Origin of the sequence: Rhodoferax sp., from assembly GCF_034519335.1 — a bacterium.
Classification (GTDB): Bacteria; Pseudomonadota; Gammaproteobacteria; order Burkholderiales; family Burkholderiaceae_C; genus Allorhodoferax.
Genome location: NZ_JAXHOL010000038.1, coordinates 1 through 114,138, shown reverse-complemented (window position 1 = coordinate 114,138; position 114,138 = coordinate 1). Strand labels below are relative to the sequence as shown.

Here is a 114,138-nt window from a genome sequence, read left to right as displayed (position 1 = left end):
ATTGATGTAGAGGGGAAAACTATGCCGGTGACACCGGGGGCTAAACATTACTGCGGAAATCAGGACCAACGACGTACTGTGCTGGACTACTTGCTGAGTCCGATTCAGAAGACTATTGATGAGAGTGTGGGGGAACGATGACTAAAGAAATTTCAGATCATGTCTTTATTTGAACTTTTTAATAAAATCAAACTAGATATTGATAATATTTTTTCAAAGAATTAATATGTTCGGCGGATATTTAACTGAAATTTATTTCCACAAAAAAGGAGAGTAAATGAAAAAGCCTGGGGAAATGGCATTAATTGGCCTGATGCTTATGTTTTTTTTATTAATTGCTATTTATGTGTTTAATTTTGCTTTCGACGCCAAGAATCTACCAGACTTTGCAAAGCGGAACGAAGAGGCAATAAATTTGGCAGTCATAACTGTTGCCGGCTTTTCAGTGTTACTTATGATAATAGGTGTCTTTGGATTATTTTTCCAGAAACATAGCAATTCCGCAACTGCTATCTATGCCTTCCGAGAAAGTTAAAAATGCAACCAAAGGTGTTTTGCCGAGTCCTATAAATATCTTGGAACTTCGCAGCAGTATCTAGCGATAAGTGCTTTATTAAATACTCAAAAAATCGAAAGGGAGGTAGCATAGCAGATGTTCCTATATATTATGTTGGTAGGGCCGTTCAACTTGGTGGATCATTTGTATCTGCTTCTCAAAAGTGGACTTACTCAATTACGTTTTCTCTTGGTGGAGAACAATGTCTGTCGGTGTGGGCTGGCCAAGGCACCTCCTGACTTTACTATTCAGTTGAACGGATTTACAAGCCTGACGCCACTTGCGGGTTGGCGGCAGGTGTTTATTATGGGTTAGGGGTTCCAACTGGGGTGCCGGCTCCTACCTGCAATCCTCGGGGCGGTTTTCACTTCCAGTGGATGGTAAAGAAAAAGTCGTGCAGGTTGGTAATTTTTGGCTGTAATGACGGATTTATTGGAAGCAGGGGAGGGATGTTAGGGCGAATAGCTCCGGATGTGTGTTAGCGCGCGATCAAATTTCCCCAGTATTCATGAGTAGCGCGCGCTAAAAAATTACTCAGGGTGATTAACCTGCCTGCTTCTTTTAAGCAGGACGGAAGGAGATGATCACCATGAAAGATTTGGGCATTGTTCGACGCTTGTTTTACCGTGACGGGTTGTCGGTATCGGAGATTGAAAGACGCACGGGGCTTACCCGAAAGACGATCAGCAAATGGCTCAATGCGGCTGAACGCACGGAACCGAAGTACCCGCGGCGAGTAGCAGATGACACCAAGATTGCGCCGTTTGCGGCGCAACTGACCAAGGCCCTGGAGGTGGATAGTCGGCGCCCCAAGCGTGACCGGCGCACTGCACTGAGGCTATTCAAGGACATCCAGGCGCAGGGATTTGACGGAGACTACAGCCGCGTCACCGAGTTTGTTCGCAAGTGGCGAGAGGCTGGTGGTCAATCCGTGGTCAAGGCCTTTGTTCCTTTGCGGTTTGAGCTCGGGGAAGCATTCCAGTTTGACTGGAGCGAGGAGCGGCTGCTCGTGGGCGGGGTGTGGCGCAAGATTCTGGCCGCACACCTGAAGTTGTGTGCAAGCCGTGCCTTTGTGCTGCAGGCCTACCCCACCCAGAGCCACGAAATGCTGTTCGATGCGCACACCCGTTCGTTCATGGCGCTGGGCGGGATCCCCAGACGGGGCATTTACGACAACATGCGCACGGCGGTGGACAAGGTCAACAAGGGCAAGAGCCGCGTCGTCAATACACGCTTTGCAGCGATGGCCTCGCACTACCTGTTTGATCCGGACTTCTGCAATGTCGCCAGTGGCTGGGAGAAAGGCGTGGTGGAGAAGAACGTGCAGGACAGTCGGTTGCGGATTTGGCAGGACGCAGCCAAGGAGAGGTTCGGCTCCTTCACCGAGCTCAACTTGTGGCTACTGGCACGGTGCCGGGCTCTGTGGAACGAACTGCGGCATACGGAATTCACAGAGCACACCATCGCGGAGATACTCGAGCATGAGCAAAGCAGCCTCATGCCCATGGTGGCGCCATTTGACGGGTATGTGGAAACGCTGGGCAAGGTCAGCAGCACCAGCTTGGTGATCTATGACAGAAGCCGTTACTCCGTACCCTGTGAACTGGTCGGTCAGATTGTGAGTGTGCGGGTGTACCCGGAACGCATTGACTTCGTCGCGCACGACGCCTTGGTGGCCAGCCATGTGCGCTGCTTTGAGCGCAAGCAAACACGCTACGACTGGCAGCACTACATCCCGATCATCGAACGCAAGCCTGGTGCCCTGCGCAACGGCGCGCCCTTTGCAGACATGCCGCAACCGCTCATGCGGTTGCGGGCTTTGCTGCTCAAACATGAAGGGGGCGATCGGGTCATGGCCAAGGTACTGGCGGCCGTTCCCAGGTCCGGTCTGGAAGCGGTGCTGGTGGCCGTGGAACTGGTCCTGGAGTCGGGCAACCCAAGCGCCGAGCATGTTGAAAACGTGCTGAACCGGCTGAAGTCAGCGACGCCCCCCGAATCCGTAGAGACCCACTTGGAGGTAAATGAAGAGCCCATTGCTGATGCTGGTCGGTATGACACCTTGCGTGCGGAGGTGAATCATGCGTGAAGTCGCCACAGAGCTGAAGGACTTGCGCCTGTACGGTATGTCCAGCGCCTGGGATGACCTGGTCGCACAGGGCAATTCTGCGGGTCTGCAAACCGCACGATGGCTGGTAGAGCACTTGCTGGATATGGAACACACCGACCGTGCCATGCGGTCCATCCGCTACCAATTGCACAGTGCCAAGTTCCCGGTGCACCGTGATCTGGCAGGGTTTGAGTTCGATCATTCCAAGGTGGACCAAGGTCTGATCAAAGAACTCGCAACCTTGTCATTCACAGAAGCTGCACACAACGTGGTCTTCATCGGAGGCACGGGAACCGGCAAGACACACCTGGCAACAGCATTGGGCGTGGCGGGGATTACCCAGCACAGCAAGCGGGTGCGGTTTTACTCCACAGTGGATCTGGTAAACCTGCTGGAGCAAGAGAAGGCTGCGGGCAAGGCAGGCAAGCTGGCCTTTGCACTGATGCGCATGGACTTGGTGATTCTGGATGAGTTGGGCTACCTGCCATTTAGCCAGGCTGGAGGTGCCTTGCTGTTTCACCTACTGTCCAAGCTGTACGAGCACACCAGCGTCATGATCACCACCAACCTGACGTTCGCGGAATGGGCCAGCGTGTTTGGCGACGCGAAAATGACTACGGCACTGTTGGACCGGCTTACGCACCATTGCCACATTGTGGAGACTGGAAACGAGTCATACCGATTCCGCCACAGCAGCGCAACTGCCAAATCCAGGATCAAGGCAAGGGAACAAACCAAGCGGCCCAAAGCCACTGAAAAAGAGGAGCCATTCTGAGACGTTCTCAGCGTGGAAATCCGCTTCGGGCTACGCCCTGCGCGGCTTCCCACGCTGGTTTTGAATGAACAGAAAGTTCATCACAAAACTACCGTTGGGATAAACTTATCCACAGGTCAGTCGTTCAAGACTGGCTGCATTCCCTGAGTATTCGTTCATCGCGCACTGCTGAGGAATATTGGATGCGCGCCGACAGGGCGGGCTAAACAGGGAGGCGTAAGACAACCATGTGCTGCACGGCATCAATCGCCAGTTTCATCTTCAACTGGTGCTCCCGGTTGTGAAGCCCTCTTATACGAGCGCACGAGACCATAGTTGTAGCGGGGCGAAGGCGACTGCGTTCGAGTCGATACTGGTTAGCTCGACACAGTTATTCTTACACTGGACGTTGCGGATAGTGCCGTCTCGCAAGGCAACGACATTGGACTCCTGACGGTTGATGCGGCCTCTTAGTCGGGAACAATCAAGTCAACTAAGACAGAAGCTTTTTCAGGTTTTTCCAGCTCCAGGAGTACAACTCCCTGCGTTGGGAACGGGTGTGTAACTGCCACTCTTGTATCCAATGATTTGCACGATTGGGATGCCAGCTTTTCGAGCCATAGCGACCTCCTTCAGCACGCCGTGAGCTGAATGGGTCCTAGAGCCCACGATCACGAGAACAATTTCGGAGCGGGCAATCGCTGATGCGGCCTTCTTCTCCCATCCATGCTCCGGTGCCGCTTCCTTGAGGGAGTGATCAGTGACTTCAAATGGTGAGTCAGCAAGCTTCGCTTGTCCAAGAATGAAGTCCTTCAGAGCTCGATCATGATCAAAATCAAAGCTTACAAATACGCGCTTTTTTGCTGTCCTCAGCTCCTGGCTCGCAGACCTAGCAATTCCTCCCAGCAGCCCGCCAACTATGGCCCCTCCGAAACCAGGGACCAGGGCGTTGCCAATGGCGGCACCTATACCAATTGCAGCAACCGCACCAGACGAGACTTGATCACGGTGCATTGCGCAGTAATCCCCATGGATTGCATTATTTAGACACCGTCGGCCTGCATTTGTGTGCGCCTGGCATCTATTCATTTTCCGCTCCAGGTGCCTTTTGTCGTTCATGCATTGCTCAGGCCACCATGGTTTTCAAAGATTTTTAACGAAAGTGCCAGTCGACTGACCTTGCATCCACGCCGCGAGTTCGTTGTTATTCGCACGATCAATCTTCCGATAAAGCTGCAAATACTCATTCCCATGTGTTCGTGTCCCGTCTGTTGTGGGAACAATGAATATTTGATCTATCTGTTTTTTTCCATCGGCATAACCAATTTCCCAGGGGCACCATCGAGATGCCATTGAGTTTTCCGTGGCTAGAAAAATGAAGTAACCGAGATCGCGAATCTTTTGTTTGATCCTTTCGGCTGTTTCTGCGTTTGGAGTCGAGGGCATTGCAGTGTCTTGCCAGTCGATGTAAACGCGCCAACCAGTTGCTGCCATCAATTGGACAAGTCCTTTGGCCAATTCTGCATCCTGATGGCTGTGGCATAGGAACGCTGTTTTGACGCCGAGCGTCCGCGCTTCGTTTATCGAACGGGCGATGACTGGAACTGGCCTACTCGCTGCAGAACGTAGCTCCGCAATACTTAATGTCATAAATTCTCCCTAGCATTGGCGATGCTTTGCCACCAATGAGCAACATCGTAACCGAATGTTTCAATTGAGAATTGAGCTTGCGAACTCGCCGTGCACTGCGCTTCTACCAGTGTCAGATCAAATGGACAAACGCTAAGGCAGAGTCCATTTTCTCTCCCATGAAATGGACAAGACCGGATTGATCAGATAGTTGATTTTTAAAGGGATTTTGATGTCCATTTCTTGCCAACTTGCATGTGAGCAAAACCACAACGGGCTGAGCGACTTGCTCACACCGCTGCGCAGGCCACGCTAACTATTAAGGCAGGGGCACATCGCGCAGCGCGCCTGGTGCCAAGCCGTCCAGTGTGTAGGGCCCAACGGCCGCGCGAATCAAGCGCAGCGTGGGGTAGCCCACGGCCGCGGTCATGCGGCGGACTTGGCGGTTGCGGCCTTCGCGGATCACCAACTCCAGCCAGCTGGTGGGGATGGACTGCCGAACACGCACCGGTGGGGTGCGCTCCCAAAGCGGTGAGGGTTCAGGCATTCGCTGCGCGCGCGCGGGCAGAGTGGGGCCGTCGTTCAGCTGCACACCGTCGCGCAGCGCCAGCAGCGCTGCTTCATCGGGCTCGCCTTCCACCTGCACCCAGTATGTTTTCTCCATCTTGTAGCGCGGATCGCTGATGCGGGCTTGCAGTTTTCCGTCGTTGGTGAGGAGCAGCAGGCCTTCACTGTCGGCGTCCAACCGTCCGGCTACGTAGACGCCGGGAATATCAATGAAGTCTTTGAGGCCGCGCCAGCGCCCCTCAGGCGTGAACTGGCTCAAGACCCCGTAGGGTTTGTTGAAGCAGATCAAGCGGGAGTCAGTCGGCGCAACCATGGCAAGGGTTTAATCTGCAGCCGCAGCCCACAAGCGCTCGCCCTTGGCTTCCAGGTGTGTGAGGTACATACGCACCTCAAACTCCAGCTGGTGGTAGGCGGGCTCCATGTGGGTGCAGAGTTGGTAGAAGGCCTTGTCGTGCTCGCGTTCGCGCAGGTGGGCGAGCTCGTGCACCACGATCATTTTGAGAAAGGGCTCCGGCGTGTCCTTGAACAGGCTGGCCACGCGAATCTCGCGTTTGCTCTTGAGTTTGTTGCCCTGCACGCGGGAGACGGTGGTGTGCGTGCCCAGCGCGTTTTTGACGACATGCAGCTTGCTGTCGAATGCCACTTTGGACAGCGGCTCGGTGCTGCGCAGGTAGTCGGCCTTGATGTCCTGCACATAGTCGTACAGTACCTTGTCGGTCCGCACGCCGTGCGCTTGCGGGTAGCGCTGGGTTAGCCAGCCGCCCACGCGGCCTTCATCGAGCATGCGCTGCACCTGGGCCAGCGTGTCAGCGGGGTAGCCGTTCAGGTAGCGCAGCGCAGGCGTTGCTACCATTTGTATAGCTGCTCGCGCAGATTCTGCCTGCGGCCTAGATTCCGTTTTGGCTTCAAACCTGTATCACACCTCGCGGCGCAGCGCGGGGAACAGAATCACGTCGCGGATGCTGGCGCTGTCGGTCAGCAGCATCATCAGGCGGTCGATGCCGATACCGCAGCCGCCGGTGGGGGGCATGCCGTATTCCAAGGCACGCACAAAGTCGTGGTCGAAGTGCATGGCTTCGTCGTCGCCGCTGTCTTTGGCGGCCACCTGGGCCTGGAAGCGGGCGGCCTGGTCTTCGGCGTCGTTCAGCTCGGAGAAGCCGTTGCCGAACTCGCGGCCGGTGATGTAGAGCTCAAAGCGCTCGGTCACTTCGGGGCGGTCGTCGTTGGCGCGCGCCAGGGGCGAGATTTCGGTGGGGTGCTCCATGATGAAGGTGGGGTTCCACAGCTTCTCTTCCACCGTCTCTTCAAAGTACAGCACCTGCAGGCTGGCGAGGCTGCGGCCGACGAGCTTGTTCTTGGCTTCGTTCAGGCCCAGCTTCTTGAGGGCGTTGGTCAGCCACTCGGCGTTGTCCACGTTGTCACCGGCTTCGGTGTACTTGCGGATGGCTTCCACGATGGTCAGGCGCTCAAACGGCTTGCTCAGGTCCACCGGTTTGTCGGCGTAGGTCAGCTGCAGACTGCCAGTGGCCTTCTGGGCCGCATCGCGGATCAGCTTCTCGGTGTAGTCCATCAGGTCCTGGTAGTTCCAGTAGGCCGCGTAGAACTCCATCATGGTGAACTCGGGGTTGTGACGCACCGAGATACCTTCGTTGCGGTAGCTGCGGTTGATCTCGAACACGCGATCAAAGCCCCCGACGATCAAGCGCTTGAGGTATAGCTCAGGCGCAATGCGCAAGAACATTTCCTGATCCAGCGCGTTGTGGTGGGTTTTGAAGGGCTTGGCGTTGGCACCACCGGGAATGGGGTGCAGCATGGGTGTTTCCACTTCCAGGAAGTTGTGGCCCACCATGAATTCGCGCAGGGCGCTCACCGCCTTGCTGCGGGCCACAAAGCGCTTGCGGGTTTCCACATCCGTCATCAGGTCGACGTAGCGCTGGCGGTATTTCACTTCCTGGTCCGCCATGCCGTGGAACTTGTCCGGCATGGGGCGCAGGCTCTTGGTCAGCAGGCGGATGCTGGTGGCGTGGATGGACAGCTCGCCCGTCTTCGTCTTGAACAGCGTGCCCTCGGCGGCCACGATGTCGCCCAAATCCCAGTGTTTGAAGGCGGCGTACAGGTCCACGCCCACGTCCTCACCACGCACATACAGCTGGATGCGGCCGCCGCTAGGTCCGAAGGAGGAGTCCTGCAAGGTGCAGAAGCTGGCCTTGCCCATGACACGCTTAAGCATCATGCGGCCGGCAACCTTGGCGGTGGCGCCCAAGGCGACCAGCTCTTCGGCCGTCTTTTCGTTGTGGGCCGCGAACAGTGCTTCGGCCTTGTGCTCCGGCTGGAAGTCGTTCGGGAAGGCCACTCCCTGTCCGGCTGCCTGCTGCTCGCGCAGTACCTTGAGCTTCTCGCGGCGCTCATGGATCAACTGGTTTTCGTCTTGCGGAGCGGGAGCTGCTTGGTTTTGGTCAGACATGGGAAGTTTTCTTTACAGTGGCGGAACCGACCAGCCCCGAGGGCGATGGCCGTAACCCTCCATTGTAAGAGGGGCAGCAGCCGCTATGATGCGCTCGCACTTCCCCATCACGCCATGCTCTACCAAATCCTTTCCCTGTTGCTCGAAGTTGCTTCCGGTCTGCTCACCAGCACCTGTTTGCTGCGTTTGTACATGCAATACCAGCGCATCCCCCTGTCCGCACGCTCGGGCAATCCGTTAGGCCGCTTTGTTTTCGCGTTGACCGACTGGCTGGTGCTGCCGCTGCGCCGCGTGCTGCCGGCCTTGGGGCGTTGGGACACTGCCAGCTTGGTGGGCGCAGTGCTCATTCAACTGGCGCAGTTTTCTGCCCTTTGGTTGCTCAACGGAATGGGCGCTAGCTTGGTGTCCGTAGTGGTGCTAGCCCTGTTTGGGGTGGTGCGTATGGCGTTGTCGGGCATGACGGCATTGGTTCTTGTGTACGCCATCTTGTCGTGGGTGCAAACGCAATCGTATTTGGCCGATTTGCTAGACCGCCTGGTGCAGCCACCCCTGACTCCTATTCGCCGTGTGTTGCCGCTGGTCGGTGGCGTTGATTTGTCGCCACTGGCTTTGTTGGTATTGATCCAGATCGCCCTGATTGTGCTGGGCTCGCTGCAAGCCATGGTGCTGGGCGCCACGGCAGGCTAATTCTGCAGTCACCAGCAAAAAGAGGCTCCTGGGGGCCTCTTTTTGTTTGGATCTGCGAACCTTCAGATCACGGCATCCGCCGGCTGGCGCTGCAGCATGGCCAAAGTATCCGCGACCGTCTTGCGTAGCTCACGGCGGTCACAAATGAAATCAATTGCCCCCTTGGTCTGCAAGAATTCAGAACGCTGGAAGCCTTCGGGCAAGGTCACGCGCACAGTGGACTCAATCACGCGGGGGCCGGCAAAACCAATCAAAGCCTTGGGCTCGGCAATCACTACATCACCCAAGAAAGCAAAACCAGCACTCACGCCGCCCATGGTCGGGTCGGTCAGCACGCTGATATAGGGCAGACCCTTCTTGGCCAGGCGGGTCAGCGCTGCGTTGGTCTTGGCCATTTGCATGAGCGACAACAGGCCTTCCTGCATGCGTGCGCCCCCTGTGGCGGTGAAGCACAGAAAAGGCACCTTCTGTTCGATAGCTGTTTCCACGCCACGCACAAAACGCTCACCGACCACCGAACCCATCGATCCGCCCATGAACTCAAACTCGAAGCAAGCTGCCACCAAGCTGATGCCGTGCACGGCACCACCCATGACAATCAGCGCATCGGTCTCGCCGGTGTTTTCCAGGGCTTCTTTCAGGCGTTCGGGGTATTTGCGGCTGTCTTTGAACTTCAGGGCATCCACGGGCAAGACTTCTTGGCCAATCTCAAACCGACCTTCGTTGTCCAGAAAGGCGTTGAGACGCGCGCGCGCGCCGATGCGGTGGTGGTGGCTGCAGCTGGGGCAGACGTTCTGGTTTTGCTCCAGGTCGGTCTTGTAAAGCACAGTTTCGCAGCTGGGGCATTTGATCCACAGGCCTTCCGGCACGCTGCGGCGGTCCGCAGGATCGGTTTGCTGAATCTTCGGGGGTAGCAGTTTTTCCAGCCAGCTCATCGTCAGGTCTCCTGTGCAATGCCCAAACGGGCGTCCAACCAACAGGGGGCGATTATCCGCGAAACCGCCCCCGATTCATTTTGGGCTTCAGCCCTGATCCATGGCGGCGCGGATCTCGCGCAGGAAGGCTTGGGCCGTGGTGCCCACCTTATCGCGCGGCTGGTCTTCCAGCAGCTGGATGATTTTGCTGCCAATCACCACCGCATCTGACACCTTGGCAATGGTTTGGGCTGTGGCCGCATCCCGAATGCCAAAGCCCACGCCCACGGGCGTGCTGATGCGCTGGCGGATGCGGGGCAGCATGGCTTCCACCGCGCCCACGTCCAGCGCGCCCGAGCCGGTCACGCCCTTGAGCGACACGTAGTACACATAGCCGCTGGCCACACGTGCCACCTGGGCCATGCGTTCGTCGGTGCTGGTGGGCGCCAGCAGAAAGATCAGGTCCATGCCATTGGCGCGCAGATCAGCGGCAAAGGCTTCGCATTCCTCAGGCGGGTAGTCCACGATCAGGACGCCGTCGACGCCGGCTTCGGCCGCGTCCTTGACGAAGGGGCTGCTGACGCCGTCTTTCGCGTGTTTCTGGTCATAGCGCTCCACCGGGTTGGCGTAGCCCATCAGCACCACGGGGGTCATGCTATTTGTTTGGCGAAACTCGCGCACCATGGCCAGCACCTGCACCAGACCAATGCCAAAAGCCAAGGCCTTGTCGCCCGCCTTCTGGATCACTGGGCCATCGGCGCTGGGGTCGGAGAAGGGCACGCCCAGCTCGATCACGTCCGCACCACCTGCCACCATGGCGTGCATGAGTTCTGGCGTGACGTCGGCGTACGGGTAGCCGGCAGTCACGAACGGGATCAGCGCCTTGCGGCCTTGGGCTTGTAGCGCCTTAAATGTGGTCTCAATACGGCTCATGCTGCTGCTCCCTTCACGAGGGTAAAGGGCTGTTCACCCCCTTTGACCGACTGCCCACGGCAGCTGGGGCGGCAGTAGAAATCGGCATTGCTCAGATCGGCCACGGTGCCAATGTCCTTGTCGCCACGGCCGGACAGGTTGACCAGAAGGCTTTGGTCAGTCTGCATGGTCTTGGCCAGCTTCATCGCGTAGGCCACGGCATGGCTGGATTCCAGCGCGGGGATGATGCCTTCGGTGCGGCACAGATAGTGAAAGGCGTCCAGCGCTTCCTTGTCGGTGATGCCCACGTACTCCGCGCGGCCGATGTCCGATAGAAATGCATGCTCAGGGCCTACGCCTGGGTAGTCCAGACCGGCGCTCACGCTGTGGGTCTCAGTGACCTGACCGTTATCGTCCTGCAGCACATAGGTGCGGTTGCCGTGCAACACGCCGGGGCTGCCTTTCTGGATGGATGCGGAGTGTTTGCCACTCTCTAGGCCTTCGCCGGCCGCTTCCACACCGATGAGGCGGGTTTGGTCATGCTGGATGTAGGGGTGGAAAATGCCCATGGCGTTCGAGCCACCGCCCACACAGGCAATCACGGCATCGGGTTGTTCGGTCTTGCAGCCGGCAGCCGCCAACATTTCTGGCATCTGCACCAGGCACTCGTTGCCGATCACACTCTGGAAGTCGCGGACCATCATGGGGTAGGGGTGTGGGCCGGCCACGGTGCCAATGATGTAGAAGGTGTTGTCCACATTGGCCACCCAGTCGCGCATGGCTTCGTTCAGCGCGTCTTTGAGTGTCTTGCTGCCGCTTTCCACTGGCACCACGGTGGCGCCCAGCAGTTTCATGCGGTACACGTTGGGGCTTTGGCGTTTCACGTCTTCGCTGCCCATGTACACCACGCACTCCAGTCCGTAGCGGGCGCAAATGGTGGCCGTGGCCACGCCGTGCTGGCCGGCGCCGGTTTCGGCAATCACGCGGGGCTTGCCCATGCGCTTGGCCAGCATGGCCTGGCCGATGGTGTTGTTGACCTTGTGCGCGCCGGTGTGATTCAGGTCTTCGCGTTTCAGGAAGATCTGCGCACCGCCCATTTCGCGGCTCATGCGGGCAGCGTGGTAAACCGGGGAGGGGCGGCCCACAAAGTGCGCGAGTTCCGACTTGAATTCCGCTAGGAACTCGGGGTCATGCTGGTACTTGGCGTACGCGTCTTTCAGTTCGTTGATGGCGTGCGTCAAAGTCTCGGAGACAAAGCTGCCGCCGTATTTGCCGAAGTGGCCTTTGGCGTCGGGTTGTTGGTAGTCGAACATGGTGTGGTTCCATTCAAGACAGCAATGGTCGCCACCGCTGTGGCGTTCCAGTCGCTGTCGTGCAAGTAAGGATGCTTTACCGGTCTGCTGCGCGCACGGCGGCTACAAACTGGCGGATTTTTTCGGGGTCTTTGATGCCCTTGAGGGGCTTGCCCTGAGCGTCGACGGCTTCCACGCCGGAGCTCACGTCAACGGCCAGCGTTTTACAGCGCGGCCGGATCGACGTGATGCCATCGCCCACGTTTGCACTGGTGAGTCCACCACTCAAGACGAGGTGAGCGCTGACGCTTGGAGGAAGGAGTGACCAATTGAAAGTTTTGCCACCACCACCATAGCCGTCCACATGGGCGTCTAAGAGAATGGCTTGGGCGTTTGAATAATCGTGGGCATATTTTACGAGGTCAAAGGCTTGCGCGTCATCACCCAGCGGAATGCGTGCTGCACGCAGGTAGGGACGGGCGCCATTGTCGGTAGCATTCAGGCAATCTTGCGGGCTTTCATCACCATGGAATTGGGCTGTAGCGCCCGGAATCATTGCGCAGGTAGCTCCTATTTCCATAGCGGATGCGTTAACGAACAATAACACGGGCGTGATGAACGGGGGCAGGCGCTTGGCCAGCTCGGCCGCACGTGCTGGCGTCACAGCGCGTGGGCTCTTGGGGTACAGCACAAATCCGATCGCGTCTGCACCGGCTGATACTGCTGCATCGACGTCTTCTTCGCGCGTCAGGCCGCAAATTTTGATTCGGGTGCGCGTCGGAGAGGGGGCAAGCTGGCTCATGGAAGCGCATCATACGCAGGCGTGCGATCAGGCATGCCCCAGTGCGCTTCATAGCGAGGGCCCAGGAAGTACAGCCCGTCGGGTGAGAAGGTGGGCGCAGCGGCCTTGCGGTCACGTGCGGCCAGCACCTCGGCCATCCATTCGGGGGGCTTCTTGCCCTGGCCAATCTGTACCAGGCAACCCATGATGTTGCGAATCATGTGGTGCAAGAAGGCATTGGCTTCAAACTCAATCCGCCAGTAGGCGCCGCGCCTGTTCAGGCTAATCTCCAACAGGTTTTTGACGGGACTCAGGGCTTGGCACTGCGAGGCGCGGAAGGAAGTAAAGTCGTGTTCGCCCAGCAAGATATCTGCGGCCTGACGCATGGCATCGTGGTCCAGTGCGCCAAAGGTCCAGCCCACGCGGCCGAACTCGACACTGGGACGTATGGTGGATTCGAGCAGGACATAAGCGTAACGGCGCGATAGGGCGGAGGCGCGGCAATGGAATGCATCTGAGGTTTTGACTGCCCATTGCACCGCAATATCACGTGGCAAATTGGCGTTGGTACCACGCACCCACGAATAGGTGTCGCGGTCCAGTGTGGTGTCAAAGTGCACCACCTGCATCAGGCCGTGCACACCGGCATCGGTGCGGCCAGCACACAAGGTGGAAACGCGTTGGGCTGTGAACTTGCCCAACGCGGTTTCCAGTTTGTCTTGGATGGTGAGACCGGAGCGTTGGCTTTGCCAGCCTTGGTACGCCCCACCGTTGTAGCTAACGCCTAACGCAATCCGCACAAGCTCTGGATCCTGCTATGCGCCAAGCCCCCGGCAGGGACTTAGCTCAGTTTGGCCAGGGCGCGCTGGGCTTTGGCGCGCATGTCGCCGCTGGCCTCGGACACCACTTCTTCGATCAGCGCACGGGCGCCGTCTTCGTCGCCAATGGAAATGAATTCCTCGGCCAGTGCCAATTTGGTTTCCAGGGGATCCTCCCCTGCGCTGTCCGGCGCTTGGGTCAGGCCATCCGCAGGGGATTCCAGATCCAGGGAAAGAGAGCCCAAATCGAACTCCATCAGTCCAGTGTCCGCTGTTTGCGTTGGTGTAGGTTGGGGCACTACAGGAGCGGGGCCGGTCGCTTCAAACTTGAGTCCTTGCGGCTCTTCGTCCGGCATGGGAGTTTCCAAATCGTCCAGCGACAGCGATATCTCTGGCATGCTTGCCACTGGTTCTGGCGTTGCCACTGCGAGCGGAGCAACGGGCAAGTCGAAATCCATATCCATGGAGTTGTCTTGCGCTGCCATTTTGACTGTGCGGTCCGCCGCTGCAGTCATCGTTCCACCCGTCACATCACTGATAGCGCTTGCAGCGGGCTCGTCATCCAGCGAGAAGTCCAGGTCCAGATCCAGATCCACCCCCGGCGCACCCGCATCGCTCAATTCAGCGTGGGCTGACTGGGGAACAGTGCTGTTGCCAAAACTGGAGTTGCCCGCCGCCGGCGTTACGCCAGCCGAGGCCGGAGCTCCACCAGGCTGGTACAGAGCATTGCTTGGATCAATTGCCAAGCCCATCTCGCAGATGCGAGCCCAGTCGGGACTTGTCGCGCCAGTAAGTTTGTAGGCTTGGGTTGCGGTGCTTTCAAAACTACGGGTATCGCGACGTTTACTGAAAATTTCCAGCAGCTTGGTGTGGATGGCAAGACGTCCCGGGTTTGTTCGTACCGCTTCCTTGAGGATTTCTTCGGCCTGCAGGTCTCGGCCATAGGCCAAATACACATCAGCTTCCGCAACGGGATCCACGTCGTCAGCTGCATCGAGTTGGCTGGCTGAATACACCATGGACGACGCACTGGATGGTCCGTTTTGGTTGGTGTCCACACGTTGCCCGCCACTCGCGCCAAAGAACGAATCGGGCTGCAGGCGGCTTTCCAGGAAGGCGCTGTCAACCTGGGCCGAGTTTTTCTTGCGTTGGCGCACCCGATAGGCAGCGTAACCACCAAGGAGGGCAATCAAGCCTGCGGCTCCAGCGGGAACCAGTGGGTCTGCCAGCAATTCGTCCAGTAGCGCAGGCTCTTCCGGAACAGGCATCGGAGCCGCAATTTTGGGTTTGACTGGTGCAGAAACAGTCGCTTGCGGCGCTGAAGCCGCTTCGGCAATTGGGGCGACTGCTGGCGCAGAAGCTGCCGCGGCTGCGGGTGCAGAGGCGGCTGGTCCGGGCAATCCTGCCACTGCCACTGCGGGCGTTGCCGCAACAGGTGCAGAACTTCCGGTTGCGGGCGCTGCCGCTGAGCCGATTTTGCTCAAATCGCTGATGTTTTTGGAGATCTCGGCCGCACGGGCAGCCGCATCTTGTGCTTCGCGTTCTTTGGCAATCTTGGCTTCATCGGCCTTGCCTTGCACGGAGCCCTTTGACAGCGTGAGTTTGTCGGGTGTGGGGCTGGTGGGCTTTTTGTCCTCGACTTTGGCCTCTACCGAGCCACTGGCCTTGCGGTCAGCAGCTGCTACCGCAGCGGCTGGCGCATTGGAGGCCAGGCTGCGGCGGAAATCATTGAAGTCTTTGCTTTGCGCGACCACGATTTTGGACGCTTCTGAAGGCGAAACGCTTTGTGCCTGTTCAGCCTTAGGGATGCTGAGAACGGCTCCCGCACGAATGCGGTTCAGGTTGTCGTTTACAAACGCATCTGGGTTGCTGCGCAACAACGCTACCAGCATCTGGTCTAGCGAAACGTCTGCCGGCTTGATGCTGTTAGCGATTTTGCTGGCGGTGTCACCTCTCTTTACCGTCAGGGACTCCGCGTTGGGATCTGCCGGGGGTGTTGCGGGTGCCGACGGCTTGGCTGCCACTGCTCTGGCCGGCGGCGTGGGGGCACGTGCCGGCTCTGCTGCTGGTGAGGGCGCCGCGTTAGCTGTTGACCTGGGTAGGGTTGTGACTACGGGAGCGGCAGGCACCTGAGCGAGCGTTGGGGCTGCTGGGGCTTTGCGCAGGGCCGGTGGGTCAAACAGCAGGGTGTAATCGCGCACGATGCGGCCCTGGGCCCACGTGGCTTCCAAAATCAAATCCACAAAGGGATCGTTGACGGTCCGCTCGCTGCTGAGTCGCAGGTAAGCGCGGCCATCGGCCCGGCGTTGCAATGTGGCTTGCAGGCTCGACATGGCGGGGCTGTAGTCCAGGCCCGCCGCAACAAAAGCATCCGGCAGTGCGACCCCTGCTTTCAGCGATGCAGCCTCTTCGGCGGTGATCTCGGGGATGTCGATTTCTGCACGCAGAGGTTCGCCCAGCGCTGACTGGACCGTGAGTCGACCGAGCGAAAGCGCATGGGCCCCGGTTCCCGACAAGCCGAGTAGCGCAATGGCTGCAGCCGCCAAAGCGGTCTTCTGCCAACGATGTGACTTAGCAATCAATTTATTAGCCTCCGGTGCTCGGTCGAGCGGCAATTTACTTATCAGTTTTCGGGCGAACCAGCCCGACTCTCAAAACGTAAAAAGTACCATAGCATCAATGTCTTAGGCTGACAAGCTAAGAAAGCTTTTAACTTTCAAAGCCTGCCCCGAACGACCATGCACACCGATTTTTATGTTGTCTAGCGGCAACGACCTGTAACTGCCTGTTACGCGTCCAGCAGGATGCGCAACATGCGGCGCAAAGGCTCTGCAGCACCCCAAAGCAACTGGTCGCCGATGGTGAATGCCCCGACATACTCTGGGCCCATGGCCAGCTTGCGGATGCGGCCCACTGGGATGGTCATGGTGCCGGTCACTGCCACGGGGGTCAGGTCCTGGATGGTCGCCTCGCGTGTGTTGGGCACAACCTTCACCCACTCATTGTCGGCCGCGATCAGCGCCTCGATGTCTGCCACAGGCACGTCCTTCTTGAGCTTGAGGGTCAGCGCTTGGCTGTGGCAGCGCATGGCGCCCACGCGCACGCAGAAGCCGTCCACGGGAATGGCGGCGGAGCCGAAGCCTTCGCCCAGGCCCAGGATCTTGTTGGTCTCCGCCATGCCCTTCCACTCTTCTTTGGACATGCCGTTACCCAGGTCCTTGTCGATCCAGGGGATCAGGCTGCCGCCCAGGGGCACGCCAAAGTTGGCGGTCTCGGCGCCGGTCAGGGCGCGTTGCTTGGCAATGACCTTGCGGTCGATTTCCAGAATCGCGCTCTTGGGGTCGTCGAGCAGGGCTTTGACTTCTGCATTCAGGGTGCCGTACTGGGTCAGCAGCTCGCGCATGTGCTGCGCGCCGCCGCCAGAGGCCGCTTGGTAGGTCTGGGTGCTCATCCATTCCACCAGTCCGGCCTTGTACAGAGCGCCCACGCCCATCAGCATGCAGCTCACGGTGCAGTTGCCGCCCACCCAGTTCTTGCCGCCTTTGGCCATGGCGTCCTTGATGACGGGCATGTTGACCGGGTCCAGGATGATTACGGCGTCTTTTTCCATGCGCAGTGTGGAGGCGGCATCGATCCAGTGGCCGTTCCAGCCGGCGGCGCGCAGCTTGGGGAATACTTCGCTGGTGTAGTCGCCACCTTGGGCCGTGATGATGATCTCGCAGCGCTTCAGGGCGTCCAGATTGAAGGCGTCTTGCAGCGTGGTTTCGTTCTTGGCCCAAGCGGGGGCTTTGCCGCCCGAGTTGGAGGTGGAGAAGAACAGAGGTTCGATCAGGTCGAAGTCCCTTTCCTGTTCCATGCGGTCCATTAACACCGAGCCGACCATGCCGCGCCAGCCGACCAAACCTACCAACTTGCTCATATCAACGCCTTTTCAAATAGTTAAACAAACAATGCTCTTACACGAGTGTTTATGGACTGTTTGCCCGGCTCGTCTGGCCGGGAGGGCGCACGACGAACCAGGCTGGATCAGCCCTTAATGGTCGTGGTTTTGGTGATGGATGCGCGCGCGCCCTTGCTTGCCATGGCGGCAAAAACAATGCTCAGGGAGAGGAGGCAGGCGGCAAACATGGGTGGATTGTAGCCCAAAACGAAGTTTTTTTGCTCCGCGCGGACTGAAATGATTTTTCGGCTGCGAGGCAGCCACACCGTGACCAGCCTCGCATAAGCCCCGTACAAGGGCGCTAGATCAGCCCAAGGCCTTGACCACGGCATCACCCATTTGGGCCGTGCCCACTTTGGTCGTACCTTCGCTGTAAATGTCAGAGGTGCGATAGCCTTGGGCTAGCACCTTTTGCACGGCGGCTTCAATGCGCTGGGCTGCCGCTTCCTGGTTCAGGCTGAAGCGCAGCATCATGGCCGCGCTCAAGATGGTGGCCAGCGGGTTGGCGATGCCTTTGCCAGCGATATCGGGCGCGCTGCCGTGGCTGGGTTCGTACAGGCCTTGGTTGCTGCTGTTCAGGCTGGCCGAGGGCAGCATGCCGATGGAGCCGGTGAGCATGGACGCTTCGTCCGACAGGATGTCACCAAACATGTTGCCGGTGACCAGCACGTCGAACTTCTTGGGCGCCTTGACCAACTGCATGGCGGCGTTGTCCACCAGCATATGGTCCAGCTCCACGTCGGGGTACTGCTGGCCCACTTCGACCATCACGTCTTTCCAGAGCTGCGAGGTTTCCAGCACGTTGTTCTTGTCCACGCTGGTGACGCGCTTGTTGCGCTTGCGTGCGGCCTGGAAGGCGACGTGGGCGATGCGCTCGATCTCGGGGCGGCTGTAGCGCATGGTGTCAAAGGCTTCTTCGGCACCGGGGAAATGGCCGTCGGTGGCCACGCGGCGGCCGCGGGGCTGGCCGAAGTAGATGTCGCCGGTCAGTTCGCGGATGATGAGGATGTCCAGGCCTGCAATCAGCTCGGGCTTGAGGCTGGAGGCGCCGACCAACTGCTCGTAGCAGATGGCAGGGCGGAAGTTGGCGAACAGGCCCAGGTTCTTGCGCAGGCCCAGGATGGCCTGCTCGGGGCGGAACTGGCGCTCCAGCTTGTCGTATTTCCAGTCGCCCACGGCGCCGAACAGCACCGCGTCGGCTTCCTTCGCGAGCTTCAACGTAGCCTCGGGCAGGGGATGGCCGTGGGTGTCGTAGGCCACGCCGCCGACCAGGGCGGTTTCCATTTCAAATTTGAGGTCCAGCGTGTTCAAGACCTTGACGGCCTCGGCGACGATTTCGGTACCAATGCCGTCACCGGGCAAAACTGCGATTTTCATTTCTAACTTTCTTGTCTTGATCGGTTGGGGTCAGAGCACGTCGCTGCGCGCGTGGTCTGACCCTCAATGCTCTATTTTTAGGAGCTACTTACGCATCCATGGTGCGGGCTAGCCACGGTTTTTGTGCCAAACGTTGGGCTTCGAAAGCCTTGATCTTGTCGGCATGGCGCAGGGTCAGGCCGATGTCGTCGAAGCCGTTGAGCAGGCAGTACTTGCGGAAGGCCTGGACGTCAAACGGAATCTCTTCACCCTGTGGCTTCACGATCACTTGGCGTTCCAGATCGATGCTGAGCTGGTAGCCGGGGAAGGCCAGGGCCTCGTTGAACAACTGGTCGACCAGTGCTTCGCTCAGCACGATGGGCAGCAGGCCGTTCTTGAAGCAGTTGTTGAAGAAGATGTCGGCGTAGCTGGGCGCGATGATGGCGCGAAAGCCGTACTGGTCGATGGCCCAGGGCGCGTGCTCGCGGCTGGAGCCACAACCGAAGTTCTTGCGCGCGAGCAGGATGCTCGCGCCAGCGTAGCGCGGCTGGTTCAGCACGAAGTCGGGGTTGGGCTTGCGGCTGGCGGGGTCCTGGCCGGGGTAGCCTGCGTCCAGGTAGCGCCACTCGTCAAACAGGTTCTGGCCAAAGCCGGTCTTGCGGATGGATTTGAGGAACTGCTTGGGGATGATGGCATCCGTGTCTACGTTCTCACGGTCCATGGGCGCAACCAGGCCCTTGTGGAGGGTGAAGGCTTTCATTTTTTGGCCGCTCCTTCGATTTTTTCACCGGCTTTTTGAATGTCCTGGCCCACGCCCTTGACGGTGTTGCAAGCAGTCAGCAACAGCAGGGAGGCGACGCATACAGCAGAGATGATGGCTTTCATGATGGTGTCCTTGGTGGGTTGGTTCAGGAAAACTTGCGGATATCCACGAAGTGACCATGGATGGCGGCGGCAGCGGCCATGGCCGGGCTGACCAGGTGGGTGCGGCCGCCGGCGCCTTGCCGGCCTTCAAAGTTGCGGTTGCTGGTGGAGGCGCAGCGCTCGCCGGGCTCCAGGCGGTCGGCATTCATGGCCAGGCACATGGAGCAGCCGGGTTCGCGCCACTCAAAGCCTGCGGCCTTGAAGATCTCGTGCAGGCCTTCGCGCTCGGCCTGTTCTTTCACCAGACCCGAGCCGGGCACCACCATCGCCAGTTTGATGTTCTTGGCCACTTTCTGGCCCAGCTTCTTCACCACGTCGGCCGCTTCGCGCATGTCTTCAATGCGGCTGTTGGTGCAGGAGCCGATGAACACCTTGTCGACAAACAAGTCGTCCAGCGCCTTGCCAGGCTCCAGGCCCATGTAGGTCAGCGCGCGTTCGATGGCGCCGCGTTTGTTGGCGTCTTTTTCCTTGTCCGGATCGGGCACGCGGGCGTCCACGCCCAGCACCATTTCGGGCGAGGTGCCCCAGGTCACTTGCGGCACGATTTGGCTGGCATCCAGCTCCACCACGGTGTCAAAGTGCGCACCCGCATCCGAGTGCAGCGTCTTCCAGAACGCCACGGCCTGGTCCCATTCCACGGCAGCAGCCTCGGGGCTGGCCGCATTGGCGCCAGGGGCCAAGGGACGGCCCTTGACGTACTCAATCGTCTTCTCGTCCACGGCCACCAAGCCTGCCCGGGCGCCGGCTTCAATGGCCATGTTGCAGACCGTCATGCGGCCTTCCATGCTGAGCGCACGAATGGCAGCACCGCCGAATTCGATGGTGTAGCCTGTGCCGCCCGCAGTGCCGATCTTGCCGATGATGGCCAGCACGATGTCCTTGGCGGTGATGCCGGGGGCGGCTTTGCCTTCCACCTTCACCAGCATGTTCTTGGCCTTTTTGGCCAAGAGCGTTTGGGTGGCCATCACGTGCTCCACCTCGCTGGTGCCAATGCCGTGCGCCAACGCGCCAAAGGCGCCGTGGGTGGAGGTGTGGCTGTCACCGCAAACCACGGTCATGCCGGGCAGCGTGGCGCCGTTCTCGGGTCCGATGACGTGGACGATTCCCTGGCGCTTGGACAGAAAGGGGAAGAAGGCGGCAGAGCCGAATTCCTTGATGTTGGCGTCCAGCGTGGTGACCTGTTCCTTGCTGGTGGGGTCGGTGATGCCGTCGTAGCCACGCTCCCAGCCGGTGGTGGGTGTGTTGTGGTCGGCCGTGGCCACGATGGAGCTGACGCGCCAGACCTTGCGGCCGGCTTCGCGCAGGCCTTCAAAGGCCTGGGGGCTGGTCACTTCATGGACCAGATGGCGATCGATGTAGAGGATGGAGGTGCCGTCCTCTTCGGTGTGGACGACGTGGTCGTCCCAGAGTTTGTCGTAAAGCGTGCGTGCCATGGGTGTCTTCCTTCTGAAATTCGATTTTAGGCCTTGGCCCCTTGCGGGGTCATGGCTGTCAGGTGGTCTACCAGCAACCGCGCCGTGCGCGGCAGGGTGGAGAAATCGCGTGCGACCAGTTCGATGCGGCGTGTGGCCCACGCGTCGCTGAGTGCAACGGCGCTGAGGCCGCCCGCACTGTGCATCAGCGTGAAGGCGCGCAGCGGCATCACGCCGATGCCCAGGCCGTTGAGGATCATGCGGCCCATGGCGTCCAGCCCGGTGACCTGGATGCGCAGCTTGATGGTCTGCCCTAGTGAGGCCGCGGCCTGGCGCATGGCGACGTAGATGGAGCTGTTCGAGTGCAGGCCCACATGGTCAAAAGCCAAGGTCTCTTCAAAAGCCACAGCGGTTTGCGCGGCCAGCGCGTGACCGCTGGGCACGATGAGCACTAGTTGGTCCTGGCGGTAGGGCCGGGTTTGCAGCTCGCCCACACCGTCGGCCGTGTTGCACACGCCCAGGTCCGCCGCGCCTTCCTGTACCGCACGAATCACTTCGCTGCTCAGGTGTTCTTCCAGATCAATCTTGATGCCCTGGTGGGCGCGCACGAAGGCGCCCAGGTCTTCGGGCAGAAACTGCACCGTGGCCGAGATGCTGGCATGCACGCGCACTTGGCCACGTGCACCGTCGGCGTATTCGCTGAGCTCTGCCTGCATGCGGTCCACGCTGAACAGCACGCTGCGCGCATGGTGCAGCAGATTTTGTCCGGCCGGGGTGAGGTGCACGCCGCGGGAATGCCGGTGCAACAGCGCGGTCCCCAGTGCGGCCTCCAGATCGCTGAGCCGTTTGCTCAGGGCGGAAGGTGCAATGAACTCCCGTTGTGCCGCCTTGCCGATGCTGCCCAGCTCGCAGACGGCCACGAACAGCTGAAGCGAGGTCAGGTCCAGGCGGCGGAGGAGGTTGGGGGCAGGGGCTTGCATAGCGTGTTGTGCCATCGCCATTTGCGATTGCTTTCGCTATTTTCCTACCGAAATAGAAGTTTTGATATCGTGGTTCGCGATGTCTTGTGTCGACCGCGGCTATGGCTTTGGATGCTATGGAAAGAGTAGCTACTCACGCATATTCCACGCGGGCTAGAGGCATATTTTGCGTAAAAAAAGCCCCGGTGCCATGGCTGGCAGCGGGGCTGGTGGGGTTGGCGCAGCCAAGCTGGCTGCTGGCCGATCAGCGTTGGCCGATGGGCTTTACATCACGCTTGACGGAACCGGTGAACAGCTGACGTGGGCGGCCGATCTTGTACTCGGGGTCGCCAATCATTTCGTTCAACTGGGCAATCCAGCCCACGGTACGGGCCAAAGCGAAGATGCCGGTGAACAGGTTCACAGGGATGCCGATGGCGCGTTGCACGATGCCGGAGTAGAAGTCCACGTTGGGGTAGAGCTTGCGCTGGACGAAGTAGTCGTCTTCCAGGGCAATCTTTTCCAGCTGCTTGGCCAGCTTGAACAGCGGGTCGTTTTCCAGGCCCAGAGCTTCCAGCACTTCATTGCAAGTCTCTTGCATGAGCTTGGCGCGGGGGTCGTAGTTCTTGTACACGCGGTGACCGAAGCCCATGAGCTTGACGCCGGAGTTCTTGTCCTTGACCTGTTCCATGAACTGGCCGACTTTGGACACACCGCCTTGGCGCTGGATGTCTTCCAGCATGTTCAGGCAGGCTTCGTTGGCGCCGCCGTGGGCAGGGCCCCACAGACAAGCTACGCCGGCCGCAATGGCTGCAAACGGGTTGGTACCGGAGGAGCCACACAAACGCACGGTGGAGGTAGAGGCGTTTTGTTCGTGGTCAGCGTGCAGGATGAAGATGCGGTCCATCGCGCGTTCGATCACGGGGTTGACCTTGTACTCTTCGCAAGGCGTACCGAACATCATGCGCAGGAAGTTGCCCGAGTAGCTCAGGTCGTTCTGCGGGTACATGAAGGGCTGACCCACACCGTACTTGTAGGCCATGGCCACCAGGGTGGGCATCTTGGCGATCAAACGGATGGCCGAGATTTCGCGGTGCTCAGGGTTATTGATGTCGGTGCTGTCGTGGTAGAAGGCCGACAGGGCACCCACCAGACCGGTCAACACGGCCATGGGGTGGGCATCGCGGCGGAAGCCACGAAGGAAGAATTGCATCTGCTCGTTGACCATGGTGTGGTTGGTCACGAGTTTGTGGAAGTCGGTGCGCTCGGTTGCATTGGGCAATTCGCCCTTCAGCAACAGGTGGCAGGTGTCCAGGTAATCCACATTGGTGGCCAACTGCTCAATGGGGTAGCCGCGGTACAGCAGTTCGCCCTTGTCGCCGTCGATGTAGGTAATGCCGGACTGGCAGGAAGCTGTGGAGAGAAAACCGGGGTCATAGGTAAACATGCCGGTCTGGGCGTAGAGCTTGCGGATGTCGATCACATCCGGTCCGATGTTGCCCTGGTACACGGGCATTTCCACGCTGGGGCTGCCGTTGCTGAACGACAGGGTGGCTTTGTTATCCGCTAGTTTCATCTTTCGCCTTTCAGAGAGGTTCTCTCAACATTTTCAAAACTTCGTGCACGTCCGTACGATCCAGTTGCGCATCCACTTGAGCGAGCGATTTGCGTGCCAGTTGCACGTCCAACAAGTCGTTGTCACTCAGGTCCATCAGGGCTGCCAAGGCATCCGCCTGGCGGACCGTCAAAGAGGGGCTGAACCGTTGGAAGAAGCGCTCAATGAAGAGGTCGTTTTCCAGCAAGCCGCGGCGGCAACGCCACTGCAGCTTGCTCAGGGCTCGTTCGTCAATCAGTGCTTCTGTCACGTGCGATCTACTTAGTAAAGGTCAGACGGTCCGCAGGACCATCATTTCCTTGATCTTGCCAATCGCCTTGGTGGGGTTCAGTCCCTTGGGGCAGACGTCCACGCAGTTCATGATGGTGTGGCAGCGGAACAGGCGGTAGGGGTCTTCCAGGTTGTCCAAGCGCTCACCGGTGGCTTGGTCGCGGCTGTCCGCGATGAAGCGGTAGGCCTGCAGCAAACCGGCGGGGCCCACGAACTTGTCAGGGTTCCACCAGAAGCTGGGGCAGGAGGTGGAGCAGCTGGCACACAGGATGCACTCGTACAGGCCGTTGAGTTCTTCACGCTCTTCGGGCGACTGCAGACGCTCTTTCTCGGGCGGCACGGTGTCGTTGATCAGGTAGGGCTTGATCGAGTTGTACTGCTTGAAGAAGTCCGTCATGTCCACGATCAGGTCGCGAATCACGGGCAGGCCGGGCAGGGGCTTCAGAACGATCTTGCCGGGCAGGGTCAGCATGTTGGTCAGGCAGGCCAGACCGTTTTTGCCATTGATGTTCATGGCGTCCGAGCCGCACACACCTTCGCGGCAGGAGCGGCGGAAGGAGATGGTGGGGTCGACAGCCTTGAGCTTCATCAGCGCGTCCAGCAGCATGCGCTCGTGGCCGTCCAGCTCGACTTCGATGTCTTGCATGTAGGGCTTGGCGTCCTTGTCCGGATCGTAGCGGTAGATGGAGAAAGTGCGTTTGGTCATGGTCTGGATCTCGCTTTAGAACGTACGAACCTTGAGCGGCACAGAGTCCACGGTCAAAGGTTTCATCTGAACAGGCTTGTAGGAGAGGCGGCTGCCTTCGCTATACCACAGCGTGTGTTTGTGCCACTCTTTGTCGTTGCGGCCGTTGGGGTGTTCGGCAGAGTCGGCGTAGTCGTCCACGGTGTGGGCGCCACGGCTTTCGTGGCGGGCTGCTGCGGACACGATGGTGGCCTGGGCCGCCTCGATCAGGTTTTCCACTTCCAGCGCTTCAATGCGCGCGGTGTTGAAGACCTTGGACTTGTCCTTCAAGTTGATGGCATTCACGCGTTCACGCAGGGCAGCGATCTTGACAACACCCTCGTCCATGCTCTTCTGGGTGCGGAACACACCTGCGTGTTGCTGCATGGAGGCGCGCATGTCATTGGCCACATCCTGGGCGTATTCGCCGCTGGTGGCGTTGTCCAGGCGGGAGACACGGGCCAGCGTGCGGTCTGCGGCGTCCTTGGGCAGTTCCTTGTGGGCTTTGCTGGTTTTGATGTAGTTGACGATGTGGTTGCCAGCAGCCCGGCCGAACACCAACAGATCGAGCAACGAGTTGGTGCCCAGGCGGTTGGCGCCATGCACCGACACGCAGGAGCATTCGCCCACGGCATACAAGCCATTGACGACCTGGTTGTGCACATCACCGTTTTGCACCACCACCTGCCCATTGATGTTGGTGGGAATGCCACCCATCTGGTAGTGAATGGTAGGCACCACGGGGATCGGCTCTTTGGTGATGTCCACATTGGCGAAGTTCACACCGATTTCGTACACCGAAGGCAGGCGCTTGTGGATGGTGTCAGCACCCAAGTGGTCCAGCTTCAGCAACACGTAATCCTTGTTGGGGCCGCAGCCACGGCCTTCCTTGATTTCCTGGTCCATAGAGCGAGACACAAAGTCGCGCGGGGCCAAGTCTTTCAGCGTGGGCGCATAGCGCTCCATGAAGCGTTCGCCATTGCTGTTCAGCAAAATGGCGCCTTCGCCACGGCAGCCTTCGGTCAGCAGCACGCCGGCGCCGGCCACGCCAGTGGGGTGGAACTGCCAGAACTCCATGTCCTCCAGCGGGATGCCTGCGCGCGCTGCCATGCCCAGGCCGTCACCGGTGTTGATGAAGGCGTTGGTGGAGGCGGCAAAGATGCGGCCTGCACCGCCGGTAGCGAGCAGCGTGGTTTTGGCTTCCAGGATGTGGATGTCGCCGGTTTCCATTTCCAGAGCGGTCACGCCGACCACATCGCCTTCGGCGTCACGGATCAGGTCCAGCGCCATCCATTCGACGAAGAAGCTGGTCTTGGCGGCCACGTTTTGTTGGTACAGCGTGTGCAGCATGGCGTGGCCGGTACGGTCGGCGGCGGCGCAGGCGCGTTCCACAGCCTTTTCGCCGTAGTTGGCGGTGTGGCCGCCAAACGGACGCTGGTAAATCGTGCCATCGGGGTTGCGGTCAAACGGCATGCCCATGTGTTCCAGGTCGTACACGACCTTGGGCGCTTCGCGGCACATGAACTCGATGGCGTCCTGGTCGCCGAGCCAGTCGGAGCCCTTGACGGTGTCGTAGAAGTGGTAATGCCAGTTGTCGTCGTTCATGTTGCCCAGCGAGGCGCCGATGCCGCCCTGGGCAGCCACGGTGTGTGAGCGGGTGGGGAACACTTTGGAGAGAACGGCGACGTTCAGGCCGGCACGAGCCAGCTGGAGGGACGCCCGCATGCCGGAGCCACCGGCGCCGACGATCACAACATCAAATTTTCTTTTGGATACGGAATAGGACATGAATGAATTGCCTGTTGTTGGGGAGGATCAGAGACGCCACAGGACCTGAATGGCCCAGCCAGCACAGCCGACGAGCCACACAATGGAAACCACTTGCAAAGACAGGCGGATAGAGACGGGTTTGACGTAATCCATCCAGATATCACGCACGCCCACCCACACGTGGTAGAGCATGGCCAAGATGACGGAAAAGGTCAGAACCTTCATCCACTGAGAAGCAAATATGCCGGCCCATTTGTCATAGCCAATGGGGCCTGCCGTGAACAAAACCTGAGCCAGTAGCAAGAGGGTAAACAAAGCCATCAACACTGCGGTGACGCGCTGCGCCAACCAGTCCCGCAGGCCGTAATGCGCGCCAACGACGACACGCTTGGAACCGTAATTCACTGCCATTTTCTGATTTCCTTTTTGTTGTCTAGTAGAGGCCAAACAGTTTGGCTGCCAGAGCCAGCGTCAGGAGGGAGCCGAGGCTGAGCGTGACTATGGCCGAGGAGCGGCCAAATTCCTTGCTTACGGCGTGGTTGATATCCATCCACAAGTGGCGCAAACCCGCAATGAAATGGTGCAAATAAGCCCAGATCAGGGCCAGGGCGACGAGTTTGAAGAACCAGCCCGGCACAAAACCCACGCCCACTCCAAACACGCTGGTGAACTTTGCAAATGAGATTTCCGAAGATACGGAGGTGTCTAACATCCAGATAATGAACGGCATCAAGAGAAACATGATGGCGCCGCTGATGCGGTGCAGGATGGATACCCAGCCCGCCGGCGGCAAGCGATAAGTGGGCAAATCCGACAGGGCGTTGATATTGCGAAATTCGGGTCGGGGGCGTTTGCTAGCGGAGGCGAGCTCAGTCATGGATGGGCTTTCTTGGTTGTAACTGGTATGTAATTTTTGGCGCAGCCAGCCAAAATTCTATTGCACCGCACCAATCTGACATTGGTCTTGCACGGTGAACACGGTCAATTTAGCTCATTTCGATAGTAGTGTGTGCCGGTCAGGTACAGGCCGCGCCGCATCTCCATGGGCGTATCGTTGTAGGTGTAGGCCGTGCGCTCCACGCTGAGCAGAGGCGTTTGTGGGTTTGTGTCCAGCAGTGCGCATTGTTCTGCATCGGGCAATACCGCCCGGATCTTCTCTTCTGCGCGCACCATGCGTACACCAAACTCAGTTTCAAACAACGCGTACATGGGCCCGCTGTAATCGGCCAATCGCTCTGCTGTCAGTCCCTTGAACGGCGTGCCCGGTAACCACAGGTCTTCCAAAATGGTGGGCACACCCGCGAATGACAATACACGTCGTACTTGCAGCACGGCGTCTGCCGGGCGCAGGTCCAAGGCCCGGGCCACTTCTGCCGAGGCCCGCAGGCGTTTGCAATCGATGATCTTGCGCTGGGCCGGGCCTTCGCTGTTGGGGTCGCCGTTGTCGGGGAATAGGCGGAGGAAACGGTACTGCACATGGTGCTCGGCATGGGTCGCCACAAAGGTTCCCTTGCCCTGGCGACGAACCAGCAAGTTTTCGGAGGCAAGTTCGTCGATCGCTTTGCGCACTGTGCCTTGGCTCACCTTGAACCGGGCCGCAAGCTCCAACTCGCTGGGAATGGCCGCACTCGGCTTCCATTCGCCGCTCTGAAGGCTTTGCAACATGAGCACCTTGATTTGCTGGTAAAGCGGGCTGAATGACGGCGTAAAGATGGGGCCGCTACTTGAGCCCGTTTCGGCATCTGCAGGGGCAGATGTGTCGCTCGAGGGGGAAGGGATTGCGGCCATGGTGGAAGGGTTTGCGTCAGCTACAAGTCAGTCTCGAAATGGAGTCCAATCATATCTTATATAAGACATAAGACAAATTGACGCAGTGCGGAAATCGGGAGTAAACTCTCGCGCATTCTGCAGCGCCATACCGTTGGCATGAAGCGCTGGTCCCACGCCGTTTTCACCACACTTCCTGGAGTTTTTACCATGAGCAAGAAACCCGTCCGCGTAGCCGTTACCGGCGCAGCAGGCCAAATCGGATACGCCATTTTGTTCCGCATCGCCTCTGGCGAGATGCTGGGCAAGGACCAGCCTGTCATTCTGAGCTTGCTCGAAGTTCCCGTGGAAAAAGCCCAGCAAGCGCTGCAAGGCGTGATCATGGAATTGCAAGACTGCGCCTTCCCTCTGCTGGTGGGCATTGAAGCGCACAGCGATCCTTTGGCCGCGTTCAAGGATGTGGACTACGCCCTGCTGATCGGTTCGCGTCCCCGTGGCCCCGGCATGGAGCGTGCCGAATTGCTGGCTGTGAACGCGGAAATCTTCACCGCCCAAGGCAAGGCCCTCAACGCCGTGGCCAGCCGCAATGTGAAGGTGCTGGTGGTGGGCAACCCTGCCAACACCAACGCCTACATTGCCATGAAGAGCGCGCCGGACCTGCCACGCAAAAACTTCACTGCCATGCTGCGTCTGGACCACAATCGTGCGCTGAGCCAGCTCGCTGCCAAGACTGGCAAGGCCGTGGCCGATATCGAAAAAATGACTGTTTGGGGCAACCACTCGCCCACCATGTACGCCGACTACCGCTTTGCCACCATCAAGGGCGAAAGCGTCAAGGCCATGATCAACGACGAAGTCTGGAACAAAGACACCTTCCTGCCCACCGTGGGCAAGCGCGGAGCGGCCATCATTGCGGCACGCGGCGTGTCGTCTGCTGCTTCTGCTGCCAATGCTGCGATCGACCATATGCGTGACTGGGCCCTGGGCACCAACGGCAAGTGGGTCACCATGGGTATTCCCTCGGATGGCCAGTACGGTATTCCCAAGGACACCATGTTCGGTTTTGCCGTGACCTGCGAAGGCGGCGAATACAAGTTGGTGGAAGGCTTGGAAGTGGATGCGTTCAGCCAAGAGCGCATCAATATCACGCTCAAAGAGTTGCAAGAAGAGCAAGCTGGCGTTGCCCACCTGCTGAAGTAAAGCGGGCCTGACCGTGCGCAGCGCTGGGCCGTCCCAAGCAAGCACAGTCCCGTTGGGGGACAGCGCCGCACATGCAGTAGCAAGCGTGGGGGGGCGCCACCCCCGCGACGTTCTTCTCGGCGCTCCGGGTGCGACAGGCTTGTTGCCTGTTTGCGATCACTACAGTGGTGTCGAGGCGCGGATGGTCAAAAGCCTGCAATTGCAGGCCGAAATGACCGAGGAGTTCGGGGTCTGCGTTTTTGACGTGACCCTGGACTGCGAAGATGGCGCTCCTGTAGGTGGTGAAGATGACCATGCAAATATGGTTGTAGCCCTTGCCAATGCTGCGCAAGAAGCTCCTGATTTGGTAGCAAAAGGTTTGCGCCGTCGGGTCGGTGTCCGGGTGCATGCCGTGGACCATGCCGAGTTTGCGGCCGATGTGCATACCGTGGTCGGTCTGGCGGGTGCTGCGCTGAGCTACCTCATGGTGCCCAAGGTGGAGTCCTTGGCCGATGTGGAGCGTATCGTGGCTGCCATGGACGCCGCTGCCCGGCCTGGCAGTGTGCCGTTACCCCTGCATGTGTTGATTGAGTCGCCTGCGGCGGTGCACCGTGCGTTTGAGATTGCAGCGCATCCGCGCGTGCAGTCCATCAGCTTTGGGCTGATGGACTTTGTCTCCAGCCACGGTGGCGCCATTCCTTCGTCGGCCATGGGCGTGCGACGTCCGGATGATGGTGCCACGCTCGACCAGTTTCACCATCCTTTGGTATTGCGGGCCAAGCTGGACATCGCAAGTGCATGTCACGCATTTGGCAAAGTGCCATCCCATTGCGTCGTCACCGAGTTCGGCGACGTGGCTGCTCTGCAAAGCGCAGCGCGTGTGGCTTCCCGAGCACTGGGCTACACCCGCATGTGGAGCATTCATCCGAACCAGATTCGCCCCATAGTGGAAGCCCTGGCGCCCGATGCGGACGAAGTGGCCTTGGCTGCACACGTTGTGCAGGAAGCCCAACGTGCAGAGTGGGCGCCTATCGCTGTGGACGGCAAATTGCACGATCGGGCCAGCTACCGTTATTTCTGGCACGTATTGGAACGTGCCCACCAAACTGGGCGTGCGCTGCCGGAGGCAGCCATGTCCTTTTTTTCTGTGCCGGTACATTGAAGCAGGAGTTCGCCATGTTGAAGTCTCTGGTTTGGGGTTTGTTTACGCTTGGATTCTGTGTGGTGGCTGTCCAAGCGGCTGAGCCTGCCAAGGTGCGCAGCAAGACGGCACGCAAAGTTCCTGTCGCCAGCGTGCCGGTTGCCGTGCAAGAGCCGGAGTTGCCCGTGGTTTTATCCGAAGCCCAACTGGCCGTAGCCCAGCGTGTGGTGCTTGGCAAAGTGCCCTGTGAATTGGGGGCCCAGGTTGCGGTGTCGGCACACCAGTCGGTACCCGGGCGTTTTGTGCTGGAGCATGGGAAGCAGAAGTTTCACATGGTGCCGGTGTTGACCAGCACTGGGGCGATTCGCCTGGAAGACGCCTCCAGTGGCGCCGTGTGGCTGCAGCTGGCGAACAAATCCATGCTGATGGACCAGAAACAAGGCCGCCGTTTGGCCGATGCCTGCATGAATGCCGAGCAGGTGGTGGTGGCCGATGCCATGGAGCGCTCACCGGCCCCCAATTTGCTTGAACCCCTGCCGACGCCCCCTGCTGCAGTTGCTGTGCCCGCAGCGCCGCCGTCCGAAGTTGTTCGTACTGCTACCAATTAAATAGCTGCTCGCGCATATCCCATAAGGGTTTGTGCGGCATTTTGTTCTTACTGAAGGAGAAGATGATGTTGAAAGCCTACCGTGACCATGTGGCCGAACGCGCCGCGCTGGGCATCCCCCCGCTGCCCCTGTCTGCCAAGCAGACCAGCGAACTGATTGAATTGCTCAAAGCGCCTCCCGCCGGTGAAGAAGCCTTTTTGGTCGACCTGATCACCCACCGCGTGCCTGCGGGTGTGGACGATGCCGCCAAGGTCAAAGCCAGCTATCTGGCTGCTGTGGCCCACGGCACTGAAAAGTGCGCCCTGATCTCCCGCGCCCGCGCTACCGAGCTGCTGGGCACCATGCTGGGTGGCTACAACATCAGCCCCATGGTTGACCTGCTGGACGATGCAGCGGTGGCTGCCGAGGCCGCAGAAGGTCTGAAGAAGACCTTGCTGATGTTCGACCAGTTCCACGACGTCAAGGAAAAGGCCGACAAGGGCAACACCTTTGCCAAGGCTGTGTTGCAAAGCTGGGCTGACGCCGAGTGGTTCACCAGCCGCCCTGAAGTTCCCCAGAGCATCACTGTGACCATCCTGAAGGTCACCGGCGAAACCAACACCGACGACCTCTCTCCTGCGCCTGACGCTTGGAGCCGCCCTGACATCCCTTTGCATGCTTTGGCCATGTTGAAGAACAAGCGCGATGGCATCACCCCTGAGGAAGATGGCAAGCGCGGCCCGGTCAAGTTCATTGAAGACCTGCGCGCCCGTGGCAACTTGGTTGCCTACGTGGGTGACGTGGTCGGTACCGGCTCCAGCCGCAAGTCCGCCACCAATTCCGTGCTGTGGTTCACCGGTGAAGACATTCCCTACGTTCCCAACAAGCGTTTCGGCGGCGTGTGCCTGGGCACCAAGATCGCTCCTATCTTCTACAACACCATGGAAGATGCCGGCGCTCTGCCTATCGAGCTGGATGTGAACCAGATGAACATGGGCGACGTGGTGGAGCTGCGCCCCTACGACGGCAAGGCCTTCAAAGACGGCAAAGAAATCGCATCCTTCCAAGTCAAGAGCGATGTGCTGTTTGACGAAGTGCGTGCCGGTGGCCGTATCCCCCTGATCATCGGCCGTGGCTTGACGGCCAAGGCCCGTGAAGCCTTGGGCTTGGCTCCATCCACTTTGTTCCGCTTGCCCCAGAACCCGACTGACACCAAGAAGGGTTTCAGCCTGGCCCAGAAGATGGTCGGTCGCGCTTGTGGCCTGCCCGAAGGTCAAGGCGTGCGCCCCGGTACCTACTGCGAACCCAAGATGACCTCCGTCGGTTCGCAAGACACCACCGGCCCGATGACCCGCGACGAACTGAAAGACCTGGCTTGCCTGGGCTTCTCTGCCGACTTGGTGATGCAGTCGTTCTGCCACACCGCCGCGTACCCCAAGCCAGTCGACGTGAAGATGCACCACGAACTGCCTGATTTCATCAGCACCCGTGGCGGTGTGTCCCTGCGTCCCGGTGACGGTGTGATTCACTCCTGGCTCAACCGAATGTTGCTGCCTGACACCGTAGGCACTGGTGGCGACAGCCACACCCGTTTCCCTATCGGTATCAGCTTCCCCGCAGGTTCCGGTTTGGTGGCGTTTGCCGCGGCCACTGGCGTGATGCCATTGGACATGCCTGAGTCGGTCTTGGTGCGCTTCAAGGGCAAGATGCAAAACGGCGTGACCCTGCGTGACCTGGTCAATGCCATTCCCTTGTACGCCATCAAGGCAGGCTTGCTGACTGTCGAGAAGAAGGGCAAGAAGAACATTTTCTCCGGCCGCATTCTCGAAATCGAAGGTTTGCCAGACCTCAAAGTGGAGCAAGCATTCGAGTTGTCCGATGCGTCCGCTGAACGCTCGGCTGCCGGTTGCACCGTGCACCTGAACAAGGAACCGATCATCGAATATGTCACCAGCAACATCACCATGATGAAGTGGATGATTGCCAATGGTTATGCCGATGCCCGTACGCTGTCCCGCCGCATTGCGGCTCAGGAAGCCTGGCTGAAGAACCCTGAGTTGCTCAAGGGAGACGCAGATGCAGACTATGCCGCCGTGATCGAAATCGACTTGGCAGATATCCACGAACCTATCGTGGCTTGCCCCAACGATCCGGACGATGTGAAGACATTGGCCGAAGTCGCTGGCGCGAAGATTGATGAAGTGTTCATCGGCTCCTGCATGACCAACATCGGTCACTTCCGTGCCGCTTCCAAGCTGATGGAGGGCAAGCGCGACATTCCGGTCAAGCTGTGGATTGCACCTCCGACCAAGATGGACGCCAAGCAGCTGAGCGACGAAGGCCACTACGGCGTGTTGGGTGGCGCTGGTGCCCGCATGGAAATGCCGGGCTGCAGCCTGTGCATGGGCAACCAGGCGCAGGTGAAAGAGGGCGCTACCGTGTTCTCCACCTCGACCCGCAACTTCCCCAACCGCCTGGGCAAGAACAGCAATGTGTACTTGGGCTCCGCCGAACTGGCTGCCATCTGTTCCAAGCTGGGTCGTATTCCCACCAAGGAAGAGTATCTGGCTGACATGGGCGTATTGACTGCTGCCAGCGACAAGGTGTACCAGTACCTCAACTTTGACAAGATCAGTGACTACACTGAGTCTGCGGCGACCGTGAACGCGTAAGCACGCTACGGCGGAAAGTGACAAAAGCCCTGCGGCGCAAGCTGCGGGGCTTTTTGCATGGTCGCGGGATAATTAGAGTTATGAATTTTCTTTCCTCCATCCCTCTCTCTTGGCAAACCATTTTGCTGTTGGTTGCCAGCAATGTTTTCATGACTTTCGCTTGGTATGGTCACCTGAAAAGTCTGGCCACCGTGCCTTGGTACACCGCAGCCTTGGTCAGTTGGGGTATCGCCCTGTTTGAGTATTTGCTGCAAGTGCCTGCCAACCGCATCGGCTTCCAGCAGGCCGGATTTTCGGTGGCGCAACTCAAGATCATGCAGGAGGTCATTACCTTGCTGGTCTTCCTGCCGTTTGCCATGGTCTACCTGAAACAGCCTTTCAAAATGGACTTTGTGTGGGCAGGACTGTGCATGGTGGGGGCGGTGTATTTTATTTTTCGTACCCCCTGAAGGCGTCAGATACCCTCTGGTTAGGGGCGGTTACACTCCGCGCAGCCCGGATTTAGTCACAAAACCGTCATATTCATTCGTTAGGAGCCCGTGATGCTGTTTGGAAAGTTGTTGCCGCGTGAAGGCAATTTTTTTGAAATGTTCAACCAGCATGCAGATCGCATCGTCGAGGCGGCACATGCATTTTCCAAGCTCGTCGCCAATTACAACGATCTGGACTTGCGCGCCAAATACAACCAGGAAGTGGACGATGCCGAACGTGCGGCCGACCGTGTGACCCACGAATGCAACAAGGCCATCCACATCACCTTCATCACGCCGATTGACCGCGAGCAGATCCACTCGTTGATCAACACCATGGACGACGTGGCGGACTTGATTCAAGACTCTGCCGAGACCATGGCGCTGTACGACGTGCGCCACATGACGGAAGAGATTAGCCGGCTGACGGACCTGAGCGTGAAGTGCTGTGAGCGCTTGCGGGATGCGGTCAAGCTGCTGGGCAATATTGCCGACCAGAATACGGCCGAAGCGGCCTTGAAGACCTGTGAGGAAATCGACCGTTTGGAGTCCGACGCCGACCGCGTGATGCGCACTGCCATGAGCAAGCTCTTCCGAGAAGAGCCCGATGTGCGGGAGGTGATCAAGCTCAAGGCAATTTACGAGTTGTTGGAGACCATCACCGACAAGTGTGAAGACGTGGCCAATGTGATCGAGGGCATCATCCTCGAAAACTCCTGATCGCTCGGCAGGAATCACTATGGAAAACGTACAGGCAGCCCTGTGGGTGGTGATATTGCTGGTGGCCTTGGCGCTGCTGTTCGACTTCATGAGCGGTTTTCATGATGCGGCTAACTCGATTGCTACGGTTGTCTCGACGGGTGTGCTCAAGCCGGGGCAGGCAGTTTTATTCGCAGCCTTCTTCAACTTCATTGCTATTTTTGTATTTCACCTGAGCGTAGCTGCCACAGTGGGCAAGGGTATCGTGCAGCCAGGGGTGGTGGATACCCACGTGGTATTTGGCGCACTGGTAGGTGCCATTACCTGGAATGTGATCACCTGGTACTACGGCATTCCCAGCAGTTCGTCCCACGCGCTGATTGGCGGCATTGTGGGTGCGGTGATTGCCAAGGCCGGGGCGGGGGCTTTGGTTTCCTCTGGAATCATCAAAACGGTGGCATTTATTTTTGTATCACCTTTGCTTGGCTTTACCTTGGGCTCGGTCATGATGGTGATCGTGGCGTGGGTGTTCCGTCGCTCACGGCCATCCCGCGTAGACAAGTGGTTCCGTCGCTTGCAATTGGTGTCCGCTGGTGCGTACAGCCTGGGTCATGGCGGTAACGATGCGCAAAAAACCATTGGCATTATCTGGATGATGTTGATTGCTACGGGCTACGTTGCCGCATCAGACAGCTCGCCGCCTACTTGGACTATCGTGTCCTGCTACGTGGCGATTGGTGCGGGTACCATGTTTGGAGGTTGGCGTATTGTCAAAACCATGGGTCAGAAGATCACCAAACTCAAGCCTGTCGGCGGTTTCTGCGCTGAAACAGGTGGCGCCATGACTTTGTTCCTTGCCACGGCCCTGGGTATTCCGGTCTCCACAACCCATACCATCACGGGCGCTATCGTGGGTGTGGGCTCCACCCAGCGCGCCAGCGCAGTGCGCTGGGGCGTGGCCGGCAACATTGTGTGGGCCTGGGTTCTGACGATTCCTGCAGCAGCTTTTGTCGCTGCAATCGCCTATTGGGTCAGTCTCCAGATTTTTTGATTGTGCTGCCTTGGGACAGGCTGCTCGCCTGTTCCATCTGGTACTCAAAATAGCGCTGGATGCTGAACGCCAGACTGGCCATCAACACGGTGGTGCCCAGCATCAGAGCAACACCTAAACCAATGATGGTGAACCAGTTGCTGCTGCCTTGAGCGGCATCTTCAGGTGCTTGTGGGTTGAACTTTTGATTCCACTGCTGTGCGGACATCAATCCATAGACAATACTGGTGAGCGCACATCCCGCGAGCGTGAAACCCAACAAGGGCATCAGCACCCAACTCCATTGATCGTCCACTCCGAAGGCGCGTGCACGCAGCACGCCATAACACCCAAGCAGCGTGGGGATGGGCAGCAGGAGCGCCAGTGTGTCAAATCTGCCCAAAAGATAGCGTCTGTGCAGGCCCAGTGCTCCAAACAATAGCGTGACCCAAACTGCGATGGTTTTGTTTTTCATTTCGCTGCATCCGCAGCAGGAGTGCTGTTTCCCGCGCCGATAAAGCGTTCCATCAACACCACGTCCAGCCAGCGTTCAAATTTCCACCCGCATGCGGAAAGAATCCCAACTGACTGAAAGCCGCAACTGCGGTGCACGCCAATCGAGCCTTGGTTTGCGGAGTCACCGATCACTGCAATCAGCTTGCGCACGCCAGCGCGCTCGGCTTGGGCCATCAGTTCTTGCAACAGCAAGCGCCCCAGCCCACGACCTGCAGCAGCGGGTGCCAAGTAAATTGAATCTTCGGCGGAGAAACGGTAAGCAGGGCGCGGCTTGAACCAGTTGCAGTAGGCAAACCCTATGACGCCGGTGCCATCCTCCAGCACAAGGTAGGGGAGCCCCTTGGATAGCACATCCGCGCGCCGACCTGCCATGTCAGCTTCTGTGGGGGGGGTGATCTCAAAAGTCCCTGTGCCATGGAGCACATGGTGGGCATAAATGGCGGTCATTGCGCCGATGTCGGCATCTGTACTAGGGCGAATTTTTGTCATGAAGATGGAAAACGTTATAATGGAGAGCTATTCAGAGTGTCACTGGCCGGGTGGTCAGTTGCGTGTCTCAACTTTGAATTAAATGGCTGATTTATGTCAGTCACCCAAAGGATAAATCATGGTCGTCATTCGACTCGCCCGTGGCGGTGCAAAAGCTCGCCCGTTTTTCAATATTGTTGTTGCCGACAAGCGTAGCCGTCGTGACGGCCGCTTCATTGAGCGTATCGGCTTTTACAACCCCATCGCTACCGCCAGCGAAGAGAGCATCCGCATTGCGCAGGATCGCCTGACTTACTGGCAGGGCGTTGGCGCCCAAGCGTCTCCCACAGTGGAACGCCTGATCAGTCAAGCTGCTAAAAAAGCAGCCTAATAGGTCCTGTCGGTCACGCGGCGTAAGCTGCCTGACCGACATCCTTTCCCCGAATCATGCTCTCTGGCCTCGAAGCTGCTGAACTGCCGGCTGACGCCATTGAAGTCGGGCGCATCTCCGATGCGTGGGGAATCAAGGGCTGGTTCAAAATCCTGCCCTATAGCGCCAACCCCGAGGCGCTTTTCTCTTCCAAGCATTGGTTTCTATTGCCGACCGAAAAAGGTGTCAAAACCTTCTCAGGTACGGTGCAAATGGCAGTCAAGGAAGTGAAAGAACACTCCGACACCGTTGTGGCCTGCGCCCGCGATGTTGATGACCGCAATGCCGCTGAGGCTCTGCGTGGTGCGCGTATCTTTGTTTCTCGTGCATCCTTTCCCGCTGCTGCCCAAGACGAGTACTACTGGGTCGACCTGATCGGCCTGAACGTGGTCAACCGTCAGGATGAGGATTTGGGCATCGTGCGTGAGCTGCTGTCGACTGGGCCGCAGACCGTGCTGGTGCTGGAGTATCAGCAGGACGGCAAGCCTCAGGAACGCATGATTCCGTTCGTCTCCGCCTATGTGGATGAGGTGGATCTGGCGGCTAAGCGTATTCGCGTGGACTGGCTTGCTGACTACTGAGCGACAAGCGCATGCGCTTTGACGTCATCACGCTGTTTCCCGAGCTATTCGAACCTTTTCTCAAGGTCGGCATCACGCGTCGCGCGTACGAGACCGGTCAGGTGCAGGTGCACCTGACGAATCCCCGTGACTTTGCCAGCGGCAACTACCGCCGTGTCGATGACCGTCCTTTTGGCGGTGGGCCTGGTATGGTGATGATGGCGGAGCCGCTTGAAAAAGCTCTGCTGGCCATACGTGCCAGCCGCAACGACAACGCACCGGTCTTGCTGTTTTCCCCCATTGGTCAAACCCTGAACCATGCAGTCGTGGAGCGCTGGTCCGCAAGCGAGGGCGCCATTCTGGTTTGCGGCCGTTACGAGGGCCTGGATCAGCGTTTTATTGACCGCCATGTCGACGGTCAGATCAGTCTGGGCGACTTTGTGCTCTCGGGAGGGGAGTTGGCTGCCATGGCCATGCTGGACGCCATTGCACGCCTGCAACCCGGCGTACTCAGCGATGCCGACAGCCACCACCTGGATAGCTTCAACCCCGCTTTGGACGGCTTGCTGGACTGCCCGCACTACACCCGGCCCGACACCTGGGCTGACCAAGCTGTGCCTGCTGTGCTGATGTCAGGCCACCATGAGCAGATCGAGCGCTGGCGGCGCGAACAGCGCTTGGCGCTGACTGCCCAGCACCGCCCCGATTTGCTGGAGGCTGCGCGCCAGCAGGGGCACCTAGACACGCGTGACGAGCGCTATTTGGCTGGCAAACATTAAGCTTGCTATAATAGTGGGCTAACCGATCCTCTGCTCGGCCAGGCCACGCTTCCTTGGGAAGGCTGTGGTTGGTACCAATTCCGGTGCCGGCGCTTGCAAGATCACGAAGGAAATCATGAACCTGATCCAAACTCTTGAGCAAGAAGAAATTGCTCGCCTGGGTAAAACCATTCCCGAATTCGCACCTGGCGACACTGTCATTGTGAGCGTCAACGTGGTCGAAGGCACCCGCAAGCGCGTGCAGGCCTACGAAGGTGTTGTGATTGCCAAGCGCAATCGTGGCCTGAACAGCGGCTTCATCGTGCGCAAGATCTCCAGCGGTGAAGGCGTGGAACGTACTTTCCAAACCTACAGCCCCCTGATCGCCAGCATCGAAGTCAAGCGCCGTGGTGACGTGCGCCGTGCCAAGCTGTACTACCTGCGTGACCGCAGCGGCAAGTCGGCTCGTATCAAGGAAAAGCTGCCAGCGAAGAAAACAGCCGCGTAATTCAACGCACTGTTTTTGGCAAGAAGCCGCCCCAGCATCTGTCTGCGGCGGCTTTTTTCATGGCGCGACTGATTTCATATTTTCGAGTGGCATTGAGTGAGCAACCCACCCTTGTTTGACCCGCGTGCGGTACCTGTCATTGGGCGCGATGCGCACTTGCCTGCAGTGCTTTCCGAGGCACTGCAGCCTGCGGCCTTGCGCCTGCGCTTTGCTGCGCCTCCCTTGTGGTCGCCTGAGTTGCGAGCCGAGCCTAGCTTCTCCAGCCGCGCGCCGGCCGCGGCCTCCGTGCTGGTTCCTTTGGTGATGCGCGAGACCTTGACCGTCTTGTTGACGCACCGGACCAGCCATTTGTCCAGCCATTCGGGCCAGGTTGCGTTTCCAGGTGGCAAGGTGGATCCTGATGACGCCGATGCAGTGGCCACGGCACTGCGGGAGGCGCAGGAAGAAATAGGCTTGGCACCCGTGCATGTGGAGGTGTTGGGCACCATGCCGACGTACACCACAGGCAGCGCGTTTGTGGTGACTCCCGTTGTGGCGCTCGTGAGCGAAGCGATGGCGGTGGAAGCCAACCCGCATGAAGTGGCTCAGATATTCGAGGTGCCACTGCCGTTTCTCATGGACCCAGCCAACCACCAGCGCCACCGTGTGCAGTGGGAAGGGCAGGCGCGCGAATGGTTGTCTATGCCTTACCACGATGGGCAGATGGAGCACTTTATTTGGGGCGCGACGGCGGGCATGCTGCGCAATCTCTACCGATTCCTGCAGGCGCACTGATTATGATTGCCGCATGAGTTTCATCGCCATCCTTCTCGCGCTCCTGCTGGAGCAGGCCAAGCCGCTGCCGCAGATCAATCCAGTGCACAACGTGGTGCGCAACTGGGTGCGTTGGGTCATGCGCAACTTTGATGCGGGCAAGCCCCAGCATGGTTGGTTGGCCTGGTCGCTGGCGGTGCTGGGCCCCAGCTTGGCGGTGCTGGCGGTGCATTGGCTGTTGGTGTGGCAGTTGGGTTGGGCATTGGCCGTCGTGTGGAACGTGGTCATCCTCTATGCCACCTTGGGCTTTCGCCAGTTCAGCCACCATTTCACGCTGGTGCGTGATGCTTTGCACGCTGGGGACGAAGCTGCGGCACGCGAGTCCCTGGCGCAGTGGATGCGCATTGACACCAGCGCCTTGCCACGCAGCGAGATGGTGCGCCATGTGATTGAACATTCGGTGCTGAGCGCCCACCGCCATGTGTTTGGCGTTTTTGTGTGGTATTCGCTGCTGACGGCGCTGGGCCTAGGGCCAGCGGGTGCTGTGTTTTATAGGGTTAGTGAATACGTGGCCGTGTTTACCAAGCGCACACCACGCCCCGAGGCGGCACCGGTGAGTGATGCCGTTCGCAGCCACGCGCAGCGTGCCTGGGCGGTGATCGATTGGCTGCCCGCCCGCGTCACCGCGCTGAGTTTTGCCTTTGTGGGAAGCTTTGAAGAAGCGGTGGACAGCTGGCGCCGCCATGAGGCGGTTCACCCGCTGGACAACGACGGCGTGGTGTTGGCCGCAACCGCCGGTGCAGTGAATGTGCGCCTTGGGGAGAACGACCCTGCTGCCAGTGGCCTGGTACCAGAGCTCGCCCATTTGCGCGCCGTGGTGGGCCTTGTCTGGCGCACCGTGGTGATGTGGATGGTGTTCTTGGCGCTTCTCTCCGTGGCGCGCCTGATCGGTTAAAACTCTTGATTCAGTAACGGGTCTGCGACAACTCGGCGAACAGGTCGTTGTAAATTTTGTAGCGGTTCGCGCTGATTCCATGCGGGACAGCGCCCTCTTTGACCTTATTGATCACGCCACAACCCGGCTCGTGCAGGTGGCTGCAGTTGTAGAACTTGCATTCCTGCGCATGGGCCTTGATGTCGGGCATCAGGCTGGCCAGATGCATGGGCTCAATGTGGTTGAGGCCAAACTCCTGAAACCCCGGTGAGTCGATCACGGCGGTGGTTCGGGCTGCATCCACCCAGTACAAGTTGGTGCTGGTGGTGGTGTGCTTGCCGGAGTTCAGCGCGGTGGAAATCTCATTGGTCAACACCTGTGCGTTGGGAATCAGCCGGTTAATCAGCGTGCTTTTGCCCGAACCGGACGGTCCCAGCACCAGCGTGGTTTTGCCTTGCATCAAGGGTATCAGTGTGTCGAGTTCCGTGGCACTGATGTCTTCGGCTTTGGGCTTGAGGGCGAGCGGAACCACCTGGTAGCCCATCTCGCGGTAGACGCCCATGCGCTCCCAGGCGCGACCAAAAGGCTCGGCCAAATCACTTTTGTTGAGCGCGATGATGGGGCGGATCTTCTCGGCCTCGGCGGCAATCAGCGCGCGGCAGAGTTGGCTCTCGGAAAACTCGGGTTCGGCCGCGATCAGGATCAGCACCTGGTCCAGGTTGGCCGCAAACGACTTGGTACGGATTTCGTCCTGCCGGTAAAACAGGTTGCGACGGGGGAGTACCTTCTCGATCGTGCCCTCATCCTGCGTGGCCTGCCAGAGCACTTGGTCACCCACTACGGTTTGGCTCTTCTTGCCACGCGGGTGGCAGATCAGGCGGCGGCCATCGGGCGTTTCCACCCACACATGGCGGCCGTGGCCGGCGACGACGATTCCGGGTTCCAGTGGGGGCGCGCTCAAAGTGGGGCCTGGGCGGTGAGCAGCGCGTCGACCAGCGCGGCGCATTCAAAATCAGAGCGCGACACGCCCTGTACATCGTGCGTGTTGAAGCGCACAGAGCAGCTGCCGTAGCCCACCAACATTTCAGGGTGGTGATCTTGCTGTTCGGCGATAAAAGCGACGGCGTTCACAAACGCCATGGTTTTTAAGAAGTTGTCGAAGCGGTAGGTCTTTTCGATGGCCACGTCAGCGCCATCACCATGCAGTTTCCAGCCCTCCATTTTAGCCAAAATTGCTATGATTTGTGTAGCTGTTAGCGCAGTGCGGACGGGGGCTAGAGGCACTTTTTGTTCTAAATTTTGTGTCATGTCAGGTTCCTGCCGCAACGGTGCCCATGCGGCCCAGGCGTTCGGACGCGGGCGGGTGCGAGTAGTAAAACTTGACGTACACCGGGTCCGGTGTAAGCGTGGATGCGTTGTCCTTGTAAAGCTTGAGCAGGGCGGACGACAGGTCGGCACCGCTGGTGTGGGCGACGGCGTAGGCGTCAGCCTCGAACTCGTGTTGGCGCGATAGCTGGGCAAACACCGGGCCGACAAAGCTGCCCAAGAGCGGCAGCGCCATCATGAATAGCAGCAGGGCGAGTGCGTCGTTGGCGCCTGTCATGCTGGGCAGTACGCCCAGGCCGGTGTAGAACCACACCTGCTGGCTCACCCAGCCCAGCAGCGCAAAGCCCAGCAGGCTCAGGCCAAACAGCGAGACCATGCGTTTGACGATGTGCTTGTGCTTGAAGTGCCCCAGCTCGTGCGCCAGCACCGCGTCCACTTCGGCCGGGCTTAGCTGGGCCAGCAGGGTGTCGTAAAACACCACCCGCTTGGAGGCGCCAAAGCCCGTGAAGTAGGCATTGGCATGTGCGCTGCGCTTGCTGCCGTCCATCACATAAAAGCCTTTGGAGGTGAAGCCACAGCGCGCCATGAGGGCAGACACACGGTCTTTCAGCGCAGCATCGTCCAGCGGCTTGAACTGGTTGAACAAGGGGGCGATCCAGGTCGGGTAGACCAGCAGCATCAGCAGATTGAAACCCATCCACACGCCCCAGGTCCAGACCCACCAGTAGGCGCCGGTGGCACCCATCATCCAGACAACCAAGGCGGCAATGGGCAGGCCGATGACGGCGCCCACCAGCGTGGACTTGATCAAGTCTTGCAGCCAGAGCTTGGGTGTGATTTTGTTGAAGCCAAAGCGCTGCTCCAGCACAAAGGTGCGGTACAGCGTGAAGGGCAGGTCCAGCACCGAGCCGATCACCATGAATACGGCCAGTAAGGCGACTTGCTGCAGCACGCCGGGTTCCATCCATTGCAGTAGCGCCTGGTTCAGCCAGGACAGACCGCCCAGCAGGGTCCAGCCCAGCACCACGGCCGTGCCGAAGGCCAACTCCAGCAAACCCAGGCGCCCTTGGGCGATGGTGTAGTCGGCGGCTTTGTGGTGGGCTTCCAGGCTGATCTGCGCCTGAAAGGCCGCAGGCACGGTGGCGCGGTGCTGCGCCACATGGCGCATCTGGCGGGTGGCCAGCCAGAATTTAAGGATGACGCTGGCCACCAAAGCCAGGGCAAAGGCAGCGGTCATCAGCACGGAATAGTTCGTCACGGTAGAAGCGTCGGTCATGGCGCGAGAGTTTAGGCCATCGGCGACAATGGCGGCATGGCTGAATCCAACATCCCCACAACTGCCGTCTTGGCAAAATCCGACAAAAACCTGGTCTGGCTGGACTGCGAAATGACGGGCCTGGAGCCCGAGGTGGACCGCATCATCGAGATTGCCGTCATCGTCACAGACCCCCATCTTGGCAACCGGGTGGAGGGGCCGGTGTTTGTGATCCACCAAAGCGATGCGCAACTGGACAAAATGGACGCCTGGAACAAGGGCACTCACGGCAAGAGCGGCCTCATCGACAAGGTGAAGGCGTCCACCACGACCGAAGCCGAGGCCGAAGCCGCATTGATTGCCTTCTTGAGCCAGTACGTGCCCGCCAACGGCTCGCCCATGTGCGGCAACAGCATTGGCCAGGACCGGCGCTTCCTCGTCAAGTACATGCCCAAGTTGGAGGCTTTCTTCCACTACCGCAACCTGGATGTGAGCACGCTGAAAGAGTTGGCCAAGCGTTGGAAGCCCGGCGTGGCGGAGTCGTTCAAGAAGCAGCAGAAGCACACGGCGCTGGCTGATGTGCATGAATCGGTGGACGAGCTGGCCCACTACCGGACCCACTTTTTGAAATTGGATTAGGTAAAAACCCGAATCCGTGTGATAATCGCGGGCTTCGCTGGTAACGCAGTTGGCGGCCAGCGAATTTTGTACATCTCCCTTCATTCACCGGGCACGCTTTTCTAAGCGATATACGCCCCCAGCACTGAAACCCCCACGGCGGGGCAGAGCAGGTTCCGTTTGATGGTTGATGTTTTTTAACCATTAACGGAGCAGTCGCACAACCTGCGGCGCTCTCGTGTGAGAAAAATATGACTGACGCATTTGATGTGACAGGCGAATTCGCGCCTGCCGAAAACCTTTCCGTACCCGCTAATACCGTGGAATCCACTGGCGTAACCGCCGAGCTGGACGCTGCTGATGCCGTGGAAACCATTGAAGCCCCCAACGGCTTTGTCGAATTGGGTTTGGCCTCCGAGCTGGTGCAAGCCTGTAAGGACCTGGGTTACACCCAACCCACCACCGTGCAAAGCAAGGCCATTCCTTTGGCCATGGGCTCCGGCGCGACCAAAGACCAGGCTGCCAAGTACATCGACTTGATGGTCTCCAGCCAGACCGGCTCCGGCAAGACCGCAGCCTTCTTGCTGCCTGTGCTGCACACCTTGCTGACCCAACTGGCCCAAGCCGAAGCCGACGAGCGCGCCGAGTTCGAGCGCCTGACCGCTGAAGCCCTGGCCAAAGGTGAGCCCGCTCCCAAGCGCGCCAAGCGCAAGGACCCCACCAACGTCCGCAACTTCAAGGCTCCCACCCCTGGTGCCCTGATCGTATGCCCTACCCGTGAACTGGCCCAACAAGTGGCGCACGACGCCATCGATCTGGTGCAACATTGCCGCGGTCTGCGCGTTGCCAACATCGTGGGCGGCATGCCTTACCAATTGCAAATCGCCAAGCTGCAAAACGCCAATCTGGTGGTGGCCACGCCTGGCCGTCTGCTGGACCTGCAACGCTCCATGCAAATCAAGCTGGACCAAGTCCAGTTCTTGGTGGTGGACGAAGCTGACCGTATGTTGGACCTTGGCTTCTCCGATGACCTGGCTGAAATCAACCAGCTGACGATTGGCCGCAAGCAAACCATGATGTTCAGCGCGACCTTCGCCCCCCGCATTCAGCAGCTCGCTGCCCGCGTGATGCGCGAACCCCAGCGCGTCACCATCGACAGCCCGCAAGAAAAACACGCCAACATCAAGCAAGTGCTGCATTGGGCCGACAACGCCCAGCACAAGCGCAAGCTGCTGGACCACTGGTTGCGCGACACCAGCATCAACCAGGCCATCATTTTTGCCAGCACCCAGATCGAGTGCGATGGCTTGGCCAACGACCTGCAGCAAGACGGCTTCGACGCTGTGGCCCTGCACGGTGCCCTGAGCCAGGGTCTGCGCAACCGTCGCCTGATGGCCCTGCGCCAAGGCCAGGTGCAATTTCTGGTGGCGACCGATGTGGCCGCCCGCGGTATTGACGTGCCCACCATCACCCACGTCTTCAATTTTGGCCTGCCGATGAAGGCCGAGGACTACACCCACCGTATCGGCCGTACTGGCCGTGCCGGTCGCGATGGCCTGGCCATCACCTTTGCCGAAATGCGCGATCGCCGGAAGATTTTCGACATTGAAGCCTACAGCCGCCAGCCCATCAAGGCCGAGACCATCCCTGGTCTGGAGCCCCAGCAGCGTGCGCCTGAATCGCGTCCCAGCTTTGGCGGCCGTGGCAACGGTGGCGGCTTCGGCGGTGATCGTGATCGCAAGTTCGGCAATGGTCCCCGCGAAGGTGGCTTTGGTGGCAACCGCAGCAACGGCCCCCGTGAAGGTGGCTTCGGTGGTGGTAATCGTGGCTTTGGTGGACGCCCTGAAGGCGGCGGCCGTGGTTTCGGCGACAGCGCCCGTGACTTCGGTGGTGCAGCCAAAGAAGGTTTTAGCTACGAACGCAAGGGCGGTTTCAACGACCGCTTTGCCGGCCAAGGCGCCCCCCGTGGTGACGCACGTCCTCCCCGTGGCGACTTCCAGCCGCGTGGCGATTTCGGAGCCCCTCGCGGTGACTTTGGCGCCCCGCGTGGTGACTTCGGTGCTCCTCGTGGTGATTTTGGAGCTCGCAAGCCCGCTTTCGGCAAGCCCACTGGCTTTGCCAAGCCCGGCAATGGTGGCAAGGTGTTTGTGCCCCGTGACGCCAAGAAGCGTCCTGCACGCAACGCCGACTGATCCATCCCGGATCGCCCAGCAAAAAGGCCTCGCAAGAGGCCTTTTTTTCGTCTCGAGGTGGTGTGACTTGGTTTAGGCCATGCCGTTGCGGCTGGCCAGCTCCACAAACAGGCCCGCGTGGTCCAGGTCGGCCAGACCGTGGTCGATGCCTTGGGCGTAGAGCTGTTCAAACAGCGCAGTGATGGGCGCATCAAAGCCCACTTCGCTGGCGGTGGCCAGCGCGTTGCGCAGGTCCTTGATTTGCACGGTCATGCGCGCACGTGGTGCAAAGTCGCGGTCCACCATGCGCTGGCCATGCACCTGCAGGATGCGGCTGTCCGCAAAACCACCGGTGATGGCCTCTTTGACCTTGCCCATGTCGGCGCCCCCGCGTTCGCACAGCAGCAGCGCTTCGGCCACCACGCCAATGGTGGCACCCACGATCATCTGGTTTGCCAGTTTGGTGAGTTGCCCGGAGCCAATCGGCCCTACATGGGTGGGGCGGCCAAACACCTTGAGCACCGGCACCGCGCGCTCAAAGTTGCTGGCCTTGCCGCCCACCATGATGGCCAGCGTGCCTTGTTCGGCGCCCACGGTGCCACCGGACACAGGCGCATCCAGATAGTCCACTCCCAGCTCGCTCAGACGGGCGGCATGGTCTTTGGCTTCAATCGGTTTGATGGAGGACATGTCCACCAGCAGGGTGCCGGGCGCAATGCCGGCCGCAGCGCCCAGCTCAAACAACACATGGCCGACCACACCGCCGTGGTCTAGCATGAGGATGACCAGTTCGGCGCCGTTTACGGCTTGGGCGGGGGTGTTATGTACGGTGGCGCCCAGCGGTGCCAAGGCTTCGGCCTTGCTGCGGGTGCGGTTCCACACGTGAACCGCATGCCCCGCCTCACACAGGCGGCGACCCATGGGCAGGCCCATGAGGCCGATGCCGAGTAATGCTATTTTCATGGTGACTCTTATGCTCCTCGGCACAAGAATAGCGCCACGCGCCGCAAGGCGGGTGACAGGGGCTATTCAAAGGCTGTCGAATCCCTGACAGCCTTCCGCCCCCGGGACTTACATCAGCAGGTGCTCACCCGCGTTGTCGCCACCCAGCGTCACGTAGTTCACCTTGCGGATGTCCATGAGCTTTTTGCCGCCGGCGTAGCTGATGGAGCTTTGCACGTCCTGCTCCATCTCCACAAGCGTGTCGGCCAGCTTGCCCTTGATCGGCTCCAGAATGCGCTTGCCTTCCACGTGCTTGTACTCGCCCTTGTTGAAGTCGCTGGCCGAGCCGTAGTACTCCTTGAACAGCGCGCCGTCCACTTCCACGGTCTTGCCTGGGCTTTCTTCGTGGCCGGCAAACAGCGAGCCGATCATCACCATGCTGGCACCAAAGCGGATGCTCTTGGCGATGTCGCCATGGCTGCGGATGCCACCGTCGGCAATGATGGGCTTGGTCGCCACGCGGGCGCACCACTTGAGCGCGGACAGCTGCCAGCCGCCCGTGCCAAAGCCAGTCTTGAGCTTGGTGATGCAGACCTTGCCGGGGCCCACGCCCACCTTGGTGGCATCGGCGCCCCAGTTTTCAAGGTCAATCACGGCTTCCGGTGTGGCCACATTGCCAGCAATGACGAAGCTGCCGGGCAGGTGCTTCTTCAGGTAGATGATCATGTCGCGCACGCTGTCGGCGTGGCCGTGGGCGATATCGATGGTGATGTACTCGGGCGTTACACCCAGCTTGACCAATTCATCGACCGTGGCGTAGTCAGGTTTCTTCACACCCAGCGAGATGGACGCGAACAAGCCCTTGGCGTGCATGGCCTGGGTGAACTTCACGTTGTCCAGGTCAAAGCGGTGCATCACGTAGAAGTAGCCGTTCTGCGCCAGCCATTCGCAGATGGACTCGTCCACCACAGTCTTCATGTTGGCGGGTACGGCGGGGATGCGGAATTTGCGGCTGCCCAGTTCGACGCTGGCATCACATTCAGAACGGCTCTCCACCCGGCATTTGCGGGGCAGCAAGAGGATGTTGTCGTAGTCAAAAATTTCCATGGTCCAAGCTCCTATCCAAAGTTTTCAGGTTCAAAACAATGGGCGCTTGGAACGGACCCGGCCATAAAAAAACCGGGTCCCAATTGCTTGGGCCCGGTGCGCGATTCTAGGCGGATTGGGGGCAGGGCGGTATATGGATTTTTGTATGGGGGCCAAACAGGCGGCACACGGAGCCTTTCTACAATCGGGGCATGCATTCCCTCGCCGCCCCTGGCAACACCTCTCCCCTGTTACATAACCTCAACCCGGAGCAGCTGGCCGCTGTGACGCTGCCAGCCGAGCACGCACTGATTCTGGCGGGAGCGGGCTCAGGCAAAACCCGGGTGCTGACTACGCGAATCGCCTGGCTGCTGCAAAACGGCTATGTCTCCCCCGGTGGCATTTTGGCGGTCACCTTCACCAACAAGGCCGCCAAGGAGATGATGACGCGACTCTCCGCCATGCTGCCGGTGAATGTGCGTGGCATGTGGATTGGTACCTTCCACGGACTGTGCAACCGCTTTCTGCGTGCGCACTACAAGAACGCGGGCCTGCCGCAGGCCTTCCAGATTCTGGACACGCAGGACCAACTCAGCGCCATCAAGCGCCTGTGCAAGCAGTACAACATCGACACCGAGCGCTTTCCGCCCAAGCAAATGGCCTGGTTCATTGGCAACTGCAAGGAAGAGGGACTGCGTCCCAAGGACGTGGTGGCCAGCGACCCCGACACGCGCAAGAAGATCGAGGTCTACCAGCTCTACGAAGACCAGTGCCAGCGCGAGGGCGTGGTGGATTTTGGTGAGCTGATGCTGCGCTCTTATGAGCTGCTGCGCGACAACAAGCCGATCCGCGAGCACTACCAGCGGCGCTTTCGCCACATCCTGATCGATGAGTTTCAGGATACCAACAAGCTGCAGTACGCATGGGTCAAGATGATTGCGGGGCAGGGCAGCGATGGCTTGCTGAACGGCGCTGGTGGCGCGGTGCTGGCCGTGGGCGATGACGACCAGAGCATCTACGCGTTTCGCGGTGCGCGCGTGGGCAATATGACCGACTTTGTGCGCGAGTTTGCGGTGCGCCAGCAGATCAAGCTGGAAGAAAACTACCGCAGCTACAGCAATATTTTGGACAGCGCCAACGCGCTTATCAGCCACAACAGCCGCCGCCTGGGCAAGAATCTGCGCACCGCGCAGGGCGCGGGCGAGCCGGTGCGCGTGTACGAGGCACCCACCGACTTTGCCGAGGCGCAGTGGATGGTGGACGAGATGAAGCAGCTCATTCGCGAGGATGTGGAGCGCAAGGAAATTGCGGTGCTTTACCGCAGCAACGCACAGAGCCGGGTGATTGAAACCGCGCTGTTTAACGCGGCGATTCCGTACCGCGTGTACGGCGGCCTGCGCTTCTTCGAGCGGGCTGAAATCAAGCATGCGCTGGCGTATTTGCGCCTGCTGGAGAACCCGAACGACGACACCAGCTTTCTGCGCGTGGTGAACTTCCCGGCGCGTGGCATTGGCGCGCGCAGCATCGAGCAGCTGCAAGATCTGGCCAAGGCTACGGGCTGTTCGTTGCACGATGCGGTGAGCACGTTGGGTGGCCGACCCGGCGCGGTGATCGCTGGCTTTGTGGCCAAGCTCGATGTGCTGCGCGAGCAGACCCAAGCGGGTGGCATGAACCTCAAGGACATCATCAAGCTGATGTTGGACAACAGCGGGCTGCGCGAGCACTACGAAAAAGAGCGTGAGGGCGAAGACCGGCTGGAGAACTTGGACGAATTGGTGAATGCGGCCGAAAGTTTTGTGATGCAGGAAGGCTTTGGCCGCGAAGCACCAGGCATGACCGCGCTGGTGAGTTCACCCGATGCCTTGACCCAGAGTCCGGCCAGTCAAGGCCTGAGTGGCGCAGCGCTGGATGCCACGCCCGATGAATTTGGCGACACCGGCGAAACCCTGTCGCCTCTGCAGGCCTTTTTGACCCATGCCGCGCTGGAAGCCGGCGACAACATGGCCGCCGCGGGGCAAGACGCGATCCAACTCATGACGGTGCACTCCAGCAAGGGCCTGGAGTTTGACTGCGTGTTCATCACCGGCATGGAGGAGGGCTTGTTCCCGCATGAGAACTCCATGAGCGACCACGATGGTCTGGAGGAAGAGCGCCGCCTGGCCTACGTGGCCATCACACGGGCGCGCAAGCGCCTGTACCTGAGCCATTCGCAAACCCGCATGCTGCACGGGCAGACGCGTTTCAACCTCAAGAGCCGCTTTTTTGACGAGCTGCCGGAGGAGTGCCTGAAGTACCTCACGCCCAAGCAGCAGCCCATGCCAGCAGGCGGAGGATTCGGTGGCGGGTACGGCGGAGGCTCCGGCAACAGCTGGGGGGGCGGCGGCTATGTTCCTAATTCAGGAGCTGGTCGCGCATATTCCACGGGGGCTTCAGGCCAATTTGGCTCTTATTCTGCACCCCAGAAAGAAGTACCCCGCAAAGAAGAACCCACGGACTTGCGAAAGGGACAAAAGGTGTTCCACGCCAAGTTTGGCGAGGGCACGGTGCTCACGCTGGAAGGTGCGGGCGACGATGCGCGCGCGCAGATCAACTTCCCACGCCACGGCACCAAATGGCTGGCGCTGAGCGTGGCGAAGTTGACGCCGGTGAACTGAGTTTTAGAGCGCTAAAGCTGGCAGCACCGTGCCCCGGCATTCGCCAAAGCCGATACGGCGAAAGCCTTCGCGCACGCAATAGCCGCGCAGGATGATGGTGTCGCCATCTTCCAGCCAGGCGCGGGTCTCAAAGTTGGACAAGGTAAAGGGCTTCTTGCCGCCCACGCTCAATTCCATCAGCGAGCCGCCTTGCTCCGGCGCAGGGCCGGACAGTGTGCCGGTGCCGAATAAATCGCCCGCGCGCAGATTGCAGCCGTTCACCGTGTGGTGGGCTACCAGCTGGGCCACGGTCCAGTAGGCGTCGCGGTAGTTGGATTGGGATAGCTTGTCGCCTGCATGGCCAGCGGCCTGCATCTGCGCCGTCTGGATCCACACCTCTAGTTCAATATTGATAGCGCCCTGCGCAGTATTGGCGGGCGATGCAAGGTAATTTAACGGTGCAGGATCGCCGTCGGGCCGGGTGAACGGCGCGCGGAACGGTGCCAGCGCATCCAGCGTCACCACCCAGGGCGACAGGGTGCTGGCGAAGTTCTTGGCCAGGAATGGGCCCAGCGGCTGGTATTCCCAGCCTTGCACATCGCGGGCGCTCCAGTCGTTGAACAGGGCCACGCCAAACACATGGTTTTCGGCCTGCGCCATCGTGATCGGCTGGCCCAGCGGATTTGGGCGGCCCACCACCAGGCCCAGCTCCAGCTCGTAGTCGAGCCGGCGGCAGGGGCCGAAGCTGGGTGTGTCCTGGTCGGGGGCCTTGGTCTGGCCGTTCGGGCGGCGGAAGCTGCTGCCGCTGGGCTGGATGCTGGAGGCCCGGCCGTGGTAGCCAATCGGCACCCATTTGTAGTTGGGCAGCAGCGGGTTGTCGGGCCGCAGCTGTTTGCCGATGGTGGTGGCGTGGTGGATGCTGGTGTAGAAGTCGGTGTAGTCGCCGATCTCGCAGGGCAAGCCCAGCTGCACATCGGCCTGCGCGTGCAGCGCGACCTGCATCTGGGCTTGCTGCGGGCTGCCAGTGCGTAGGCCGTCCACCAGGGCCTGGCGCAGGGCCCGCCGCGCCGGTGGCGCTAAAAGCAGCAGGCGCTGCATGTCGCTGTGGTCCGTTAGCCCGGCAGCGCGCAGGTCCAGCACCTGGTCGCCAATCGCCACGCCGATGCACCAGTCGGCATCTTGTTCCAACTTGAAGCGGCCAAACGGCAGGTTTTGCAGCGGGAAGTCGCTGGCCGGGTCGTTGGCCGAAGCGACCCAGCTTTGCAGCCCGGCGTCATGGGTGGGGTCGAGCAAGACGGTCATTCGGGGGCTTTCAAAAATGTGTCGGCCAGGCTGCTCCAGCAGTCGGCGTAGGCGGGGTCCAGCGCGCCACCGTGCATGGCGAACGCGGTAGGGATAAAACGGTAGCGGCTTTCCAGCATGAAGGCCAGGGTGTTGTCCAGCTTATGTGGCGCCAGCGTGGCGTGGCTGGCCTTAATGAAGGCGTCGGCATCCGGGCCGTGCGGGACCATGCAGTTGTGCAGGCTGGCGCCTCCGGGCTTGAAGCCTTCGGGTTTGGCGTCGTACTGGCCGGTCACCAGGCCCATGAATTCGCTCATCAGGTTGCGGTGGTACCAGGGCGGGCGGAAGGTGTCCTCGGCCACCATCCAGCGCGGCGGGAAGATCACGAAGTCGCAGTTGGCCGTGCCCGGCGTGTCGCTGGGGCTGGTCAGTACGGTGAAGATGCTGGGGTCGGGGTGGTCAAAGCTGATGGAGCCGATCACCATGAAGTTCGCTGTGTCGTACTTCACCGGGGCCAGGTTGCCATGCCAGGCGACCACGTTGAACGGGGTGCCGCGTTGCTGGTTGCGCCACAGCCGGCCGCCGTACTTCTTGACGATTTCATAGCTGCCTGCGGTGTCTTCAAATGCCGCCACGGGGGCCAGAAAGTCGCGTGCGTTGGCCAGGCCGTTGGAGCCGATGGGGCCCAGCTCGGGCAGGCGAAACGGCGCGCCGTAGTTTTCGCAGACATAGCCACGGGATGCGCCATCGGGCAAACCTACTTTGAATGCCATGCCGCGCGGGATGAGCACAATTTCACCCAGCGCCACGTCCAGCACACCCAGCTCGGTGGTCACGACCAGGCGGCCTTGCTGGGGGATCAGCAGCAGCTCGCCATCGGCATTGACCAGCGCGCGCTGCTGCATCGAGGTGTTGGCGGCATACACCAGCGCCGCCATGCCCACTTGCGCGTCCGGCTCGCCATTGGCTACTACGGTGGCCAGGCCATCGACAAAGTCCACACTGCTGCCATCTGCAGGCAGGGGAAACGGGTTCCAGCGCAAGGGGTCGGGCGGGGTGACTACGCCGCCTGCGGCACCGCTGGTCCAGTGCGCCTGTGCATACGGCTGGTAGCCGCCGCTGACCACCGAGGGTTGGCGGCGGTACAACCAGCTGCGCCGGTTCTCGGCGCGTGGCGCAGTGAATGCCGTGCCCGACACCAGCTCTGCATACAGGCCCAGCGGAGCCTGCTGCGGGCTGTTGCGGCCCTGTGGCAGGCTGCCCGGCACGGCTTCACTGGCGTATTCGTTGCCAAAGCCGCTTTGGTAGCGGCGCTGTACGGAAGAGTCGGCGGTCATGGTTTTGCTCTGTTTTATGTAGCTGCTTGCGCAGGTGGAATATGCGCTAGCGGCCTGTTTGGTTAAAAATCAATCTGCTTTGATGTTGTTGTCGCGGACCAGGCGGCCCCAGCGTTCGCGTTCAGTTTTGGTGTAGCTGGCCATCTGTGCAGGCGTGCCGGGCAGACCTTCCACGCCCAGCGCCTGGAAGCGGGCCTTGACCACGGTGGAGTTCAACGCTTCGACCAGTGCCTTGTTGAGTTTGGCCACGGTTTCAGCCGGGGTGCCGGTGGGTACCGACAGGCCTTGCCAGGCATAGGCTTCAAAGTCGGTTAGCCCCTGTTCGGCCAGCGTGGGCACGTCGGGCAGGGTGGCGATGCGTTGGGCACTGGCCACGCCGATGGCCTTGAGCTTGCCGGCCAGCACAAACTGGTTGCCGCTGGCGGTGTCCACCAGCATGAAGGGCACTTGGCCGCCCAGTACATCGGCAATCGCGGGGGCTGCGCCACGGTAAGCCACATGGGTCATGGGTGTGCCCATTTTTTCGCGCAGCAGCTCGGTGGCCAGATGGTGCGGGCTGCCCACGCCGGCCGACGCGTAGTTCACGCCGTTGGGCTGGGCTTTCACCCAGGCCAGAAACTCCTTGTAGTTTTTCGCCGGCACCTGTGGCCCCACCACCAGCACCAGCGGAAAGCGCGCCAGCAGGCCGACCGGGGTCAGGTCTTTTTCGGCGTTGTAGCCGAGTTTGGAGAACAGCGCCGGGTTGGCGGCCAGGGTCGCGAAGTCGGCCGTCATCATGATGTGGCCGTAGTCCTTGGAGCGGGCGGTGTATTCGGCAGCAATGTTGGTGGCCGCGCCTGGTTTGTTGCTGACGATGATGGGTGCGCCCAGGCCCTTGGTCATGGCTTCGGCGGTGGCACGGGCCACTACGTCGGAACCTCCACCGGCGGCGTAGCCCACCACCCATTCGATGGGTTTGCCGTCCTGGGCGGTGGCGGTGAATGCAGCGATGCAGAGGGCCAGGGCGGTGAGGATGCGTCGTGTCTTCATGGTGTTGTCTCCTTGTTTTTATTGAGGGCTCAGGCAGCGGCGGCGAAGGCCTGGCGCAGCACCGGCAGTGCGCCGATGTGGTTGGCCAGCACCAGCACCAGCCGGGCGTTGAAGGCATGGCTTTCTTCGGTACTGAGCCCCTGATGGGCTTCGATCAAGGCTTCGTAAAAGTCATCGGGTGCGTCCAGGTTGGGGGCGGTGTTGAGGATGGGCTGCATTTTTGTCTCCTTCAGTGTTGAGCGAGTGCCCGCTGGCAGGCACCGCGGATGGCTGCGGTGCTGGGGGCGCGCCAGCGCGCGCAGACATGCTGGTCGGGGCGCAGCAGGTACACCGTGCCCGGTTGGGCGTCGTAGCGCTGCACCGCCAGGGTGTTGGCGGGGGTCAGAGCTACCTGCACCACGTGCAGGCTGGGGTCGGCCTGGGCAAGGACGCTGGCCGCAGCAGCGTCGCCAAACACCAGGGCGGTAAAGCCGGTGCGGTTGCAGGCACGCAGCAGCCAGCTGCCGTCGGCCAGCGGCGCATCGGCGGCGGCGGCGCCGGGCACCATCTTGCCGCTGAAGCTGTCGGTGTCGGCTGTGTTTAGCGGTGAGTCGTGCAGGGTGGCGGGTACCGACAGGCGACCGCTGTTGACCAGCACGCGGGCAAAGGGATGTTTTTTGCTCAAGACCAGCGTTGCGTCGCGGAACAGGCGGCTGATTTCGCTCTTGGGGGTGATGAAGTCGGTGGCGCGGGTGGAGTTGCGGATGTTCTCGTCGGCCGCGTATTCGCGCTCGGCGCCATAGCTGTCCAGCAGGGCGTCGGGCGCCTTGCCTTGCAGCACGCAGGCCAGCTTCCAGGCCAGGTTTTCGGCATCCTGCACACCCGAATTGGCACCGCGTGCGCCAAACGGCGACACACCGTGCGCCGAGTCGCCGGCAAACAGCACCCGGCCATGGCGAAAACGGGCCATGCGCAGGCAGGAGAAGGTGTAAACGCTGGCCCATTCCAGCTCAAACTGCGCGTCCTCGCCCAGCAAGGCCTTGACGCGGGGGATGATGTTCTCGGGCTTTTTCTCTTCCACCGGGTCGGCGTCCCAGCCCAGCTGGAAGTCGATGCGCCACACGCCGTCGGGCTGCATGTGCAGCAGCACGCTCTGGTTGCGGTGGAAGTCGGGGTCGAACCAGAACCAGCGTTCGGCTTTCAGCTCCAGCCCGCTGTGTTCTGCGGTGAGCTTGATGTCGGCGATCAAAAACCGGTCGCGGAAGCTGCGGCCCTTGCTTTCCAGCCCGGCCAGCTTGCGCATGGCTGAGCCCGCGCCGTCGCAGGCCGCTACGTAGTCGGCATCCAGCTGGTAGGGTCCGTCGGGCGTTTGGATGGTGAGGCGGGCAAAGTCGGCCGTTTGCTCCAGCCCGGTCACGGCGTGGTTCCAGCGGATGTCGATCAGCGGCAGCTGGGCGGCGCGCTCGGCCAGAAAGCCCTCCACGTAGTACTGCTGCAGGTTGATGAAGGCCGGGCGTTCGTGGCCGGGTTCAGGCAGCAGGTCGAAGCGGTAGACCTCTTCGTTCTTGAAGAACACCTTGCCTACGTTCCAGGACACGCCTTTGTCCACCATGCGGTCGCCGCAGCCCAGGCGGTCAAAGATTTCCAGCGTGCGCTTGGCAAAACAGATGGCGCGCGAGCCGGTGGAGAGGGTGTTGTCGTTGTCCAGCAGTACCACGGGTTGGCCTTGCTGGGCCAGGTCCACCGCCAGCGCCAGGCCCACCGGGCCCGCGCCAACCACCACTACTGGGCGGCGCACCGGGGTAGTGGCGTCTTGGTCGGGGTGGTGGGTGGGGGGGAAGCTGAGTTTTTGGTAGTTGGTTGCTGGGGTTGAGGGCATGTCTTGTCTCCGTCTTTTTATTGGGACTTACGCAAAGCCCGCCTGAAGGCCCAGAGGGCCGCCAATCTGGTTTTGCCTAAGTCTTATCTATTCTTTCGGCTTAGCCTTCCAGGGTTTTCCACATCTCCACATCGCGTTCGGCGGTCCAGATGCGCGGGTGGGGGTATTGGGTCATTTCGTCAAAACAGCGGGTCACGTCAAACGGCATGCAGTGGTCGAAGATCACCCAGTGGCCGTACTTGGGGCGCAGCGTGGCCATGGTGTCTTTGTAGACGGCGTTCAGGTCTTTGCCTGCTTTGACGCCCGCTTCCACGCTGTTGCGTACGTCGGCGATGAAGTCGCGGGTGCCACGCAGGCCCGCGCTGACCTGCTCGGGGGTGACCAGGGCCGGGCCGCGGCCGGGCACCAGTGCAGCAGGTTGCAGCGCGGCCAGGTTGTCCAGGGTTTGCGGCCAGTCTTTGAAGTAGGCGTCGCCCGCGTAGGGGGTGGCGTCGAACTCCACCAGGTCGCCGCTGAGCAGGGTGCGCTCTTGCGGCAGCCAGACCACGGTGTCGCCCTTGGTGTGGCCCCGGCCCAGTTGCAGCAGCTGCACTTCCAGCTTGCCCAGCCACAGGGTCATCTTGCCGGCGAAGGTCATGGTCGGCCAGGTCATGCCGGGGGGCACCGTTTCCACATTGCTGAACAGGCGGGGGAAGCGGCCGATCTCGCTGGCCTTGTCTTGCTCGCCGCGCTCAACGATCAGGTCATACGTGTCTTGGCTGGCCAGGATTTGCTGCGCGTTGTAGGCGCTGGCACCCAGCACACGCACTGCGTGGTAGTGGGTCATGACCACGTACTTGATGGGCTTGTCGGTCACTTCGCGGATGCGGCGAATGACGTCGGCCGCCATGGCCGGGGTGGCCTGGGTGTCGGCCACCAGCACGCAGTCGTCGCCAATGATGATGCCTGTGTTGGGGTCGCCCTCGGCGGTGTAGGCCCAGGCGTGTTCGGAAATCTGGCTGAAGGTGACCTTTTTTTCTTCCAGGTCGGCTTGGGAGGCAAATTTTTTCGTGGTCATGGTGGTCTCCGTGGGTTGATTATTTGTTAACTGCAAATCGATTTGTTGAATCATAGCTAAAAATTAGCGTATGTCAAAATGCTTTGTGATTAACAAACCTACCAATAAAGGGGCCGGTATGCAGGAACCACGGGAACAGCGCGCGGTGCAGTCGATCGAGGTGGGCGGGCGCCTGCTGCTGGCCTTGTCCCACCATCCGGGGCCAATGGCGCTGAAGGACCTGGCGGCGCAGGCCGATCTGCCGGCCGCGCGTGCCCATCCTTATCTGGTCAGTTTCTCGAAGCTGGGCTTGGTTGAGCAGCAGGCCGACGGGCTGTACGCCCTGGGGCCGGCCGCGCTGCAACTGGGCCTGAGCTGTCTGCACCAGCTGGACCCGATGAAGGTGGCGGTGCCGGTGGCCGAGCGGCTGGCCGCCAGCACTGACCAGAGCGTGGTCATTGCGCTGTGGGGCAATATGGGGCCTACGGTGGTGCGCATGATCGAGGCGCGGCACCCGCTACACGTGAACATGCGGGCGGGCACGGTGTTGTCGGTGCTGGACACGGCCACCGGGCGGGCCTTTGCCGCCGCGCTGCCGCGCAAGATTCTGGAAGAAGCCCTGGCCGGGCCCATGGGGCGCTTCAGTGCGGTGGACCGGGCAGGTGCAGGGAATCTGGATGCAGAGTTGCTTTCGGCCCAGGAGGAAATGCAAGCCCACGGCGTGACGCGTGCACTCGGCCGACCCATTCCCAGCGTGAACGCCTTCAGCGCCGCTGCCTTTGACCACGAAGGCCGCGTGGCGCTGGTATTTACGGTGCTGGGGCATGCCGACCACTTTGACGCCAGTTGGGATTCGGCCATGGCGATGGCGGTGCGCGAGGCCGCCATCGAGGTGTCGCGGCGGCTGGGGTTTGCTATGGTTTGAATAGCTGCTAGCGCATACTCCACGGGGGTTGGAGGCCAATTTCTTGGTGAAAGCTCCCAATGCTCTGGGGTGAATTTCCCCTGGAAGAGGCGGTGCAGAAAGTAGCGTTGGTCTTTCAGAGGGGCCAGGCCCCAAAGCCGCTCGTGTTTGCCTTCCGCTGCCCTATGGGGCGTTTCACATGGGAAGGCAGCTGGTCGGGCCCTGGTCGGAGCCGAAATCCTTGTACTGACTGGGCGTGCAGTTGAAGGTGGACCGGAACAGGCGGTTGAAGTACGACAGGTCGTTGAAGCCGACGCTGTAGGCAATGGTGGAGATGAAGGTCTTGTTCTCCGTCATGCGTTGCTGCTTCAAGGCTTCGCAGGCGCTGGCGAGGCGCTTTTGCAGCAGGTATTCGGTGGGCGTAATGTCCAGCGACGTGAAAGCCCTTTGCAGCTGGCGGCTCGACGCCTTGAGATCCACCGCCATGCGCTGGATGGTCAATTCGCAGTCGGTGTGGTTCGCATCGATGTAGGCCACCGCGCGCTCCAGCAAGCGGGCATTGCCCACGTCCGCATCGATGCGGCGGGCCGGTGTGCCATTGGCAAACAGCATGGACCCAAGCAGGCCGTACATGGCTTCGCCCAGGTAGCTGGATTGTGTGGGGTTGTTGCTGGGTTGAAAGGCTTTGGCGAGCACGGCAATGAGGGCCAGGGTGGTGTGGTCGGTGCGCGGCATGAACAGCCCGCCACGCAAGGCGTCGCCAAACCTCTTTTGCAGTTCCATGCGCGGAAGATGAACCGATAGCTGCCGGCTGTAGCTGCCAAAGAACGTGAACTCAGAGGGTTCGGCGCTGTCTATCAGGACCAGATCGCCAGGGCGCAGCATGCTGACCGATTCGCGCTGGCTCATCAGTGCACGACCCTCTTCCTGAACGATGAGAAAGAAGTGTTCCGCGCCGTCGCGCGCGATGTTGCTTCGATCGCGCCGGATGGACTGCGCGTCTTTGGCTACATGGGCAAATTCAAATCCCCCGCGCGCCTCGTGGGCCACCGCACCGCGCATGAGGCTGCGGCTGGCGGCCGGCTGCACATCGAACGAACCACAGATGGCGTGCAGATCTGACCGGAACTGGTCAATGGGTAGTGAGGAGGTGGGGAGCGTGGTCAGCATGGGGCGCCGATAGTGATCCTCAACGCGGATTGAGGCTATTCGGGTTAACCCACCCACCTGAACGCGTTGTCGTTTGCGTCCAATTCGCGTGTCGCTGGAGCCCAAGTGAGCGCAGGGGTGTAGCTCCTACGATCCACCCGCTGAAACAACCACTCCACAGGAGGAGACATGACGGACTTTCCCATGATCATCAACGGCCTGCCCGTGAGCGCTGCCGAACACTTCGACGTGAAGAACCCGGCCACCGGGGAAACGGTGGGCCGTGCGCCCAACGCCTCGCGTGACCACCTCGATCAGGCGGTGGCCGCCGCAGAAACGGCGTTCGCGAGCTGGTCGCAGCAGCCCGACGCCGTACGCGCCCAGGCGTGTCTGGACATTGCGGGCAAGCTTGGCGAGCAAGCCGAAGACCTGGCCCAACTGCTGACGCGGGAGCAGGGTAAGCCGCTCAACGGGCTGGGCTCGCGCTTCGAGTTGGGCGGCGCGCGGGCCTGGGCCGCGCACACGGCCAGCCTGTCGCTGCCGGTGAAGGTGCTGCAAGACAACGAACAGGGCCGCGTGGAACTGCACCGCAAACCCATCGGAGTGGTGGGCTCGATCACGCCGTGGAACTGGCCGGTGATGATCGCGGTCTGGCACATCCTGCCGGCCGTGCGCAGCGGCAACACCGTGGTGGTCAAGCCCTCGCCCTTCACCCCACTGTCCACCATCCGGCTGGTCGAGCTCATGAACGAGGTGCTGCCGCCCGGCGTGGTCAACGTGGTCTGTTCCGACGACCAGGCGACCAACATCGGCGCGGCGATATCCGCCCACCCGGGCATCCGCAAGATCGTCTTCACCGGCTCCATCAACACCGGCAAGAAGGTCATGGCCTCGGCTGCCGAGACGGTCAAGCGGCTCACGCTGGAGCTGGGAGGCAACGACGCGGCCATCGTGTTGCCCGACGTGGACCCGAAGGCCATTGCCGAGGGCCTGTTCTGGGGCGCCTTCATCAACAACGGCCAGACCTGCGCGGCCATGAAGCGGCTGTACGTGCACGAGAGCGTGTACGACGAAGTCTGCGCGGCGCTGGTCGATTACGCCAAGGCCGTCCCAGTGGGCCCTGGCACCGACGAGGCGTCCGTCTTGGGACCGGTGAACAACCGCATGCAGTTCGACAAGGTCAAGCGTCTAGTGGATGCGGCCAAACACAAGGGCAGGGTGCTGCTGGGCGGTGAACCCGGTGAGGGGCTGTTCTTTCCGCCCACGCTCATTGCCGACCTGTCCCATGACGACCCGCTGGTGTTCGACGAGCAGTTCGGCCCGGCCCTGCCCATCATCAAGTACAGCGATCTGGAAGACGCCATCCGCCAGGCCAACGACAGCCCCAATGGCCTGGGCGGCTCGGTGTGGTCGCAAGACATCGACAAAGCGCGGCAGGTGGCCAATCGCCTGGAGTGCGGCTCCGTCTGGATCAACAAGCACGGCGCGATTCAACCGAACGCGCCCTTCGGCGGGGTGAAGTCCTCAGGCTGCGGGGTGGAGTTCGGCGAAGAAGGCCTGGCCGAGTACACCGACATCCAAGTCATCTACAACTAAGGGCGACCCCAACATGGAACAGTTTGACTACATCGTCGTGGGCGGTGGCGCATCGGGTTGTGTGATGGCCGCACGCTTGAGCGAGAACCCGCGCACCAAGGTGCTGCTGATCGAGAGCGGGCGCCGCGACGACGACCGCTACATCAAGATGCCCGCGACCTTCTTCAAGGTCATTGAAAAGGGGCGCGACATCGTCGCCTATGTGGGCGAACCGTCGCCGCTCGTGAATGGCCGCCCCTCCATCGTCATCCAGGGGCAGGTGATCGGCGGCGGTTCGTCGATCAACGCCATGCTCTACGTCCGTGGACAGGCGCGGGATTACGACGGCTGGGCCGCCGCGGGCAATCCCGGCTGGGCTTATGCCGACGTGCTGCCCGTGTTCAAGGCGCTGGAGAACAACATGGAGCTGGCCGATGCCTTCCATGGCACCGAGGGCGAGCTGCATGTGTCGGAAACCGGCTATCACCACCCTCTGTGCCGCGCCTTCATCCGCGCCGCGCAAGAGGTGGGTCTACCCAACAACCCCGACTTCAACGGTGCCAGCCAGGAGGGCGTGGGCTTCTACCAGACCACCACACACGACGGGCGGCGCTGGTCCGCCGCCGAGGCATTTCTGCGCAAGGCCGAGGGGCGACCCAACCTCAAGATCATGACCGAGACCCGCGTGGCTCGGGTGGTGTTTGAAGGCACACGGGCGGTAGGCGTGGCGCTGGAAAACGGCAGCACGATCCAGGCCACCGCCGAGGTGATCTTGTGCGCTGGTGCCATCGAGACACCGCGCCTGTTGCAGCTGTCGGGGGTGGGCGATGCGGCGCACCTGCAGTCCTTCGGCATCAAGGTGGTGGCCGACCTGCCGGGCGTGGGCCAGAACTACCAGGACCACCTGGAGAGCACGGTGCAAGGTGTGACGCGCGACCCCATCTCCTTCTTGGGGCAGGACAAAGGCCTGCAGGCGGTCAAGCACCTGGCGCAGTACCTCATGTTCCGCACGGGGTTGCTCACTTCCAACGTGGTCGAGTGCGGCGGCTTCGCCGACGTGTCCAACGCGGGTATGCCCGATGTGCAGTTCCACGTGTTGCCCTTCATGGTGGGCTGGGCCGACCGCGAGCCGGTGCAGGAGCACGGCATCGCCATCGGCCCGTGCTTTCTGCGGCCCAAGTCGCGTGGATCGGTGCGCCTGCGTTCGGCCCAGGCGAAGGACCCGGCCCTGTTCGACGCGGGCGCCTTCTCAGACGAGGCGGACCTCGACGTGTTGGTGCGCGGCGTGCTCAAGGGGATCGAGATTCTGGAGGCACCCGCACTGGCCAAACTGATCAAGCGGCGGGCCCTGCCGCAGCCCGGGATCGAGAAGGACCCCGAGGCCCTCAGGCACTTCGTGCGCCAGACGGCCAAGACGGTGTTCCACCCGGTGGGCACTGCCAAGATGGGCGCCGAGTCGGACCGCATGGCCGTACTGGACCAGCAACTGCGCGTGCGCGGTACCCAGGGTCTGCGTGTGGCCGATGCGTCCGCCATGCCCACCCTGGTGTCCGGCAACACCAATGCCCCGACCATGATGATTGCCGAGCGGGCGGCCAGGTTCATTGCAGGCAAGCAGTGAGAGTCAAAGAAGAAAAGCGTTTTCAAAAATAACCCTTAGGAGACAAGCATGAGAAAACTGTTACAAGCTGGCGCCGCTGCGCTCGCGTTCATGGCCCTGCCCACGATTGCGCTGGCCGCAGGTGAGCCCCCCCCCAGCTGCGGCCCCGGCAAGGGAAAAGCGGCCACAGGCAAACCCATCAAGGTCGGTGCCATTCACGGCAACGCCGCACCGGGTGATTTTTCATCGGCCACCGACGCGGCCGCCGCGTACTTTGCCTGCGTCAATGCCTCCGGCGGCGTGCATGGACGCCCGATCCAGTACATGGTCGAAAACGACCAGTGGAACCCCGAGCTGGCGGCGCAAGCCGTTTCCAAACTGGTCCAGGACCAAAAGGTCGTGGCCATGGTGGGCAACGCCTCGTTTGTCGAGATGAGCGTGAACGCGCCGTTCTATGCCAAGCAGAACATCATGGCGATGGCCTCAGGTTGCGCGGTGTCGGAGTGTTTCGAGAGTTCGAACATCGTGTCCACCAACCAAGGGCCGCTCGCGTCATCCATTGGTGCCGCAATGCACGCGGTTGAAAAGCTCGGCGCCAAGAACATCTCCTGCATTGGACTGGCCATTCCTTCGGTGGGCAACTGGTCTTGCGGGGCAGTCGAAAAATACATGGCGGGTAAGGGCCTAAAGGCATCCTCGGTTTTACTCAACCCGGGGGCGCCTGACGTGAACGCCGCCTTGCTGGAGGCGATGGCCTCGGGCGCGAACTCGGTGCTGGTCAACCTGCCCGCCGGTCTGGCCATCGCCTTCCTGCGCGCAGCGCAAGAGCAGGACCTGCGCGACAACTACAGCTGGACTTCGTCCACACCGCTGTACGACAAGTCCGTTCCCGCCGCGCTGGGCAAGTACTGGAACGGCAAGGTCTTCGTCAACGCCGAGCTCACGATGCTCGACGGCAAGGGCGCCGACAACCAGCACTGGCTCAAGGTCATGGACGCCTACGCCAAGAAGGACGATCCTCGCGACACGTTCAGCCAGTCCGGCTATCTGTCGGCCAAGTATTTCACCCAGACGCTGGCCGCGATGGACCCGTCCAAGGTCGATGACCGCGCTGCCGTGACTGCGGCGATCAAGAAGATATCGGGCCTGCGCTCGGACCTGAGCTGCGGCCCCTATTACGTGGGCGAGGCCAAGCAGCACATGCCCAACCACGCCGGGATCATGGTGGTTGTCAAGGACGGTGGCTTCCAGAAGGTGCGTGACTGTTACGAGTACGAAGGCCCGTACTTCAAGCCCCTGGTCGATGCCGAAAAGGCGCTTGGACTGCGCTGATGAACATGCCCCCGCGCTAGCTTTGCGGGGGCTGGTCATGCCTGGCTTATGAAAACCAAACTGTCTTTCCTGGCCGCCTACGTTGTGGGCATGGCCGTTGTCTGCGGCATCCTGGCCTGGGGTAAGCCGCTGCCCATGGTTGGCCTGTTCGTCGTGTCCGGGCTGGCCATCGGCTCCTTGTACGCCCTGGGTGGCGTGGGTCTGGTGGTGCTGTACCGCACGACGGGCGTGCTCAATTTCGCCAGTGGCGCCATGGGGGCCATGGGCGTCATGATGGCCTGGCAACTGGTGCAATGGGGCTGGTACGAACCCCTGGCTTGGGCCATGGCGTTGGTGCTGGCCACGGCACTGTCGCTGGGCTATGGCCGGATGATCGCTCCCCGCCTGGCTTGGCGCGATCCGGTGGTCAAGGCCATTGCTACGCTCGGCTACGCCTTGATCATTCTGGGCATTACCTCGTTTGTGTGGGTAGACCAGGTCCGCTCGTTCACCCTGCCTACCGACCAGATGGCCTTTCGCGTCTGGGGCCTGCGGGTCACGGTCACGCGCTTCATGGCCCTGCTGGCCACGCTGGCTGTGGTGGTGGGCCTCTGGGTGTACCTGGAGCGCACCCGCACTGGCCTGCAGATGCGTGCGCTGGCCAATGAACGCGACCTGTCTGGGTTGATTGGCGTGCGCATCCTGAAGGTGGAAACCATTGCCTGGGGCATGGCGGGGCTCATCGCCGGGTTCACCGGGCTGATGTTTGGCGACCTTATCCGGCTGGAGCCCAGCATCATCACCTTCATGGTCATCCCATCCATCGCGGCGGCCATCTGCGGGCGGCTGGACAACCTGGGCATGGTGCTGGTCGGTGGCTTGTCCATCGGTGTGCTGGAGTCCTTGCTGACGCTGTCGCCCGCCCTCAAATCCGTGCGTACCGTGGCCCCGTTCATGGTGGCCATCGTCATGCTGCTGTTGTTGCAGCAGGGCCGGCGCATCCTTTTCGAGAGAGACGAATGAATAGCCCTCACGTTCCCCCACTGCGTGTGGGTCACAGCCCCCCGATTGCGCGCATATCGCCTTGGGGTGGCCTAGCGGCGAAACGCCTGCTGTCTGCAAACCTACTGCCCCTGTTGTGTGGGGTGGTGGCGCTGGTGTTGGTGCCCATGTTCCTTGGAGGGCAGTGGGTGCAAATCCTAACCTCCACCGCCTGCTTCGCTTTGGCTGCGGCGGGGGTGGGGTTCATGTACTCTCGCCTAGGCATGGTGTCGCTGGCCCAGGTAGGGCTCATGGGCGTGGGCGGCTGGGTGATGCTGCGCATGAACCATGGCTTCGACCTGCCGTTCGAGATCAACCTGGCGGTGGCCGCGACTGTGACCATGGTGTTTGGCTGGGTCATGGCCTTGCCCGCCTTGCGCATGCGCGGCCTGTACCTGGCGCTCATCACCCTGATGGCGGCGAGTGGTCTGGAGATTGTCTTTTCCACCTTCCGCTTTCCCAATGGTGGTGAGGGCTTCTGGGGCGTGATGCCCTCGCTGATTGCGCCTTTCCGGCGGCCCTGGCTGGCCACTGGTGACGAGGTCTATCTGCGCTACACCGTGGTCATGCTGGTGGTGGGGTTACTGTTGATCGAGGCCCACCGGCGCACCGCGCCCGGGCGGGCCTGGGCCATGATCCGTCGCTCCGAGGCCGCCGCCATGGCTTCGGGCGTGAACGTGGTGTATTACAAAGCCTGGGCCTTCGGTTTGTCGGGCCTGCTGGCGGGCATGGCGGGCGGGCTGCTGGCGGGCACGCTGGGGCTGCTGGACCCTGCCACCTTTAGGGCGTCCGAATCCATCATGTTGTTTGCGTTGGCTGTGGTGGGCGGCGCCAGGCACTGGCTGGGGGCGGTGTTAGCAGCGGTGCTCTACCGCGTGCTGCCCGGCCTGTTCAACAACTGGGGTTGGGACGCCGACCTGACCCTGGTCATTTTTGGCGCCGCGCTGCTGCACGCGCTGATGACGGCGCCCGATGGCATTGCCGGGCAACTGCTGAGCCTGATGCGCAACAAGAAAAGGAACGCCACGTGATCGAACTCAAAGACATCACCGTGCGCTTTGGCGGCGTGACTGCGCTGGACGCCGTTTCTGCGGTGTTCACCGCCCCGGTCTCCGGCATCATCGGACCCAACGGGGCGGGCAAGACCACCACCATGAACGTTATCTCGGGCTTCTTGCTGTCTTTGGGGCAGATCGCTTACGACGGTGAAGTGATTTCCCGCCAAGCGCCGTACCAGCGGACCCGCTGGGGGCTGCGCCGCTCATTCCAGCGTGAACAGCTGGCCGACGACCTCAGCGTGATCGACAACCTGCGCGTCATCCTCGACGAACTGCCGGGCAGTCGGCACGACAAGGCGGCCGACATGGAGCGGGCGCTGGAAGTCACGGGCCTGGCCTCACAAGCCCACACCCTGGCCGCCCGCCTCAACACCTACGAGCGCCGCCTGACCGACGTGGCGCGTTGCCTCGTGGGTCAACCGCGCATCGTCATGTTCGACGAGCCGGCCGGGGGGCTCACCCCTGACGAAACCCAGCACCTGGGCGATCTGATCCTGCAGATCCATGGCCTGACCGGCGCCTCCACCTTGGTCATTGACCATGACGTGGACCTCATCACACGGATCTGCGAGCAAACGCTGGTGCTGGACTTCGGCCGGCGCATTGCGATGGGCCCCACCAAAACGGTGTTGGCTGACCCGCTGGTCCAGTCCGCCTATCTGGGCATGGAGGAGTTGCACTGATGGCGCTTGTCATTGAAAACCTCACGGTCGCCAAACAGGGGCGAGCGCTGGTTCGCAACGTGTCGATGTCGGTCGAACGCGGCCAGGTCACGGCAGTGCTGGGCGCCAACGGCGCGGGCAAGTCGGAGCTGGTGCTGGCCGTGGCCGGTATGCTGCCCATCGCCCAGGGGCGCATCAGCGTTGATGGCCGCGCCATCCAGGGCTGCCCGCCCGACGTGGTGCGCCTGGCGGGCGTGGCTGCGGTGCCTGAGGGCCACCGGGTGTTGTCGAAATTGTCGGTGGACGACAACCTGCGTGTGGCCGGCTCCATGCTGGCGAGGGATCAGGTCGGTCTTGCCGTGTCCGAGGTGTACGCGCTGTTTCCTGAGCTGGCCGAACGCAAGCGCCAACTGGCCGGCACCATGTCCGGCGGGCAGCAACAAATGCTGTCCATCGGGCACGCGCTGATGGCGCGCCCCAAGTACCTGCTGATCGACGAAATGTCGCTGGGCCTGGCGCCCTTGATCGTCAAGCGCCTGGTCAGGACCATCGAATCATTGGTGAGCAATGGTGTGGGCGTCATTCTGGTCGAGCAGTTCACCGAGGTGGCCCTGTCGGTAGCTACATCGGCCGTGGTCATGCGCACTGGGGATGTGCGCTACAGCGGGCCGACTAGCGAGATCAGGGCCAGGCCCGAGATACTGGAGGCTGCTTACTTCTAGCCAGCGCCGGGTATGGCACCGCTGGTCAGTTCCCCGACGCGCTGGACGCTGCGCCCGATGAATTCGGCGACACCGGCGAAACGCCGTCACCGCTGCAAGCTTTCCTGAGCCACGCGGCGCTGGAAGCCGGCGACAACATGGCGCAGGCCGGGCAGGATGCGATCCAGCTCATGACCGTGCACAGCTCCAATGGCTTGGAGTTTGACTGCGTGTTCGTCACCGGCATGGAGGAGGGCCTGTTCCCGCACGAGAACTCCATGAGTGACCACGACGGTCTGGAGGAAGAGCGCCGCCTGGCCTACGTGGCCATCACGCGTGCGCGCAAGCGCCTGTACCTCAGCCATTCGCAAACCCGCATGTTGCACGGGCAGACGCGTTTTAACCTCAAGAGCCGTTTCTTCGACGAGCTGCCCGAGGAATGCCTCAAATACCTTACGCCCAAGCAGCAGCCTATGCCTGCGGGCGGCGGCTTCGGCGGTGGCTATGGTGGTGGGTATAGCGGCAGTGGCGGCTCCGGAAGCAGCTGGAGCGGTGGATATGCTACGAATTCAGGAGCTGGTCGCGCATATTCCACGGGGGCTACAGGCCAATTTGGTTCTTATTCTGCGCCCCAGAAGGAAGTGCCGCGCAAAGAGGAACCTACCGGCCTGCGCAAGGGGCAAAAAGTGTTTCACGCCAAGTTCGGCGAGGGCACGGTGCTCACGCTCGAAGGCGCGGGCGACGACGCGCGTGCGCAGATCAACTTCCCGCGCCATGGCACCAAATGGCTGGCGCTGAGCGTGGCCAAACTCACACCGGTTCCTTGAATTGAACGCCTGAACTTTCAGAAAGCACCCCATGAGCCTGGACATTGCCAACACCCCACCCGCGCCGTACTACGCGGTCATCTTCACCAGCCTGCGCACCGCGGTGGACGAGGGCTACGGCGACATGGCCGAGAAGATGGTGGCGCTGGCCGCCCAGCAGCCTGGTTTTCTAGGCGTGGAGTCGGCACGCGATGGCCTGGGCATCACCGTGTCGTACTGGAAAGACCTGGAGTCCATCCGCGCCTGGAAGGCCAACGCGGAACACCAGGTGGCGCAACAGCTGGGTCACGCCAAGTGGTACGCTGCCTTCAAGACCCGCATTGCCCGCGTGGAACGCGACTACGCGCTCTAAGTGTGTGAGTGATTTCGCCGCGCATGCGTGACCCCGCCTCTTCTTCGTCCCGCCCCTCGCTGCAGGTGGTGGCCGGGCGCTACCAGCTGCTGCGCAAGATTGGCAGTGGCGGCATGGGCGCGGTGTACCTGGCCAAGCAGCTGGGGGTGGGCAAGCAGGTCGCGCTCAAATTTTTGCCGGCCCATCTGTCCGACGACCCGCAGCTGCGCAAGCGCTTTGAACGCGAAGCCGCACTGACGCTGGAGGTCAGCCACCCCGGTGCGGCGCAGCTGCTGGACACCGGCGTGGACGAGGACGGCCACCTCTACCTGGCGTTTGAGTATGTCGAAGGCGATGACCTCTCCACCCTGCTGGACCGCGAGGGCGCGCTGGCCTTTGGCGATGCGCAGGAGATCGTCTGCAAGGTGGCCGAGACCCTGGCCTTTGCGCATGCCAAGGGCGTGGTGCACCGCGACATCAAGCCCGAGAACATCCGCGTGCGGCGCGACCTGGCCGGCTGGCATGTGAAGGTGCTGGACTTTGGCATTGCCCGCGTGATGGATGAGATGGCCACGCGCCTGACGATGGAGGGCGGCGTGGCCGGCACGCCGCGCTACATGGCGCCCGAGCAGATTAGCGCCGCCAGTGTGGATGCGCGCACCGATGTGTATGCGCTGGGCCTGGTGCTGTTCGAGGCCCTGAGCGGGCGCGAAGCCTTTGACCGCGAGAACACCTCGCAGCTGCTGTGGGCCCAGCTCAACGACCCGGTGCCCCTGCTGCGTGACGTGCAGCCGCTGCGCGACTACCCGGCGCTGGACGCGCTGATTGCCCAAGCCTGCGCCAAAGAGCCGGGCGAGCGCATCCAGACCATGCAGGCGCTGGTGACTGAACTCAAAGCCCTGCACAGCCCGCAGTGGTGGGGCCAGTCGGTGCCCGTGCGCCGCCGCCCGCGCCCCAGTTTTGCCCACAGCCCGGATGCCTCGGGCAGTGATGCGCGTGAGCCCGTGCAGCTGCCGCGCCCGGGGCGCAAGACCTTTTTGCAAATGCGAGCCAGTGTCTGGCTGGCGGTGCTGGTGGGTGCATTGGCTGTAGGGCTGGCGGCCACTGCCTTGTGGGTAGCCTTGGACCGGCGCGAGGCGCCCTTGCCCACGGGGCCGGTGGTGCCGGCGCTTCCCGTGCCATCGCCCGCAGCCAGTGCGCCTGCAGCGGCCACCGCCAGCGCGCCAGTTGACTTGCCGGTGCCAGCTGTTCCAACGGTCCCGGTGACGCCCCCAGTTTCTCTTTCGTCCTCCGCTCCCGCGCAGCGACCTGCCGCATCGCCCGCCAAGCCGTTGGCCTCCACTGCGCCGCCTCAAGCCGCGGTGGAGACGGACCCTGCCGAGCCGACTGCGCCTGCGCGCGTGGCGGGCGAGATGCCCGAGTGCCCGCAGCTAGGTGTGTATGACGACAGCCCCATGATCCGTATGACGGTTGCCCAGCTGGAGCAACGCGTGCGGGCGGTGAAGTACATGTCGCCCTCTGTGATTGCCAACCAGCTCGTCACGCTCAAAGCCAGCGCAGATTCTTTTCACCGCAACTCGCGGGAGTGTCTCTATCGGTCCATGTTGATCCGGGTGGTTTTGAATGAAAAAGTGGTGCTGGCCTCCAGCCCCACGCTGTGGGGCCATACCCGCGATGTGCCGGAGCTGGAGCGCCTGTTTCTGGAGCAACCCCTCAAGCAGGACTGGAGCCTGGCCCAGCGCAAGGATGTGCTGCGCCAGGTGGAAACCATCTTCATCGCCAACCTGCAGAAAGACGCGCCGGGCGACGACGTCTACTGGCGCCGCATGTACTACGGCATCCTTTTCGCCTGCGAGGCAGAGGATGAGGCCCGCAGCAAAGCGGGCGCCAAGCGCATTCCCGAGAACAGCTGCCTCAAGCTCAAGCCCTCGCTCTGAGTCTTATCCAAATCAGGTTTGATCCTGAACAACGGGATTGGCAGCGGCGTTAAGGCCTAGTCGATCGGCTGAGGAATCGGCAGTTTACGAGATCATCGCAACAGCCTGGACTTTTGATTTCCTTGATTTTTCAATCGGATATCGGATGCTCGCGGCGCTTGCGCCGCCCCCGTCTTTGCAGATTTTCCCCACCACACTCAAGCGCATTTGTCATATAGCTGTGGGGCCAGTTGCTCCCAGGCGGCATTGCGGGCCTGAGCGGCCTGCAGATCGCTTTGCTGGTTGGCCTGCGCCACAAGTGCCTTGATGCTTACACCCGGCTTGAGGTGGCGCAAGTTCGTTGGCAAGCTGGCCAACTTCTCCAGCGGAGTCTGGGCATCTTTGGCGTAGTAACGCCTCAAGGTGCGACCCGGCTTCTTGGGGTCATCTTCAAGGCTTGCAAACAGGCTGGGCCTGTGCAGGTTGTTCAGTGGATTGAAGTGCTCACGGTTGAAATCGTTGATTAGCCCCGCCTTGCTGCGCGCGATGTGTTTGAAGCCAAACATCTTGCGCACCACGGCGCCATTCTTGCCCTCGACCAGCGCGTTGTCTGTACTGCGCCGTGGGCGTGATTTGGTCAGCTCAATACGGGCACTCTCCATTAGCTCCAGCATCCGCTCGTTGATGTACTCCACGCCGTTGTCGGCGTGAATACCGCGTAGCTTGAAGGGAAACTGCTCCATCAACAACTCCACGACGGTGCGCATGAAGCTGTGACTGATCTGCTCTGTGCACACCACCACCTGCCACTGGGTGACGCTATCGACCGCGTTGATGTGGTAGACCCCTTTGATGCCGTCGTGGTCACCTTGGTGCACGCTGTCGATGCGGATGTGCCCTGCATGGCCTTGCGGTCTTGGAGGGCGGCGCTCGCCGATCTGGGCACACCGTGGCGACGAGGTGGTCGTGCTGCGATACACCCGCTCGCGCCCATAGCGAACGCTGTTTCTCAGGTTGTACAGGTGCGAGACGCTGATGGCGCTCAAGCGCTCGAAGCGGGCGTCCCCATACACATGCCACTGGCGCCACAGCACGTGGGTCGTGGCCGCTCCAGAGAGGGTGCCAAAGGCCCTGTCGGTCTGGGCCAACAGGGCGTGTCCTGGTCCGTGAATCGCTTGGCGTAGGCCGTGCTTGGGGCCACATAGCGCCTTTGTAGGACTTCCCCGTCTAGGACGCGGCAGACCAGGCGTTTGACCTGTGCGCTGGCGTAGCCGCTGGTGCGCTCCAGGTAGCGCAGCACCACAGAGCGATCCGCACGACACAGGCTCGCGTAGGAGAAGCGTTGGACGGTCTGCACGACGTGGGCATAGCACGCCGCTGTATCGGCCAAGCTTGCAAACTCCAGGGCCTGTGTGCTATCCAAAAACTGACGCAACTGCGCAAGCGTTTTGAGCTTCAATAGGTTCATGTCAATCACCATTCTTTGATGATCGACTGGCCTGGCTACCTGCCGCTGACTCCTACTGTCTGACCCATCTCGGGATCAAACCTCGTTGGAATCGGAAAATGCGCTCAGGATCAAACCTCATTGGATAAGACTTCTGATTTCAAGCCAAATCGGGATCTAGAGCTCGTGGATATTGCGCGAGCAGCTATCAAAAAAATAGCGGGCTGCATCGCTGCAGCCCGCTGGTGTTGCCGCCCCGCAGGGCGGGGCAAGTGGCTTAGCTACCGATCACACCACCATCTTTCTTGGTGATCACGATGGTGGCAGAGCGGGGACGCTTGCCCGCGCCATAACCCGCATTGGCAGGCCACTGGCTGGTGTACTTGGCAGGGTTGTTCACATCGGCCATCTTCGAGCCTTCGCCCGGGTGCTGGATGTTGATGAACATGGCCTTGCCGTCTGGCGTTTCGCACAGGCCGGTGATTTCGCAGTCCACCGGACCTACCAAAAAGCGCTTCAGAATGTCTGGCGACTGGGCCTTGCCCACATAGGTATCCACACGTTTTTCGCTTCCGTCCGCACGCTTGTAGCTGAGCGACTTCTTGCTGCCATCGCCCACTTTGCCGGGAATGGCGGCGAGCATCATGCAGTTGGTTTTGTCGGTGTAGGCGCCGTCATCGGTCTGGATCCAGCACAGGCCGGTCACGTCGCTGAACACCAGGCCGTCCGGGGCCGACATGTCGTTCTCGTCGGTCAGGTTGGAGAGGTTCACCTTGGACTTGTCGGCATCGGCCTCGGATGCGAACAGGTAAATGTCCCACTTGAAGGCGGTGTCGGTCGGTTTGCCTTGGGCTACGCGGATGATGTGGCCGTGCACGTTGCCCTTGTTCTCTTTGCTGCCCTTCATGTCGCTGTAGAAGCGTGGGTTGGCCGAGTCCAGGCTGGCATCGCCGTCTACGGTGCGGTTGCTGTTGTTGGTCAGCGTCATGTAGAACTCGCCGGTGCGGGGGTTGATGCCACCCCACTCGGGGCGGTCCATCTTGGTGGCGCTCACCGCATCTGCAGCCAGGCGGGTATAGATGGCCACATCGGCGTCAGACTTGAACTCAAAGTCGGGGTTGGCGGCCACGATGGGGTTGTTCATGGACAGCTCGATCCAGGTGCCCGTGCCATCGTCCTTGAAACTGGCCACAAACAGCGTGCCCTTGTCCAGGTACTTGTCGCCCGCGGCCATACGGTTGCTGGGGTTGGCGTCAGCGGCGTCCCACTTGGCCGCAGACACATATTTGTACATGTATTCGTTGCGGGCATCGTCCCCCATGTAGGCAACGATGGGTTGGCCGACCACGGGTTTGGCAAAGCTCACGCTCTCGTGGGCAAAACGGCCGAGGCCGGTGCGCTTGCGCACGGGCTGGCTCGCGTCGTAGGCGTCCATTTCCACCACAAAGCCGAAGGTGTTCATTTCGTTGCGGTAGTCGGCTTTGGCGTTGGCGGCCAACGCGCCGTTGTTCCAGCGTACGTATTTGTCATCGGCACCTGCACTCTCCCAGCCATGGCGGCTGGCTGCACCGGCGGGGCGGCCGTAGCGCACCAGGCCTGCCACTTGTTTGTCCTTCTTGCCGCGGCGCTCGTCATCTTTGGCGTCGCGGTGGAAGTAGCCAAACCAGTTTTCTTCGCCCGACACAAAGGTGCCCCAAGGCGTCTTGCCGGTGCCGCAGTTGTTCAGCGTGCCACGGGCGCGGGTGGCGTCGGGGCTGAATTTGGTCACCAGGTGCTCGCTGCCTTTGGCCGGTCCGCTGATCAGCACCTCAGTCATGGCAGTCACACGGCGGTTGTAATTGGATGCTGCTTTGTAGGCCCATTGGCCGTTTTGCGCGGCCACCTCCACGACCGACAGGCCGTGGATGGCAAATTCTTTGTCCACTTCTGAGGCAGGGCGGGGCAGGGTGGCGGTGCCACCGTTGGCATGGATGAAGAAAGAGCTGAGTTTGTCGTCTGTGGTCGCTTCGTGGTTGATGGCCAATAGTGCACGGGTGGTGCTGTTGGCAGAGGGCTTGCCGCTGGCGTCCAGGCCAAAGTACTCCATGCCGTCGTGATGGTCCCCGGCGCGGTTGTCCCAGTCGGTGTCAGTGCCATCGTTTTTGAACGCGGCGGTGCTGGCCTTGAGCGGGTCACCCAGGGCGTAAATCACTTGCACGTTGTAGCCCGCAGGCACCACGACCTTGTCAGCCAGGCTCTTGCCCACGGCGGCAAAACCCAGGGTGCTCAAGGGGGCGCCCATGGCAGCTACAGTGCCCGCGCCGGTCGATGCCGTGGCGCAACCGGTCAGCGCGCCAGCGCCAAACAGCGAGGTGGCCGCAGCACCCATGCCGCCCAGCAACAAACCGCGGCGGTTCAGGCGGGCGGTCATGATGTGGTCGATGTGCGGGTTGGCGGTGGTGTTGGAGTCTTCGTTGTTGAAGATGTCACTGGAAGAGCGGGTGGTATCGGTCATGCAATAGGCCTCAAGTTAAACAAGCCTGCGTAGCATGCGTCGGTGATGTTTCAGCTTTGTGACAAAGGTGGCGCGTGCGCGGGTATTGCAGCACCGGTATATTGCGAGGCCAACCACCTTCTAGCAGGACTCCCACCATGAAAAAAACCTTGTGTTTGTTCGCCTTGCTGTGTGCCGGGCTCGCCCAGGCTGCTGATGTGCCGGTGATGAATGTGCCCACCGTGAACCAACGCATGAAAGCCGCGCGGGAGGCCATTGCTAATGCCGATTGGCGCAATGCCCAATACGAAACGAAAAAGGTCATCAGCGAGGAGCCGGGCAACGCCGATGCCCACAATCTGTTGGCCTATGCGTACCGCAAACAAGAGCGCCCTGACCTTGCGCGGGCGTTTGAGCATTACAAAATTGCACTGCGCCTAACCCGCAGCACAAGGGCGCGCACGAGTACATCGGCGAGGCCTATCTCATGAACCACCAGCCCGACATGGCGGAGCAACATTTGGTAGCGTTGGAGGCCATCTGCGGTAACCGCGTGTGTGAGGAATACCAAGACTTGGCGCAGGCCTTGGCGGCCTACCGCAAAGCCAATCCTTAGCGCGCCAAAAGCCGACTTAGCGCGTCAGGTTCTCTGCCGGGTGGGGCTGATCAGGCTTTTCATCCATGTAGCCCTTGCCATCTTTGACGCCTTTGCGGCCCAGCACCTGCCAGGCCGTCCGTTGGTCCACCAACTGGGCCAGAAACTCCAGCTCTTCATCGGTATGGTTCAGGGCTTTGGCGGGTGTCAGGCTGCGTCCATTTTTGGGCTGTACCTCACCCCAGAACGCCTGGTGGTAGTTGGCGCGGCTTACAGTCCGGTCGTTGCCGGAGGACATGTCCACCGTACCGTAGCAGTTGCAGAAGTAGCTGCGTCCACCCTGGTTCTCGAAAATTTCGGTGTACACGCCGGTGCCCCGAATGCCAGCCGTCATGGTGGGCGTGACGATTTGGCGGCTGCTACCTTTGCCCCACACACTGACCACGGCGCCGGTGACCAAGCGCAACAGGCTTACCGCATTGAGGCTGGCGCCACGCTCCACCGTCATGCGCGAGTTTTGGCGCACATGGAATGCGGAGTTGCCAATCACAAACACCAGGCGCGAGTCCGGGCCGGTCACAATTTCATCGCCGCTTTGCACACCTTGCTGGCTCAGCAAGCGTCGGCCGTTGACCGTCGCGTCGCCCACCAGTTCCACCACGTTGCTGCGTGACTGCGCTTGGGCGGCTGCAAAGCCACCCATGCTGGTCCAGGCAGCGGCGGCCTGCAAAAAGCCACGGCGCTGGAACCAAAGAACTTCGTTGTCGCTACGGCCTTCAAGGGTGTGCTGGGTCATGCGGAGTCTCCTGTGCTGACTTCAAAGGTGTCTTCGAACGTGAAATAGAGCGAAGTAAAAAACATGGCCGCCATGGCCATGCCGGTGGGGAACAAGATGGCACCCACCAGTTGCGGACTGCCCAACAGCGCGGAGATGATCGCAACCACCAGGCCGGTTCCTAAAAACACGGCCATCCAAACCAGTCCGAACACGGTGAAGGCCCAGAAGTTCCGCAGACAGGCTACCAGACTGAAAAACAGGCTCTTCACGGGTGCAATGCCGTGCCAGTGCACCAGTGCCGGTGCATGCCAAAACAGCAGCGAAAGCGGCAGGTACAGGGCCATGGCTGTCAGGGCGGCCCATTCAAAGTCACTTTGCATCAGCAGCTCGGCGCTGAGTTCGCCGCCCACCAGATACAGGCGCGCAAACTGCCCGCCATCTGCCAAGGCCGAAATTCCCATGACCAGCAAAAAGCCCAATGCGTACAGCGCACCCAGCACCAACATGCCACGCAGCTGCTGGCGCCCAGCGCGAAATGCGCTAACCAACACGGTGGGCATGGGGAACTTGCCTTTGGTGGTTTCCTGTGTGGCGGCCATCAGGCCCAGTGTCGCGGCCGGCAGCAAGGCCAGGGCCACGACGCTGCCCAGCACGGGCACCATGCTGAGCACCGACATGGCGGCCATGAACATGAAAAACAAGCCTGAAAGAGCCAGTGGCTGCTTGAAGAAGGTGCGAATGCCCATCTTCACCCAGACAGCGCCCTGGCGGGCGGGCACCATGCGCAGCTTCATGCGGCCACCGCCATGTTCTGCTCCAGTTGGGCCAAGGTCAGCGGCTGTGCCACGCGCTGGCGCAGCACCCGTTCAAAGTGGGTGGGGTCGTGGGGTTTGAGCATGGAAGCTTCTCGCGGCAAATACCAGTCCCACAGGCGGGAGATCCAGAAACGCAGGGCACCTGCGCGCAGCATTGCGGGCAGCAGCTCGCGCTCCTGTGCGGTGAGGGGGCGCACGCTGGTGTACGCCTGCACAAAGGCGGCGGTACGCTCCAGGTCGGCTACGCCGGTAGGCAGGTCGATGCACCAATCGTTCAGGCATACAGCCAAGTCGAACAGCCAAGCGTCGGTGCCAGCAAAGTAGAAGTCAAAAAACCCACTCAGCACCGGGCTGCTGCCGCTGCTGTCAAACATCACGTTGTCGCGGAACAGGTCGGCGTGGATGGCACCGCGCGGCAAGCCGGTGTAGGCGCTGCTGTCGGCAACATGGTTTTGGTAGGCCAGTTCGGCCTGCAGCAGCTGGGCTTGGGCCGGTTCCAGGTGGGGCAGCACCACGGGCACGGTGTCATTCCACCACGATAGCCCGCGCAGGTTGGGTTGCTGCATGCTGAAGTCGCGTCCGGCCAGGTGCATACGCGCCAGCATGGCGCCAACCTGGCGGCAATGCTCCACGCCAGGCGCCAGCTCGCTTTTACCCTTGAGGCGGTTCACCACGGCGGCGGGTTTGCCGTTCAGGCTGTGCAGCACGTCACCGTCGCGGTTGGCCGCGGGGTCCGGCACGGGAATGCCGTGGAAGGCCAGGTGTTTCATCAGCCGCAGATAAAACGGCAACTGCTCTGCACTGAGTCGCTCAAACAGGGTCAGCACATAGGGCGCCTGGTCGGTGGTGACGAAGTAGTTGGTGTTTTCAATGCCACCAGAGCAGCCCTCCAGAGTCTGAAGGTTGCCGAGCTTGAGGGATGAAAGGAAAGTGCTGGCCTCGTCGAAGGAGACCTCTGTGTAAACCGCCATGGGGCAATTGTAGGGGGGCGTTAGCGCGGCATGGGGGCACCAATTCGCCGCCGGGCCGTCCCCAGGCGAATTCACCCCCTCGGGGGGCAGCGCCCCGCGCAGCGGCGGAGCGTGGGGGCACAATACCCGGATGAGTGAACCCCGTAAAACCCTGCTGCTGGTCGATGGTTCCAGCTACCTGTACCGTGCCTTTTTTGCCGGTGGCGAAACCATGAGCATCAAGCTGCCCGATGGCACAGTGCAAAAGACCGGTGCCATCCGCATCATGATCAACATGATGAACAGCCTGCGCAAGGAAGTGCCGGCCGATTATGTGGCCTGCGTGTTTGACGCCAAGGGCCCTACGTTCCGCGACGCCATCTACCCTGAGTACAAGGCCCACCGCGACCCCATGCCCGACGATTTGCGCAGCCAGATTGCCCCCATCCACGAGGTGGTGCGCCACCTGGGCTGGACGGTGTTGGACGTGCCCGGTGTGGAGGCCGATGACGTGATTGGCACGCTGGCCGTCACGGCCGCGAACCAGGGCATCGAGGTTATCGTTAGCAGTGGCGACAAGGACTTGGCGCAGCTGGTCAACGAGCACATCACCATCATCGACACCATGAACGGCAAGCGCCGCGACCTTGCCGGCGTGCAAGCCGAGTTCGGCATACCCGCACACCTGATGTTGGACTACCAAAACCTGGTGGGCGACACCGTGGACAACGTGCCCGGTGTGCCCAAGGTGGGACCCAAGACGGCGGTGAAGTGGCTGCTGGAGTACGGCTCGCTCGAGTCGGTGGTGGCCAACGCGGACAAGATTGGCGGCGTGGTGGGCGAAAACCTGCGCAAGACGCTGGACTGGCTGCCCACAGGCCGCTCGCTGCTGAAAATCAAGACGGACTGCGATCTGCACGACTGGTTGCCCGGCCTGCCTGCTATGGATTCGATAGCTGTTGGCGCAGAAGATACGGGCGCTTTGGTCACTTTTTATGAGAAATATGGCTTCAAGGGGCTGGCCAAATCCTTGGGCGGTGGCGGGGACGCCCCTGTGCCTCCTGCCAAAGCGCTCAAGGCCGCCATGCCGTCTGACGCCGCACCGGGCCTGTTTGACGAACCGGGGGACACTGCGCAGGTGCAGGCTCCTCGCACCAGCAACCTCAACTACGACACCGTGCTGACCTGGGAGGCGTTCGACGCTTGGCTGGCCAAGCTGCAAGCCGCCGAGCTGGTGGCGCTGGACACCGAAACCACCTCGCTGGACGAGATGCGGGCCGAGATTGTGGGCATCAGCTTCAGCGTGGAAGTTGGCCATGCGGCCTACATTCCCGTGGCCCACCGCTACCCCGATGCACCGGCCCAACTCAACCGCGACGAGGTACTGGCCAAGTTGAAACCTTGGCTGGAAAATCCTGCCGCTAAGAAGCTGGGCCAGCACATCAAGTACGACCGCCATGTGTTTGCCAACCATGGCATCGAGGTCCAGGGCTATGTGCACGACACCATGCTGCAAAGCTATGTGCTGGAAGTGCACCAGCCGCATGGCCTGTCCAGCCTGGCCGAACGCCACCTGAGCCGCAGCGGCATCAGCTTTGAAGACCTGTGCGGCAAGGGGGCCCACCAGATCAGTTTTGACCAGGTGGACATTGCCAAGGCGTCCGAGTATTCCTGCGAAGACTCGGACCAAACCCTGGACGTGCACCTGGCGCTGTGGCCGCAGCTGCAAGCCGATGCCAAGCTGACCTTCATCTACGAACTCGAAATCGCCAGCAGCGAAGCGCTCTACCGCATTGAGCGCAATGGCGTGCTGATCGACGCGCCCACGCTGTCGGCGCAGAGCCACGAACTGGGCCAGCGCATTCTGCAGCTGGAGACCGAGGCCTACGAGATTGCAGGCCAGCCCTTCAATCTGAGCAGCCCCAAGCAGCTGGGCGAAATCTTCTTTGACAAGCTGGGCATGCCCGTGGTCAAAAAGACCGCCACCGGCGCGCGCAGCACCGACGAAGAGGTGCTGGAAAAACTGGCCGAAGACTATCCGCTGCCCGCCAAGCTTTTGGAGCACCGGGGACTGGCCAAACTCAAGGGCACGTACACCGACAAGCTGGCCTTGCTGGCGCTGCCGCGCACCGGCCGCGTGCACACACACTACGCGCAGGCGGTGGCGGTGACCGGGCGCCTCAGCAGCAACGACCCCAACCTGCAAAACATCCCGATCCGCACCCCCGAAGGCCGGCGCGTGCGCGAGGCCTTTGTGGCCGCGCCGGGCTGTGTCATCGCCAGTGCCGATTACAGCCAGATCGAGCTGCGCATCATGGCCCACATCAGCGACGATGCGGCCTTGCTGAAGGCCTTCCACGATGGGTTGGACGTGCACCGCGCCACCGCGGCCGAGGTGTTTGGCGTGCCGGTGGACCAGGTGAGCAGCGAGCAGCGCCGCTACGCCAAGGTCATTAACTTCGGTCTGATCTACGGCATGAGTGCCTTTGGCCTGGCGCGCAACCTGGGGATCGACAACACGGCGGCCAAAAACTACATCGCGCGCTACTTTGAGCGCTACCCCGGCGTCAAGCTCTATATGGAGTCCACCCGTGCTTTGGCAAAGCAGCAGGGTTATGTGGAAACCGTGTTTGGGCGGCGCCTGCAGCTGGCCGGTATCCAAAGCGCCAAGGGCGCGCAGCTGGCCGGGCTAGAGCGTGCGGCTATCAACGCGCCCATGCAGGGCACGGCGGCCGATTTGATCAAATTGAGCATGGTCAAGGTCCAGCAAGTATTGGATGCGCAAAATAGGGGCACTAAGATGATCATGCAGGTGCATGATGAACTGGTGTTTGAGGTGCCCGAGGCCGAGGTGGACTGGCTCAAAACCGACATACCGCGCCTGATGGCCGGTGTGGCTGACTTGAAAGTGCCACTGCTGGCCGAGGTTGGGGTTGGCCCTAATTGGGACCAAGCGCATTAAGGTAGACGATGTGCTGGCGGTGTCCACCACCGCACGGACATGCATAACGAAACTAAAGAGGTCAACGTATGGGACTCAATGGACTGAAGATTGCCACCAAGCTGTGGGCATTTATCGTGTTGGTGATTGTTGGCATTTGCGCAGTGGCCGTGATCGGGTTGGTGCGAAGCGCAAACATTCTGGCCGAGGGGGGGGTGAAGCAGTCGCAGGTGGAGGAATTGGTGCAAATCTCCACTGAGTGGAATGGCCTGACGATGACCAATGCCGCGCGCAACCAAGCCATCATGCTGGCCGAGGGCGCTGCGGTGAACGATTCGTTCAAGGAACCCATTAACGCGACCTCGGCCCAGATCAGCGAGCTGCAGAAAAAAATTGAAGCCATGCCCTTGACCGATGCGGACAAGGCGCAGATGAAAAAAATTGGCGACTTGCGCAAATCGGTGATTGAGCTGCGCACCAAGGCGCGCGATGCCAAGACCGCCGGCAACCCGGATGAAGCCCTGCAGATCATGAATGGCCAGTACCTGCCCGCCATGGCCGCCTACATCGGGGCCCAAAAAGACATGGTGGAGCTGCAGAAAAAGCAATTGGCCGAAGCCAAAGAAGACACAGAACGCCGCCGTGCCGCCAACACCATGGGCATCCTGGTGGGGCTGGCTGTGATTGTGGCTGCCATCTTCGCGGGCACGGCCTGGCTGGTGCGCTCCATTCGTGAGCCCCTGGCCCAGGCCAACGACCTGGCCGCACGCATTGCCCAGGGCGACCTGAGCTCCGTCATCTCCACCAACCGTGCCGATGAGTTTGGCACCTTGCTGGTGTCTTTGCGTGCCATGAACGAGTCCTTGGCCAGCATGGTGTCGCAGGTGCGCCAAAGTACCGACAGCATTGCCATTGCCAGTGCTGAAATTGCCACTGGCAATAACGACCTGGCCCAGCGCACCGAGCAAACCTCCAGCAACCTGCAGGCCACCGCTTCCAGCATGGATGGCTTGACTATCACAGTGCAACAAAGTGCTGATAACGCGCGCCAAGCCAGTGCCTTGGCGGCCAGCGCGTCCAGCGTTGCCCAGCGGGGTGGTGAGGTGGTGACGCAGGTGGTCAGCACCATGCAGGAGATTGACGCCAGCAGCAAGAAGATCAGTGACATCATCAGCGTGATCGACGGCATTGCCTTCCAGACCAACATCCTGGCGCTGAACGCGGCCGTAGAAGCCGCGCGTGCCGGTGAGCAGGGGCGGGGCTTCGCCGTGGTGGCCTCAGAGGTGCGCAGCCTGGCAGGCCGCAGTGCCGAGGCCGCGAAAGAAATCAAGGGCCTGATCGGCACTTCGGTGGAGAAAGTCGAGTCGGGCACCAAGCTGGTGACCGATGCCGGCGCCACCATGCAAGAGATTGTGCAAAGCGTGCGCCGTGTAGCCGATGTGATTGGTGAAATCACGGCCGCTGCGACCGAGCAAAGCTCGGGTATCGCAGGCGTGAACCAGGCCATTGGCAATCTGGACCAAATGACCCAGCAAAACGCGGCTTTGGTCGAAGAAAGCGCTGCTGCGGCGGAGAGCCTGCGTGAGCAGGCCGACCGCATGAAGCAGGCGGTGGCAGTGTTCAAGGTGGGCGCGGTGTCTGCGCATGGCGTGGAGCTGGCAGCGGTGCCCGTGCGTTCGGCCGCCCCCAAGGCCCCGAATTTCAAGGGGCCCGAGCGCCGTGGCGCCAACGATGCAGGGCCCGCTGCGCGGGCTGCTGCGCCCAAACCCGCGGCAGCCAAGACGCCTGTGGCCAAAAAAGCAGCTCCAACGGCGCCACCGCCCGTGGTCAACACCACGGCCAAGGTGGTGCCCCATACCTCGACCCGGGTGACCCCGGCTGGAGGGGATGACGATTGGGAAACTTTCTGAGCCCACGCGGCTCTGCCAAAGACCCGCATGTAGCACACGCTTTGGACGTGTGCCTACACTGCGGGTTGTTGTTTTTTAACCCGAGGAGAATGCTGTGTTTGATGCTCTGAAAAATCAGGTGATTTCCCTGCTGCCCGGCAGCTCCACCGAGGAAGGCGCCACCCGCCGCACGGCGCTGAAGGCTGCACTGGGTGTGGGCTATGCCGCCACCGCCATGCCCATCATGGCCCAGACCGCTATCAAGACCCCAGCCACCGGCTTGACCGCGGGCGAGGGTATTTTTGATGTGGACGGATTCACCGTACCGTTTTATTACGCAGCCCCCGAGGGCAAGAAGAACCTGCCCATCGTGTTGGTGGTGCAAGAAATTTTTGGCGTGCATGAGTACATTGCCGACACTTGCCGCCGCTTTGCCAAAGCCGGCTACCTCGCCATTGCGCCCGACTTGTTTGCCCGCCAAGGGGATGCCTCCAAGTACACCGACATTGGCAAGCTGATTGCCGAGGTGGTGTCCAAGGTGCCCGATGACCAGGTCATGGGTGATCTGGATGCGGCCGTGACGTGGGCCGGCGAGAACGGTGGCAACGTCAAGAAGGTGGCTGTCACTGGCTTCTGCTGGGGTGGCCGCATCACTTGGCTGTATGCCGCACACAGCAAGAACGTCAAAGCTGGTGTGGCGTGGTATGGCCGTTTGGTAGGGGCCAGCAATGCGGTCAATCCAAAGCACCCCGTCGAGATGGCGGCCACGTTGAAGGCGCCGGTGTTGGGCCTGTACGGCGGACAGGATGGCGGTATTCCGCTGACTACTGTCAATGAAATGAAAGAAGCCTTGGCCGCTGCCAAGGGCAACGCGGCCGCCAAGGCCTCGGAGTTTGTGGTGTACCCACAGGCTCCCCATGCCTTCCACGCCGACTACCGCCCCAGCTACCGCAAAGAGGCGGCTGAAGACGGCTTTGCCCGCGCGTTGGCCTGGTTCAAGGCGAAAGGCGTGGCTTGACCCTGATTGCAATTTTGATGGGCACCTTGGCGGCTGGCATAGGGAGTGTTTGGCTGGCTGCCGCCCTGAGTTTCGGCGCACTGGGGCGCTACACCCAGCACATGTTGAGTTTGGCAGCCGGGGCCCTCATGGCCACGGCTTTCATGCACTTGCTGCCTGAAGCGTTTGAGAGTCAGGCCGGCGCGCGGGACTTGTTTCTGGTGCTCTTGGTCGGTCTCGTCTTTTTCTTTTTGTTGGACAAGGCCGAACTCTGGCACCACGGGCATGAGCACCACCACGCCGATGAAGACCACGGGCATGGCCACCAGCACGACCACGCCCACCATGGCCACACCCATGGGGCGCCTGACAAGCGCATGGCTGGGGCGTGGGCCGTGTTGGCGGGTGACAGCGTGCATTGTTTTGGCGACGGTGTCTTGATCGCCTCGGCCTTCATGGCTGACATGCGGCTGGGCGTCATCGCCTCTCTGGCGGTATTGGCCCACGAGGTGCCGCACCACATGGGCGACCTGGTCGTGCTTCGGGCCGGCACGGCCAACCGCCGTGCGGCGCTGACCAAGGTGTCGCTGGCCGGTGCGGTTACCGCCATTGGCGGTTTGACCGGCTATTGGCTGGTAGAGCAGTTGCAGGAGTACCTTCCCTTCTTTCTGGTGGTGGCTTCCAGCAGCTTCATCTACGTGGCGCTGGCCGACCTGATCCCCCAGTTGCAAAAGCGATTGAGTGCCCGTGAAACCTCGGCGCAAATTGCCTGGCTGATGGTAGGAATCGGGCTGGTGACGCTGGTCAGTGGTCTGGCACACGCCCACTGAGATTTTTTCGATGTGGGAGTGGCAACTCAGCGACAGTGAGGTGACCGAGGTGCGTCACCAAGAAAAACGGGTGACGCTCTACTTCTCAGTGGTGGCCGCGCGTGGTTTGGGCGATCAGCCGGGGGATGTGGCCACCGAATGGGGCTATGCGCAAGGGGTCATACTGGACTTGCACCAAGCCCAGGTTCAGCACGCTGACGACTTTGCCGCAGGGCGCATCGCCGAAGGGCGCTTCTTCCAAGAGGGGGAGCCCTTACGCTTTATCCCCTTGCCTGCCGTGCGGATGCAGGCCAACCTGCTGGAACTTCGTTTTGCCAATGGTGCCGTGTTGCAGCTCACTGCGCAGGCATGGCAATGCCGTTTTGGGGGCGAGCCCCGTTTTCGCGAGTCCTACGCCTGTTAGCCCCCCCAAAAAAAATCCCTGATCGAAATGGGTTTTTGTGTACTAGTTAAATCAATCGTTTGATTTAATTAGCTAGAATGCGCGGCATGTCCGCAGTCCCCAAGCCCGAACCCAACCCGTCCGCCGCCGCCCTGGTCAAACCCTTGCGCAGTGACGGACAAGAAGCCCGCACCCGCTTGCTGGATGCTGCGCTGGTGCTGTTTGCCGACAAGGGCTTTGCCAAAACGTCCACGCGTGAAATTGCCCAAGCGGCGCAGGTCAATGTGGCCTCCATCAGCTACTACTTTGGTGACAAGGCGGGCTTGTACCACGCCGTATTCACCGACCCGCGCAGCAACCCGCGCATCGAAGCCAGCGATATTGATGACCCTGGCAAAGACTTGGCCCACGCGCTGCGCGTGCTGCTTTCCGGATTTACCGAGCCGCTCAAGCAGGGTGTGCAGATGCAGAACTGCATGAAACTGCATTTCCGCGAAATGCTGGAGCCCACGGGCCTTTGGGATGCCGAAATTGATGACAACATCCGCCCGGCCCATATGGCTACCGTGCGCGTCCTGTGTCGCCATCTGGGTGTCACACAGCCCGACGACGATGTGCACCGCCTGGCGTTTTCGATTGTGGGGATCGCCATGGTCCTGCACGTGGGAGCCGACGTGATTGGGGCCATCTCTCCCCAGCTGATTGCCACCCCCGGCGCTATCGACACCTACACCGAACACCTGGTGGCCACTGCAATGGCCATGGTGGAGGGCGAGCGACAGCGCCGCGCTGCGCTCGCTGCCCCTCGCAAGCCTTGATTCAATCCCTACTTTTCTCCACGACCATGCATTTGCCCCACGCCCGACGCACTCTTGGACTGGCCACCGTGTCCGTCCTGACCCTGGCGCTCGCCGGTTGCGCCATCACCATGCCCGCTACCCAGGTGGACGCTCCGGTCACCGCCCAATGGCAGGCGCCGCTGCCTCACCAGGGCACGGTGGGCAGCCTGGCCCAGTGGTGGCAGCAGCAGGGCGACCCGCTGTTGGTGGAGCTGATCGAGGCCGCACAGACCGTGAGCCCCTCGGTCGCCCAAGCCATGGCCCGGGTGGAAACTGCCCGCGCCCAGCGCACCACCGCCAACGCGGCGCTCTTGCCCAAAGTGGATGCCTCCATTGCTGCCAGCCGTGGTGTGAGCCAGCCCAATGTGCCGGTGGCCACCACACAAACCATCGGCCTGCAAGCCGCCTGGGAGCTGGACCTGGTGGGCGCCAACCGGGCGGTGAGCAAGGCAGCCGATGCGCAGCTGCAAGGCATCCAGGCCCAGTGGCATGACGCTCGCGTGGCCGTGGCGGCCGAAGTGGCCAACACCTACTACAGCCTCTCCACCTGCTACCAGCAGCTGGACGTGGCGCGCAAAGACGCCGTTTCGCGCCAGGAAACTGCGCGCCTGGCCGACATCAGCGCCAAGGCCGGCTTCACCGCACCCTCGGTGGCAGCCCTGGCCCGTGCCAGCGCCGCCGATGGCAGCAGCCGTGTCACGCAGCAGAGCGCAGCCTGCGAGATTGATACCAAGGCGCTGGTGGCCCTAACCGGCGTTCCCGAGGCAGATTTGAAGCAAAAACTGGCCTCAGCCCTCGCCAAACCTGCGCAAGCAGCTCCTGTTTCAATAACAAGCGTGCCGGCCCAGACGCTTACCCAGCGCCCTGACGTGTTTGCCGCCGAGCGCGATGTGGTGGTGGCCAGCGCGCAGGTGGGCAGTGCCAAGGCCCAGCGCTATCCGCGCCTGACCCTGAGCGGCAATGTGGGCGCCCTGCGCTACAGCAGCATGGGCACCGAGACGAATCTAGACACCTGGTCCTTCGGCCCCTTGGCGCTTACGCTGCCGATTTTTGATGGCGGCGTGCGCAAGGCCAATGTGGTGGCCGCTGAGGCCAGCTACACCCAGGCCGTGGCCGTGTACCGCGCCAAGGTGCGCCAGGCCGTGCGCGAGGTGGAGGAAGCCTTGGTCAACCTGCAAAGCACCGACGCCCGCAAACAAGACGTCGAAGTCTCCACCCGCGGCTACGCCGAATCTCTGGCAGCCACCGAAGGCCGCTACAGCCAGGGCCTGGCCAGTCTGGTGGAGCTGGAAGACGCGCGCCGCACGGCGCTGGCCTCGCAGTCCGCCCAGCTGGCACTGGCACTGGAGCGCAACCGCGCCTGGGTAGCCTTGTACCGCGCCCTGGGCGGTGGCTTTGAGCCCGCCCCCTGAATTCCCTGTATTCGATTGATTTTTAGCGAGACCGCACCATGAACCGTCTTTTCAACCGCTTCTCTTTTCAACCGCTGACCCTGGGCCTGGTGGCCGCAGGCCTGCTGACCTTGGGTAGCCTGGGCCTGCTGGCTACGCGCAGCCAGGCAGCTGATGCCGCTGACCCGGCCAAGCCCGGCGCAGCCACTGCCGCCAAGCCTTCGCTCACCGTCACCACCATCCAGGCGCAGAGCGGCGTGTTGCCCATCAAGCTGGCGGCCAACGGCAGCGTGGCCGCGTGGCAAGAAGCCAGCGTGGGCACCGAAGCGAACGGCCTGCGGGTGCAGGAGCTGCATGCCGCCGTGGGCGATACCGTGCGCAAGGGCCAGGTGCTGGCCACCTTTGCGGCCGAGAGCGTGCAGGCCGACGTGGCCCTGGCCCGGGCTGCCGTGTCTGAGGCACAGGCCAATGCGGCCGAGGCCCTGGCCAACGCCGACCGCGCCCGCGCCGTGCAGGGCACCGGTGCCCTGAGCGCCCAGCAGGTGAACCAGTACCTCACCGCCGAACTGACGGCCAAGGCGCGGGTCGAGTCGGCCAAAGCCCAGCTCGACGCGCAGCTGCTGCGCCTCAAACACACCCAGCTGCTGGCGCCCGACAACGGCACCATTTCTTCGCGCACCGCCTCGGTGGGTTCCGTGGTGGGGGCTGGTACCGAGATGTTCAAGCTGATCCGCCAGGGCCGGCTGGAGTGGCGTGGTGAAGTGACATCGGCCGAGCTGGGTCGCATCACCATCGGCACCCATGTGGTGGTCACGTCACCCACTGGCGCGCAGGTCAAGGGCCGTGTGCGCATGCTGGCCCCCACGGTGGATGCGGCCACCCGCAATGGCCTGGTCTATGTGGACCTGTTACCTGGGCAATTTTCCGCCGGGCAGCCCCAAGGAAAATTAGCCCCCTCGGGGGGCAGCGCCGCACGCGCAGCGGCAAGCGTGGGGGCCAGTTTCAAGCCCGGCATGTATGCCCGTGGCGAGTTTGAGTTGGGCAGCTCCGGCGCGCTGACGGTGCCGCAGACCGCGGTGGTGGTGCGTGATGGCTTCAGCTACGTGTACCGCGTGGGCGCGGACAACCGCATCGCCCAGCTCAAGGTGCAGACCGGCCGTGTGGTCGGTGACCAGATCGAAGTGCAGAGCGGCGTGAAGCCCGAGGACAAGCTGGTGGCCACCGGTGGCAGTTTCCTGAGCGAAGGCGACCTGGTCAAGGTAGTGGAGGCGCCCAAGGCAGTAACCAAGCAAAAAGAGGCTGTAGTGCCCGCCAATAGTGCGCCAACAGCTAGCAAATAAGGAGCAACGAACCATGAGCCCCCACATTCACTTACGCTCATTGCCCCCCGAGGGGGCGTCTGCCTCCTTTGATGCGGCTCGGCAGGAGGCAGCATGAACGTCTCCGCGTGGTCCATTAAAAACCCGATACCGGCAGTCATGCTGTTTGTGCTGCTGACGCTGGCGGGCCTCATGTCCTTCAACGCCATGAAGGTGCAGCAGTTCCCCGACCTGGAGCTGCCCACCGTCACCGTGTCTGCCAGCCTGCCCGGTGCCGCACCGGCGCAGCTGGAAACCGAGGTGGCGCGCAAGCTGGAAAACGCCATTGCGCCGCTGCAGGGCCTGAAAAACATCTACACCAGCGTGCGGGATGGCAGCGTCTCGGTCACGGCAGAGTTCCGCCTGGAAAAGCCCACGCAAGAAGCGGTGGACGACGTGCGCAGCGCGGTGCAGCAGGTGCGCAGCGATTTGCCCAGCGATGTGCGTGACCCCATCGTCAGCAAGATGAACCTGTCGGGCGCACCGATTCTCGCCTTCACCATCCGCTCCAGCAATATGGACGATGAAGCGCTGAGCTGGTTTGTGGACAACACCGTCTCTCGCGCCCTGCTGGGCGTGCGGGGGGTGGGCTCGGTGGCCCGTGTGGGCGGCGTGACGCGCGAAGTGCAGGTGGCGCTGGACCCGCTCAAGCTGCAGGCGCTGGGCGCCACCGCGGCCGACATCTCGCGCCAGCTCAAACAGGTGCAGACCGAAAGCGCAGGCGGCCGCGCCGACCTGGGTGGATCGGAGCAACCCATGCGCACCCTGGCCACGGTGGCCACCGTGGAAGAGCTGTCGCAGCTGGAGCTGAGCCTGTCCAGTGGCAAGCGTGTGCGCCTGGACGAAGTGGCCACGGTCAAGGACACCGTGGCCGAGCAACGCAGCATGGCACTGCTCAATGGCAAGCCGGTGGTGGGTTTTGAGATCACCCGCAGCAAGGGCGCCAGCGAAGTGGAAGTGGGTGCCGCCGTGCAAAAAGCGCTGGCCGACCTGAAGGCGCAGCATCCCGATCTGGAGCTGACGCAGGCCTTTGACTTTGTGACGCCGGTGCAGGAGGAGTTTGATGCCTCCATGACCATGCTGTACGAAGGCGCGGTGCTGGCGGTGATTGTTGTGTGGTTCTTTTTGCGCAACTGGCGCGCCACGCTGGTGTCGGCCGTGGCCTTGCCCTTGTCCGCCATCCCGGCCTTTATTGGCATGAACTACATGGGATTCACCACCAACATTGTGACGCTGCTGGCGCTTTCGCTGGTCATCGGCATTCTGGTGGACGACGCGATTGTGGAGGTGGAAAACATTGAGCGCCACTTGCGCATGGGCAAGACGCCTTACCAGGCGGCGATGGAAGCGGCCGACGAAATCGGCCTGGCCGTGATCGCCACCACCTTCGCGCTGATTGCTGTGTTCTTGCCCACCGCCTTCATGAGTGGGGTGGTCGGCAAGTTCTTCAAACAGTTTGGTTGGACTGCGGTGTTTGCCGTGTTTGCCTCGCTGGTGGTAGCGCGGGTGCTCACGCCGATGATGGCGGCCTACCTCATGAAGCCGTCCACCCACGTGCATGAAGAACCGGTGTGGATGCCGCTGTACCTGCGCATGACGCGCTGGACGCTGGGCCACCGCTGGATCACCATGTTTGCGGCGATTGGGTTTTTTGTGGGTTCGCTGTTTTTGGTGCCCCTGATTCCCAGTGGCTTCATTCCGCCGGATGACAACTCGCAAACCCAGGTGTATGTGGAACTGCCCCCGGGCAGCACACTGGCGCAGACCCATGCGGCAGCCGAACATGCGCGCAGCCTGATTGGCAAGGTGGAGCATGTGAAAAATGTGTACACCACCATTGGCGGTGGTGCCGTGGGGTCCGACCCGTTCCAGGGCGGTGCCACCGCCGAAGTACGCAAGGCCACGCTGACCGTGCTGCTGGACGAGCGCGGTGCGCGGCCGGTCAAGCAAATCATCGAGAGCCAGATGCGCAGTGCTCTGGCAGAGTTGCCGGGCGCCCGCTTCAAGGTGGGCCTGGGCGGATCCGGTGAGAAGTACCAGCTGGCGCTGAAGGGTGAAGACCCCGTAGCGCTGGCGCAAGCCGCAGCCGCGGTGGAGCGTGACCTGCGCAAGATCCCCGGCTTGGGCAACATCAGCTCCAGCGCCAGTTTGACGCGCGCTGAAATCGCCATCCGCCCCGACTTTGCCAAGGCTGCCGACATGGGGGTGACCAGCAGCGCGATTGCCGAGACCCTGCGCATAGCCACCGTGGGCGACTACGAGTCAGCCCTGTCCAAGCTCAACCTGAGCCAGCGCCAGGTGCCTATCGTCGTCAAACTCGACACCGATGCGCGCCAGGACCTGGAACTGCTGGGCCGCCTCATGGTGCCCGGTGTGAAAGGCCCGGTGATGCTGAGCCAGGTGGCCGCGCTCGAAATGTCGGGCGGCCCCGCCGTCATCAGCCGCTTGAACCGCGTGCGTAACGTGAACTTTGAGGTGGAGCTCTCCGGCGTGCCGCTGGGGGAGGTGACCGAGGCTGTGGCCAAGCTGCCCAGCATCGTGAACATGCCCGCCGGTGTGCAGCAGTTGGAGGTGGGTGACGCCGAGGTGCAGGCCGAAATGGTGGCGGGCTTTGGTATGGCCATGTTGACCGGCGTGCTGTGTATCTACATCGTGCTGGTGCTGCTGTTTAAGGACTTTTTGCACCCCATCTCCATCCTGCCTGCGGTGATTTTGTCCTTCGGTGGTGCCTTTATTGGCCTGTTGGTCACCGGCAAGATGCTGTCCATGCCGTCCTTCATCGGCTTGGTGATGCTGATTGGGGTGTCTACCAAAAACTCCATTTTGCTGGTGGAGTACGCCATCATGGCGCGCCGCGATTTGGGCATGACCCGCGTGGAGGCCCTGATCGACGCCTGTCACAAGCGTGCGCGCCCCATCATCATGACCACGATTGCCATGGTGGCCGGCATGCTGCCACTGGTGATTGGCTTGGGCAGTGCCGACAACAGCTTCCGTGCGCCCATGGCGGCCGCGGTGATTGGTGGGCTGATCACGTCCACCATTCTGAGCCTGTTGGTCACGCCCAGCTTCTTCACCATCGTGGACGACATCGAACACTTTGTCGGTCGCATCAAGCGCATGGTGTTGCGCCAGCCTGCAGCTTCCGCGGCTCCGGCCGTGGCGGCCGAGTCCCACTGAGGCGGCGCATGGTAGGGCCAGGGTTGCAGCGCAGGGCCGCCCCAAGCTGCAACGTGCCCCATGGGGGCAGCGACCCGCGTAGCGGTGGAGCGTGGGGGCCTTACTCTTCGGCGCCGCTGTGCGGCGCTGGCGCCACGCGCGGCAGCGTGATGGTGACGGTGGTGCCATCACCCAAGGTCGACGCCACGCTGAGGCTGCCGCCCAGCGTGGACTTGACCAGGTTGTCCACGATGGACATGCCCAGACCCGTGCCACCACTGCCAATGCGCGTGCTAAAAAAAGGCTGGAACATCTTGTCCAGCGTTTCGGGCGCAATGCCGCGACCGTTGTCACGGCAAACCAAGGTCACCTCGTCGTCAGTTGCCTGCACGTGCAGTTGCACCGCCCCTTGGGCCATGCCATCAAAGGCGTGCAAGTAGGCGTTGTTGATCAGGTTGATAACCACCTGCCCGAGTGGGCCGGGGTAGCTGTCCATGGCAATGCCTTCGGGCACCTCCAGCGTGACGGTGTGTGCCTCGCGCTTGAGGCTGGGGGCCAAGGTGTGCAACACCTCGCCCAGCACCTGGCGCAGGTCGAACTGGCGGCGCTGTTCGCTGGCCTGGTCGGCCGCCACCTGGCGAAAGTTTTTCAGCAGGGCCACGGCGCGCTCCAGGTTGCGCATCAGCAGGGCATTGCCCTCGCGTACCTGGGTGATGAATTCGGCGAGTGACGAGCGGCGCAGCGTGCCTGCATCCAGCTGGGCCTGAAACTGCTTGGCCTGATCGGCCAGGGTGCTGGCCGTCATCAGGCTGTTGCCCATGGGGGTGCCCATTTCATGCGAGACGCTGGCAATCAGCGTGCCCAGGGTGGCGCGCGCCTCGCTGCGGGTGGCCTCCTCTTGCATGCGTTGTTCCAGCGAGGCGTTGAGCTGGCGGATGCGTTCTTCGGCCTCTTTGCGTTCAGTGATTTCCAGGTTGGTACCGCCCAGAATCAGCGGGTTGCCCTCTGCGTCGCGTTCCAACAGCCGGGCCCGCGAGCCCACCCAGATCCAGTGCCCCTGTTTGTGGCGAATCCGGTACTCGTAGTCAAAGTGGGGCGTCTTACCGGCATAGTGCTCGTCCAATGCCGTGAAGAACTTGTTCAAGTCATCCGGGTGCGTCAGTTCGAGCCACCGCGAGTACAAATCGGGCCCCAGCTCGTCGACGCTGTAGCCCGACATCAAGGCCCAGCGCTCACTCGCCTGCAGCGTCCGGGTGCTGTAGTCAAACTCCCAGGTGGCCACACCAGTGCCCTCCATGATGTTTTGCAGGCGTTGCTGCTCCAGTGCCAGCGCCTCGCGTGCGCGCGAGGCGCGATGCCGGGCGGACTCGATGCTGCGGCGGTAGCGCTGCGCACGCCATACAGCCGCAGCAATGAGCCCGGTGAGAAACAGGCCAGCGCCCAGCACATAGGGGGCATAGCTGGAAGTCAGGCCCGCATAAAACTCGGGCCTTGGGTGCAGCACCACCTGCCAGGGGCGACCGGCCACATCCAAGGGCACCACAAAATCGTTGTGCGCTCGGTCTGCCCGGTGGGCATGGGCGTCTTCGGCATCGGCAGAGACGCCAAAGCGGGCATAGATCGTTTCGTCGTTGGCCCGTGTGCCAGCTTCCAGGTCATAAACCATCAGGTCCATGCCCACCAGGTTGGCCCGGTTGCCTGCGTCGCGCAGCAGGGCCGCCAGCGGCACCACGGTTTCAACGAAGCCGCGGTGGCGCATGATGGCGTCGGTCACTGCATCGCGCTCATACACCGGCGCCACAATGGCAATGGCGGGCACCCCGTCGCCGTCGTGGCCGGGGTCAAGCACAGTAAAAACCTCGGATGCCACAGGCCTGCCAATCACCCGTGCCTGCTGTTCATGGGGGGATTCGTTGCCACTGGCGGGCACCCAGCGAATGGCCGATAACGTGTGCAGGTCATTCATCACACGGCGGCTCAACAGGTCAAACTGGGCCTTGCGAACCTGGGGCTGGCTTTCCAGCACCAAACCGATGTTGTGTGCTGCTTCCACGGCGCGGTTGATGTCCAGTTCCAACACATCTTGCACGGTGCGGGCGCTGGTACTGTGGATGTTTTGCAAGCGCAAGGCTTCGGTTTGCCGCAATCCCATGAACGCCAAGGCGCTACACACGGTGCCAATGAGCACCACGGCGGCCAATACCGCTGTGTCAGGCAGCGATTTGCTGCCCGTGCTGGGCGAGGAATGGGTCTCGGGCGCCATGGTCCTGCAGTGTAGTGTGGCCTGCCGAACCGGGAAAGCCTAGGGGACTTGAGTGCCTAGCCCTGTGCCACCGGGCGAGTGGGAACGCTGCACCACTCGCTCCAGCTGCCTGCAAACAAGGCCGTATTGCCCAGGCCTGCAATCTGCATGGCCAGCACATTGGGCACGGCGCTCACTCCGCTGCCGCAGTGGTGCACCACGTCTTGGGGCTTGCGGTCACCCAGCAGGGCTTCAAACTCGGCCCGCAGCACCGCCGCGGGTTTGAACAAGCCGTCCGCCCCCAGGTTGCTGCTGAACACGCGGTTGAGTGCACCCGGAATATGACCGGCCACCGGGTCAATCGGCTCCACCTCGCCGCGAAAGCGCGGGGCGCCACGTGCGTCGATGATGTGCTGGTGGTTCTGGCCCAGGTTGCGCAGCACGGTGTCCACGCCCACCAGCGTGACCAACGGATCGGCCACGGCAAAGGTGGTGGCGGCACGGGGCGTTTCGTCACCGCTGGCCACCGCGCCACCCGCTGCCTGCCAGGCCTGAAAGCCCCCGTCCAGCACCGCTACATTGGCATGGCCCAGCCACTTGAGCATCCACCACAGGCGGCCGCAGTAGTTGGCACCTTGCCGGTCATACACCACCACCTGGTCGCTGTTCTTCAGGCCCATGCTGCCTAGCCAGGCAGCAAACGTGTCACGCGCGGGCAGCGGGTGGCGCCCACCCGATGCAGCACCCGTCACCGCCGGGTCGCCTTTGGCACTGAGGTTGTTGTCCAAGTGCGCATACAGCGCGCCAGCAATATGGCTCTCGGCATACTGCGCAGGACCTTGCGCGGGCTGCATCAGGTCGCAGCTGCAGTCGAAGACGACGGCAGGCGTGGCGCTGGTTTGCAGGGCTTGGAGTTGGGCGACGGAGATGAGGGTGGTGTGGGGCATGGTGTGTCCATTATCCATTTGTGTTTGTGGCGTGGTTGGCGCGCGCAGGGCCATGTGGCGCATACCCGGTGGCCTCATCAGTCCGCTGCACGGCCAGCAAATCGGCTACCGGGTACGCGCCACATGGCCCTGGGTGTGTATTGGCTGATGAAATGAACGTATTGTGGGTGGCGACCGTTTTGCGGCGGAAAGGGTCATTCCAAAATCGCGCCCAATTGAAGGATTCCAACGTGTAGTTGCCTCCGATACCATGGCAAAAAACCAGCAATTGCAGTGTGGATTTGTAGGACGGCTTTGGGAGGCGGAAATGGACATTCATTAGTACCATTTGCAGAACCCTCCCAACGGCCGTGGCCGTCTGTGAAAATCTTAAGACCATAACTACTAGTCCAGGGGCAAACATGGGCGCACAACGCAACATCGATGAACGAGCGAAATATGTGACAGAAGCAAAGTCTTCAGCCTTTTTAGACGCCGTGTACACGATCCGGAATTACAACAACTCGATTCGGCCATTCGCCCCAAAATTGCCACCCATAAGTGCCGAGGAAATCTTCGGGAACTTCAGTCAAGAAGAGTTTGATAGGTGCTGCAGACGCTGTGTGGATCTAGATAGGACGGCGGGGGACGTCGCTATGGCTGAGTACGGATATTCAGGTAGCACGCAGTCGGGCGAAGAGGCTTACGAGCACTTTTTGGAACTGAATTCAGATTTTTCTGAATCAAGTAGAGGCGCCGCTCTGTGGAAAGCAAGGATTGCATATCGGTAAGTTTGCGCTGACCGCTTACGAGCGCGGCGAATGTCTGCCTTCAGTCTGTAGGCGCTTCGGCTATGCGGCGAGTACGGCCTGTCATGGTCGTTATGGGAATGGGTACTATCAGCGAATCGCGAACATTTGCAGGGAGAAGGTTCAGCGCATGACACCTAAATTCAACTTCGACCAAGAGTTTGGAACATCTTCATTGAAGTGTTCGAACCCCGATTGTGGTGCGGACGTACTACACCTAGTTGAAATATCCATTGGTAGCCAAAACGTCAGCAATCAAAAGTGCACAACAGTACTGATACGTGAAGGTGTGGCAATCTTGCACGAAGAGTCACTTGGTTCGAGTGAACAATTCGGCCTCGCCGCCGTGATGCACTGCTTTATTTGCGAACATCAGTAGTGTCCGGTTTAAATGATGGCCATCGGCTTGCAAGCCAATAGCAACGCGGGTTTCAAGAGGTTCATGGCTGTCCACGATTTGAATTTCAATTGGCACATTTGCGATGCTCTCGGGTTTGAACAGCCTGGGGTGACGCATGAACGTGGGCAAGACGCTGTTTGCGCAAATCATGGAGTACGTGCCATGGAAGACGTTTGGTCGCATCATCGATCGCCACGCGGGCGATGCCGGAGTGCGAACTCTCAGTTGCGCCGACTTGTTTCGGGTGATGGCCTTTGCGCAACTGACCTGGCGCGAATCCCTGCGCGACATCGAGGTCTGTCTTGCTGCCAACCAAACCAAGCTGTTTCACATGGGCATGAAGGGCGTTCCCGCACGCTCCACGCTGTCCGATGCGCTGAACCTGCGGGATTGGCGCATCTACCACGCGCTGGCGATGCGTCTGATCCAACGTGCCAGAAGTCTCTATGCCAGAGACGCCCTGAACATCGACCTGGATGCCACGGTCTACGCGCTGGATGCGACCACGATCGACCTGTGTCTGAGTTTGTTCGACTGGGCCCCATTTCGTACCACCAAAGCGGCTGTGAAGATGCATACGCTGCTGGACCTGCGTGGCTCTATTCCCGCTTTCATTCACATCAGCGACGGCAAGATGCACGAGGTCAACGTGCTGGACATCCTGCCCATCGAAGCCGGTGCCTTTTACGTGATGGATCGGGGCTACCTGGATTTCGCTCGGCTGTACAAGATGCATCAGGCCGGAGCTTTCTTTGTCACCCGCGCCAAGCGGGGTATGGATGCGCGTCGGGTGTATTCGGCACCCACCCATCGGGATACCGGAGTGATCTGCGATCAGACCATTGCTCTGAACGGGTTCTACACCGCTCAAGACTATCCCGAGCACTTGCGCCGCATCCGATTCAAGGATCCCGAGTCCGGCAGGACCTTGGTGTTTCTGACCAACAACACCAGTCTGCCGGCGCTGACGATTGCCGCCCTGTACAAGAACCGTTGGCAGGTGGAACTGTTCTTCAAGTGGATAAAACAGCACTTGCGCATCAAGCGCTTTTTTGGGCACGAGCGAGAACGCGGTCAAGACACAAATTTGGTGCGCCGTGTCCACTTACGTGCTGATTGCCATCGTCAAGAAGGAGCTTCACTTGGATGCCTCGCTCTACACATTTCTACAGATATTGTCAGTGTCGGTTTTTGAGAAAACCCAGATTTCATGCGCCTTGCAGCCCGACACCCCCATTGCCAGAAACACCGATCAGCTCTAACCAGTTGAATTTGTTTACTTTTTAACCGGACACTACTGTGCGAACATACTTTTGAACTTCGGCTGTCTACCTGGCGCAACAAAGTCCTTATGAGTGCCGACCAAGCAAAGCCATTGCAAGTTGGCTAAGGCTACATTCGCCTGCGCTGGTTGCTGGCAATGTCTAAATTGAGCCCTTATTTGCCTGTCGATCATTTTTTGCGACTGACTGCTTTCAGTCTAAGGCAACGCTGAACAAGTCCCAGGCTGGCACGCGGCATGCATGGCTCGGTGCATGAAGCAACAGACCCTAGCCATGGCCGCAGACACCAACGCTGCATTCGAGCAATACCGCCGCCCCACCAAGCGCGACGAGTTCCTGGCGACCATGGAACACATCGTGCCATGGGCACAACTGTGCAGCGTCATAGAACCCCACTACCCCAAGGCCGGTAACGGACGCCCACCCATATGACTGGAGCGCATGCTACGCATGTACTTCGTGCAACACTGGTTCAACCTGGCCGACGCAGCGTGCGAAGACGCACTTCTGGACAGTACAGCGCTGCGCCGCTTCGTGGGTATTGACCTGGGGCGTGAACGGGTACCCGATGCCACCACCTTGCTCAAGTTTCGTCACCTGCTCGAAACCCACCAACTGGGCCAAGCCCTCTTTGCCAAGGTGGGAGAAGAACTACAAGCCAAAGGCCTCAAGGTAGGAACAGGCACTATCGTGGACGCCACCATCATCAGTGCACCGAGCTCCACCAAGAACGCGGACAAGGCACGCGACCCCGAGATGCACCAAACCAGGAAGGGCCAGCAGTGGTACTTTGGCATGAAGCTGCACATCGGTGTGGACAGCCAAACCGGACTGGCCCACAGTGCGGTGGTCACCGCCGCCAATGTGCATGACAAACACCCGCTGCCAGACTTGCTGCATGGCAAAGAGAGGCGTCTCTACGGGGATTCGGCCTACGCCAGCCAGAAGCGACTCCTGCACAGCAAAGCCCCACAAGCCCGCGACTTCACCAACCAGCGTGCGCGCTACGCTGGAATCGTTGACGAAGCGGTACGCGCCAAGAACCGCAACAAGTCACGGATTCGTGCCAAAGTCGAGCATGTCTTTGGGGTGGTCAAGCGGCTGTGGGGGTTCACCAAGGTGCGTTACCGTGGATTGCAGAAGAACGCCACACGTGCGTTCACGGCATTGGCGCTGGCCAACATCTACCTCAGCCGGCAAACCTTGATGGCACAGGAGCGCCCATGAGCCGCCAAATCGGGGCCAAGAGCCCGACAAACGGGCCTTGAGGCCCAGGAGAAGGAACAGTAGCGCGCCTATTTCGACAAAAAAAGGGGCGACAGCGTTATGACGCTAGTTGTTCAGTGCATCCCTAAAGCCCTCAATGCTCTTCCGCCGGCGTATCCGGCATCGCCCGTGCCCGCAGCACGGTGGCCAGCACGCCGCTGACCACAATCACCGCAATGCCCAGCCAGCCCATGGGGGCGATCTTGTCGCCGAATAGCAGCAGGCTGAACAGGGCGGCGAACACGATACCGGAGTACTGCATGCTGGCCACCACCAGGGTGGCGCCCTTGCGGTAGGCGCGGGTCATGCACCACTGGCCCAGCGAGGCCAGGATGCCGATGGGGACGACCCACAGCGCATCCTCCAGGCGCACCTCGGACCAAGGCGTCAGGTCGGTAAACAGCGCGCCCACCGCACCCACGATGACGGTGCCGACCGAGAAGTAAAACACCGTGCGCTCTTCGGGTTCGCCCACCTTGCCCAGCGCGGTGACTTGCATGTAGGCCAACGCAGCGCCCATGCCGGATAGCAGGCCGATGACACCGGCAAACAGCTGGTTTTGGTCAATGGTGGGGCGCAAGGTCATGACTACACCCGCAAAGCCCAGCAGCACGGTGCCCAAGAGCGGCCCTTGTTTTTGGGCGTCGCCGTAGAGCAGGGCACCGCCCACAATGAAGGCGGCCACCCACACGCCGCTCATGTAGTTGAGCGTCATAGCAGTGGCCAGGGGCAGGTGGGCGATGGCGTAAAACCAGGAGCCCAGCGACAACACGCCGATGGTGCTGCGCCACACGTGCATCATGGGCACAGGCGTGCTGAGTGTGGCGCCGCGGGCGCGCACCACGATGGCCATGAACACCATGCTGACCACGCCACGGTAGAACACCAGCTCAAAGGTGCCAAAGCTGTTGGACGCGTACTTGATGCCCACAGCCATCAGCGCAAACCAGAACGAGGCCAAAACCATCCACAAGGCTTGCATGCGTTTTTACCAGTCAAATAGGGCGTTAGCCCGTACAGATATTGCGCGAGCAGCTATTAAATCCATAGTAGCTTGAGGCTCAGGCGGTCAGGCCCGAGAGGTCTACCTTGCCGCGGTACCACTCGTGGAAGTGCTGCATGCCGTCTTCCATGGGGCTCTGGTAGGGACCGACTTCGTTGTCGCCACGGTCATACAGGGCGCGGCGGCCCGCATCCATGCGCTCGCCGATCTCGTCGTCCTCGATGCAAGTCTCCATGTAGGCGGCCTGTTGGGCTTCCACAAACTCGCGCTCGAAGGCGGCAATTTCCTCGGGGTAGTAGAACTCGACCATGTTCATGGTCTTGTTCACCCCCATGGGGAAGAGGGTGGATACGGTCAGCACATGGGGGTACCACTCCACCATGATGTGCGGGTAGTAAGTGAGCCAGATGGCGCCGTACTGCGGTGGCACGTTGTTGCGGTAGCCCAGCAGGGCCTTGTGCCAGCGCTCGTAGGTGGGGCTGCCGGCCTTGCCCAGGCGGTTGGCCACACCCACGGTTTGCACCGAGTAGTTGTCCTTGAATTCCCAGCGCAGGTCATCACAGGTCACAAACTGGCCCAGGCCAGGGTGGAAGGGGCCGACGTGGTAGTCCTCCAGATAGACCTCGATAAAGGTCTTCCAGTTGTAGTTGCACTCGTGCATCTCCACCTTGTCGCGCACATAGCCCTCAAAGCTCAGGTCGGCGCGCGGGCCCATGTTGGCCAGCTGGGCGGCCACGTCCACGCCGCCGTTGGCACGGTGGTCTTCAAAGAGCAGGCCGTTCCATTCCTGCAGCTTGTAGTTGTTGAGGTTGAGGCAGGGGTCGTGGGCAAAGTGGGGCGCGCCTATCAGCGTGCCACTCTGGCTGCCGTTGTGCCCGGCATGCGCACCACTGTAGGTCCAGCGGTGCAGGGGGCAGACGATGTTGCCGCTTTGCACCTGGCTGCCGTTGTGCGTGAGCGAGCCGCTGCCCTTGAGCATGACGGCCTGGCGGTGGCGGCAGACGTTGGAGATGAGTTCAATGCCGCCGGCATTGCGCACCAGTGCGCGCCCCTCGTTTTCTTGGGGTAGGGCGTAGTAGTCCCCCACGTTGGGGACGCTCAAAGAGTGCCCCACATAGCGGGGCCCTTGCTGGAAGATACTTTGCATTTCAAGCGCGTAGAGCGCCGGGTCAAAGTAGCTCGAAACTGGTAGTTGGCTATTCGCCTGCTGCAGTTGAAGACTTAAATCAGACATGGGTGACCTGACCTAAAGACTCCCCACAGGGGGATGCACCAAAGTGCGCGGTAAATGGGAGCCGTCCATCCCAGAAGCGGGAGGCCGGAAGCGGGACGGGAGATTGTACCTGCTTGGGGGCATCTGCCTAGGTCGGAGCACCGGTGCTTGGGCCTAAAATCGCGGTTTGCTTTTTGAACACCCTTCCCATGCCCAAGGCCAGCGCTCCGTCCCCCAGCACACCCCCCATGCCCGCCACCTACGAAGCGGCCATGCAGGAGCTTGAAGGCCTGGTGGGCCGCCTGGAGTCCGGCGACTTGCCCTTGGACCAGTTACTGGGCGGTTACCAACGCGGTGCGGCCCTGTTGCAGTTTTGCCGCGAGCAGCTGCAGGCGGTGGAAGAACAAATCAAGGTGCTGGACGACGGCGCCCTCAAACCCTGGAAAGCCTGATGCACGCCGTTGTTGCCCCCCAAGCTCTGGCTCCTTTTGATTTGGACAGCTGGAGCCGTGAACGCCTGAACCAGGTCGAGCGCGCCCTGGAAAGCTGGATCACTGCTGATGCGCCCCAGGGTGTTGACCACGGTGCGCCCGCCGCGCTGGTAGAGGCCATGCGCTACTCCGTGCTGGACGGTGGCAAGCGCCTGCGCCCGTTGCTGGTGCTGGCGGCGCATGAGGCCGTTGCCGCGGAGGGCCACGGCTGCCCCGCCGCTGCGCTGCGCGCGGCCTGCGCGGTGGAACTGATCCACGCCTATTCACTGGTGCACGACGACATGCCCTGCATGGACAACGACGTGCTGCGCCGGGGCAAGCCCACGGTGCATGTGCAGTTTGGCGAGGCCAGCGCCCTGTTGGCGGGTGATGCGCTGCAGGCCCTGGCCTTTGAGTTTTTGACGCCGCAGGACGATTCGGTGCCCTGCACCACACAGGCCAAACTCTGCGGCCTGCTGGCGCGTGCGGCGGGCAGTTCCGGCATGGCCGGTGGCCAGGCGATTGACCTGGCCAGTGTGGGCCTGCCGCTGACAGAGAACCAGCTGCGCGAGATGCACCAGCTCAAGACCGGCGCGCTGCTGCAAGGCAGCGTGCTGATGGGGGCGCACTGCGCAAGCCCCTCGGCCCAGGCGCTCAAGGGCCTGGAGGCGTATGGTGCGGCCATTGGCCTGGCCTTCCAGGTGGTGGATGACATTCTGGATGTGACGGCTGATTCGGCCACGCTGGGCAAGACCGCCGGCAAAGACGCCGACAACGACAAGCCCACCTATGTGTCGCTGATGGGCTTGGAAGCAAGCCAGGCCTACGCCACACAGCTGCTGCAGCAGGCGCTGGATGCGCTGCGGGCCAGTGGCCTGGCCGACACCCGCGCCCTGCAGGCCTTGGCCGGTATGGTAGTGCACCGCGCCAGCTAGACTTTTAGAGTCAAATAGGCCTCTAGCTCCCGAATAATATGCGCAAGCAGCTACTAAAAAGATAGCAAATGCCCTCTACCAATCTGCCTCCATCGCCCTTGCTGCCCACCATCGACGACCCCGCGGCGCTGCGCCAGCTGCCCCGTGCCCAGCTGCGTACGCTGGCCGATGAGCTGCGCACCTACCTGCTCAACAGCGTGGCCAAGACCGGTGGGCACCTGAGCTCCAACCTGGGCACGGTGGAGCTGACCGTGGCGCTGCACTATGTCTTCAACACGCCCGAAGACCGTGTGGTCTGGGACGTGGGCCACCAAACTTATCCGCACAAAATTTTGACCGGGCGGCGCGACCGCATGCACAGCCTGCGCCAGTTCGGCGGTCTGTCCGGCTTTCCGCGCCGTGACGAAAGTGAATACGACACCTTTGGCACCGCGCACTCCAGCACCTCCATCTCGGCCGCGCTGGGCATGGCACTGGCCGCGCGCATCAAAGGTGAAGACCGCTACTCGGTGGCGGTGATTGGTGATGGTGCGATGACGGCCGGCATGGCTTTTGAGGCGCTGAACAACGCCGGTGTGGAAGACTGCAAGCTGCTGGTCATCCTCAACGACAACGACATGTCCATCAGCCCGCCCGTTGGCGCGCTGAACCGCTATCTGGCGCAGCTGATGAGCGGCCAGTTTTATGCCGCCGCCAAGAACGTGGGCAAGACCGTGCTCAAGGGCGCGCCCCCCCTGTTTGCATTGGCCAAACGCATAGAAGAACAGGCCAAGGGCATGGTGGTGCCAGCCACACTGTTTGAGAAATTCGGCTTCAACTACATCGGCCCCATTGACGGCCATGACCTCGATTCGCTGATTCCCACGCTGGAGAACATCAAGCATTTGAAGGGCCCGCAGTTTCTGCACGTGGTCACCAAAAAAGGCCAGGGTTACCAGTTGGCCGAAGCCGACCCCGTGGCCTACCACGGCCCCGGCAAGTTCGACCCGGCGGTGGGGCTGGTCAAGTCCACCGCGCCTGCCAAGCAAACCTTCACCCAGGTGTTTGGCCAGTGGCTGTGCGACATGGCTGCGGCCGATCCGCGCCTGGTGGGCATTACGCCGGCCATGCGCGAAGGCTCGGGCATGGTGGAGTTTGAAAAACGCTTTCCTGCCCGTTACTTTGATGTGGGCATTGCCGAGCAACACGCGGTGACCTTTGCCGGTGGCCTGGCCTGCGAAGGGCTCAAGCCTGTGGTGGCGATCTACTCCACCTTCTTGCAGCGCGCCTATGACCAGTTGATCCACGACGTAGCCTTGCAAAACCTGCCCGTGGTGTTTGCGCTGGACCGCGCTGGCCTCGTTGGGGCCGACGGTGCTACACACGCAGGTGCCTATGACATTCCCTTTCTGCGCTGCATTCCCAACGTCAGCATCGCCTGTCCTGCTGACGAGAACGAATGCCGCCAGTTGCTGAGCACTGCGTTTGCGCAGAACCACCCGGTGGCCGTGCGCTATCCGCGCGGCAGTGGTGCCGGTGTGGCGGTACAGAGCAGCCTGGAAGGCCTGCCTTTTGGCAAGGGCGAGATCCGACGCCAGGGGCAGGGTATTGCCATCCTCGCCTTCGGCACGCTGCTGCAGCCTGCGCTGGTGGCGGCAGAGGCACTGGGCGCCACGGTGGTGAACATGCGCTGGGCCAAGCCGCTGGACACCGAGCTGCTGCTGCAAGTGGCGCGCAGCCACCAGGCGCTGGTGACGGTGGAAGAGGGTTCCACCATGGGCGGCGCGGGCAGTGCGGTGCTGGAAGCTTTGCAGGCTGCCAGTCTGGAGTTGCCGGTGTTGCAGCTGGGCTTGGCCGATGTGTTCACTGAGCACGGTGACCCTGCGCATTTGCTGCAACTGCAGGGCCTGGATGCACAAGGTATTCAGGCCTCCATCACGCAGCGTTTTGGTGCATTGTTGGTGCCCGCTGCGCGCGCTGCGTAAGCCACAAGTCAGTTAAAAGCCGGCGCGTCACGCGCTGGCTTGCAGAATCCTGAATGCCTCTGCATTGCGGGCGGCTGTTGAGGGAAAACCCCCACGAACGGGGTGCACCGCGTTCCTACAATCGCGCTTGACTATTGCAGTCCTTGCGCCCTGGAACAACTGGGTCGCAAGATGGTTACAACACAATTACCGGAGTACACCGAATGGATCGTCGTTCAATTATCAAAAACGCTGGTATCGCTGGCGTGCTGGCCGCAGGTGCGGCACCCGCTGTCCATGCGCAGGCCGCCGCTATCCGCTGGCGTCTGGCTTCCAGCTTCCCCAAGGCGCTGGACACCATCTTTGGTGCTGCTGATACCTTCGCCAAGAAGGTTGGCGAAATGTCCGGTGGCAAGTTCACCATCACCACCCACGCTGGCGGCGAACTGATGCCCGCATTCGGTGTGGTGGACGGCGTGCAGAACGGTACCGTGGAAATGGCCCACACCGCGCCCTACTACTTCTTCGGCAAGGACGAAACCTTTGCTTTGGGTTGTGCCATTCCTTTTGGCCTGAACAGCCGCCAGATGACTGCATGGATGTACGAAGGCAACGGCGGCAAGCTGATGCGTGAGTTCTATGCCAAGTACAACATCGTGAACTTCCCCATGGGCAACACCGGTGCCCAGATGGGCGGCTGGTACCGCAAGGAAATCAAGTCTGCCAAAGACATCAAGGGCCTGAAATTCCGCGTGGGCGGCTTTGCTGGCAAGGTCATCGAGCGCATGGGTGGTGTGCCCCAGAATATTCCTGGCGGCGAAATCTACACCGCCCTGGAAAAAGGCACCATCGACGCTGCCGAATGGGTGGGCCCGTACGATGACCAGAAACTGGGTTTCGGCAAGGTGGCTCCCTTCTACTACTACCCCGGCTGGTGGGAAGGCGGTCCCCAGTTGGACCTGTTCGTGAACGACAAGGCTTACGCCGGTCTGTCCGCAGAAAACAAGGCCATTGTGGAAGCGGCTGCAGCCTACGCTCATACCGAAATGCAAGCCAAGTACGACGCCAAGAACCCTGCTGCCCTCAAGCAGTTGGTCGGCGCCAAGGTCAAGGTTTTGCCTTTCCCCAAGGACGTGTTGGACCTGGCGTTCAAAGAGTCCATGGCTCTGTATTCCGAGATCAGCGCCAAGAACGAAAACTGGAAGAAGGTCTACACCGACTACGCCAACTTCCGCAAAGACCAGAACCTGTGGTTCCGCTTCACTGAAGCGCGTTTCGACAGCTTCATGCAAGCGCAAAAGCTGTAATTAGCTACTGCGTTTTGCCAACAAAAAGGCCCTGCATTGCAGGGCCTTTTTCATTTTGGGTCTTAGGGAAAGCAGGCTGGGTGAGACTGGGTTTCCACCCTACAATCCGTGCAAGGGTGTCGCAGCATGGGGCTGAAGGGCAGGAGTAGCGAAGGTCGGGCCGCCTCGCGATTTAGCTACGCTTATGAACTCTCCCACACTCATTCAAATTGTCGGCGCGACCCTGTTCGGGTTGGCCGTTCTCCATACGTTTTCCACCAAGTTTTTTGAGCATCTGGCGCACACACAACCGCGCCATGCAGGCATCTGGCATTTGCTGGGTGAAGTGGAAGTGGTCTTTGGCTTCTGGGCCTTGGTCCTTGTCTTGTTCATGTTCAGCATCAATGGCAAGACCGAGGCAACGGCCTACCTCGAATCCAGAAACTTTACCGAACCCATGTTCGTATTCGCCATCATGGTGATTGCGGGAACACGGCCCATTCTCCAGTTTGCTGACACTCTGGTGCGTGCCATCGCGCGCTACCTGCCGCTGCAGCGAGGTATGGCCCTGTACTTTTTGGTACTCGCCTTTGTGCCATTGCTGGGGTCATTCATCACGGAACCTGCTGCCATGACGTTGGCGGCGCTGATCTTGCGGGACACGTTGTTTTCGCGCGAGGTCTCTACCAGGCTCAAGTACGTCACTATCGGTGTGCTGTTCGTGAATATCTCCATTGGAGGAACGCTGACCCCCTTTGCCGCACCACCGGTGCTGATGGTGGCTGCAAAGTGGAACTGGGACATGTGGTTCATGATTTCCACATTCGGTTGGAAGGCCGCGATTGCTGTTTTGATCAATGCAGGGGCCGCCATGCTGATCTTCCGCAAAGAGCTGGGTCACATGGCTGCCAAACCAGCCGGGCAGGGTGCGGCTGTGCCTTTTTCTGTGGTGCTGGTGCACCTCGTCTTCCTGGTGCTGGTGGTGGTGTTTGCGCACCACCCAGTGCTGTTCATGGGCCTGTTTCTGTTTTTCATGGGGTTTGCCACCGCCTACCAGCGCCACCAAAATCCGTTGATTCTGCGCGAGGCCTTGTTGGTGGCGTTCTTTTTGGCAGGGCTGGTGGTGTTGGGCGGGTTGCAGCAATGGTGGCTGGAGCCTGTGCTGATGCGCATGGACGCCAACGCGGTTTTCTTTGGGGCTACAGCGCTGACGGCTATCACCGACAACGCGGCACTGACCTACTTGGGGTCGCTGGTGGAGGGCTTGAGTCTGGAATTCAAGACCGCACTCGTGGCTGGCGCGGTGACGGGGGGCGGGCTGACACTGATCGCCAACGCCCCCAACCCTGCAGGTGCTGCCATCCTCAAAGAAAAATTTGCGGACAACGCCATCCATCCATTGGGCTTGTTGGCAGGTGCTTTGCCGCCAACGTTGGTGGCGATTTTGGCTTTCAAGTTGTTGTAACGGAAGGTGGTAGGAGGCACCTAGTCTTGGTCAATGCCCCATCAAAATCTGGTCAGCTTCTTCTTTATCGTGCACTCCAAATTTGTCCACCAGAGTTGCGCTGGCTTCGTTGAGCCCGAGCACCTCCACCAAAGCACCTTTGCGGCGGAATTTCAGCACCACTTTGTCTAGGGCGCTGACCGCCGTGATGTCCCAGAAGTGCGCATGGGTGAGATCGATGCGCACCTTGGCGTGTGAAGTGCCGAAATCAAAGGCATCCAAGAAGCGGTCTGCGGAGGCAAAGAACACCTGGCCAAAGATTTCATAGGTTCGTGTTGCGCCGTTGTCTTCGGTCTTGGTGTGGATGAGCAGAATCTGCCCGATTTTGTGGGCAAAGAAAAAGCCTGACAGCAACACCCCTGTGAGCACGCCACGCGCCAGGTCGTGGGTGTACACCGTCACGGCGACGGTGGCCAGCATCACCACACTGGAGCTTTTGGGGTGGTCCCGCAGATTTTTGAAAGATCCCCAGTTGAAGGTGCCAATAGACACCATGATCATGACTGCCACCAGTGCAGCCATGGGAATCTGTTTTACCCAGTCGCCCAGAAACACCACCAAGATCAGCAGTACTACGCCGGCCACCAATGTGGACAAACGCCCCCGTCCGCCGGATTTGACGTTGATGACCGACTGACCAATCATGGCGCAACCGGCCATGCCCCCGATGAAGCCAGTGGCGATGTTTGCCACGCCCTGACCCACGCATTCTCGGTTTTTGTTGCTCTTGGTGTCGGTCATGTCATCCACGATCGTGGCAGTCATCAACGACTCCAGCAGTCCAACGACCATCAGCGTGGCCGAGTAGGGCAGGATGATGCCCAACGTTTGCCAATTCAGTGGTACATCGGGCATCAGAAATGCAGGCAAGCTGTTGGGCAACTCGCCCATATCGCCCACGGTTCTAATGTTCAAGCCCCAATAGACTGAGACGCCTGTCAGCACAACAATGGTGATCAGGGGAGAAGGCACGGCCTTGGTGAGGTAGGGCAAGCCATAGATGATTGCGAGGCCCGCAGCGGTCATGGCATACACCTGCCAGCCTACATTCGTGAGCTCCGGCAACTGGGCCATGAAGATCAGGATGGCCAGTGCATTGACAAAACCGGTGACGACTGAGCGAGACACAAAGCGCATCAACGCCCCCAGTTTGACCCAGCCTGCGACGATCTGCAGCACACCGGTCAGCACCGTAGTGGCCAACAGGTATTGCAAGCCATGGTCTTTGACCAAAGAAGCAATCACCAGCGCCATGGCCCCGGTAGCCGCAGAGATCATGCCCGGCCTGCCACCCGCAAACGCGATGATCGTGGCGATAGAAAACGAGGCGTACAGGCCCACTTTGGGATCTACCCCGGCAATGATGGAAAAGGCGATGGCCTCAGGGATCAGCGCCAGCGCGACCACCAGACCAGCGAGCACATCGCCTCGGACGTTGAAAAACCACGTCTGTTTGAGAGATTGAAATGACATAAACAAAAATGCCACCGGCCGCGGTGACCATAAGGTAAGAAGAGGGAGTGCCCCAATTCAGCAAGTCGTGAGTTGGGCAGATGCGTCAAGGGTTGACGCTAGGCGTCTAGGCGTGCACAGCGTCAGGGTGGCGTCACTGAGCAAAAGTACCCACGCGGCAAGCCCGCTCCCCGGAAATCAACCGGTGTGGTATGACGAGCGCCTGTATACGGGGGCATGCTAGGTGTTCTACGAAAAAAAGGGGAGCCCCGCAGGGCTCCCAATCTCACTGGTTCCGGAAATTGTGTTGATTGCTCAGCACAAGCACATTGTATTCGTACAAATGTAAATTTTGCTTGCGGTAAACCCTGACTGTTCTTTGCGAGTTTAAAGGCTACAACAGCCGAAACGCCACCACAGCCGCCAAAGTGGGCGGCAACGCGGCAATGAACAGACCCAAGGGGTGGATAGTTTCGTCTTCAAAGTTGTTGCGCAGGATGGCAAAGCCTGCGGGGTTGGGGGCGTTGGCAATCACGGTCAGGCCACCACCCGTGACGGCACCGGCCACCAGCGCGTACTTGAATTCGTCGCTCAGGCCTTCTACCAGTGAGCCCAAGTAGGTGAGTGCGGCGTTGTCGGTCACCGCAGTCAGTGCGGTGGCTCCGTAATAGACGGTGGAGGAATCCATGCCGCGCAGCAAAGGCTCCAGCCACCATTGCTGCTGCCCGCCCAGCACCACCAGGCCCGCCAGGAAAAATGCGACCAGCAAGCCTTCGCGCAAGAGCAAACGGCTGTCCTGGTACTTGGGGTAAGCCTGGGCAAAACCAATAAAGAACAGGAACAGGCCCAGGAAGGCGGCAGGATGGTGGGCAAAGGTTACCACACCAGCCAAGAACAGCACGTGTACCAGCAACACACCAAAAGGAATTTCTACATCATTCGATTTGGAGGCTTTAGGCAGATGGGCCAACTGGCGCTTAAATAGCATAGTAGCCACCAGCGCGTTGAAGAACACGGCAATGGCGGCCTTCCAGCCGAAATGGGTGAGCATGTACCAGCTGTCCCAGTTCCATTTGGCTGCCACCATCAAAACAGGTGGCGCTGCAAAAGAGGTGAGCGTGCCGCCAATCGAGACGTTGACGAACAACACACCCAAGGTGGCGTATTTCAGTTTGGTGGACAGGCCTGCGCCGAAAATGCGTTCGCGCAACATCATGGCGGCCAAGGTCATGGCTGCCGGTTCGGTGATGAACGATCCCAGTAAAGGGATGAACGAAAGCGCCACGAAGTAAAAGGCCATGCCCCCCTTTAGTGGAACCAGGCTGGCAATGGCACTACCCCCTTTTTTGGCCATATGCAGCACGGCGCGGCTGCCAGCGATCACCACAATGGCGAAGACGAACAGTGGTTCGGTGAAGTTGCGGCTGTCCAGGTAGTGCGCGGCCTCTTGGGTGCCGGTCAGGCCCAGCATGGCAAACATCAGCACCATGGCCCAAAAGCCGAACACCACCTCCACCTCGCCCAGCAGGTGCCAGAGCCCCGCATGGTTGGGCCGGGTGTGGGCCAAGTGTTCAAAAAATTTGGTGGAAAAGGTATGCAGCACCGCCAATGCAAAGATGGCTGCGCCGGTGATTTGGATGGTGGTTGGATCAGTCATGGCGTTCCGTACGGGCGTAGAGACCAGAAGAATTGAAAAAGGACCGCTTCAGAGTCACACTGAGAACGGTCCTTGCGCTGGGTATCGGGAAGTTAGGGCTTCTTGGCGGCGTCCTTGGCCGCTTCTTCCATCATGGCCTTCATGGGGTCATCTTCCTTGCCAGCTTCGGCTGCAGGGTCGGGCATCTCGCCTTCCTTGGCCGCGCCCTCCATGCCTGCGGTGGGGTCCGCAGGTTCACCGGCCTCTGGGGCGCCCGGCATGTCCAGTTGTTCCATGATTTGCTCGGAGCTCAGGGTTTCGACCTTTTCGATGCCGCCCGTCACCAAGACCGGGAAGGCAATCACAGCCACCACCATGATCACTTGCAAGATGATGAAGGCAATCGAGCCTTTGTAGATCTCTGTGGTTTTGACCGACGGAATCAGCTTGCCGGTGACACGGTCCTTGTAGTCAAACTTGGCCGCCACGCTGCGCAGGTAGAACAGGGCGAAACCGAATGGCGGCGTCAGGAAGGAGGTCTGCAGGTTCATGGCGATGATCACGCCAAACCAGATCATGGCCTGGTCGGGTGTCATGCCAGGCACCAGGCCGGGCAAGATCTTCTCGGCCACCGGGGCCAACAAGGGGATCACGATGAAGGCGATCTCAAAGAAGTCGATGAAGCAGCCCAAGATGAACACCAGGATGTTCACCACCACCATAAAGCCCCAGGCGCCGCCCGGAATCTTGTCAAACAGGTGTTCCACCCAGATGTGACCGTCGGCCGCATTGAAGGTAAAGCTGAACACGGTGGAGCCAATCAGGATGAACAGCACAAATGCGGCCAACTTGGCGGTGTTGTCCAGCGCCTGCTTCATCAGGGGCATGCTCAAACGGCGTTTGCCCATGGCCAAAATCAAGGCGCCCAGTGCACCCATGGCGCCGCCTTCGGTGGGTGTTGCCACACCCAGGAAAATGGTGCCCAGCACCAGGAAGATCAGGATCAGCGGTGGCATCAGCACAAAGGTGACTTGCTCGGCCAGCTTGGACAGCAGGCCCATCTTGGTCACGCGGTTGATGATGGCCAGTGCCAAGCCGGTCAGCGAGGCCAGCGTCAGGGACAAGATCACGATCTCGTCGCCAGCGGAAGGCGTTGCGCGCTCCAGCCATTGGGTCATCAGGCCGTTGTGCACGCGGGACCAGGCAAAGCCCACTGCGGCACAGATCAACACCAGCACCAGCAACGACTTGTGGCCAGAGGCACCGTTGTCTTCTTTGTAGAGCAAGGCTTCGGGGGGCAGTGCTGGCACCATGGCGGGTTTGAAGATGGCCACTGCCACAATGAATGCGACATAGAGACCCACCAGCAACAGGCCGGGAATCAGTGCGCCGGAATACATGTCGCCCACAGAGCGGCCCAGTTGGTCGGCCAGCACAATCAGTACCAGCGAGGGCGGAATGGCTTGCGCCAGTGTGCCCGAGGCCGTGATGGTGCCCGTAGCAATGGTGCGGCTGTAACCGTAGCGCAGCATCACGGGCAGGGAGATCAGACCCATTGAGATGACTGCAGCAGCCACCACACCGGTCGTGGCAGCCAAGAGCGCGCCCACCAGAATTACGGCAATCGCCACACCACCGCGTACGGGACCAAACACCTGGCCCACGGTCTCCAGCAGGTCTTCGGCCATGCCGGAGCGTTCCAGAATAATCCCCATGAAGGTGAAGAACGGTATCGCTAGCAGCGTGTCGTTCTGCATGATGCCGAAAATGCGTAGCGGCAGCGCTTGGAACATGGCAGCCGGGAAGATACCGGCTTCAATGCCCACAAAACCCAGAGCCAGGCCGGTGGCGGCCAAGCCGAATGCGACCGGGAAGCCGGTCAACAGCAGCACAAACAGTGCAATGAACATGAGCGGCACAAACTGTTGTGCCAAGAGGGTGGTTTGCATTTATTTGTCTCCAGCCAGCAGCTTGGCGGTTTGGGCTTCGAGCTCTTCGAGCTTCTTTTGGTCGTCAGATTTCGCGTCTTCACTGCTCAGCACATCGGGGCCATTGCCGGTCAGGAAGGCCAGGCGTTTGATCAGCTCGGACACACCTTGCAGCATCAGCAGCGCAAAGCCGAGGGGGATCAGTGCATACGCGGGCCAGCGGATCAGGCCTCCGGCGTTTTGCGACATTTCACCGCTCTGCAGGGCCTGCATGAAAAAGGGCCAGCCCAAGGAGATGCTGATCACGCAAAACGGGAACAACACGAGCAAGATGCCCACCACGTCCACCCAGTTGCGGGTGCGGTCGCTGAGCTTGGTGGAGATGAAGTCGATGCGCACATGCGAGTTCCTCAGCAAACCATAACCCGCGCCCAACATGAACACCGCGGCAAACAAATACCACTGGATTTCCAGCAAGCCGTTGGAGCTGTTGTTGAAGAACTTGCGAACCAGCGCATTGCCTGCGCTGATCAGGGTGGTGGCCAGAATTAGCCACATGGTGAATTTACCGACCCAGGTACTGATCGTGTCGATCAGTCGGGACAGTGAGAGCAAGGGTGTCATGGCGTCTCCGTTTGTAGTTTTTGGGAATGTGGCGGGGCGTCCGGCACCCGTCCAACTTTGAACCCACGGAGTCTAAGGCTTATGCTGGTTTGCGCGGCTGAACAAACCCTGACGGGGTGGTGCTCAGAAGGGGGCGTGTCACCGCGCTGTCACGGAGTGTTTGCAGTATGGAGCTCTTGAATAAGGGTAAACCATGACTTGGCTTGCGCGTTTGCGGATCCGATCCCGTTTGATGGTGCTATTGGTGTTCTCAGTGCTGGCCTTGGCCGCAGTGGGTGGCTTTGCGGCGTGGACCATAGACCGGGAGGCTACGCGCGCAACCCACTTTATCGATTCGGAATTTGAATCCTTGCAAGTCTTGGGCGCAGTACGCACCCACTGGGGGGATGCACGCCGCTACGAAAAAGATGTCTTGCTGACCATGGGGGATGAAGCAGCTACGGAGCGCTACAGCCATCTATGGAGGCGGTCTCTGGCTGCCACATTGCAATCTCTGGCGCGGGTGGAAACCTTGGCCCAGGATGCAGATGCCGCGGCGCTGGGCGATATGGCGCGGCGCCTGCGCGTGTACGAGGCCGGGTTCAAAGACATTCTGGGCAAGCTGGCGCGTGGTGAGCTGCACGACCCTTGGGCAGCCAACGCGGCCATGGCGCCTTTGGCGGCAGACATGCAGGCTGCAGAGCAGGCATTGGTGGCGGTGTCCCAGTCGATTGCCACGCGTGCAGGAGAGCGCCGTGCCGCGCTGACCCGCACGGGCGGCCAGGCACCCTGGGTGGTGCTGGTGGCAACTGCCTTGGTGGCTGCGTTGGCCACGCTGTTGGTGTTGGCCATCGTGCGGTCCATCTTGCACCCCATGCAGTCGCTCCAGGCAACGGCCAAGGCCTGGGGGCAAGGGGATTTGACGGTTACCGTGCAGGCCCAAGGGCGGGATGAGATAGCCCAAGTGCAGCAGGATCTGGGGCGCATGCACGCAGCGCTGAGCCAACTGGTGTGGCAGGTACGCGCCGGGGTGGAGGTGGTGGGAGACAACACCGCCGAGATTGCCACGGCCAACGGCGAGTTGTCCGAACGCACCGAGCGCGCTGCGGCAGCCTTGCAGCGCACGGTGGCTTCGATTGAACAACTTGCCTTGGCCGCGCGCCACACCGCAGAGTCGGCCACCGACGCGGTGGGCTCGGCCAATGCGGCCCAGCAGCTGGCACAACGGGGCGGGGCGGTGGTGAACCAGGTGGAGCACACCATGCAAGACATCAACGACGCTTCCCGCAAAATCGCAGACATCATTGCGGTGATTGACGGCATTGCTTTTCAGACGAATATTTTGGCGCTCAATGCCGCCGTGGAAGCTGCCCGCGCGGGTGAGCAGGGGCGGGGGTTTGCAGTCGTGGCCAGCGAGGTGCGCTCATTGGCCGGGCGTTCGGCCCAGGCGGCGCGCGAGATCAAGGCCATCATCCATGCCTCGGTCGAAAAAATTGACCAGGGTTCGGCGTTGGCGGCGCAGGCGGGCCAGACCATGCGCGAGATGGTGGCGGGTGTGGGTCAGGTGGCTGCAGGGATTCAGGGTATTCGCGCGGCTGCGCAAGAGCAACTGCAAGGCATTGGCGCCATCAACAGCGCGATGGGGGGCATTGACCAGGCGACACAGCAGAACGCCGCCATGGTGGAGGAGTCTGCCGCCGGAGCCATGAGCCTGGCGCAAGAAACCCAGCAGCTGCGTACCGCTGTTCGCGTATTTCAGTTGGACGCACCGCCACTCAGTTTGATGCCAAATAGGCCTCTGGCGCTTATGAATTAAGCGCGAGCA

The 114,138-nt window shown here is 61.0% G+C and carries 101 protein-coding genes and 3 pseudogenes (1 of these 104 only partly in view); 51 read left to right on the top strand and 53 right to left on the bottom strand.

Annotation, left to right across the window (positions count from 1 at the left end):
* The 4 genes from U5O12_RS17105 to istB form a co-directional block, all read left to right on the top strand.
* Positions 1-141, top strand: partial view of an HlyD family efflux transporter periplasmic adaptor subunit gene (locus U5O12_RS17105; protein ID WP_322579808.1) — the 3' end only. 342 nt of this gene lie to the left of the window's left edge; the window shows 141 of its 483 coding nt (coding positions 343-483); its start codon lies beyond the left edge, outside the window; the stop codon is at positions 139-141.
* Between the two features lie 136 nt (positions 142-277).
* A complete protein-coding gene (locus tag U5O12_RS17100) occupies positions 278-535 on the top strand; it encodes a hypothetical protein (RefSeq protein WP_322579807.1) in 258 nt (85 codons plus the stop codon).
* 610 nt (positions 536-1,145) lie between these two features.
* The gene (gene istA, locus U5O12_RS17095) at positions 1,146-2,642 is read left to right on the top strand and encodes an IS21 family transposase (protein WP_322578421.1); all 1,497 of its coding nucleotides are present in this window, start codon (positions 1,146-1,148) and stop codon (positions 2,640-2,642) included.
* Positions 2,632-3,438, top strand: coding sequence for an IS21-like element helper ATPase IstB (gene istB, locus U5O12_RS17090; RefSeq protein WP_416221475.1), 807 nt, complete (start codon positions 2,632-2,634; stop codon positions 3,436-3,438). Before istA ends, istB begins: the two co-directional genes overlap by 11 nt.
* 489 nt (positions 3,439-3,927) lie before the next feature.
* Here the strand turns inward: istB and U5O12_RS17085 are convergent, their stop codons facing one another.
* The 5 genes from U5O12_RS17085 to lysS all read right to left on the bottom strand — a co-directional run bounded on the left by U5O12_RS17085 (position 3,928) and on the right by lysS (position 8,077).
* Positions 3,928-4,431, bottom strand: coding sequence for a TIR domain-containing protein (locus U5O12_RS17085; RefSeq protein ID WP_322579806.1), 504 nt, complete (start codon positions 4,429-4,431; stop codon positions 3,928-3,930).
* A gap of 129 nt (positions 4,432-4,560) precedes the next feature.
* Positions 4,561-5,067, bottom strand: a complete 507-nt coding sequence (locus U5O12_RS17080) for a toll/interleukin-1 receptor domain-containing protein (RefSeq protein ID WP_322579805.1) — start codon at positions 5,065-5,067, stop codon at positions 4,561-4,563.
* A gap of 298 nt (positions 5,068-5,365) precedes the next feature.
* Positions 5,366-5,926 carry a pseudouridine synthase gene (locus U5O12_RS17075; RefSeq protein WP_322579804.1) on the bottom strand — a complete coding sequence of 187 codons (561 nt, stop codon included), beginning with the start codon at positions 5,924-5,926 and terminating at the stop codon, positions 5,366-5,368.
* Positions 5,927-5,935: 9 nt separating this feature from the next.
* Positions 5,936-6,466: a YgjP-like metallopeptidase domain-containing protein gene (locus tag U5O12_RS17070; RefSeq protein ID WP_322579803.1), complete on the bottom strand. Its 531-nt coding sequence runs from the start codon at positions 6,464-6,466 to the stop codon at positions 5,936-5,938.
* A gap of 63 nt (positions 6,467-6,529) precedes the next feature.
* Positions 6,530-8,077, bottom strand: coding sequence for a lysine--tRNA ligase (lysS, locus tag U5O12_RS17065; protein ID WP_322579802.1), 1,548 nt, complete (start codon positions 8,075-8,077; stop codon positions 6,530-6,532).
* Between the two features lie 114 nt (positions 8,078-8,191).
* On the opposite strand from lysS, the gene U5O12_RS17060 reads away from it, so the two are divergent.
* Complete coding sequence (locus U5O12_RS17060) at positions 8,192-8,764, top strand: YggT family protein (RefSeq protein ID WP_322579801.1); 573 nt, start codon at positions 8,192-8,194, stop codon at positions 8,762-8,764.
* 62 nt (positions 8,765-8,826) lie between these two features.
* Here the strand turns inward: U5O12_RS17060 and accD are convergent, their stop codons facing one another.
* From accD to U5O12_RS16960, 20 genes are all read right to left on the bottom strand, one after another.
* A complete protein-coding gene (gene accD, locus U5O12_RS17055; protein ID WP_322579800.1) occupies positions 8,827-9,699 on the bottom strand; it encodes an acetyl-CoA carboxylase, carboxyltransferase subunit beta in 873 nt (290 codons plus the stop codon).
* Positions 9,700-9,786: 87 nt separating this feature from the next.
* Positions 9,787-10,611: a tryptophan synthase subunit alpha gene (trpA, locus tag U5O12_RS17050; protein ID WP_322579799.1), complete on the bottom strand. Its 825-nt coding sequence runs from the start codon at positions 10,609-10,611 to the stop codon at positions 9,787-9,789.
* Complete coding sequence (trpB, locus tag U5O12_RS17045) at positions 10,608-11,903, bottom strand: tryptophan synthase subunit beta (RefSeq protein WP_322579798.1); 1,296 nt, start codon at positions 11,901-11,903, stop codon at positions 10,608-10,610. Before trpB ends, trpA begins: the two co-directional genes overlap by 4 nt.
* Positions 11,904-11,979: 76 nt before the next feature.
* A complete protein-coding gene (locus U5O12_RS17040) occupies positions 11,980-12,684 on the bottom strand; it encodes a phosphoribosylanthranilate isomerase (RefSeq protein WP_322579797.1) in 705 nt (234 codons plus the stop codon).
* The gene (gene truA / locus U5O12_RS17035; RefSeq protein WP_322579796.1) at positions 12,681-13,463 is read right to left on the bottom strand and encodes a tRNA pseudouridine(38-40) synthase TruA; all 783 of its coding nucleotides are present in this window, start codon (positions 13,461-13,463) and stop codon (positions 12,681-12,683) included. The genes U5O12_RS17040 and truA overlap by 4 nt, the downstream gene beginning before the upstream one ends.
* A 41-nt stretch (positions 13,464-13,504) precedes the next feature.
* On the bottom strand, positions 13,505-16,027 hold the full coding sequence (locus tag U5O12_RS17030; RefSeq protein ID WP_322579795.1) for a FimV/HubP family polar landmark protein: 2,523 nt from the start codon (positions 16,025-16,027) through the stop codon (positions 13,505-13,507).
* Positions 16,028-16,269: 242 nt separating this feature from the next.
* Complete coding sequence (gene asd, locus U5O12_RS17025) at positions 16,270-17,400, bottom strand: aspartate-semialdehyde dehydrogenase (RefSeq protein ID WP_322579794.1); 1,131 nt, start codon at positions 17,398-17,400, stop codon at positions 16,270-16,272.
* Positions 17,401-17,507: 107 nt separating this feature from the next.
* A complete protein-coding gene (locus U5O12_RS17020; protein WP_322579793.1) occupies positions 17,508-17,687 on the bottom strand; it encodes a hypothetical protein in 180 nt (59 codons plus the stop codon).
* Between the two features lie 40 nt (positions 17,688-17,727).
* Positions 17,728-18,798: a 3-isopropylmalate dehydrogenase gene (gene leuB, locus U5O12_RS17015; protein ID WP_322579792.1), complete on the bottom strand. Its 1,071-nt coding sequence runs from the start codon at positions 18,796-18,798 to the stop codon at positions 17,728-17,730.
* Between the two features lie 88 nt (positions 18,799-18,886).
* Positions 18,887-19,537: a 3-isopropylmalate dehydratase small subunit gene (gene leuD / locus U5O12_RS17010; protein ID WP_322579791.1), complete on the bottom strand. Its 651-nt coding sequence runs from the start codon at positions 19,535-19,537 to the stop codon at positions 18,887-18,889.
* The gene (locus tag U5O12_RS17005; RefSeq protein WP_322579790.1) at positions 19,534-19,662 is read right to left on the bottom strand and encodes an entericidin A/B family lipoprotein; all 129 of its coding nucleotides are present in this window, start codon (positions 19,660-19,662) and stop codon (positions 19,534-19,536) included. Before U5O12_RS17005 ends, leuD begins: the two co-directional genes overlap by 4 nt.
* A gap of 23 nt (positions 19,663-19,685) precedes the next feature.
* Positions 19,686-21,134 carry a 3-isopropylmalate dehydratase large subunit gene (leuC, locus tag U5O12_RS17000; protein ID WP_322579789.1) on the bottom strand — a complete coding sequence of 483 codons (1,449 nt, stop codon included), beginning with the start codon at positions 21,132-21,134 and terminating at the stop codon, positions 19,686-19,688.
* A gap of 26 nt (positions 21,135-21,160) precedes the next feature.
* Complete coding sequence (locus tag U5O12_RS16995) at positions 21,161-22,093, bottom strand: LysR family transcriptional regulator (protein WP_322579788.1); 933 nt, start codon at positions 22,091-22,093, stop codon at positions 21,161-21,163.
* Between the two features lie 244 nt (positions 22,094-22,337).
* Positions 22,338-23,648: a citrate synthase gene (locus U5O12_RS16990; protein ID WP_322579787.1), complete on the bottom strand. Its 1,311-nt coding sequence runs from the start codon at positions 23,646-23,648 to the stop codon at positions 22,338-22,340.
* A gap of 10 nt (positions 23,649-23,658) precedes the next feature.
* A complete protein-coding gene (locus U5O12_RS16985; RefSeq protein WP_322579786.1) occupies positions 23,659-23,937 on the bottom strand; it encodes a succinate dehydrogenase assembly factor 2 in 279 nt (92 codons plus the stop codon).
* Positions 23,938-23,958: 21 nt separating this feature from the next.
* A complete protein-coding gene (locus U5O12_RS16980; RefSeq protein WP_310341583.1) occupies positions 23,959-24,663 on the bottom strand; it encodes a succinate dehydrogenase iron-sulfur subunit in 705 nt (234 codons plus the stop codon).
* Positions 24,664-24,678: 15 nt separating this feature from the next.
* Positions 24,679-26,469, bottom strand: a complete 1,791-nt coding sequence (gene sdhA, locus U5O12_RS16975; RefSeq protein ID WP_322579785.1) for a succinate dehydrogenase flavoprotein subunit — start codon at positions 26,467-26,469, stop codon at positions 24,679-24,681.
* A gap of 27 nt (positions 26,470-26,496) precedes the next feature.
* Positions 26,497-26,862 (bottom strand): succinate dehydrogenase, hydrophobic membrane anchor protein, encoded by a 366-nt coding sequence (gene sdhD / locus U5O12_RS16970; protein ID WP_322579784.1) that lies wholly within the window; start codon positions 26,860-26,862, stop codon positions 26,497-26,499.
* A 22-nt stretch (positions 26,863-26,884) separates the two neighbouring features.
* Positions 26,885-27,328, bottom strand: coding sequence for a succinate dehydrogenase, cytochrome b556 subunit (gene sdhC / locus U5O12_RS16965; RefSeq protein ID WP_322579783.1), 444 nt, complete (start codon positions 27,326-27,328; stop codon positions 26,885-26,887).
* 104 nt (positions 27,329-27,432) lie between these two features.
* Positions 27,433-28,239: a GntR family transcriptional regulator gene (locus U5O12_RS16960; RefSeq protein ID WP_322579782.1), complete on the bottom strand. Its 807-nt coding sequence runs from the start codon at positions 28,237-28,239 to the stop codon at positions 27,433-27,435.
* 189 nt (positions 28,240-28,428) lie between these two features.
* Between U5O12_RS16960 and U5O12_RS16955 the strand changes: the two genes are divergently transcribed.
* The 7 genes from U5O12_RS16955 (at position 28,429) to U5O12_RS16925 (ending at position 36,017) form a co-directional block, all read left to right on the top strand.
* Positions 28,429-29,418, top strand: a complete 990-nt coding sequence (locus U5O12_RS16955; RefSeq protein ID WP_322579781.1) for a malate dehydrogenase — start codon at positions 28,429-28,431, stop codon at positions 29,416-29,418.
* A 181-nt stretch (positions 29,419-29,599) separates the two neighbouring features.
* Complete coding sequence (locus tag U5O12_RS16950) at positions 29,600-30,559, top strand: HpcH/HpaI aldolase/citrate lyase family protein (RefSeq protein WP_416221513.1); 960 nt, start codon at positions 29,600-29,602, stop codon at positions 30,557-30,559.
* A 14-nt stretch (positions 30,560-30,573) separates the two neighbouring features.
* Complete coding sequence (locus U5O12_RS16945) at positions 30,574-31,146, top strand: hypothetical protein (RefSeq protein WP_322579779.1); 573 nt, start codon at positions 30,574-30,576, stop codon at positions 31,144-31,146.
* 65 nt (positions 31,147-31,211) lie between these two features.
* Positions 31,212-33,797 carry a bifunctional aconitate hydratase 2/2-methylisocitrate dehydratase gene (gene acnB, locus U5O12_RS16940; protein ID WP_322579778.1) on the top strand — a complete coding sequence of 862 codons (2,586 nt, stop codon included), beginning with the start codon at positions 31,212-31,214 and terminating at the stop codon, positions 33,795-33,797.
* A gap of 80 nt (positions 33,798-33,877) precedes the next feature.
* Positions 33,878-34,246 carry a DMT family protein gene (locus U5O12_RS16935; protein ID WP_322579922.1) on the top strand — a complete coding sequence of 123 codons (369 nt, stop codon included), beginning with the start codon at positions 33,878-33,880 and terminating at the stop codon, positions 34,244-34,246.
* Positions 34,247-34,339: 93 nt separating this feature from the next.
* Positions 34,340-34,987 (top strand): DUF47 domain-containing protein, encoded by a 648-nt coding sequence (locus U5O12_RS16930; protein ID WP_322579777.1) that lies wholly within the window; start codon positions 34,340-34,342, stop codon positions 34,985-34,987.
* Positions 34,988-35,006: 19 nt separating this feature from the next.
* Positions 35,007-36,017 carry an inorganic phosphate transporter gene (locus tag U5O12_RS16925; RefSeq protein WP_322579776.1) on the top strand — a complete coding sequence of 337 codons (1,011 nt, stop codon included), beginning with the start codon at positions 35,007-35,009 and terminating at the stop codon, positions 36,015-36,017.
* On the opposite strand, the gene U5O12_RS16920 is transcribed toward U5O12_RS16925, so the two are convergent.
* Both U5O12_RS16920 and U5O12_RS16915 read right to left on the bottom strand, forming a co-directional pair.
* The gene (locus U5O12_RS16920) at positions 35,998-36,471 is read right to left on the bottom strand and encodes a hypothetical protein (RefSeq protein WP_322579775.1); all 474 of its coding nucleotides are present in this window, start codon (positions 36,469-36,471) and stop codon (positions 35,998-36,000) included. The two genes, U5O12_RS16925 and U5O12_RS16920, sit on opposite strands and share 20 nt — an antisense overlap.
* Entirely contained in the window at positions 36,468-37,001 is a 534-nt protein-coding gene (locus U5O12_RS16915) for an N-acetyltransferase family protein (protein WP_322579774.1), read from the bottom strand. The genes U5O12_RS16920 and U5O12_RS16915 overlap by 4 nt, the downstream gene beginning before the upstream one ends.
* Positions 37,002-37,119: 118 nt before the next feature.
* Here U5O12_RS16915 and rpsP point away from each other — a divergent pair, with 118 nt between their 5' ends.
* The 6 genes from rpsP to U5O12_RS16885 all read left to right on the top strand — a co-directional run bounded on the left by rpsP (position 37,120) and on the right by U5O12_RS16885 (position 40,944).
* Positions 37,120-37,371, top strand: a complete 252-nt coding sequence (gene rpsP, locus U5O12_RS16910; protein ID WP_322579773.1) for a 30S ribosomal protein S16 — start codon at positions 37,120-37,122, stop codon at positions 37,369-37,371.
* A gap of 56 nt (positions 37,372-37,427) precedes the next feature.
* Positions 37,428-37,991, top strand: a complete 564-nt coding sequence (gene rimM / locus U5O12_RS16905) for a ribosome maturation factor RimM (RefSeq protein ID WP_322579772.1) — start codon at positions 37,428-37,430, stop codon at positions 37,989-37,991.
* A gap of 11 nt (positions 37,992-38,002) precedes the next feature.
* Positions 38,003-38,749: a tRNA (guanosine(37)-N1)-methyltransferase TrmD gene (gene trmD / locus U5O12_RS16900; protein WP_322579771.1), complete on the top strand. Its 747-nt coding sequence runs from the start codon at positions 38,003-38,005 to the stop codon at positions 38,747-38,749.
* Positions 38,750-38,864: 115 nt separating this feature from the next.
* Positions 38,865-39,236, top strand: a complete 372-nt coding sequence (gene rplS / locus U5O12_RS16895) for a 50S ribosomal protein L19 (protein WP_296470393.1) — start codon at positions 38,865-38,867, stop codon at positions 39,234-39,236.
* Between the two features lie 96 nt (positions 39,237-39,332).
* Entirely contained in the window at positions 39,333-40,010 is a 678-nt protein-coding gene (locus U5O12_RS16890) for a CoA pyrophosphatase (RefSeq protein ID WP_322579770.1), read from the top strand.
* A 13-nt stretch (positions 40,011-40,023) separates the two neighbouring features.
* Positions 40,024-40,944, top strand: a complete 921-nt coding sequence (locus tag U5O12_RS16885) for a cobalamin biosynthesis protein (RefSeq protein ID WP_322579769.1) — start codon at positions 40,024-40,026, stop codon at positions 40,942-40,944.
* A gap of 10 nt (positions 40,945-40,954) precedes the next feature.
* Here U5O12_RS16885 and rsgA read toward each other — a convergent pair whose 3' ends face one another.
* From rsgA to U5O12_RS16870, 3 genes are read right to left on the bottom strand one after another with little or no spacing between them, the layout of a single operon-like run.
* Positions 40,955-41,929: a ribosome small subunit-dependent GTPase A gene (gene rsgA / locus U5O12_RS16880; RefSeq protein WP_416221512.1), complete on the bottom strand. Its 975-nt coding sequence runs from the start codon at positions 41,927-41,929 to the stop codon at positions 40,955-40,957.
* On the bottom strand, positions 41,881-42,231 hold the full coding sequence (locus tag U5O12_RS16875) for a 4a-hydroxytetrahydrobiopterin dehydratase (protein WP_322579767.1): 351 nt from the start codon (positions 42,229-42,231) through the stop codon (positions 41,881-41,883). The genes rsgA and U5O12_RS16875 overlap by 49 nt, the downstream gene beginning before the upstream one ends.
* 1 nt (position 42,232) lies before the next feature.
* Positions 42,233-43,525: a M48 family metallopeptidase gene (locus tag U5O12_RS16870; RefSeq protein ID WP_322579766.1), complete on the bottom strand. Its 1,293-nt coding sequence runs from the start codon at positions 43,523-43,525 to the stop codon at positions 42,233-42,235.
* Between the two features lie 36 nt (positions 43,526-43,561).
* On the opposite strand from U5O12_RS16870, the gene orn reads away from it, so the two are divergent.
* Positions 43,562-44,143 carry an oligoribonuclease gene (orn, locus tag U5O12_RS16865; protein WP_322579765.1) on the top strand — a complete coding sequence of 194 codons (582 nt, stop codon included), beginning with the start codon at positions 43,562-43,564 and terminating at the stop codon, positions 44,141-44,143.
* Positions 44,144-44,373: 230 nt separating this feature from the next.
* Positions 44,374-46,314, top strand: a complete 1,941-nt coding sequence (locus U5O12_RS16860; RefSeq protein ID WP_322579764.1) for a DEAD/DEAH box helicase — start codon at positions 44,374-44,376, stop codon at positions 46,312-46,314.
* 72 nt (positions 46,315-46,386) lie between these two features.
* Here the strand turns inward: U5O12_RS16860 and U5O12_RS16855 are convergent, their stop codons facing one another.
* On the bottom strand, positions 46,387-47,256 hold the full coding sequence (locus U5O12_RS16855) for an NAD(P)-dependent oxidoreductase (RefSeq protein ID WP_322579763.1): 870 nt from the start codon (positions 47,254-47,256) through the stop codon (positions 46,387-46,389).
* 108 nt (positions 47,257-47,364) lie between these two features.
* Entirely contained in the window at positions 47,365-48,342 is a 978-nt protein-coding gene (locus tag U5O12_RS16850) for a GMP reductase (RefSeq protein ID WP_322579762.1), read from the bottom strand.
* Positions 48,343-48,533: 191 nt separating this feature from the next.
* Here U5O12_RS16850 and U5O12_RS16845 point away from each other — a divergent pair, with 191 nt between their 5' ends.
* Entirely contained in the window at positions 48,534-50,975 is a 2,442-nt protein-coding gene (locus tag U5O12_RS16845; RefSeq protein WP_322579761.1) for a UvrD-helicase domain-containing protein, read from the top strand.
* Between the two features lie 3 nt (positions 50,976-50,978).
* Here U5O12_RS16845 and fahA read toward each other — a convergent pair whose 3' ends face one another.
* The 6 genes from fahA to U5O12_RS16815 all read right to left on the bottom strand — a co-directional run bounded on the left by fahA (position 50,979) and on the right by U5O12_RS16815 (position 57,516).
* Complete coding sequence (fahA, locus tag U5O12_RS16840; RefSeq protein ID WP_322579760.1) at positions 50,979-52,256, bottom strand: fumarylacetoacetase; 1,278 nt, start codon at positions 52,254-52,256, stop codon at positions 50,979-50,981.
* Positions 52,253-53,572 carry a homogentisate 1,2-dioxygenase gene (hmgA, locus tag U5O12_RS16835; RefSeq protein ID WP_322579759.1) on the bottom strand — a complete coding sequence of 440 codons (1,320 nt, stop codon included), beginning with the start codon at positions 53,570-53,572 and terminating at the stop codon, positions 52,253-52,255. The genes fahA and hmgA overlap by 4 nt, the downstream gene beginning before the upstream one ends.
* A gap of 69 nt (positions 53,573-53,641) precedes the next feature.
* Entirely contained in the window at positions 53,642-54,601 is a 960-nt protein-coding gene (locus U5O12_RS16830) for a tripartite tricarboxylate transporter substrate binding protein (RefSeq protein WP_322579758.1), read from the bottom strand.
* Positions 54,602-54,630: 29 nt separating this feature from the next.
* Entirely contained in the window at positions 54,631-54,819 is a 189-nt protein-coding gene (locus U5O12_RS16825) for a DUF2783 domain-containing protein (RefSeq protein WP_322579757.1), read from the bottom strand.
* A gap of 11 nt (positions 54,820-54,830) precedes the next feature.
* A complete protein-coding gene (locus U5O12_RS16820; protein WP_322579756.1) occupies positions 54,831-56,459 on the bottom strand; it encodes an FAD-dependent oxidoreductase in 1,629 nt (542 codons plus the stop codon).
* 100 nt (positions 56,460-56,559) lie between these two features.
* Complete coding sequence (locus U5O12_RS16815) at positions 56,560-57,516, bottom strand: MBL fold metallo-hydrolase (protein WP_322579755.1); 957 nt, start codon at positions 57,514-57,516, stop codon at positions 56,560-56,562.
* A gap of 118 nt (positions 57,517-57,634) precedes the next feature.
* Here U5O12_RS16815 and U5O12_RS16810 point away from each other — a divergent pair, with 118 nt between their 5' ends.
* Complete coding sequence (locus U5O12_RS16810) at positions 57,635-58,420, top strand: IclR family transcriptional regulator (protein WP_322579754.1); 786 nt, start codon at positions 57,635-57,637, stop codon at positions 58,418-58,420.
* A gap of 174 nt (positions 58,421-58,594) precedes the next feature.
* On the opposite strand, the gene U5O12_RS16805 is transcribed toward U5O12_RS16810, so the two are convergent.
* Positions 58,595-59,569 carry a helix-turn-helix domain-containing protein gene (locus U5O12_RS16805; RefSeq protein WP_322579753.1) on the bottom strand — a complete coding sequence of 325 codons (975 nt, stop codon included), beginning with the start codon at positions 59,567-59,569 and terminating at the stop codon, positions 58,595-58,597.
* A 168-nt stretch (positions 59,570-59,737) separates the two neighbouring features.
* Between U5O12_RS16805 and U5O12_RS16800 the strand changes: the two genes are divergently transcribed.
* From U5O12_RS16800 to U5O12_RS16755, 10 genes and pseudogenes are all read left to right on the top strand, one after another.
* Positions 59,738-61,144 (top strand): aldehyde dehydrogenase family protein, encoded by a 1,407-nt coding sequence (locus U5O12_RS16800; RefSeq protein WP_322579752.1) that lies wholly within the window; start codon positions 59,738-59,740, stop codon positions 61,142-61,144.
* Positions 61,145-61,157: 13 nt separating this feature from the next.
* On the top strand, positions 61,158-62,744 hold the full coding sequence (locus tag U5O12_RS16795; protein ID WP_322579751.1) for a GMC family oxidoreductase: 1,587 nt from the start codon (positions 61,158-61,160) through the stop codon (positions 62,742-62,744).
* Between the two features lie 48 nt (positions 62,745-62,792).
* Positions 62,793-64,055: an ABC transporter substrate-binding protein gene (locus U5O12_RS16790; RefSeq protein ID WP_322579750.1), complete on the top strand. Its 1,263-nt coding sequence runs from the start codon at positions 62,793-62,795 to the stop codon at positions 64,053-64,055.
* A gap of 48 nt (positions 64,056-64,103) precedes the next feature.
* On the top strand, positions 64,104-65,057 hold the full coding sequence (locus U5O12_RS16785; RefSeq protein ID WP_322579749.1) for a branched-chain amino acid ABC transporter permease: 954 nt from the start codon (positions 64,104-64,106) through the stop codon (positions 65,055-65,057).
* The gene (locus tag U5O12_RS16780; RefSeq protein WP_322579748.1) at positions 65,054-66,106 is read left to right on the top strand and encodes a branched-chain amino acid ABC transporter permease; all 1,053 of its coding nucleotides are present in this window, start codon (positions 65,054-65,056) and stop codon (positions 66,104-66,106) included. The genes U5O12_RS16785 and U5O12_RS16780 overlap by 4 nt, the downstream gene beginning before the upstream one ends.
* On the top strand, positions 66,103-66,816 hold the full coding sequence (locus tag U5O12_RS16775) for an ABC transporter ATP-binding protein (protein ID WP_322579747.1): 714 nt from the start codon (positions 66,103-66,105) through the stop codon (positions 66,814-66,816). The genes U5O12_RS16780 and U5O12_RS16775 overlap by 4 nt, the downstream gene beginning before the upstream one ends.
* Positions 66,816-67,517: an ABC transporter ATP-binding protein gene (locus U5O12_RS16770; RefSeq protein WP_322579746.1), complete on the top strand. Its 702-nt coding sequence runs from the start codon at positions 66,816-66,818 to the stop codon at positions 67,515-67,517. Before U5O12_RS16775 ends, U5O12_RS16770 begins: the two co-directional genes overlap by 1 nt.
* A 50-nt stretch (positions 67,518-67,567) precedes the next feature.
* Positions 67,568-68,323: pseudogene (locus U5O12_RS16765) on the top strand (3'-5' exonuclease); the annotation flags it as partial.
* Between the two features lie 37 nt (positions 68,324-68,360).
* The gene (locus U5O12_RS16760) at positions 68,361-68,675 is read left to right on the top strand and encodes an antibiotic biosynthesis monooxygenase family protein (protein WP_416221520.1); all 315 of its coding nucleotides are present in this window, start codon (positions 68,361-68,363) and stop codon (positions 68,673-68,675) included.
* Positions 68,676-68,698: 23 nt separating this feature from the next.
* Positions 68,699-70,591 (top strand): serine/threonine-protein kinase, encoded by a 1,893-nt coding sequence (locus tag U5O12_RS16755; RefSeq protein WP_322579744.1) that lies wholly within the window; start codon positions 68,699-68,701, stop codon positions 70,589-70,591.
* A gap of 197 nt (positions 70,592-70,788) precedes the next feature.
* Here the strand turns inward: U5O12_RS16755 and U5O12_RS16750 are convergent, their stop codons facing one another.
* Together U5O12_RS16750 and U5O12_RS16745 are read right to left on the bottom strand one after the other, a co-directional pair.
* Positions 70,789-71,718: a hypothetical protein gene (locus U5O12_RS16750; RefSeq protein WP_322579743.1), complete on the bottom strand. Its 930-nt coding sequence runs from the start codon at positions 71,716-71,718 to the stop codon at positions 70,789-70,791.
* 576 nt (positions 71,719-72,294) lie between these two features.
* Positions 72,295-74,511 (bottom strand): PhoX family phosphatase, encoded by a 2,217-nt coding sequence (locus U5O12_RS16745; RefSeq protein ID WP_322579742.1) that lies wholly within the window; start codon positions 74,509-74,511, stop codon positions 72,295-72,297.
* 137 nt (positions 74,512-74,648) lie between these two features.
* On the opposite strand from U5O12_RS16745, the gene U5O12_RS16740 reads away from it, so the two are divergent.
* Both U5O12_RS16740 and U5O12_RS16735 read left to right on the top strand, forming a co-directional pair.
* Positions 74,649-74,981, top strand: a complete 333-nt coding sequence (locus U5O12_RS16740) for a tetratricopeptide repeat protein (protein ID WP_322579741.1) — start codon at positions 74,649-74,651, stop codon at positions 74,979-74,981.
* Positions 74,978-75,106 carry a hypothetical protein gene (locus U5O12_RS16735; protein WP_322579740.1) on the top strand — a complete coding sequence of 43 codons (129 nt, stop codon included), beginning with the start codon at positions 74,978-74,980 and terminating at the stop codon, positions 75,104-75,106. Before U5O12_RS16740 ends, U5O12_RS16735 begins: the two co-directional genes overlap by 4 nt.
* Before the next feature lie 16 nt (positions 75,107-75,122).
* Here the strand turns inward: U5O12_RS16735 and U5O12_RS16730 are convergent, their stop codons facing one another.
* The 3 genes from U5O12_RS16730 to U5O12_RS16720 are packed head-to-tail and all read right to left on the bottom strand — an operon-like array spanning position 75,123 to position 77,649.
* Positions 75,123-75,881, bottom strand: coding sequence for an iron dicitrate transport regulator FecR (locus U5O12_RS16730; RefSeq protein ID WP_322579739.1), 759 nt, complete (start codon positions 75,879-75,881; stop codon positions 75,123-75,125).
* On the bottom strand, positions 75,878-76,657 hold the full coding sequence (locus tag U5O12_RS16725) for a BPSS1780 family membrane protein (RefSeq protein WP_322579738.1): 780 nt from the start codon (positions 76,655-76,657) through the stop codon (positions 75,878-75,880). Before U5O12_RS16725 ends, U5O12_RS16730 begins: the two co-directional genes overlap by 4 nt.
* Entirely contained in the window at positions 76,654-77,649 is a 996-nt protein-coding gene (locus U5O12_RS16720) for a homoserine kinase (protein ID WP_322579737.1), read from the bottom strand. Before U5O12_RS16720 ends, U5O12_RS16725 begins: the two co-directional genes overlap by 4 nt.
* Positions 77,650-77,779: 130 nt before the next feature.
* Between U5O12_RS16720 and polA the strand changes: the two genes are divergently transcribed.
* The 9 genes from polA to U5O12_RS16675 all read left to right on the top strand — a co-directional run bounded on the left by polA (position 77,780) and on the right by U5O12_RS16675 (position 91,435).
* Positions 77,780-80,590, top strand: coding sequence for a DNA polymerase I (gene polA, locus U5O12_RS16715; protein WP_322579736.1), 2,811 nt, complete (start codon positions 77,780-77,782; stop codon positions 80,588-80,590).
* A gap of 68 nt (positions 80,591-80,658) precedes the next feature.
* Positions 80,659-82,479: a methyl-accepting chemotaxis protein gene (locus U5O12_RS16710; RefSeq protein ID WP_322579735.1), complete on the top strand. Its 1,821-nt coding sequence runs from the start codon at positions 80,659-80,661 to the stop codon at positions 82,477-82,479.
* Positions 82,480-82,573: 94 nt separating this feature from the next.
* The gene (locus U5O12_RS16705; RefSeq protein ID WP_322579734.1) at positions 82,574-83,476 is read left to right on the top strand and encodes a dienelactone hydrolase family protein; all 903 of its coding nucleotides are present in this window, start codon (positions 82,574-82,576) and stop codon (positions 83,474-83,476) included.
* Positions 83,473-84,285, top strand: a complete 813-nt coding sequence (locus tag U5O12_RS16700; RefSeq protein WP_322579733.1) for a ZIP family metal transporter — start codon at positions 83,473-83,475, stop codon at positions 84,283-84,285. Before U5O12_RS16705 ends, U5O12_RS16700 begins: the two co-directional genes overlap by 4 nt.
* A gap of 10 nt (positions 84,286-84,295) precedes the next feature.
* Positions 84,296-84,688, top strand: a complete 393-nt coding sequence (locus tag U5O12_RS16695; protein WP_322579732.1) for a hypothetical protein — start codon at positions 84,296-84,298, stop codon at positions 84,686-84,688.
* 86 nt (positions 84,689-84,774) lie between these two features.
* Positions 84,775-85,485, top strand: coding sequence for a CerR family C-terminal domain-containing protein (locus U5O12_RS16690; RefSeq protein ID WP_322579731.1), 711 nt, complete (start codon positions 84,775-84,777; stop codon positions 85,483-85,485).
* A 26-nt stretch (positions 85,486-85,511) separates the two neighbouring features.
* Entirely contained in the window at positions 85,512-86,918 is a 1,407-nt protein-coding gene (locus U5O12_RS16685; protein ID WP_322579730.1) for an efflux transporter outer membrane subunit, read from the top strand.
* Positions 86,919-86,956: 38 nt separating this feature from the next.
* Positions 86,957-88,237, top strand: coding sequence for an efflux RND transporter periplasmic adaptor subunit (locus U5O12_RS16680; protein WP_322579729.1), 1,281 nt, complete (start codon positions 86,957-86,959; stop codon positions 88,235-88,237).
* A 93-nt stretch (positions 88,238-88,330) separates the two neighbouring features.
* Entirely contained in the window at positions 88,331-91,435 is a 3,105-nt protein-coding gene (locus U5O12_RS16675) for an efflux RND transporter permease subunit (RefSeq protein WP_322579728.1), read from the top strand.
* A 100-nt stretch (positions 91,436-91,535) separates the two neighbouring features.
* On the opposite strand, the gene U5O12_RS16670 is transcribed toward U5O12_RS16675, so the two are convergent.
* The 3 genes from U5O12_RS16670 to U5O12_RS16660 form a co-directional block, all read right to left on the bottom strand.
* Positions 91,536-93,677, bottom strand: a complete 2,142-nt coding sequence (locus U5O12_RS16670; RefSeq protein ID WP_322579727.1) for an ATP-binding protein — start codon at positions 93,675-93,677, stop codon at positions 91,536-91,538.
* 56 nt (positions 93,678-93,733) lie between these two features.
* Positions 93,734-94,603, bottom strand: a complete 870-nt coding sequence (locus tag U5O12_RS16665) for a sulfurtransferase (protein WP_322579726.1) — start codon at positions 94,601-94,603, stop codon at positions 93,734-93,736.
* A gap of 1,098 nt (positions 94,604-95,701) precedes the next feature.
* Positions 95,702-95,908, bottom strand: a complete 207-nt coding sequence (locus U5O12_RS16660) for a hypothetical protein (protein ID WP_322579725.1) — start codon at positions 95,906-95,908, stop codon at positions 95,702-95,704.
* On the opposite strand from U5O12_RS16660, the pseudogene U5O12_RS16655 reads away from it, so the two are divergent.
* Both U5O12_RS16655 and U5O12_RS16650 read left to right on the top strand, forming a co-directional pair.
* Positions 95,907-97,078: pseudogene (locus U5O12_RS16655) on the top strand (IS4 family transposase). The gene U5O12_RS16660 and the pseudogene U5O12_RS16655 sit on opposite strands and share 2 nt — an antisense overlap.
* Before the next feature lie 248 nt (positions 97,079-97,326).
* Positions 97,327-98,301 (top strand): annotated as a pseudogene (locus U5O12_RS16650) (IS5 family transposase).
* A 133-nt stretch (positions 98,302-98,434) separates the two neighbouring features.
* Here the strand turns inward: U5O12_RS16650 and U5O12_RS16645 are convergent.
* Positions 98,435-99,322 carry a DMT family transporter gene (locus tag U5O12_RS16645; RefSeq protein ID WP_322579724.1) on the bottom strand — a complete coding sequence of 296 codons (888 nt, stop codon included), beginning with the start codon at positions 99,320-99,322 and terminating at the stop codon, positions 98,435-98,437.
* A gap of 79 nt (positions 99,323-99,401) precedes the next feature.
* A complete protein-coding gene (locus U5O12_RS16640) occupies positions 99,402-100,577 on the bottom strand; it encodes an aromatic ring-hydroxylating dioxygenase subunit alpha (protein WP_322579723.1) in 1,176 nt (391 codons plus the stop codon).
* A gap of 188 nt (positions 100,578-100,765) precedes the next feature.
* On the opposite strand from U5O12_RS16640, the gene xseB reads away from it, so the two are divergent.
* From xseB to U5O12_RS16615, 5 genes are all read left to right on the top strand, one after another.
* Positions 100,766-101,008, top strand: coding sequence for an exodeoxyribonuclease VII small subunit (gene xseB, locus U5O12_RS16635; RefSeq protein ID WP_094479852.1), 243 nt, complete (start codon positions 100,766-100,768; stop codon positions 101,006-101,008).
* Positions 101,008-101,961, top strand: a complete 954-nt coding sequence (locus tag U5O12_RS16630; RefSeq protein WP_322579722.1) for a farnesyl diphosphate synthase — start codon at positions 101,008-101,010, stop codon at positions 101,959-101,961. Before xseB ends, U5O12_RS16630 begins: the two co-directional genes overlap by 1 nt.
* A 68-nt stretch (positions 101,962-102,029) precedes the next feature.
* Positions 102,030-103,925 (top strand): 1-deoxy-D-xylulose-5-phosphate synthase, encoded by a 1,896-nt coding sequence (gene dxs, locus U5O12_RS16625; RefSeq protein ID WP_322579721.1) that lies wholly within the window; start codon positions 102,030-102,032, stop codon positions 103,923-103,925.
* Between the two features lie 203 nt (positions 103,926-104,128).
* Positions 104,129-105,211, top strand: a complete 1,083-nt coding sequence (locus U5O12_RS16620; RefSeq protein ID WP_322579720.1) for a TRAP transporter substrate-binding protein DctP — start codon at positions 104,129-104,131, stop codon at positions 105,209-105,211.
* Between the two features lie 184 nt (positions 105,212-105,395).
* A complete protein-coding gene (locus tag U5O12_RS16615) occupies positions 105,396-106,655 on the top strand; it encodes a putative Na+/H+ antiporter (protein ID WP_322579719.1) in 1,260 nt (419 codons plus the stop codon).
* 30 nt (positions 106,656-106,685) lie between these two features.
* On the opposite strand, the gene U5O12_RS16610 is transcribed toward U5O12_RS16615, so the two are convergent.
* From U5O12_RS16610 to U5O12_RS16595, 4 genes are all read right to left on the bottom strand, one after another.
* A complete protein-coding gene (locus U5O12_RS16610) occupies positions 106,686-108,167 on the bottom strand; it encodes a SulP family inorganic anion transporter (protein WP_322579718.1) in 1,482 nt (493 codons plus the stop codon).
* Between the two features lie 373 nt (positions 108,168-108,540).
* Positions 108,541-109,803: a putative Na+/H+ antiporter gene (locus U5O12_RS16605; RefSeq protein WP_322579717.1), complete on the bottom strand. Its 1,263-nt coding sequence runs from the start codon at positions 109,801-109,803 to the stop codon at positions 108,541-108,543.
* A gap of 92 nt (positions 109,804-109,895) precedes the next feature.
* The gene (locus U5O12_RS16600; RefSeq protein ID WP_322579716.1) at positions 109,896-111,731 is read right to left on the bottom strand and encodes a TRAP transporter large permease; all 1,836 of its coding nucleotides are present in this window, start codon (positions 111,729-111,731) and stop codon (positions 109,896-109,898) included.
* Entirely contained in the window at positions 111,732-112,334 is a 603-nt protein-coding gene (locus tag U5O12_RS16595; RefSeq protein ID WP_322579715.1) for a TRAP transporter small permease subunit, read from the bottom strand.
* 193 nt (positions 112,335-112,527) lie between these two features.
* On the opposite strand from U5O12_RS16595, the gene U5O12_RS16590 reads away from it, so the two are divergent.
* Complete coding sequence (locus U5O12_RS16590) at positions 112,528-114,129, top strand: methyl-accepting chemotaxis protein (RefSeq protein ID WP_322579714.1); 1,602 nt, start codon at positions 112,528-112,530, stop codon at positions 114,127-114,129.
* The last annotated feature ends 9 nt before the right edge of the window (positions 114,130-114,138 follow it).

Excerpts from the sequence above, each read along its gene's own strand:
- U5O12_RS17100 (WP_322579807.1), top strand. The coding sequence starts at position 278 with ATGAAAAAGCCTGGGGAAATGGCATTAATTGGCCTGATGCTTATGTTT.
- istA (WP_322578421.1), top strand. The coding sequence starts at position 1,146 with ATGAAAGATTTGGGCATTGTTCGACGCTTGTTTTACCGTGACGGGTTG.
- U5O12_RS17085 (WP_322579806.1), bottom strand. The coding sequence starts at position 4,431 with ATGCACCGTGATCAAGTCTCGTCTGGTGCGGTTGCTGCAATTGGTATA.
- U5O12_RS17080 (WP_322579805.1), bottom strand. The coding sequence starts at position 5,067 with ATGACATTAAGTATTGCGGAGCTACGTTCTGCAGCGAGTAGGCCAGTT.
- U5O12_RS17075 (WP_322579804.1), bottom strand. The coding sequence starts at position 5,926 with ATGGTTGCGCCGACTGACTCCCGCTTGATCTGCTTCAACAAACCCTAC.
- U5O12_RS17070 (WP_322579803.1), bottom strand. The coding sequence starts at position 6,466 with ATGGTAGCAACGCCTGCGCTGCGCTACCTGAACGGCTACCCCGCTGAC.
- lysS (WP_322579802.1), bottom strand. The coding sequence starts at position 8,077 with ATGTCTGACCAAAACCAAGCAGCTCCCGCTCCGCAAGACGAAAACCAG.
- U5O12_RS17060 (WP_322579801.1), top strand. The coding sequence starts at position 8,192 with ATGCTCTACCAAATCCTTTCCCTGTTGCTCGAAGTTGCTTCCGGTCTG.
- accD (WP_322579800.1), bottom strand. The coding sequence starts at position 9,699 with ATGAGCTGGCTGGAAAAACTGCTACCCCCGAAGATTCAGCAAACCGAT.
- trpA (WP_322579799.1), bottom strand. The coding sequence starts at position 10,611 with ATGAGCCGTATTGAGACCACATTTAAGGCGCTACAAGCCCAAGGCCGC.
- trpB (WP_322579798.1), bottom strand. The coding sequence starts at position 11,903 with ATGTTCGACTACCAACAACCCGACGCCAAAGGCCACTTCGGCAAATAC.
- U5O12_RS17040 (WP_322579797.1), bottom strand. The coding sequence starts at position 12,684 with ATGAGCCAGCTTGCCCCCTCTCCGACGCGCACCCGAATCAAAATTTGC.
- asd (WP_322579794.1), bottom strand. The coding sequence starts at position 17,400 with ATGAGCAAGTTGGTAGGTTTGGTCGGCTGGCGCGGCATGGTCGGCTCG.
- leuB (WP_322579792.1), bottom strand. The coding sequence starts at position 18,798 with ATGAAAATCGCAGTTTTGCCCGGTGACGGCATTGGTACCGAAATCGTC.
- leuD (WP_322579791.1), bottom strand. The coding sequence starts at position 19,537 with ATGAAAGCCTTCACCCTCCACAAGGGCCTGGTTGCGCCCATGGACCGT.
- U5O12_RS17005 (WP_322579790.1), bottom strand. The coding sequence starts at position 19,662 with ATGAAAGCCATCATCTCTGCTGTATGCGTCGCCTCCCTGCTGTTGCTG.
- leuC (WP_322579789.1), bottom strand. The coding sequence starts at position 21,134 with ATGGCACGCACGCTTTACGACAAACTCTGGGACGACCACGTCGTCCAC.
- U5O12_RS16995 (WP_322579788.1), bottom strand. The coding sequence starts at position 22,093 with ATGCAAGCCCCTGCCCCCAACCTCCTCCGCCGCCTGGACCTGACCTCG.
- U5O12_RS16990 (WP_322579787.1), bottom strand. The coding sequence starts at position 23,648 with ATGAAACTAGCGGATAACAAAGCCACCCTGTCGTTCAGCAACGGCAGC.
- U5O12_RS16980 (WP_310341583.1), bottom strand. The coding sequence starts at position 24,663 with ATGACCAAACGCACTTTCTCCATCTACCGCTACGATCCGGACAAGGAC.
- sdhA (WP_322579785.1), bottom strand. The coding sequence starts at position 26,469 with ATGTCCTATTCCGTATCCAAAAGAAAATTTGATGTTGTGATCGTCGGC.
- sdhD (WP_322579784.1), bottom strand. The coding sequence starts at position 26,862 with ATGGCAGTGAATTACGGTTCCAAGCGTGTCGTCGTTGGCGCGCATTAC.
- sdhC (WP_322579783.1), bottom strand. The coding sequence starts at position 27,328 with ATGACTGAGCTCGCCTCCGCTAGCAAACGCCCCCGACCCGAATTTCGC.
- U5O12_RS16960 (WP_322579782.1), bottom strand. The coding sequence starts at position 28,239 with ATGGCCGCAATCCCTTCCCCCTCGAGCGACACATCTGCCCCTGCAGAT.
- U5O12_RS16955 (WP_322579781.1), top strand. The coding sequence starts at position 28,429 with ATGAGCAAGAAACCCGTCCGCGTAGCCGTTACCGGCGCAGCAGGCCAA.
- U5O12_RS16950 (WP_416221513.1), top strand. The coding sequence starts at position 29,600 with ATGGTCAAAAGCCTGCAATTGCAGGCCGAAATGACCGAGGAGTTCGGG.
- U5O12_RS16945 (WP_322579779.1), top strand. The coding sequence starts at position 30,574 with ATGTTGAAGTCTCTGGTTTGGGGTTTGTTTACGCTTGGATTCTGTGTG.
- acnB (WP_322579778.1), top strand. The coding sequence starts at position 31,212 with ATGTTGAAAGCCTACCGTGACCATGTGGCCGAACGCGCCGCGCTGGGC.
- U5O12_RS16935 (WP_322579922.1), top strand. The coding sequence starts at position 33,878 with ATGAATTTTCTTTCCTCCATCCCTCTCTCTTGGCAAACCATTTTGCTG.
- U5O12_RS16930 (WP_322579777.1), top strand. The coding sequence starts at position 34,340 with ATGCTGTTTGGAAAGTTGTTGCCGCGTGAAGGCAATTTTTTTGAAATG.
- U5O12_RS16925 (WP_322579776.1), top strand. The coding sequence starts at position 35,007 with ATGGAAAACGTACAGGCAGCCCTGTGGGTGGTGATATTGCTGGTGGCC.
- U5O12_RS16920 (WP_322579775.1), bottom strand. The coding sequence starts at position 36,471 with ATGAAAAACAAAACCATCGCAGTTTGGGTCACGCTATTGTTTGGAGCA.
- U5O12_RS16915 (WP_322579774.1), bottom strand. The coding sequence starts at position 37,001 with ATGACAAAAATTCGCCCTAGTACAGATGCCGACATCGGCGCAATGACC.
- rpsP (WP_322579773.1), top strand. The coding sequence starts at position 37,120 with ATGGTCGTCATTCGACTCGCCCGTGGCGGTGCAAAAGCTCGCCCGTTT.
- rimM (WP_322579772.1), top strand. The coding sequence starts at position 37,428 with ATGCTCTCTGGCCTCGAAGCTGCTGAACTGCCGGCTGACGCCATTGAA.
- trmD (WP_322579771.1), top strand. The coding sequence starts at position 38,003 with ATGCGCTTTGACGTCATCACGCTGTTTCCCGAGCTATTCGAACCTTTT.
- rplS (WP_296470393.1), top strand. The coding sequence starts at position 38,865 with ATGAACCTGATCCAAACTCTTGAGCAAGAAGAAATTGCTCGCCTGGGT.
- U5O12_RS16885 (WP_322579769.1), top strand. The coding sequence starts at position 40,024 with ATGAGTTTCATCGCCATCCTTCTCGCGCTCCTGCTGGAGCAGGCCAAG.
- rsgA (WP_416221512.1), bottom strand. The coding sequence starts at position 41,929 with ATGCGCCGCGCTGGTCGACGCGCTGCTCACCGCCCAGGCCCCACTTTG.
- U5O12_RS16875 (WP_322579767.1), bottom strand. The coding sequence starts at position 42,231 with ATGACACAAAATTTAGAACAAAAAGTGCCTCTAGCCCCCGTCCGCACT.
- U5O12_RS16870 (WP_322579766.1), bottom strand. The coding sequence starts at position 43,525 with ATGACCGACGCTTCTACCGTGACGAACTATTCCGTGCTGATGACCGCT.
- orn (WP_322579765.1), top strand. The coding sequence starts at position 43,562 with ATGGCTGAATCCAACATCCCCACAACTGCCGTCTTGGCAAAATCCGAC.
- U5O12_RS16860 (WP_322579764.1), top strand. The coding sequence starts at position 44,374 with ATGACTGACGCATTTGATGTGACAGGCGAATTCGCGCCTGCCGAAAAC.
- U5O12_RS16855 (WP_322579763.1), bottom strand. The coding sequence starts at position 47,256 with ATGAAAATAGCATTACTCGGCATCGGCCTCATGGGCCTGCCCATGGGT.
- U5O12_RS16850 (WP_322579762.1), bottom strand. The coding sequence starts at position 48,342 with ATGGAAATTTTTGACTACGACAACATCCTCTTGCTGCCCCGCAAATGC.
- U5O12_RS16845 (WP_322579761.1), top strand. The coding sequence starts at position 48,534 with ATGCATTCCCTCGCCGCCCCTGGCAACACCTCTCCCCTGTTACATAAC.
- fahA (WP_322579760.1), bottom strand. The coding sequence starts at position 52,256 with ATGACCGTCTTGCTCGACCCCACCCATGACGCCGGGCTGCAAAGCTGG.
- hmgA (WP_322579759.1), bottom strand. The coding sequence starts at position 53,572 with ATGACCGCCGACTCTTCCGTACAGCGCCGCTACCAAAGCGGCTTTGGC.
- U5O12_RS16830 (WP_322579758.1), bottom strand. The coding sequence starts at position 54,601 with ATGAAGACACGACGCATCCTCACCGCCCTGGCCCTCTGCATCGCTGCA.
- U5O12_RS16825 (WP_322579757.1), bottom strand. The coding sequence starts at position 54,819 with ATGCAGCCCATCCTCAACACCGCCCCCAACCTGGACGCACCCGATGAC.
- U5O12_RS16820 (WP_322579756.1), bottom strand. The coding sequence starts at position 56,459 with ATGCCCTCAACCCCAGCAACCAACTACCAAAAACTCAGCTTCCCCCCC.
- U5O12_RS16815 (WP_322579755.1), bottom strand. The coding sequence starts at position 57,516 with ATGACCACGAAAAAATTTGCCTCCCAAGCCGACCTGGAAGAAAAAAAG.
- U5O12_RS16810 (WP_322579754.1), top strand. The coding sequence starts at position 57,635 with ATGCAGGAACCACGGGAACAGCGCGCGGTGCAGTCGATCGAGGTGGGC.
- U5O12_RS16805 (WP_322579753.1), bottom strand. The coding sequence starts at position 59,569 with ATGCTGACCACGCTCCCCACCTCCTCACTACCCATTGACCAGTTCCGG.
- U5O12_RS16800 (WP_322579752.1), top strand. The coding sequence starts at position 59,738 with ATGACGGACTTTCCCATGATCATCAACGGCCTGCCCGTGAGCGCTGCC.
- U5O12_RS16795 (WP_322579751.1), top strand. The coding sequence starts at position 61,158 with ATGGAACAGTTTGACTACATCGTCGTGGGCGGTGGCGCATCGGGTTGT.
- U5O12_RS16790 (WP_322579750.1), top strand. The coding sequence starts at position 62,793 with ATGAGAAAACTGTTACAAGCTGGCGCCGCTGCGCTCGCGTTCATGGCC.
- U5O12_RS16785 (WP_322579749.1), top strand. The coding sequence starts at position 64,104 with ATGAAAACCAAACTGTCTTTCCTGGCCGCCTACGTTGTGGGCATGGCC.
- U5O12_RS16780 (WP_322579748.1), top strand. The coding sequence starts at position 65,054 with ATGAATAGCCCTCACGTTCCCCCACTGCGTGTGGGTCACAGCCCCCCG.
- U5O12_RS16770 (WP_322579746.1), top strand. The coding sequence starts at position 66,816 with ATGGCGCTTGTCATTGAAAACCTCACGGTCGCCAAACAGGGGCGAGCG.
- U5O12_RS16755 (WP_322579744.1), top strand. The coding sequence starts at position 68,699 with ATGCGTGACCCCGCCTCTTCTTCGTCCCGCCCCTCGCTGCAGGTGGTG.
- U5O12_RS16745 (WP_322579742.1), bottom strand. The coding sequence starts at position 74,511 with ATGACCGATACCACCCGCTCTTCCAGTGACATCTTCAACAACGAAGAC.
- U5O12_RS16740 (WP_322579741.1), top strand. The coding sequence starts at position 74,649 with ATGAAAAAAACCTTGTGTTTGTTCGCCTTGCTGTGTGCCGGGCTCGCC.
- U5O12_RS16735 (WP_322579740.1), top strand. The coding sequence starts at position 74,978 with ATGAACCACCAGCCCGACATGGCGGAGCAACATTTGGTAGCGTTGGAG.
- U5O12_RS16730 (WP_322579739.1), bottom strand. The coding sequence starts at position 75,881 with ATGACCCAGCACACCCTTGAAGGCCGTAGCGACAACGAAGTTCTTTGG.
- U5O12_RS16725 (WP_322579738.1), bottom strand. The coding sequence starts at position 76,657 with ATGAAGCTGCGCATGGTGCCCGCCCGCCAGGGCGCTGTCTGGGTGAAG.
- U5O12_RS16720 (WP_322579737.1), bottom strand. The coding sequence starts at position 77,649 with ATGGCGGTTTACACAGAGGTCTCCTTCGACGAGGCCAGCACTTTCCTT.
- polA (WP_322579736.1), top strand. The coding sequence starts at position 77,780 with ATGAGTGAACCCCGTAAAACCCTGCTGCTGGTCGATGGTTCCAGCTAC.
- U5O12_RS16710 (WP_322579735.1), top strand. The coding sequence starts at position 80,659 with ATGGGACTCAATGGACTGAAGATTGCCACCAAGCTGTGGGCATTTATC.
- U5O12_RS16695 (WP_322579732.1), top strand. The coding sequence starts at position 84,296 with ATGTGGGAGTGGCAACTCAGCGACAGTGAGGTGACCGAGGTGCGTCAC.
- U5O12_RS16690 (WP_322579731.1), top strand. The coding sequence starts at position 84,775 with ATGTCCGCAGTCCCCAAGCCCGAACCCAACCCGTCCGCCGCCGCCCTG.
- U5O12_RS16685 (WP_322579730.1), top strand. The coding sequence starts at position 85,512 with ATGCATTTGCCCCACGCCCGACGCACTCTTGGACTGGCCACCGTGTCC.
- U5O12_RS16680 (WP_322579729.1), top strand. The coding sequence starts at position 86,957 with ATGAACCGTCTTTTCAACCGCTTCTCTTTTCAACCGCTGACCCTGGGC.
- U5O12_RS16675 (WP_322579728.1), top strand. The coding sequence starts at position 88,331 with ATGAACGTCTCCGCGTGGTCCATTAAAAACCCGATACCGGCAGTCATG.
- U5O12_RS16670 (WP_322579727.1), bottom strand. The coding sequence starts at position 93,677 with ATGGCGCCCGAGACCCATTCCTCGCCCAGCACGGGCAGCAAATCGCTG.
- U5O12_RS16665 (WP_322579726.1), bottom strand. The coding sequence starts at position 94,603 with ATGCCCCACACCACCCTCATCTCCGTCGCCCAACTCCAAGCCCTGCAA.
- U5O12_RS16660 (WP_322579725.1), bottom strand. The coding sequence starts at position 95,908 with ATGCGTCACCCCAGGCTGTTCAAACCCGAGAGCATCGCAAATGTGCCA.
- U5O12_RS16645 (WP_322579724.1), bottom strand. The coding sequence starts at position 99,322 with ATGCAAGCCTTGTGGATGGTTTTGGCCTCGTTCTGGTTTGCGCTGATG.
- U5O12_RS16640 (WP_322579723.1), bottom strand. The coding sequence starts at position 100,577 with ATGTCTGATTTAAGTCTTCAACTGCAGCAGGCGAATAGCCAACTACCA.
- xseB (WP_094479852.1), top strand. The coding sequence starts at position 100,766 with ATGCCCAAGGCCAGCGCTCCGTCCCCCAGCACACCCCCCATGCCCGCC.
- U5O12_RS16630 (WP_322579722.1), top strand. The coding sequence starts at position 101,008 with ATGCACGCCGTTGTTGCCCCCCAAGCTCTGGCTCCTTTTGATTTGGAC.
- dxs (WP_322579721.1), top strand. The coding sequence starts at position 102,030 with ATGCCCTCTACCAATCTGCCTCCATCGCCCTTGCTGCCCACCATCGAC.
- U5O12_RS16620 (WP_322579720.1), top strand. The coding sequence starts at position 104,129 with ATGGATCGTCGTTCAATTATCAAAAACGCTGGTATCGCTGGCGTGCTG.
- U5O12_RS16615 (WP_322579719.1), top strand. The coding sequence starts at position 105,396 with ATGAACTCTCCCACACTCATTCAAATTGTCGGCGCGACCCTGTTCGGG.
- U5O12_RS16610 (WP_322579718.1), bottom strand. The coding sequence starts at position 108,167 with ATGTCATTTCAATCTCTCAAACAGACGTGGTTTTTCAACGTCCGAGGC.
- U5O12_RS16605 (WP_322579717.1), bottom strand. The coding sequence starts at position 109,803 with ATGACTGATCCAACCACCATCCAAATCACCGGCGCAGCCATCTTTGCA.
- U5O12_RS16600 (WP_322579716.1), bottom strand. The coding sequence starts at position 111,731 with ATGCAAACCACCCTCTTGGCACAACAGTTTGTGCCGCTCATGTTCATT.
- U5O12_RS16595 (WP_322579715.1), bottom strand. The coding sequence starts at position 112,334 with ATGACACCCTTGCTCTCACTGTCCCGACTGATCGACACGATCAGTACC.
- U5O12_RS16590 (WP_322579714.1), top strand. The coding sequence starts at position 112,528 with ATGACTTGGCTTGCGCGTTTGCGGATCCGATCCCGTTTGATGGTGCTA.